General features: G+C 60.1%; 105 protein-coding genes and 1 pseudogene (1 of these 106 running past the window's edge). 57 read left to right on the top strand and 49 right to left on the bottom strand.

Annotation, left to right across the window (positions count from 1 at the left end; translation table 11 throughout):
- Both CQ041_RS06080 and CQ041_RS06075 read left to right on the top strand, forming a co-directional pair.
- A protein-coding gene (locus CQ041_RS06080) for a carboxymuconolactone decarboxylase family protein (protein ID WP_105521571.1) crosses the window boundary here: on the top strand, positions 1-543 show its 3' portion. Its footprint begins 231 nt before the window's first position; the window shows 543 of its 774 coding nt (coding positions 232-774); its start codon lies off the left edge, out of view; it ends in the stop codon at positions 541-543.
- 146 nt (positions 544-689) lie between these two features.
- The gene (locus tag CQ041_RS06075; RefSeq protein WP_105521570.1) at positions 690-1,682 is read left to right on the top strand and encodes an aldo/keto reductase; all 993 of its coding nucleotides are present in this window, start codon (positions 690-692) and stop codon (positions 1,680-1,682) included.
- Between the two features lie 73 nt (positions 1,683-1,755).
- Here the strand turns inward: CQ041_RS06075 and CQ041_RS06070 are convergent, their stop codons facing one another.
- The 5 genes from CQ041_RS06070 to CQ041_RS06050 form a co-directional block, all read right to left on the bottom strand.
- The gene (locus CQ041_RS06070) at positions 1,756-3,966 is read right to left on the bottom strand and encodes a xanthine dehydrogenase family protein molybdopterin-binding subunit (protein WP_105521569.1); all 2,211 of its coding nucleotides are present in this window, start codon (positions 3,964-3,966) and stop codon (positions 1,756-1,758) included.
- A gap of 12 nt (positions 3,967-3,978) precedes the next feature.
- Entirely contained in the window at positions 3,979-4,962 is a 984-nt protein-coding gene (locus tag CQ041_RS06065; protein WP_105521568.1) for a xanthine dehydrogenase family protein subunit M, read from the bottom strand.
- Positions 4,962-5,624 (bottom strand): (2Fe-2S)-binding protein, encoded by a 663-nt coding sequence (locus CQ041_RS06060; protein ID WP_163001915.1) that lies wholly within the window; start codon positions 5,622-5,624, stop codon positions 4,962-4,964. Before CQ041_RS06060 ends, CQ041_RS06065 begins: the two co-directional genes overlap by 1 nt.
- 69 nt (positions 5,625-5,693) lie before the next feature.
- A complete protein-coding gene (locus tag CQ041_RS06055) occupies positions 5,694-6,857 on the bottom strand; it encodes an efflux RND transporter periplasmic adaptor subunit (protein WP_105521566.1) in 1,164 nt (387 codons plus the stop codon).
- Position 6,858: 1 nt separating this feature from the next.
- Positions 6,859-10,038: an efflux RND transporter permease subunit gene (locus tag CQ041_RS06050; protein WP_256586755.1), complete on the bottom strand. Its 3,180-nt coding sequence runs from the start codon at positions 10,036-10,038 to the stop codon at positions 6,859-6,861.
- 255 nt (positions 10,039-10,293) lie between these two features.
- Here CQ041_RS06050 and CQ041_RS26130 point away from each other — a divergent pair, with 255 nt between their 5' ends.
- Both CQ041_RS26130 and CQ041_RS06045 read left to right on the top strand, forming a co-directional pair.
- Entirely contained in the window at positions 10,294-10,512 is a 219-nt protein-coding gene (locus tag CQ041_RS26130; RefSeq protein ID WP_146116045.1) for a hypothetical protein, read from the top strand.
- 63 nt (positions 10,513-10,575) lie between these two features.
- Positions 10,576-12,519, top strand: a complete 1,944-nt coding sequence (locus tag CQ041_RS06045) for a sigma-54-dependent Fis family transcriptional regulator (RefSeq protein WP_105521565.1) — start codon at positions 10,576-10,578, stop codon at positions 12,517-12,519.
- A 66-nt stretch (positions 12,520-12,585) separates the two neighbouring features.
- Here CQ041_RS06045 and aldA read toward each other — a convergent pair whose 3' ends face one another.
- Together aldA and CQ041_RS06035 are read right to left on the bottom strand one after the other, a co-directional pair.
- Positions 12,586-14,022 carry an aldehyde dehydrogenase gene (gene aldA, locus CQ041_RS06040; protein ID WP_105521564.1) on the bottom strand — a complete coding sequence of 479 codons (1,437 nt, stop codon included), beginning with the start codon at positions 14,020-14,022 and terminating at the stop codon, positions 12,586-12,588.
- 66 nt (positions 14,023-14,088) lie between these two features.
- Positions 14,089-16,245: a PQQ-dependent dehydrogenase, methanol/ethanol family gene (locus CQ041_RS06035; protein ID WP_105521563.1), complete on the bottom strand. Its 2,157-nt coding sequence runs from the start codon at positions 16,243-16,245 to the stop codon at positions 14,089-14,091.
- Between the two features lie 337 nt (positions 16,246-16,582).
- Here CQ041_RS06035 and CQ041_RS06030 point away from each other — a divergent pair, with 337 nt between their 5' ends.
- The 3 genes from CQ041_RS06030 (at position 16,583) to CQ041_RS06020 (ending at position 20,103) form a co-directional block, all read left to right on the top strand.
- The gene (locus CQ041_RS06030) at positions 16,583-17,452 is read left to right on the top strand and encodes an oxaloacetate decarboxylase (protein ID WP_105521562.1); all 870 of its coding nucleotides are present in this window, start codon (positions 16,583-16,585) and stop codon (positions 17,450-17,452) included.
- 127 nt (positions 17,453-17,579) lie between these two features.
- Positions 17,580-17,960, top strand: a complete 381-nt coding sequence (locus CQ041_RS06025; RefSeq protein ID WP_105521561.1) for a RidA family protein — start codon at positions 17,580-17,582, stop codon at positions 17,958-17,960.
- Between the two features lie 163 nt (positions 17,961-18,123).
- On the top strand, positions 18,124-20,103 hold the full coding sequence (locus tag CQ041_RS06020) for a U32 family peptidase (RefSeq protein WP_105521560.1): 1,980 nt from the start codon (positions 18,124-18,126) through the stop codon (positions 20,101-20,103).
- Here the strand turns inward: CQ041_RS06020 and CQ041_RS06015 are convergent.
- On the bottom strand, positions 20,081-20,983 hold the full coding sequence (locus CQ041_RS06015) for a DMT family transporter (protein WP_105521559.1): 903 nt from the start codon (positions 20,981-20,983) through the stop codon (positions 20,081-20,083). The two genes, CQ041_RS06020 and CQ041_RS06015, sit on opposite strands and share 23 nt — an antisense overlap.
- 108 nt (positions 20,984-21,091) lie before the next feature.
- On the opposite strand from CQ041_RS06015, the gene CQ041_RS06010 reads away from it, so the two are divergent.
- Positions 21,092-21,535: an Lrp/AsnC family transcriptional regulator gene (locus CQ041_RS06010; RefSeq protein WP_105521558.1), complete on the top strand. Its 444-nt coding sequence runs from the start codon at positions 21,092-21,094 to the stop codon at positions 21,533-21,535.
- 63 nt (positions 21,536-21,598) lie between these two features.
- Positions 21,599-22,951 carry a sodium:proton antiporter gene (locus CQ041_RS06005; protein ID WP_105521557.1) on the top strand — a complete coding sequence of 451 codons (1,353 nt, stop codon included), beginning with the start codon at positions 21,599-21,601 and terminating at the stop codon, positions 22,949-22,951.
- On the opposite strand, the gene CQ041_RS26510 is transcribed toward CQ041_RS06005, so the two are convergent.
- The 3 genes from CQ041_RS26510 to CQ041_RS05995 form a co-directional block, all read right to left on the bottom strand.
- Positions 22,942-23,076, bottom strand: coding sequence for a hypothetical protein (locus CQ041_RS26510; RefSeq protein WP_256586744.1), 135 nt, complete (start codon positions 23,074-23,076; stop codon positions 22,942-22,944). The genes CQ041_RS06005 and CQ041_RS26510 overlap by 10 nt on opposite strands.
- An 11-nt stretch (positions 23,077-23,087) precedes the next feature.
- Entirely contained in the window at positions 23,088-23,300 is a 213-nt protein-coding gene (locus tag CQ041_RS06000; protein WP_105521556.1) for a hypothetical protein, read from the bottom strand.
- A gap of 82 nt (positions 23,301-23,382) precedes the next feature.
- Positions 23,383-23,928 carry a hypothetical protein gene (locus CQ041_RS05995; protein ID WP_105521555.1) on the bottom strand — a complete coding sequence of 182 codons (546 nt, stop codon included), beginning with the start codon at positions 23,926-23,928 and terminating at the stop codon, positions 23,383-23,385.
- 407 nt (positions 23,929-24,335) lie between these two features.
- Between CQ041_RS05995 and CQ041_RS05990 the strand changes: the two genes are divergently transcribed.
- Complete coding sequence (locus tag CQ041_RS05990) at positions 24,336-25,745, top strand: circularly permuted type 2 ATP-grasp protein (protein WP_105521554.1); 1,410 nt, start codon at positions 24,336-24,338, stop codon at positions 25,743-25,745.
- Between the two features lie 2 nt (positions 25,746-25,747).
- Positions 25,748-26,698, top strand: a complete 951-nt coding sequence (locus CQ041_RS05985; protein ID WP_105521553.1) for an alpha-E domain-containing protein — start codon at positions 25,748-25,750, stop codon at positions 26,696-26,698.
- 264 nt (positions 26,699-26,962) lie between these two features.
- On the opposite strand, the gene CQ041_RS05980 is transcribed toward CQ041_RS05985, so the two are convergent.
- The 3 genes from CQ041_RS05980 to CQ041_RS05970 all read right to left on the bottom strand — a co-directional run bounded on the left by CQ041_RS05980 (position 26,963) and on the right by CQ041_RS05970 (position 31,873).
- On the bottom strand, positions 26,963-27,892 hold the full coding sequence (locus CQ041_RS05980; protein ID WP_105521863.1) for an alpha/beta fold hydrolase: 930 nt from the start codon (positions 27,890-27,892) through the stop codon (positions 26,963-26,965).
- A gap of 79 nt (positions 27,893-27,971) precedes the next feature.
- Positions 27,972-30,227: an ATP-dependent DNA helicase gene (locus tag CQ041_RS05975; RefSeq protein ID WP_105521552.1), complete on the bottom strand. Its 2,256-nt coding sequence runs from the start codon at positions 30,225-30,227 to the stop codon at positions 27,972-27,974.
- Positions 30,224-31,873: a VRR-NUC domain-containing protein gene (locus CQ041_RS05970; protein WP_105521551.1), complete on the bottom strand. Its 1,650-nt coding sequence runs from the start codon at positions 31,871-31,873 to the stop codon at positions 30,224-30,226. The genes CQ041_RS05975 and CQ041_RS05970 overlap by 4 nt, the downstream gene beginning before the upstream one ends.
- A gap of 187 nt (positions 31,874-32,060) precedes the next feature.
- On the opposite strand from CQ041_RS05970, the gene CQ041_RS05965 reads away from it, so the two are divergent.
- A complete protein-coding gene (locus tag CQ041_RS05965; protein WP_105521550.1) occupies positions 32,061-32,285 on the top strand; it encodes a YgdI/YgdR family lipoprotein in 225 nt (74 codons plus the stop codon).
- 27 nt (positions 32,286-32,312) lie between these two features.
- On the opposite strand, the gene CQ041_RS05960 is transcribed toward CQ041_RS05965, so the two are convergent.
- Both CQ041_RS05960 and CQ041_RS05955 read right to left on the bottom strand, forming a co-directional pair.
- Positions 32,313-33,410: a P1 family peptidase gene (locus CQ041_RS05960; RefSeq protein ID WP_105521549.1), complete on the bottom strand. Its 1,098-nt coding sequence runs from the start codon at positions 33,408-33,410 to the stop codon at positions 32,313-32,315.
- Between the two features lie 9 nt (positions 33,411-33,419).
- Positions 33,420-34,784 carry an APC family permease gene (locus tag CQ041_RS05955; protein ID WP_105521548.1) on the bottom strand — a complete coding sequence of 455 codons (1,365 nt, stop codon included), beginning with the start codon at positions 34,782-34,784 and terminating at the stop codon, positions 33,420-33,422.
- 199 nt (positions 34,785-34,983) lie between these two features.
- Between CQ041_RS05955 and CQ041_RS05950 the strand changes: the two genes are divergently transcribed.
- Complete coding sequence (locus tag CQ041_RS05950) at positions 34,984-35,769, top strand: LuxR C-terminal-related transcriptional regulator (protein ID WP_105521547.1); 786 nt, start codon at positions 34,984-34,986, stop codon at positions 35,767-35,769.
- Between the two features lie 207 nt (positions 35,770-35,976).
- Here the strand turns inward: CQ041_RS05950 and CQ041_RS05945 are convergent, their stop codons facing one another.
- The 4 genes from CQ041_RS05945 to CQ041_RS05930 are packed head-to-tail and all read right to left on the bottom strand — an operon-like array spanning position 35,977 to position 39,750.
- Positions 35,977-37,056, bottom strand: a complete 1,080-nt coding sequence (locus CQ041_RS05945; protein ID WP_105521546.1) for a polyamine ABC transporter substrate-binding protein — start codon at positions 37,054-37,056, stop codon at positions 35,977-35,979.
- 60 nt (positions 37,057-37,116) lie between these two features.
- Positions 37,117-37,458, bottom strand: coding sequence for a cupin domain-containing protein (locus CQ041_RS05940; RefSeq protein ID WP_105521545.1), 342 nt, complete (start codon positions 37,456-37,458; stop codon positions 37,117-37,119).
- Between the two features lie 26 nt (positions 37,459-37,484).
- A complete protein-coding gene (locus CQ041_RS05935) occupies positions 37,485-38,891 on the bottom strand; it encodes an FAD-binding oxidoreductase (protein ID WP_105521544.1) in 1,407 nt (468 codons plus the stop codon).
- A gap of 49 nt (positions 38,892-38,940) precedes the next feature.
- Positions 38,941-39,750: an AraC family transcriptional regulator gene (locus CQ041_RS05930; RefSeq protein ID WP_105521543.1), complete on the bottom strand. Its 810-nt coding sequence runs from the start codon at positions 39,748-39,750 to the stop codon at positions 38,941-38,943.
- A 256-nt stretch (positions 39,751-40,006) separates the two neighbouring features.
- On the opposite strand from CQ041_RS05930, the gene CQ041_RS05925 reads away from it, so the two are divergent.
- Positions 40,007-40,279 (top strand): DUF1652 domain-containing protein, encoded by a 273-nt coding sequence (locus CQ041_RS05925; RefSeq protein WP_105521542.1) that lies wholly within the window; start codon positions 40,007-40,009, stop codon positions 40,277-40,279.
- A 32-nt stretch (positions 40,280-40,311) separates the two neighbouring features.
- Here the strand turns inward: CQ041_RS05925 and CQ041_RS05920 are convergent, their stop codons facing one another.
- Complete coding sequence (locus tag CQ041_RS05920; protein ID WP_105521862.1) at positions 40,312-42,708, bottom strand: UvrD-helicase domain-containing protein; 2,397 nt, start codon at positions 42,706-42,708, stop codon at positions 40,312-40,314.
- Between the two features lie 271 nt (positions 42,709-42,979).
- Here CQ041_RS05920 and CQ041_RS05915 point away from each other — a divergent pair, with 271 nt between their 5' ends.
- On the top strand, positions 42,980-43,675 hold the full coding sequence (locus tag CQ041_RS05915; RefSeq protein ID WP_105521541.1) for a pirin family protein: 696 nt from the start codon (positions 42,980-42,982) through the stop codon (positions 43,673-43,675).
- Positions 43,676-43,730: 55 nt separating this feature from the next.
- Here the strand turns inward: CQ041_RS05915 and pgm are convergent, their stop codons facing one another.
- The 4 genes from pgm to CQ041_RS05895 form a co-directional block, all read right to left on the bottom strand.
- Positions 43,731-45,374 carry a phosphoglucomutase (alpha-D-glucose-1,6-bisphosphate-dependent) gene (gene pgm, locus CQ041_RS05910; RefSeq protein ID WP_105521540.1) on the bottom strand — a complete coding sequence of 548 codons (1,644 nt, stop codon included), beginning with the start codon at positions 45,372-45,374 and terminating at the stop codon, positions 43,731-43,733.
- A 110-nt stretch (positions 45,375-45,484) separates the two neighbouring features.
- Entirely contained in the window at positions 45,485-46,891 is a 1,407-nt protein-coding gene (locus tag CQ041_RS05905) for a PLP-dependent aminotransferase family protein (RefSeq protein ID WP_105521539.1), read from the bottom strand.
- Positions 46,888-48,312, bottom strand: a complete 1,425-nt coding sequence (locus CQ041_RS05900; protein ID WP_105521538.1) for a hypothetical protein — start codon at positions 48,310-48,312, stop codon at positions 46,888-46,890. Before CQ041_RS05900 ends, CQ041_RS05905 begins: the two co-directional genes overlap by 4 nt.
- Before the next feature lie 696 nt (positions 48,313-49,008).
- Positions 49,009-50,031 carry a zinc-dependent alcohol dehydrogenase family protein gene (locus CQ041_RS05895; RefSeq protein ID WP_105521537.1) on the bottom strand — a complete coding sequence of 341 codons (1,023 nt, stop codon included), beginning with the start codon at positions 50,029-50,031 and terminating at the stop codon, positions 49,009-49,011.
- Between the two features lie 268 nt (positions 50,032-50,299).
- Here CQ041_RS05895 and CQ041_RS05890 point away from each other — a divergent pair, with 268 nt between their 5' ends.
- A complete protein-coding gene (locus CQ041_RS05890) occupies positions 50,300-51,214 on the top strand; it encodes a LysR family transcriptional regulator (protein ID WP_105521536.1) in 915 nt (304 codons plus the stop codon).
- A gap of 6 nt (positions 51,215-51,220) precedes the next feature.
- Here CQ041_RS05890 and CQ041_RS05885 read toward each other — a convergent pair whose 3' ends face one another.
- The 3 genes from CQ041_RS05885 to CQ041_RS05875 are packed head-to-tail and all read right to left on the bottom strand — an operon-like array spanning position 51,221 to position 54,767.
- A complete protein-coding gene (locus CQ041_RS05885; RefSeq protein WP_105521535.1) occupies positions 51,221-52,459 on the bottom strand; it encodes an MFS transporter in 1,239 nt (412 codons plus the stop codon).
- Positions 52,460-52,500: 41 nt separating this feature from the next.
- On the bottom strand, positions 52,501-53,604 hold the full coding sequence (locus tag CQ041_RS05880) for a sugar phosphate isomerase/epimerase (RefSeq protein ID WP_105521534.1): 1,104 nt from the start codon (positions 53,602-53,604) through the stop codon (positions 52,501-52,503).
- Complete coding sequence (locus CQ041_RS05875; protein WP_105521533.1) at positions 53,601-54,767, bottom strand: Gfo/Idh/MocA family protein; 1,167 nt, start codon at positions 54,765-54,767, stop codon at positions 53,601-53,603. Before CQ041_RS05875 ends, CQ041_RS05880 begins: the two co-directional genes overlap by 4 nt.
- Positions 54,768-54,952: 185 nt before the next feature.
- On the opposite strand from CQ041_RS05875, the gene CQ041_RS05870 reads away from it, so the two are divergent.
- Positions 54,953-55,966, top strand: coding sequence for a LacI family DNA-binding transcriptional regulator (locus CQ041_RS05870; RefSeq protein ID WP_105521532.1), 1,014 nt, complete (start codon positions 54,953-54,955; stop codon positions 55,964-55,966).
- A gap of 8 nt (positions 55,967-55,974) precedes the next feature.
- On the opposite strand, the gene CQ041_RS05865 is transcribed toward CQ041_RS05870, so the two are convergent.
- The gene (locus tag CQ041_RS05865) at positions 55,975-56,577 is read right to left on the bottom strand and encodes a hypothetical protein (protein ID WP_105521531.1); all 603 of its coding nucleotides are present in this window, start codon (positions 56,575-56,577) and stop codon (positions 55,975-55,977) included.
- Positions 56,578-56,976: 399 nt separating this feature from the next.
- On the opposite strand from CQ041_RS05865, the gene CQ041_RS05860 reads away from it, so the two are divergent.
- Positions 56,977-57,669, top strand: coding sequence for a 3-oxoacid CoA-transferase subunit A (locus tag CQ041_RS05860; protein ID WP_105521530.1), 693 nt, complete (start codon positions 56,977-56,979; stop codon positions 57,667-57,669).
- 10 nt (positions 57,670-57,679) lie between these two features.
- Positions 57,680-58,321, top strand: a complete 642-nt coding sequence (locus CQ041_RS05855) for a 3-oxoacid CoA-transferase subunit B (RefSeq protein WP_105521529.1) — start codon at positions 57,680-57,682, stop codon at positions 58,319-58,321.
- Here the strand turns inward: CQ041_RS05855 and CQ041_RS05850 are convergent.
- A complete protein-coding gene (locus CQ041_RS05850; RefSeq protein ID WP_105521528.1) occupies positions 58,313-59,194 on the bottom strand; it encodes a LysR family transcriptional regulator in 882 nt (293 codons plus the stop codon). The genes CQ041_RS05855 and CQ041_RS05850 overlap by 9 nt on opposite strands.
- Positions 59,195-59,327: 133 nt before the next feature.
- Here CQ041_RS05850 and CQ041_RS05845 point away from each other — a divergent pair, with 133 nt between their 5' ends.
- The 14 genes from CQ041_RS05845 (at position 59,328) to CQ041_RS05780 (ending at position 73,724) form a co-directional block, all read left to right on the top strand.
- Positions 59,328-60,443: a muconate cycloisomerase family protein gene (locus tag CQ041_RS05845; RefSeq protein ID WP_105521527.1), complete on the top strand. Its 1,116-nt coding sequence runs from the start codon at positions 59,328-59,330 to the stop codon at positions 60,441-60,443.
- A 30-nt stretch (positions 60,444-60,473) separates the two neighbouring features.
- Positions 60,474-60,764 carry a muconolactone Delta-isomerase gene (gene catC / locus CQ041_RS05840; RefSeq protein WP_105521526.1) on the top strand — a complete coding sequence of 97 codons (291 nt, stop codon included), beginning with the start codon at positions 60,474-60,476 and terminating at the stop codon, positions 60,762-60,764.
- 217 nt (positions 60,765-60,981) lie between these two features.
- Entirely contained in the window at positions 60,982-61,515 is a 534-nt protein-coding gene (locus tag CQ041_RS05835) for an RNA polymerase sigma factor (RefSeq protein WP_105521525.1), read from the top strand.
- Positions 61,499-62,467 (top strand): FecR family protein, encoded by a 969-nt coding sequence (locus CQ041_RS05830; protein ID WP_105521524.1) that lies wholly within the window; start codon positions 61,499-61,501, stop codon positions 62,465-62,467. The genes CQ041_RS05835 and CQ041_RS05830 overlap by 17 nt, the downstream gene beginning before the upstream one ends.
- Before the next feature lie 104 nt (positions 62,468-62,571).
- Positions 62,572-64,932, top strand: a complete 2,361-nt coding sequence (locus CQ041_RS05825) for a TonB-dependent siderophore receptor (protein ID WP_105521523.1) — start codon at positions 62,572-62,574, stop codon at positions 64,930-64,932.
- Positions 64,929-65,987, top strand: coding sequence for an iron ABC transporter permease (locus tag CQ041_RS05820; protein ID WP_240995186.1), 1,059 nt, complete (start codon positions 64,929-64,931; stop codon positions 65,985-65,987). Before CQ041_RS05825 ends, CQ041_RS05820 begins: the two co-directional genes overlap by 4 nt.
- A complete protein-coding gene (locus CQ041_RS05815) occupies positions 65,984-66,763 on the top strand; it encodes an ABC transporter ATP-binding protein (protein WP_105521521.1) in 780 nt (259 codons plus the stop codon). Before CQ041_RS05820 ends, CQ041_RS05815 begins: the two co-directional genes overlap by 4 nt.
- Positions 66,757-67,896: an ABC transporter substrate-binding protein gene (locus tag CQ041_RS05810; RefSeq protein ID WP_105521520.1), complete on the top strand. Its 1,140-nt coding sequence runs from the start codon at positions 66,757-66,759 to the stop codon at positions 67,894-67,896. The genes CQ041_RS05815 and CQ041_RS05810 overlap by 7 nt, the downstream gene beginning before the upstream one ends.
- 10 nt (positions 67,897-67,906) lie before the next feature.
- Entirely contained in the window at positions 67,907-68,296 is a 390-nt protein-coding gene (locus CQ041_RS05805) for a YkvA family protein (protein ID WP_105521519.1), read from the top strand.
- Between the two features lie 66 nt (positions 68,297-68,362).
- Entirely contained in the window at positions 68,363-68,521 is a 159-nt protein-coding gene (locus CQ041_RS26290; protein ID WP_156088627.1) for a hypothetical protein, read from the top strand.
- 132 nt (positions 68,522-68,653) lie between these two features.
- On the top strand, positions 68,654-69,334 hold the full coding sequence (locus CQ041_RS05795; protein WP_177429356.1) for a hypothetical protein: 681 nt from the start codon (positions 68,654-68,656) through the stop codon (positions 69,332-69,334).
- A 162-nt stretch (positions 69,335-69,496) separates the two neighbouring features.
- Entirely contained in the window at positions 69,497-71,005 is a 1,509-nt protein-coding gene (locus CQ041_RS05790; protein WP_105521517.1) for an efflux transporter outer membrane subunit, read from the top strand.
- A complete protein-coding gene (locus CQ041_RS05785) occupies positions 71,002-72,192 on the top strand; it encodes an efflux RND transporter periplasmic adaptor subunit (protein WP_105521516.1) in 1,191 nt (396 codons plus the stop codon). Before CQ041_RS05790 ends, CQ041_RS05785 begins: the two co-directional genes overlap by 4 nt.
- 11 nt (positions 72,193-72,203) lie before the next feature.
- Positions 72,204-73,724 carry an MFS transporter gene (locus CQ041_RS05780; protein WP_105521515.1) on the top strand — a complete coding sequence of 507 codons (1,521 nt, stop codon included), beginning with the start codon at positions 72,204-72,206 and terminating at the stop codon, positions 73,722-73,724.
- Between the two features lie 194 nt (positions 73,725-73,918).
- On the opposite strand, the gene CQ041_RS05775 is transcribed toward CQ041_RS05780, so the two are convergent.
- Positions 73,919-74,353, bottom strand: coding sequence for a MarR family winged helix-turn-helix transcriptional regulator (locus tag CQ041_RS05775; protein ID WP_105521514.1), 435 nt, complete (start codon positions 74,351-74,353; stop codon positions 73,919-73,921).
- A 321-nt stretch (positions 74,354-74,674) separates the two neighbouring features.
- Here CQ041_RS05775 and CQ041_RS05770 point away from each other — a divergent pair, with 321 nt between their 5' ends.
- Positions 74,675-75,589, top strand: a complete 915-nt coding sequence (locus CQ041_RS05770; RefSeq protein WP_105521513.1) for a LysR substrate-binding domain-containing protein — start codon at positions 74,675-74,677, stop codon at positions 75,587-75,589.
- Positions 75,590-75,632: 43 nt separating this feature from the next.
- Here the strand turns inward: CQ041_RS05770 and CQ041_RS05765 are convergent, their stop codons facing one another.
- The 6 genes from CQ041_RS05765 to salA all read right to left on the bottom strand — a co-directional run bounded on the left by CQ041_RS05765 (position 75,633) and on the right by salA (position 82,323).
- Positions 75,633-76,187: a cytochrome b gene (locus CQ041_RS05765; protein ID WP_105521512.1), complete on the bottom strand. Its 555-nt coding sequence runs from the start codon at positions 76,185-76,187 to the stop codon at positions 75,633-75,635.
- Positions 76,188-76,318: 131 nt separating this feature from the next.
- Positions 76,319-77,242 (bottom strand): transporter, encoded by a 924-nt coding sequence (locus tag CQ041_RS05760; RefSeq protein WP_105521511.1) that lies wholly within the window; start codon positions 77,240-77,242, stop codon positions 76,319-76,321.
- Positions 77,243-77,363: 121 nt separating this feature from the next.
- Positions 77,364-78,815, bottom strand: coding sequence for an aldehyde dehydrogenase (locus tag CQ041_RS05755; RefSeq protein ID WP_105521510.1), 1,452 nt, complete (start codon positions 78,813-78,815; stop codon positions 77,364-77,366).
- 29 nt (positions 78,816-78,844) lie between these two features.
- Positions 78,845-79,993 carry an NAD(P)-dependent alcohol dehydrogenase gene (locus CQ041_RS05750; protein ID WP_105521509.1) on the bottom strand — a complete coding sequence of 383 codons (1,149 nt, stop codon included), beginning with the start codon at positions 79,991-79,993 and terminating at the stop codon, positions 78,845-78,847.
- A 41-nt stretch (positions 79,994-80,034) separates the two neighbouring features.
- Entirely contained in the window at positions 80,035-80,973 is a 939-nt protein-coding gene (gene catA / locus CQ041_RS05745) for a catechol 1,2-dioxygenase (RefSeq protein ID WP_105521508.1), read from the bottom strand.
- 66 nt (positions 80,974-81,039) lie between these two features.
- Positions 81,040-82,323 (bottom strand): salicylate 1-monooxygenase, encoded by a 1,284-nt coding sequence (gene salA, locus CQ041_RS05740; protein ID WP_105521507.1) that lies wholly within the window; start codon positions 82,321-82,323, stop codon positions 81,040-81,042.
- Between the two features lie 143 nt (positions 82,324-82,466).
- Between salA and CQ041_RS05735 the strand changes: the two genes are divergently transcribed.
- Positions 82,467-83,366, top strand: coding sequence for a LysR family transcriptional regulator (locus CQ041_RS05735; RefSeq protein WP_105521506.1), 900 nt, complete (start codon positions 82,467-82,469; stop codon positions 83,364-83,366).
- Positions 83,367-83,381: 15 nt separating this feature from the next.
- On the opposite strand, the gene CQ041_RS05730 is transcribed toward CQ041_RS05735, so the two are convergent.
- Positions 83,382-84,284 (bottom strand): LysR family transcriptional regulator, encoded by a 903-nt coding sequence (locus tag CQ041_RS05730; protein ID WP_105521505.1) that lies wholly within the window; start codon positions 84,282-84,284, stop codon positions 83,382-83,384.
- 148 nt (positions 84,285-84,432) lie between these two features.
- On the opposite strand from CQ041_RS05730, the gene CQ041_RS05725 reads away from it, so the two are divergent.
- The 5 genes from CQ041_RS05725 to CQ041_RS26720 all read left to right on the top strand — a co-directional run bounded on the left by CQ041_RS05725 (position 84,433) and on the right by CQ041_RS26720 (position 87,198).
- On the top strand, positions 84,433-84,630 hold the full coding sequence (locus tag CQ041_RS05725) for a 4-oxalocrotonate tautomerase family protein (protein WP_003445639.1): 198 nt from the start codon (positions 84,433-84,435) through the stop codon (positions 84,628-84,630).
- Between the two features lie 86 nt (positions 84,631-84,716).
- Complete coding sequence (locus CQ041_RS05720; RefSeq protein WP_105521504.1) at positions 84,717-85,070, top strand: putative quinol monooxygenase; 354 nt, start codon at positions 84,717-84,719, stop codon at positions 85,068-85,070.
- 70 nt (positions 85,071-85,140) lie between these two features.
- The gene (locus tag CQ041_RS05715) at positions 85,141-85,755 is read left to right on the top strand and encodes a nitroreductase family protein (RefSeq protein WP_105521503.1); all 615 of its coding nucleotides are present in this window, start codon (positions 85,141-85,143) and stop codon (positions 85,753-85,755) included.
- Positions 85,756-85,855: 100 nt separating this feature from the next.
- Complete coding sequence (locus CQ041_RS26725; protein WP_308701282.1) at positions 85,856-86,671, top strand: MFS transporter; 816 nt, start codon at positions 85,856-85,858, stop codon at positions 86,669-86,671.
- A gap of 14 nt (positions 86,672-86,685) precedes the next feature.
- Positions 86,686-87,198: an MFS transporter gene (locus CQ041_RS26720; RefSeq protein WP_308701281.1), complete on the top strand. Its 513-nt coding sequence runs from the start codon at positions 86,686-86,688 to the stop codon at positions 87,196-87,198.
- Between the two features lie 7 nt (positions 87,199-87,205).
- On the opposite strand, the gene CQ041_RS05705 is transcribed toward CQ041_RS26720, so the two are convergent.
- Both CQ041_RS05705 and CQ041_RS05700 read right to left on the bottom strand, forming a co-directional pair.
- Positions 87,206-88,000, bottom strand: a complete 795-nt coding sequence (locus tag CQ041_RS05705; RefSeq protein WP_105521502.1) for an SDR family NAD(P)-dependent oxidoreductase — start codon at positions 87,998-88,000, stop codon at positions 87,206-87,208.
- Positions 88,001-88,138: 138 nt separating this feature from the next.
- Positions 88,139-89,047, bottom strand: coding sequence for a LysR family transcriptional regulator (locus CQ041_RS05700; RefSeq protein WP_105521501.1), 909 nt, complete (start codon positions 89,045-89,047; stop codon positions 88,139-88,141).
- Positions 89,048-89,153: 106 nt separating this feature from the next.
- On the opposite strand from CQ041_RS05700, the gene CQ041_RS05695 reads away from it, so the two are divergent.
- Positions 89,154-90,107, top strand: a complete 954-nt coding sequence (locus CQ041_RS05695) for an alpha/beta fold hydrolase (protein ID WP_105521500.1) — start codon at positions 89,154-89,156, stop codon at positions 90,105-90,107.
- 19 nt (positions 90,108-90,126) lie between these two features.
- Here CQ041_RS05695 and CQ041_RS05690 read toward each other — a convergent pair whose 3' ends face one another.
- A complete protein-coding gene (locus tag CQ041_RS05690) occupies positions 90,127-91,026 on the bottom strand; it encodes a LysR family transcriptional regulator (protein ID WP_105521499.1) in 900 nt (299 codons plus the stop codon).
- A gap of 109 nt (positions 91,027-91,135) precedes the next feature.
- On the opposite strand from CQ041_RS05690, the gene CQ041_RS05685 reads away from it, so the two are divergent.
- From CQ041_RS05685 to CQ041_RS05670, 4 genes are read left to right on the top strand one after another with little or no spacing between them, the layout of a single operon-like run.
- A complete protein-coding gene (locus CQ041_RS05685; RefSeq protein ID WP_060765967.1) occupies positions 91,136-91,765 on the top strand; it encodes an NADPH-dependent F420 reductase in 630 nt (209 codons plus the stop codon).
- A gap of 20 nt (positions 91,766-91,785) precedes the next feature.
- Positions 91,786-92,628 (top strand): class III extradiol ring-cleavage dioxygenase, encoded by an 843-nt coding sequence (locus tag CQ041_RS05680; RefSeq protein WP_105521498.1) that lies wholly within the window; start codon positions 91,786-91,788, stop codon positions 92,626-92,628.
- Positions 92,621-93,292, top strand: a complete 672-nt coding sequence (locus CQ041_RS05675) for an alpha/beta hydrolase (RefSeq protein WP_060765969.1) — start codon at positions 92,621-92,623, stop codon at positions 93,290-93,292. The genes CQ041_RS05680 and CQ041_RS05675 overlap by 8 nt, the downstream gene beginning before the upstream one ends.
- Before the next feature lie 17 nt (positions 93,293-93,309).
- On the top strand, positions 93,310-93,711 hold the full coding sequence (locus tag CQ041_RS05670; protein ID WP_060765970.1) for a DoxX family protein: 402 nt from the start codon (positions 93,310-93,312) through the stop codon (positions 93,709-93,711).
- Between the two features lie 76 nt (positions 93,712-93,787).
- Here CQ041_RS05670 and CQ041_RS05665 read toward each other — a convergent pair whose 3' ends face one another.
- Entirely contained in the window at positions 93,788-94,669 is an 882-nt protein-coding gene (locus CQ041_RS05665) for a LysR family transcriptional regulator (RefSeq protein ID WP_105521497.1), read from the bottom strand.
- 158 nt (positions 94,670-94,827) lie between these two features.
- Here CQ041_RS05665 and CQ041_RS05660 point away from each other — a divergent pair, with 158 nt between their 5' ends.
- The 11 genes from CQ041_RS05660 (at position 94,828) to fghA (ending at position 105,160) form a co-directional block, all read left to right on the top strand.
- Positions 94,828-95,844, top strand: coding sequence for an LLM class oxidoreductase (locus CQ041_RS05660; RefSeq protein WP_105521496.1), 1,017 nt, complete (start codon positions 94,828-94,830; stop codon positions 95,842-95,844).
- Positions 95,841-96,641 (top strand): TIM barrel protein, encoded by an 801-nt coding sequence (locus CQ041_RS05655; protein WP_105521495.1) that lies wholly within the window; start codon positions 95,841-95,843, stop codon positions 96,639-96,641. Before CQ041_RS05660 ends, CQ041_RS05655 begins: the two co-directional genes overlap by 4 nt.
- 15 nt (positions 96,642-96,656) lie before the next feature.
- Positions 96,657-97,463, top strand: coding sequence for a sugar phosphate isomerase/epimerase (locus CQ041_RS05650; RefSeq protein ID WP_105521494.1), 807 nt, complete (start codon positions 96,657-96,659; stop codon positions 97,461-97,463).
- Between the two features lie 35 nt (positions 97,464-97,498).
- Positions 97,499-98,482 carry an LLM class flavin-dependent oxidoreductase gene (locus tag CQ041_RS05645; RefSeq protein WP_105521493.1) on the top strand — a complete coding sequence of 328 codons (984 nt, stop codon included), beginning with the start codon at positions 97,499-97,501 and terminating at the stop codon, positions 98,480-98,482.
- A 26-nt stretch (positions 98,483-98,508) separates the two neighbouring features.
- Positions 98,509-98,853: a helix-turn-helix transcriptional regulator gene (locus CQ041_RS05640; protein WP_105521492.1), complete on the top strand. Its 345-nt coding sequence runs from the start codon at positions 98,509-98,511 to the stop codon at positions 98,851-98,853.
- Between the two features lie 800 nt (positions 98,854-99,653).
- Positions 99,654-99,929, top strand: coding sequence for a formaldehyde-responsive transcriptional repressor FrmR (gene frmR / locus CQ041_RS05635; protein WP_105521491.1), 276 nt, complete (start codon positions 99,654-99,656; stop codon positions 99,927-99,929).
- Between the two features lie 69 nt (positions 99,930-99,998).
- Positions 99,999-101,108, top strand: a complete 1,110-nt coding sequence (locus tag CQ041_RS05630) for an S-(hydroxymethyl)glutathione dehydrogenase/class III alcohol dehydrogenase (RefSeq protein WP_105521490.1) — start codon at positions 99,999-100,001, stop codon at positions 101,106-101,108.
- 68 nt (positions 101,109-101,176) lie between these two features.
- Positions 101,177-101,746: an S-(hydroxymethyl)glutathione synthase gene (gene gfa / locus CQ041_RS05625; protein ID WP_105521489.1), complete on the top strand. Its 570-nt coding sequence runs from the start codon at positions 101,177-101,179 to the stop codon at positions 101,744-101,746.
- Between the two features lie 149 nt (positions 101,747-101,895).
- Positions 101,896-103,179 (top strand): NAD(P)/FAD-dependent oxidoreductase, encoded by a 1,284-nt coding sequence (locus CQ041_RS05620; RefSeq protein ID WP_105521861.1) that lies wholly within the window; start codon positions 101,896-101,898, stop codon positions 103,177-103,179.
- Positions 103,180-103,518: 339 nt separating this feature from the next.
- On the top strand, positions 103,519-104,238 hold the full coding sequence (locus CQ041_RS05615) for a metal ABC transporter permease (RefSeq protein ID WP_105521488.1): 720 nt from the start codon (positions 103,519-103,521) through the stop codon (positions 104,236-104,238).
- 79 nt (positions 104,239-104,317) lie between these two features.
- Positions 104,318-105,160 carry an S-formylglutathione hydrolase gene (fghA, locus tag CQ041_RS05610; RefSeq protein WP_105521487.1) on the top strand — a complete coding sequence of 281 codons (843 nt, stop codon included), beginning with the start codon at positions 104,318-104,320 and terminating at the stop codon, positions 105,158-105,160.
- A 313-nt stretch (positions 105,161-105,473) separates the two neighbouring features.
- On the opposite strand, the gene CQ041_RS05605 is transcribed toward fghA, so the two are convergent.
- From CQ041_RS05605 to CQ041_RS05580, 6 genes are all read right to left on the bottom strand, one after another.
- Positions 105,474-106,598, bottom strand: a complete 1,125-nt coding sequence (locus CQ041_RS05605; RefSeq protein ID WP_105521486.1) for a glycerol dehydrogenase — start codon at positions 106,596-106,598, stop codon at positions 105,474-105,476.
- A 74-nt stretch (positions 106,599-106,672) separates the two neighbouring features.
- A complete protein-coding gene (locus CQ041_RS05600; protein WP_105521485.1) occupies positions 106,673-107,455 on the bottom strand; it encodes a (S)-acetoin forming diacetyl reductase in 783 nt (260 codons plus the stop codon).
- Positions 107,456-107,514: 59 nt separating this feature from the next.
- Complete coding sequence (locus CQ041_RS05595; RefSeq protein ID WP_105521484.1) at positions 107,515-108,846, bottom strand: carbohydrate porin; 1,332 nt, start codon at positions 108,844-108,846, stop codon at positions 107,515-107,517.
- A gap of 113 nt (positions 108,847-108,959) precedes the next feature.
- Positions 108,960-110,408 (bottom strand): NADP-dependent succinate-semialdehyde dehydrogenase, encoded by a 1,449-nt coding sequence (gene gabD / locus CQ041_RS05590; RefSeq protein WP_105521483.1) that lies wholly within the window; start codon positions 110,406-110,408, stop codon positions 108,960-108,962.
- Complete coding sequence (locus CQ041_RS05585; RefSeq protein ID WP_105521482.1) at positions 110,405-112,084, bottom strand: NAD(P)/FAD-dependent oxidoreductase; 1,680 nt, start codon at positions 112,082-112,084, stop codon at positions 110,405-110,407. Before CQ041_RS05585 ends, gabD begins: the two co-directional genes overlap by 4 nt.
- A gap of 125 nt (positions 112,085-112,209) precedes the next feature.
- The gene (locus CQ041_RS05580) at positions 112,210-113,010 is read right to left on the bottom strand and encodes an SDR family NAD(P)-dependent oxidoreductase (protein WP_105521481.1); all 801 of its coding nucleotides are present in this window, start codon (positions 113,008-113,010) and stop codon (positions 112,210-112,212) included.
- Between the two features lie 314 nt (positions 113,011-113,324).
- Between CQ041_RS05580 and CQ041_RS05575 the strand changes: the two genes are divergently transcribed.
- Complete coding sequence (locus tag CQ041_RS05575; protein WP_105521480.1) at positions 113,325-115,193, top strand: sigma-54-dependent Fis family transcriptional regulator; 1,869 nt, start codon at positions 113,325-113,327, stop codon at positions 115,191-115,193.
- A gap of 42 nt (positions 115,194-115,235) precedes the next feature.
- Here the strand turns inward: CQ041_RS05575 and CQ041_RS05570 are convergent.
- Positions 115,236-115,343 (bottom strand): annotated as a pseudogene (locus tag CQ041_RS05570) (electron transfer flavoprotein subunit alpha/FixB family protein); the annotation flags it as partial.

Raw genomic sequence — 115,343 nt, 5'->3', positions numbered from 1 at the left:
CAGATCCCGCAACTCACCGGGCACATCAAACTGGGGCTGGACAATGGCCTCAAGCCGAGTGAAATCAGCGCACTGATTACCCATTTGGCATTCTACTCAGGGTGGCCAAACGCGATGTCTGCGGCGGGCGTTGCCAAGCAGGTCTTCAACGAGCGCCATATTCCTGCCGAGCAGATTTCTCCGCCTTCTGGCGCGCCCCTGACACTTGACCCAGAGCGTGAAGCGAAGCGCCGCGCCGCCGTCGATGACGGGGTGGGAGGGGTAGCACCGGAGCTGGCCCGCTACACCAACGACGTGTTGTTCGGCGACCTGTGGCGACAAAGCAATCTCAGCGCCCGCGACCGCAGCCTGGTCACCGTTGCCGCACTGATTGCCCAGGGCCAGGCGGCGCAGCTCCCGTTCCACCTCAACCGGGCCATGGACAACGGCCTGAGCCAGGCCCAGGCCGCCGAAGCGGTGACGCATCTCGCGTTTTACGTTGGCTGGCCGAAGGCGATGTCGGCCGTGCCGGTGCTCAAGGAGGTCTTCGCGGCGCGCCCGTGAGAGGGACCCTCGCTGCGCCGTCGCCCGGCATTATTGAATAGGTCTCATAGCCCCGTCCCGAATTACCCGGGTAGTGCGCGTCGTGATGACTGGATAAATTGCTGCTTATCCGGTTACGACCGCTTCCACTCGATTCGAGGGTCAACATGAAGGCAAGAACGCTAGGCGACGAACTGACGGTTTCCGCCCTGGGACTGGGCTGCATGGGCATGAGCTCAGCCTACGGCCCGGCTGCAGACGCCGATGAGATGGTCAAGCTGATACGCACGGCGCATGACCAGGGCGTTACGTTGTTTGATACGGCTGAGGCCTATGGCCCCTTCGTCAATGAAACGCTGCTGGGCGACGCGTTGGCACCGATCAGGGACAAGGTGGTCATCGCGACCAAGTTCGGCTTTGACATCGACCTGGAAACCGGCGAGCGACGTGGCGGTACCAACAGCCGTCCCGAGCATATCAAGGCGGTCGTGGACGCGTCCCTGAAACGGTTGCGCACCGAGCGCATCGATCTTCTGTATCAGCACCGGGTTGATCCTGACGTCCCGATTGAAGACGTCGCCGGCGCGGTCCAGCAACTGATTGCGCAAGGTAAAGTCGCACACTTCGGGCTTTCGGAAGCAGGCGTCCACACCATTCGACGCGCCCACGCCGTGCAAAAAGTCACTGCGGTGCAAAGCGAGTACTCCTTGTTCTGGCGTGAGCCGGAGCGCGAGCTCTTGCCAGTGCTGGAGGAGCTGACTATTGGCTTCATGCCGTTCAGCCCACTGGGCGCAGGGTTTCTGACGGGCAAGATCGACGAGAACACGCGCTTCGATCCATCGGATTTTCGCAACACCGTGCCCCGCTTCACGCCCGAAGCGCGCAGGGCGAATGCTGCTTTGGTCACCGCCATCAAGCGTATAGCCGCTCGCAAGGGCGCAACGCCGGCACAGATTGCGCTCGCTTGGTTGCTCGCCCAAAAGCCCTGGATTGTGCCGATCCCGGGCACTACCAAACAGCATCGGCTTGAAGAAAACCTGGGCGCCATCGAACTTGAACTGACGCCAGGCGATCTGGTTGAAATTGATGCTGAGGTGTCGACACTCGAGGTTCACGGTGATCGACTGCCCGCCTCGGCGATGAAAATGGTCGGGCATTGAGACGCCCTTGAAGCAATCTCCCCAGAGGGCAGCCGTCGGATGCCCTCCTGCACCGCGCGACGCTGATCGATCATTAACTGTCCATCAGCTTTTCCTTGGTAATCGGCAAGCTGCGAATGCGTTTTCCCGTAGCGTGGTAAACGGCATTGGCGACAGCGGCCGCCAGGCCCGTGACGCCGATTTCGCCGATCCCGCGCGCACCGAACTCACTGAGGTTGTAATCCGGGTAATCGAGCAAGGTCACGTCGATATCAGGTAAATCGCCATGAACCGGCACCACGTATTCGGCGTAGTTGTTGTTCACCGGCAGGCCCGTGCGCTGATCGTTTTCCGATGCTTCGAACAGCGCCATGCCGAGGCCCATAATAATTGCTCCCTCCACCTGGTTTCGCGCGGCGAGCGGGTTGACCACTTTGCCTACGTCGATGGCACTGACCACCCGAGCCACACGCAGGCGCGAGATGCCAGGGTCCCAGCGCACCTCGACAAAGTGCGCACCAAAGGAACGATAGGAAAAGTCACCGCCCTTGGCTCCGCTCTGGAAGTTGCCCTCCGCGCGCGCGATGCGTTGGTGGCGCAGGACCTCGGCGAAACTCGCGCGTCGATCGCCATTGACAAGTTGGCCAGCTTCGACAGACAGGCTTTCCAGGGGAGTGCCTGAAAACAGTCCCGCGCTCATCACCGCGTATTCACGCAACTTGGTCAGCGCGGCGCGCGTGGCGCCCGCGATAGCCGGCAAGATGCTCGCGGTGGCCCAGGAACCACCGGCCAACGCGCCCGGCGGGAACGTGGAACTGCCCAGCTCCACCTCGATCCGATCGAATGGCAGGCCCGTCAGTTGAGCGATGGTCTGCGCGACGACGGTATAGGTGCCAGTGCCGATGTCCTGCTGGCCGCATTGAGCAAGCACGCTGCCGTCCGAGCGAATAATCACGCGGGCGTCGGTGGGTACCTGATAGGCCTCCCAATTGCAGGCACCCATGCCATAGCCGATCACTTCATCACCGTCACGCATTGCCCCAACCGCCGCATTGCGTGTGTGCCAGCCAAACCGTTCGGCCGCGGTATCGATCGCCTCCGGCAAATGATTGCTCGACCATGCCAGGTTGAGGCTTTCGTCGCGGGTCGCCAGGTTCAGTTTGCGAAACGCCAGCGGGTCAATGCCCCGCAGCAGCGCCAGCTCGTCGATGGCCGACTCCAACGCAAACAGGCCGGGCGCAGCGCCAGGTGCCCGCATTGAGGTCGGCGTGCCGCGATTGAGCGGACTGTTCTTGTGATCGACCAGCACGTTCGCACAGGAATAAAGACTGCGCGTGACGCCGCCGCATGCCTCGGTATAGGCATCGGTGGTCGAGGTGCTGTTGAACGACTCGTGGCGAATCGACACCAGCTTGCCGTCCCCGTCCGTAGCCAGGCGGATGCGTTGCAAGGTTTCCGGGCGATGCCCTGTCGCGGTAAACATCTGCGCCCTGGGCAGCATCAGTTGTACCGGACGGTTCACCACCTTCGCGGCGGCGCAGGCGGCTATCGAGTGCGGCCATGGCCACAGTTTGCTGCCAAACCCTGAACCAATGAACGGCGCATGCACTTCGACGCGATCGGGTGGCAGATCGAAGACATTGGCCAACACATTGCGGTGATTCACCACCCCCTGCGTACCTTCATACACATACAGCTTCGCGTCGCGCCAATACGCGGTCGTCGCATGCATCTCCATCGGGCTGTGGGTTTCGACCGGCGTGGTGTAGGTCTGGTCGAGCCGGGTGACAGCCGCTTGCCAGCCTGCCTCCGGGTCGCCTCGGCTGTGCCCTCGCCCGCCATCGCGCGCGCCCTTTTGCTTGAGTGCGTCCTTGAGGTTGGTAATGGCCGGGCTTTCGGCATACTCGACCTTGACCTGAAACGCCGCCGCACGGGCCTGCTCGAAGGTGTCAGCGATCACCAGGGCCACGAACTGCCCGGGATAGGCCACCTTGTCATCCTCGAACGGCAGCCGGCGCTCGTCGACCTTGGCGGCGCTTAGGATGTCCTTGAAGGTCATGGCCACATCCGGTGTACGGTGCAACCGGGGAAAGTTGCCATGGTGCAGCACGGCAACCACGCCAGGCATTGCGCGGGCCCATGTGTCGTCAATGGCGACCACCCGGCCATTGGCGATCGTGCTGTAGACGCCATAGGCATAAGCCAAATCTGGCAAAGGATGGTCAGCGGCATACCGTGCTGCGCCCGTGACCTTCAGGCGACCGTCGATACGTTTGTGCGGGGTGCCGATTATCGGTTGGCTCATCAGAATGCACTCCTATGCTGTCAGGTCGCGAAGGTTGCGCGTCACGACCTGTTGGCCGAGGGGGATCTTGAAACCATTGTGCTCATAGGCGCGAGCGCCCTGCAGGGCGCGCTCGCCCGCCTGGGTAAACACGGCGATATCGGCTTTCTGCCCAGCCAATGCGCGCTCGGCTTCCAGCGCACGCCATGGCTTGGTGCCGACGCCTCCGAGGGCAATCCGCGCCTCGGTGATGCGCTGGCCATCCATCACCACGATCACCGCACTCGATGCCAAGGCGAATTGATAAGAGTCGCGGTCGCGCAATTTCAGGTAGGCCGAGCGGCTGTTCGCCAACGGTGCATCCAGGGTCACATGGGTGATCAACTCATGAGGCTGCAGCGCATGCTCCAACCAAGGCGTCTGCCCCGGCAACAGGTGGAAATCGCCGAAGGGAATCTCACGCACCCCGTTCGGGCCTTGAACCGTCACCTGCGCGCCAATCGCAGCCATTGCCACGCACATGTCGGACGGGTGCGTCGCGATGCAATGCGCGCTGGTGCCCAGCACGGCATGCACGCTGCGGTTGTGGCCGCCGATGGCTGCGCAACCGGAGCCCGGCTGGCGCTTGTTGCAGGGCGACACACCGTCGCGGAAATAATTGCAGCGCACGCGTTGCATCACGTTGCCTGCGGTGGTGGCCTTGTTGCGCAACTGCGTGGAGGCCCCCGCCAGAATGGCCTGGGACAGCACGGCGTAGCGCTCGCGGATCAGCGCATGACTGGCCAGCGCGGTGTTGCTGACCAGCGCGCCGATGCGCACACGCCCATCGGCGAGCGGCTCGATGTGCTTGAGCGCAAGGCGATTGATATCCACCAGACGGTCGGGCTGCATGACGTCCAGCTTCACCAGGTCGAGCAGCGTGGTCCCCCCCGCCAGGTAAAACGGCTGGCCAGGCGCGGCATGGCTGCTCACCGCCTGGGCCGCAGATTCAGCGCGGGCATAATCGAACGTACGCATCAGGCCGCTCCTCGCATTTTTCCACGTGCCGACTGAATCGCCGAAAGGATGTTCTTGTAGGCACCGCAGCGGCAGATATTGCCGCTCATGGCCTCTTTCACGCTGGCATCGTCAGTGCCGATGTTCGGGTCATTGAGCAGTGCCACCGCGCTCATGATCTGCCCCGACGTGCAGTAGCCGCATTGGTAGGCGTCGTGATCCCAGAAAGCTTCCTGCACCGGGTGCAGATCGTCGCCTTGAGACAAGCCTTCGATGGTCGTGATGTGGTCGCCATCGTGTTGCAGGGCAATTGACAGGCAACTGTTGATTGCCACCCCGTTGACCAACAAGGTGCACGCCCCGCACTGGCCGTGGTCGCAGCCTTTCTTGGTGCCGGTCAGCTGCAGCCGGTCACGCAGCACATCCAGCAATATTGCATTGGCCGGGACATTGAGTTTATGCAGTTGCCCATTCACGGTGAGCTGTATCCGTTGCTCACCCGCCTGGGGCGCGCCTGCGTCATCGACCACCATGGGCGCCAGTTGGGCAGCCACGACGCTGTCAGGGATCCAGGTCGACACCGTGGCGGCGGCGATGCCGGATACGCCAAACTTGAGAAAGTTGCGGCGTGAAGGTGTGACGCCCGACGCCTCCGCATCCGGCGCGCTTTCGGGGGTATTCAAGTCTTTGATTTCTGTCATCAGGTTTCACCTTTGAACGGGCTCAGCAATGCATCGAAAATAGCCAAAGGGTCACTCTAAAGCCGTGATCCCAGCCTGCATGATTCGTACCTTGTCACCTGAACTTAGCCCGTCGGGTGGGTTGGCAATGACCTGGTCGGTCTGCTGGACCCCATCCGCGAACTCAAGGTAGGTGCCGTAGTCACGGGTCACCGTCACCGGCTTCAGCTGCACGGTGCCGGTGTCATCGACCGTCGCGATCTGCACGCCGGCCTTGCCGACGATCAGCGCGCTGGGAGGGAGACTGAGCGCAGTGGGCGCAGGCGTACCTTCAAACAGCACAGAGGCGAACGATCCCGGCAGCAAGTCGCCACGCTGGTTTTCCACGCTCAGTTGAACGCGCATGGCGCCGGTGTCCATATCGACGGCCTGGGCCAGGGATTGCACTGTGGCCTCGAATGCCTGTCCCGGGCGTTCCGGCACGCTGAGCGTGGCCCGGGTACCGACTTTTATCCACGCCAGTTGACGCTGCGGGACGCTGACATACACGCGCAGCCGGCTCACATCGGAGACCACGAACAATTCGCTGCCAGCGGTCATCCCGACATTGATCAATGCGCCGACATCGGTGTTACGTGCGGTCACTACCCCGTCAAACGGCGCGACAATCCGGGTATAGCCCTGCAACGCCTGCAACCGATCGACGTTGGCTTGCGCTTCGTTGACCTGGGATCGCCTGGTGGCGAGGTCGCCACGGCGCTCCTCGACCTCCTGAAGGGAGACCGCTTCGCTCTCTCGCAGTTGCTCCCAGCGTTTGGCGGTGGTGCCGGCAAGGGACATTTCGCTGCGGGCAGTCGCCAACGCTGCGCGCGCCTGGCGCAACTGCTGGTCCAGGTCAGGGGCATCGATTTGCGCCAACCGCTCGCCGGCTTTGACCCGTGCCCCGATGTCCCGGCCCCAATGCTTCAAGTAGCCGCTGACCCGCGCATACAGCGGGGCACGTGACCAGGCTTCGATACGCCCTGGCAGTTGCAGGGAGGCCGGCGTGACCAGCCGGGGAACGACGAGTGCAACCGTGGCGATCCGTTTGCGCTCTGCCATCTGCTCCAACTGACCCGCTTGCGAATGGCGGCTTGCCCAGCCAGCGATGAGGATGACACCGGCCGTCGCCATTGCTCCAACGATCAACACAAGGCGACCAGACGGGCTGCGATCAGCGTGGGGTTTCACAGGCATCTCAGATTGCTCCAGGGACTAAGTGCGGCTTGGGTTCAGTACGGAAATCGTTGCGGTGCGCCACGCTGAAAAGCACCGGGACAAACAACAGGGTCGCGACGGTCGCAAACAACAGGCCGCCGATCACGGCGCGCCCCAATGGGGCGTTCTGCTCACCGCCCTCCCCCAGCCCCAGTGCCATGGGCAGCATGCCGAGGATCATTGCCAGCGCCGTCATCAATACCGGGCGCAGTCGAGCGATACCGGCTTCCAGCGCTGCAGCTGTCGCATCAGCCAGCACGTGCAGGCGCTCGCGGGCAAAACTGATGACCAGCACACTGTTGGCCGTGGCCACCCCCATGCACATGATCGCCCCGGTCAACGCAGGCACCGACAGCGTGGTACCGGTGGCGAAGAGCATCCAGACGATTCCGGCAAGCGCGGCGGACAAGCCAGAGACGATGACCGCCGGATCCACCCAAGATTGAAAATTGACCACGATCAACAAGTAGATGAGCACGACGGCCCCCAGCAAGCCGTACAACAGACCGGAGAACGCCCGTTCCATGGTCTGCACCTGGCCCATCAGGTTGACCGTGCTGCCGCGCGGCACTTCGTCGGCCATCTGCGCGATGATCTGCCGGAGGTCCTTGGCCACAGCACCGAGGTCTCGGTCTTGGGTGGCCGCATGGATCTGCACCATGGGCTGAACGTTGTACTGGCTGACCATGCCGCTGCCGGTTGTGCGCTTGAAATCCGCGACCGCGCCGAGGGTGGTGACGGTCGCGGCGCTGCCGTTACCCACCGGCAGGTTCGCCAGGGCCGCCAACGAATCCAGCTTTGGCTGGGGCGTCTGCAAGACGATGGGGTAGCTCACGCCATTGGCGGGGTTGAGCCAGTAGGTTGGTGCGACCTGGCTGCTGCCGGCCAGGTTGACCACCAGGCTGTTGGTGACATCGCGTGTGGTCAAGCCCAGCAATTGAGCCTGGGTACGATCCAGGTCGACGTTGAACACCGGCGCCTTGTTCGATTGCAGGATGCGCGCATCGGCCAGGCCCGGCACCGTCCGGATTCGCTTGAGCAGTTGCTGCGCGTAGGCAAAGTTCGCGTCGACATTGTTGCCCCTGACCTGGATGTCGATGGGTGCCGGGGCACCAAAGTTGAGGATCTGGCTGACAATGTCCGCCGGAGGAAACGAAAACGTGCTGTCAGGGAACCGTTCAGGCAAGACTTCACGGAGCTTTTTCACATAGCCAGCGGTCGGCTGGTGGCCTGAGCGCAACGCAATCTGGAAATCGCCGTCCTGGGAGCCCATGACCCCCGTATTGTTGTAGGTCAGGTTGATGTTGCTCGGTGGCAGGCCAATGTTGTCGACCAAGGTGGTGATTTCCTCAGCCGGGATGATGCTGCGTATCGCCTCTTCTATCTGCGCAAACCGTGAGGCCGTCTCCTCCACGCGAGTGCCCACCGGTACGCGCACATGCATCAGGACCTGACCGGAATCCACCGTCGGGAAAAAGTTGCTGCCAATGAAGGGCACCAGCCCAAACGAGAGTGTCACCACCGCCATGAAGCCCAGCAGGAATGCTTTGCGGCGGCGCAGCGCACCCTCGAGCACAGACTGATAGCGCTGGCGCAGCCGGTCAAAACCGCGTTCGAACCCGCGCTGAAAGCGTACCAGCGGATTGCGCGAAGCCGGTTGGCGTTCAGGATGTGCCCGATGCGGCTTCAGCAGGTACTTGGCCATGGTCGGCACCAACGTCCTGGACAGGATGAAGGAGCAGATCATGCCGAAGATCACGGCTTCCGCCATCGGGACGAACAGATACCGCGAAACCCCTTCGAGAAAGAACATCGGAACAAACGCGATACAGATGCACAACAGCGACACGAAAGCCGGCGTGACGATCTGGCGTGCGCCGTCCAGAATGGCCGTCTCGACGTCCTTGCCCTGCTCCAGGTGCCAGTTGACGTTCTCGATCGTCACCGTGGCGTCGTCCACCAGGATCCCGATGGCCAGCGCCAACCCTCCCAGCGTCATCAGGTTGAGGGTTTCACCCAGGGCCGCCAGGATGATCAGCGAACCCAGGATCGCCAGGGGAATTGACACGGCAATGATCACCGTCGAGCGCCAACTGCCGAGGAACAGCAGGATCATCACGCTGGTCAGCGCCGCGGCAATGGCCCCTTCCAGCACCACGCCCTTGATGGCGGCACGCACGAACAATGACTGATCGTTGATCGGTTGCACGACCAGTGCGTCCGGCCAGCCTGGCTTGAGCGCTGCGATCTGTGCCCGGATGCCATCGACAATGGCCAGCGTCGATGCCGAGCCATTCTTGAGCACCGACATCAACACTGACCGGCTACCGTCGACATGCACGATGTTGGTCTGCGGGGCATTGCCGTCATGCACATCGGCGACGTCGCGCAGATAGATCGTGCTGCCGTTCACCACTTTGACCGGCAGCAATCCCAACTCATCGATCGCCGACGGCGCACCGTTGAGCTGCAGGGTGTACTCCAGCTCGCCGATCTTTTGGCTGCCTATCGGCACCAGAATATTGTGGGCTGCCAACGCAGCCGACACGTCCTGCGCCGAAAGCCCTCGGGCCTGCAGCGCAGCAGGGTTCACGTCAATCTGAACCTGGCGTTGTTTGCCACCGTAAGGCAACGGCATCACGACGCCCGGCACCGTAATCAGGGGCGTCCGAACGGTATTCATGCCCAGGTCGAACAACTGCTGCTCCGACAGCCCTTCTCCCGAAAGTGCCAACTGCAGGATCGGCACCGTCGCCGCGTTGTAGTTGAGGATCACCGGTGGCTGGATACCGGCTGGCATCTGCCGCAGTGCAACCTGCGATGCCGCGGTGATCTGCGCGTTGGCTACGGCAATGTCGACGCCCGGCTGGAAGAAAATCTTCACGACGCCGACGCCAGGGTAGGTATTGGATTCTATGTGTTCGATGTCGTTGACTGACGCTGTCAGCAACCGCTGAAAAACGGTTGAGATGCGCCCCGCCATCTGGTCGGGTGGCAACCCGGTGTACTGCCATGCCACGGCAATCACCGGTATCCGTATCTCCGGAAAAATGTCGGTGGGCGTGCGCATGGCAGTCAAGGGGCCGACGATCAAAACCAGTAAGGCCATCACTACAAATGTAAGGGGGCGGCGCAAGGCCACCATCACGGTACGTATCAGCACTGATGACTCCGATAACACATCGACGACAAGTGAATTCAGTTCAGAGATCGAAGGCTGTGCGGTTGACGCTATCGTCTTGCGCGACAGCGGGCTGGGGAATGAAGCGCAAGAAATTCAGGTGGCCCCCACTTCGACCAAACCTGTGAGCAGCTGCAGCATGGGGTCGCTCTCAAGTTGGCTCAGCGCGAATCTAGCGGTGACCCGACAAGGCGACTACCTCGCTCAGTCGATATACCCATGTGAGCGCGGCTCATGAATGAACCCGGCGCCGCGTATCTGTTGAGTTTGGCAATGTCGCCACGCTGTCGCAGATACAATTTGAAATCATTGACCGCCCCTTACACTGAGTCGGCTTTCACCACGCTGACCGGATCGCTGGAGGCCGAGAACCTGGCCCAGATAGGCGCCATTGAACCAAAGCAGTATGAAATATCCCGCAACACCGTTTATGGTGGTCATGTCATACGCTAAACCCGACAACAAAAAATCACCGTGAAACCCGTCGACGGGCTTCAAAGGTGGTGGGAGCTTTCCATGACTCAGCACATCGCGCAGACCAGCGCCGGCGAACTTGCCGCGTTCGTCAACGATCACTTCTCCGCTCGCGGCATTCGGCCTGATGGTGTGATCGCGCAATCCTGGTACCGCAGCGTGGTCGAGCATCGCCTCGACCCCGGCGCGGTCAGTCGCCAGAACGTGCTCTGCGCCGAAGACATTCGTCGCCATCAGCAGCAACACCAGCAATACCTCGCGATTGCCAGCCAGGGTCTCAACGGTTTGGCCCGGCGGGTGGTGCCGGCCGGTTTTGCCGTGCTGCTCAGCGATGAGCACGGCGTGACCCTCGACGCCCGGCTGCCCAGCCAGGACCAGGCCTACACGCGCTCCGGCCTGGTGGTGGGCGCGCGCTGGGACGAATCCATCGTGGGCACCAACGGCATCGGCACCACCCTCGCCGCCGCGCAACCCTTGATCATTCATCGCGCGGAACACTTCCTGGCGGCCAATGCGGGCCTGAGTTGTTCGGTGGCGCCGATATTCGACGCCCAGGGCCTGCTGCGCGGGTGCCTGAACGCCACGTGCCTGAATAGCGATGGCCCACGGGAAAGTCAGTACCTGACGTTGCAACTGGTGATCATGTACGCGCGCCTGATCGAAAATGCGCACTTTCGCCAGATGTACCGTGACCGCCTGACACTCTCCCTCAAACCCATCGATGAGATCGCCGACCTGGCCAACGAGCAATTGCTGGCCCTGGACGAAAGCGGAAGGGTCATCGGTGCCAATCGGGCGGCGTTTGTGGCCGCAGATGAAGCACGCGTACCGGCCCTGCTGGGGACGCCGATTGGCAAGCTGCTGCCGGCCAGCGTGGATGAACTGCTGCAATTCACCCATGGCGGCGCCCGCGGCGTGCGTTTGCGTGCCTTGCAGGGTGACGCGTTGTTGGACGTGGGCCTGCGTATTCCGTCCACCCAGCATCGCACTCCGGCAGTTACCGCTCCCCTGCGACCCGCCCACCCGGACCTGCAGCAACTGGCCGGCGGCGATCCGCCGTTGCAGCGCAGTGTCGAGCGCGTGCGCAAAATCATTGATAAAGGCATCTCGATCCTGATTACCGGTGAAACCGGCACCGGCAAGGAAGCCTTCGCCCGTGCGATCCATCAGGCCAGTAGCCTGCAACGTGGCCCGTTCGTGGCGCTCAATTGCGCTGCGATTCCGGAAGCGCTGATTGAAAGTGAGTTGTTCGGCTACCGCGCCGGCAGCTTCACCGGTGCGAGCAAGAAGGGCATGAAAGGCAAGCTGGAACAGGCCAACGGCGGCACTCTGTTCCTCGACGAAATCGGCGACATGCCCGCCCACCTGCAAACGCGCTTGCTGCGCGTACTGGCCGAGCGCGAAATTTCCCCCCTGGGCGCCGAAGCGCCTGTGCCGCTCAACGTACAAGTGATCTCCGCCACTCACCAGGACCTGCAGGCCATGATCCGTGAGAAGCACTTTCGCGAGGATTTGTACTACCGACTGGCGGGTATGAACCTGGCCCTGCCCGCCTTGCGCCACCGCGAGGACCGCAGCCTGCTGCTCGACAGGTTGCTTGCCGCCCAACCTGGCGCCGACGGCGTACAACTGACGCCTGAGGCCCGCGATTGCCTGCTGGGTTATGAATGGCCGGGGAATATTCGCCAACTGCTCAACAGCCTGCGCTATGCCGTGGCCCTGGCTGATCACGGCAGCCTCGACCGGGACTGCCTGCCCGCGGAGGTGTTGGTGCGTGCGCCCTCCGCCTGGCTGGCGGCTACACCCGCACCAGCCGGCAACCTGGCCGATCAACTGGGCGACGACGAATCACGCCATCTGCAGGCCACCTTGCGCCAGCATCGCTGGAACATCAGTGGCGCCGCTGCGGAGTTGGGGATCTCGCGCTCCACGTTGTACCGCAAGATGAAAAAGCATGGGGTCATCGCGCCGAACGATCAGTCTTGATAAATGGCGAGGGCGCACGCGCCCTCGCCACCGGTTTTGCTACTTCTCCGGCTCGTCTGGAAAGGATCAGATCTGGATATACACCACATGGGTATGGGTGTACTCGTACAGCCCGTGCTTGCCATCTGCCCCGCCAATACCCGACTTGCGGGTGCCCGCGTGGAAGCCTTGCATGGCCTCGAAGTTTTCGCGGTTGATGTAGGTTTCGCCGAAATCCAGGCGGTTGCTGGCCTGCATCGCCGCGCTCAGGCTGCGGGTGTACAGCGATGAGGTGAGCCCGTATTCACTGGCGTTGGCCAGGGCAATGGCTTCGTCCAGGTCGTCGACAATCTGGATCGGCAGCACCGGCCCGAAAATCTCCTCGCGCATGATCTCCATGTCGCTGCCACAGCCGGCCAGCACCGTCGGTTGGTAGTGGAAGCCCTGCCCCTTGTCAGCCACCGCACCGCCCGTGATCACCTGGGCACCCTGCCCCGTCGCGGTCTTGACCATGCGGGCGACCTTGTCCAGCGCGGCCTGGTTGATCAACGGCCCCATGTCCAGGTCCTGTTCGGCCAGAGGGTCGCCGTAGCGGGTTGCTGCCATCGACGCGGCAATCTGTTCGATAAACGAATCGGCGACCTTGCGCTGCACGTAGACACGCTCGGCGCAGTTGCAGACCTGGCCAGTGTTGATGATGCGCGACACAGTGATGGCCTTGGCCGCCAATTCGAGGTCGGCATCCGCCAGTACTATCGCCGGGGCCTTGCCGCCGAGTTCCAGGTTGAGCTTGGTAATGTTAGGCGCTGCCGCAGCCATGATCCGTGAGCCGGTGCCGACGCTGCCGGTGAAGCTGATCAGGTCGATGCCGGCGTGGCTGGTCAAGCTGTGGCCGACCGTCGCGCCCGTACCGCTGACCACGTTGAACACCCCTGCTGGCAGGTCGGTTTCGGCCACCAGCCGTGCAAATTCAAAACAGTTGATCGGGGTTTCTTCGCTGGGCTTGATCACGATGGTATTACCGGTGATCAGCGCCGGTGCCATCTTGCGGGCGATCAGGAAGAACGGGAAATTCCACGGCAATACGCCGGCGACCACGCCCAAGGGCTTGCGCAACAGGAAGATGCTCTCGCCCACCCGGTCACTGGTCAGCACTTCGCCTTCCAGGCGCCGCGCCCACTCGGCCATGTAGTCGAGGTAGTCGGCGGTAAAGTTCACTTCCACCCGGGCCAGCCCAAGCACCTTGCCTTGCTCGGCGGTGATGATGTGCGCCAGGCGCTCGGCGTTGTCGCGCACCTTGGTGGCGATCGCACGCAAGTAGCCGGCACGTTCGATGGCCGGGCGTGCGGCCCAGGGTTTCTGCGCCTGGCGGGCGGCAGCGATGGCCGCCTCGACCTGGTCGTGGCTGGCCTGCGGCACCCGCCCCAACAGTGTGGCATTGGCCGGGTTGTGGACGTCGATGTGCTGGTCGCTGGGCACGAAGGCGTTGGCGATGAAATTCTGGTAGTCGTTCAATTCAGGCATTGGAGTGCTCTCGCGGACAAAGTCAAAACACGCGCGCCCGCCCCACGGCCGGCGCGCACGGGGCCGTTACTGGGCGCTGAAGGTTTTCCAGACACCGCCTTCTTTTTTCAGGTCATGGCTGCGCTTGATCAGGTACTGATGGATCTGGTCCACCTGTTCAGGGGTAAAGGCGTCGGCAAACGACGGCATGCCATCCGGTACGCGACCGCCAAACAGAATGCCGAGGAACATCTGGTGTTTTTCCTGGGTCAGCTTGCGCAGGTCCGGCAGCACGCCGCCGCTGACGGCATGGATGCCGTGGCACTGCGAGCAATAACCGTCATAGAGCTTGGCGCCGGCCTCGATCGACGCGGTGTCGGTGCTCAACGCCGGTGGTTCAGGGGTGTTGGCAGGCGGCGCGGGCTCACGCAGTTTCGCCGTGCCACCGAGCTTGTAGGTCAGCACCTGGGAGAACGGCTGCACGCCGGCCCGCAGCGACAAGGCCCCGGCGAAGGTGGAAAACGCGCCGCCCCAACCGGCCATGAACGTGACGTATTGCTCACCGTCCACGCTGTAGGTGATCGGCGCCGCCATCACGCCGCTGGCGGCCGGTTGTTCCCAGAGTTTCTTGCCGGTGTCAGCCGCGTAGGCGATCACCCGCCCGTCGGCGCTGCCCTCGAACACCAGGTTGCCGGCGGTGCTCAGCGTGCCGCCGTTGAAGATGGTCACATACGGCACTTCCCAGGCGGCTTTCTGCTTGACCGGGTCCCAGGCGATCAGCTTGCCCGACCAGCCCTTGGCCATTTCCAGCAGGCCCTCGGCGTTCTCGGGCATCATCCCGGTGCGCAGGCCCAACTGGTACATGCTCTTGAACGGGTTGCGCTTGGGGGCTTCCGGGATGTGTTCGTAGTAGGCGGACATGATGTGCGCCGGGATATACACCAAGCCAGTTGTGGGGTTGTAGGACATCGGCTGCCAGTCGTGGGCGCCCCAGAAAGCCGGCGTGACCAGCTTGCGCTTGCCGTCTTTCCAATAGGCGGCGTTTTCCTCGTCGAGAATCGGCCGGCCGGTTTTCATGTCCATGCCCTTGGTCCAGCTCTGCGGCACGATGCCCTTGGCGGAGAGCAACTCGCCGGTGGCACGGTCGATCACATAAAAGAAGCCGTTCTTGGGCGCCTGCATCAGCACCTTGCGTTGCTGGCCGTCAATCGGCAGCTCGGCGAGGATCATGTGCTGGGTAGCGGTGTAGTCCCAGGCGTCGCCCGGTGTGGTCTGGTAGTGCCAGGCGTACTCGCCTGTGTCGGCGTTGACCGCGACGATCGAAGACAGGAAAAGGTTGTCACCCTTGGCCTGGCTGCGCCATTTCGGGTCCCACATCGACCCGTTGCCGACGCCGATGTACAAGAGGTTCAGCTCCGGATCGTAGGCAAACGAGTCCCACGCGGTGCCGCCGCCGCCCTGTTCGACGAAGGCGTCGCCGTGCCAGGTCTTGGCGGCAATCTCCATGGCCTTGTCTTCCGGCGGCAGCTTGGGATCGCCGGGCACCGTGTAGAAGCGCCACGCCTGCTTGCCGGATTCTGCGTCGTAGGCGGTGACGTAGCCACGCACGCCAAACTCGGCGCCACCGTTGCCGATCACCACCTTGCCGTTGACCACGCGAGGTGCGCCGGTGATGGTGTAGCTGCGCTTGTGGTCGGCCCGGGTGTCCACCGACCAGGCCCGTTGGCCGGTCTTGGCGTCAATGGCTTCCAGGCGACCGTCGAGCACGCCGACATACACCTTGCCCTTCCACACCGCCACGCCCCGGTTCACCGCGTCACAACAGGCTTCGCCCGCGCGGTTGCGGTCGGACTTGGGGTCATATTTCCACAGCAGCTTGCCGTCTCGCGCATCCAGGGCATACACCACGGAAAATGGCCCGGTGGTGTACATCACGCCATCCACCACGATAGGCGTGGCTTCCACACCGCGATCCAGGTCGAGCTTGTAGCTCCACGCCAGGCCCAACTGGCCGACGTTCTGCGCGTTGATGTCATTGAGCGGGCTGTAGCGCTGTTCATCGTAGGTACGCCCGGTGCTCATCCAGTTACCGGGCTCCTTGTCGGCAGCGATGATGCGCTGGCCGTCGACGTTGGCCGGCATGTCCTGCGCCCAGGCCGGTGCGGTACTGAGGTGGATGGCCAGTGCAACAAACAGGGCGTTGAGCGGCATCTTGCGAATGGTGGCGAGGCTGGTCTGCGGCATGGAGAACTCCTGATTCTTATTAGTAGCGAAGCATTCGCGCTGCGCAACAGGAGCTCAGCAACCCCCATGCCATGTCGCCGACTGGCCTGAAAGTGCCTGTTTACAGGGGTTTGGGTTGTGGCGCAGGATTGTCGCGGGTGCGACAGTTGTCGCATGTGCTGCGACAACTGCGTCATCGCTGCGACACAGGACCGGTCACCCTTGGGTTATGTGCATAACGCATGGCCCATGCCCAAGCGACATAATTGCTTAGGCTGCTGCGTGGTAATCTCCTACGACTACGACTAAATGAATCGGCTTGATCGTGTCTCGACGATGGCCAACACCAGGAAAGATCATGCCGAAAAAGTCTCACACAGCCCTGCGCCGCAATTTCCGTGAACTGCTTGCAACGCCCACCTGCGTTGAAACCGCTTCTGTCTTTGACCCGATGTCTGCACGTATCGCCGCCGACCTGGGTTTTGAGGTTGGCATCCTGGGGGGCTCCGTGGCCTCGCTTCAGGTCTTGGCAGCACCTGATTTTGCATTGATCACGCTGAGTGAGTTCGTTGAACAGGCCACCCGCATCGGCCGCGTCGCCCAACTGCCGTTTATCGCGGACGCCGACCACGGCTACGGCAACGCCCTCAACGTCATGCGCACCGTCGAAGAACTCGAGCGCGCCGGCGTGGCCGCGTTGACCATCGAAGACACCCTGCTGCCCGCGCAATTCGGGCGCAAATCCACCGACCTGATCTCCATCGACGAAGGCATCGGCAAGGTCCGCGCCGCGCTGGAAGCGCGTGTGGATCCGGAACTGTCGATCATCGCGCGCACCAACGCCGGAGTTCTACCGACCGAAGCGGTGATCGAACGCACCCTGGCTTACCAGAAAGCCGGTGCCGACGGGATCTGCATGGTGGGCGTGAGTGATTTCGAGCACCTGGAGAAGATCGCGGAACACCTCACGGTCCCGCTGATGCTGGTGACCTACGGCAACCCCAAACTCAACGACCCGCAGCGCCTGGCCAGCCTTGGCGTTCGGGTAGTGGTGGCTGGCCACGGTGCCTACTTTGCGGCGATCAAAGCCACGTATGACAGCCTGCGCGCCCAGCGCCAGTTGACCCACAGCACGGATAACCTGAGTGCCACCGAGTTGACGCACACCTACACACTGCCGGAAAGCTATGTGGCGTGGGCTGAAGAGTTCATGGATGTGAAAGAGTAGTCGCACCCTCGGCAACGCGATCCACCGCACCATCGGCGGTGGCAACCAGGCTGCTGGCCCGGTTTGCCCCAGCCGCGCTTTTCGAGGACCATGGGCGCCTTCTGTTTACCGTCAACAAGAGGCGCCCATGGCCAATCAAGACCTGTCCTACACCCCCGACCCGGACGCAGACTCCATTTCCTCCGATGTCGTCGGCTTCAACGGCATCCTGGTCTCCACCCAGATCCCCACCCGTGCCGACGGCAGCCTGGAGCTGGGCGATATCACTGCGCAAAGCGAATGCACGCTGCAGGCGCTGAAAGTGGCCCTGGAAAAGGCTGGCAGCGGCATGGACCGGGTGATGCACCTGACGATCTACCTGACCGACATGGCCGACCGTGCGGCATTCAACGAAGTCTACAAGCGCTACTTTGCCAAGCCGTGGCCTGTACGGGCGGCGGTTGGCGTCGCGGCGTTGGCGGTTGACGGCATGCGCGTGGAAGTGACCGCAATGGCCGCAAAAGCCTGAGCCGAATCAAGCACAACACCCATGTGGGAAGGGGCTTGCCCCCGATGACGGTAGGCCAGCCAGCAGATGAGTGGCCTGACACACCGCAATCGGGGGCAAGCCCCCTCCCACATTTACAGCTACAATGCCCGCCTCAACCGTGACAAGCCTGACTAAAAAAACTATGTCCTTGCCCAAGCACCACCTGGAATTGCTCAGCCCTGCCCGCGATGTGGCCATCGCGCGCGAGGCCATCTTGCATGGCGCCGACGCCATCTACATTGGCGGCCCAAGCTTTGGTGCCCGCCACAACGCCTGTAACGACGTGAGCGATATCGCGTCCCTGGTCGAATTCGCCCGCCGTTATCACGCGCGCGTGTTCACCACCATCAACACCATCTTGCATGACAACGAGCTCGAACCTGCGCGCAAGCTGATCCATCAGCTCTACGATGCCGGCGTCGATGCGTTGATCGTGCAAGACCTGGGCGTGATGGAGCTGGATATCCCGCCGATCGAGCTGCACGCCAGTACCCAGACCGACATCCGCACCCTGGGCCGCGCCAAGTTTCTCGACCAGGCCGGCTTCTCCCAGCTGGTACTGGCCCGCGAGCTGAACCTGCAAGAGATCCGCGCCATCGCCGACGAGACCGATGCCGCCATCGAGTTCTTCATCCACGGCGCCCTGTGCGTGGCGTTCTCCGGGCAGTGCAACATCTCCCACGCGCAGAACGGCCGCAGCGCCAACCGTGGCGACTGCTCCCAGGCCTGCCGCCTGCCGTACACCTTGAAAGATGACCAGGGCCGCGTCGTGGCCTTCGAAAAGCACCTGTTGTCGATGAAAGACAACAACCAGAGCGCCAACATTCGCGCGCTGGTCGAGGCCGGCGTGCGTTCGTTCAAGATCGAAGGTCGCTACAAGGACATGGGCTATGTGAAGAACATCACCGCCTACTACCGCCAGCGCCTCGATGAAGTGCTTGAAGACCGCCCGGACCTGGCCCGTGCCTCCAGCGGGCGTACCGCGCACTTCTTCCTGCCGGACCCGGAAAAAACCTTCCACCGTGGCAGCACCGACTATTTCGTGACCGACCGCAAGGTCGACATCGGCGCCTTCGACACCCCGACCTTCACCGGCCTGCCGGTCGGCGTGGTAGAGAAAGCCGGCAAGCGTGACTTGCAGGTGGTCACCCATGAGCCACTGTCCAATGGCGACGGCCTCAATGTGCTGGTCAAGCGCGAAGTGGTGGGTTTCCGTGCCAACATCGCCGAGCCTAAGGGCGAATTCGAAGAAGACGGCCAGAAGCGCTACCGCTACCGCGTCGAGCCGAACGAAATGCCCGCCGGCCTGCACCAGTTGCGCCCGAACCACCCGCTGAACCGCAACCTGGACCATAACTGGCAACAGGCGCTGCTCAAGACGTCGTCCGAACGTCGAATCGGCCTGACCTGGGCCGCGCGTCTGCGCGAAGCGCAGCTTGAAGTCACGGCGACCAGCGAAGAAGGCATCAGCGCCAGTGTCACCCTGCCCGGCCCATTTGGCGTGGCCAACAAACCGGAACAGGCGCTGGACACCCTGCGCGACCTGCTCGGCCAACTGGGTACCACCGAATACCACGCCACCGACATCCAGCTGGATGCACCGCAGGCGTTCTTCATCCCCAACTCGCAGCTCAAGGCCTTGCGCCGCGAAGTGATCGAGGCGCTGACCGCCGCCCGTGTGGCTGCGCACCCGCGCGGTGGCCGCAAAGCCGAAAGCACCCCGCCGCCGGTGTACCCGGAGGCCCACCTGTCGTTCCTGGCCAACGTCTACAACCAGAAGGCCCGCGACTTCTACCACCGTCACGGCGTCAAGCTGATCGACGCGGCCTTTGAAGCCCATGAAGAAACCGGCGAAGTGCCGGTGATGATCACCAAGCACTGCCTGCGTTTCTCGTTCAACCTGTGCCCGAAACAGGCCAAGGGTGTGACGGGGGTGAAGACCAAGGTGGCGCCGATGCAATTGATCCATGGCGATGAAGTGCTGACGCTGAAGTTCGACTGCAAGCCGTGCGAGATGCACGTGGTGGGCAAGATCAAGGGGCATATCCTTGGCTTGCCGCAACCAGGCAGCGCGGTAGAGCATTTCAACCCGGAAAACATCATCTTTCAGGGCACGCACTGACCCTCCGGGAGCGGGGCCACCACCAGCCCCGCTGCAACCCCGCAGCCGCCAGCAGAATCGCTGCCACCCCCAGCCATTGCAGCGCGCCCAACCGATGCCCGAAGGCGATCCAATCGACGAAGATCGCCGCAATCGGATAGATGAACGACAGGGCGCCGGTCAAGGCCGTCGGCAGTTTCTGGATCGCACCGTAGAGCAGCACGTACATCACGCCGGTATGCACCACGCCGAGTGTGGCCAGTGCCGCCCAGGCATTCGGGGCGACCGGCAGGGTGTTCCAGGGCACCAGCGGCGCCAGCAGCAGCGCACCGGTCGTAACCTGGATCAGCGCCAGCAGGTGCGGCGGTATACCCTTCAAGCGCTTGATGATCAATGCCGCTACCGCATAGAGAAATGCCGCGCCCAGTGCCAAAACGACCCCCATCAGGTATTCGCCACCGCCCTGACGCGCGCCGTGAGCCGTGACGATTGCCAACATGCCGACAAAGGCCAGACTCAGCCAGGCAAGTTTCTGCACGGTGATCTTTTCGCCCAGGAACACCGCTGCCAGCATCACCAGCATGAACGGCTGCACGTTGTACACCGCTGTGCTGATGGCGATGGACGCCCGTGAGTAGGACTCGAACAGCAATAGCCAATTGCCGACAATCGCCAGGCCACTGAGCATTGCCAGGCCCAATGCCTGCCAACTGAGCAGATCGCGCCGCAGGTAGCCCAACCCCGCGCACACCAGCAGCAGCGTCAGCCCGCCGATGACGCAGCGCCAGAACACCACTTCGATCACCGACACACCCGACACCAGCACAAACCAGCCGATAGTGCCCGAAATCAGCATGGCGGCGACCATTTCCCACGACCCGCGACGAATGGAAGTGTCCATGTATAGGCTCCTCAAGTGAGGCTCAAGTATGGCAATCTGCGCTGCAACCGCTCCAGTGAGTAACTAAGGCGAAATGCCCCGTTGACCTTTTCTTATTAGGCAGACTTCATGATCGACACTATCGACCAGCAACTGATCGTCGCTTTGATGGATGACTCGCGCTTGTCACTCAAGGCACTGGCGGGCATCACCGGGCTGTCGTCACCCAGCGTCAGCGAACGGTTGCGGCGCCTGGAGGAGCGCGGCGTGCTCACCCACTACACGGTCACCATCGACCCCAAACACTTCGGCTACCTGCTGCAAGCCATCGTGCGTATCCGCCCCCTGCCCGGCAAGTTGCACGAAGTCGAGCGGCAGATCCAGGCGATCCCCGAGTTCACCGAGTGCGACAAGGTTACCGGCGAAGACTGCTTTATCGCGCGCCTGCATGTGCGCACCATGGATCACTTGGACAGCCTGCTCGACCGCCTGAATGCCTACGCCGAAACCAACACGGCCATCGTCAAGAAAACCCCGGTGAAACGGCGGCTGCCACCGTTGGCGGGCGAATGATATTGAACCAGCTTCCTGAGGCCACTCTCCAACGTGGATCTACCACGGCCCAGGACTGGTTCGATGACCTTTATTCTATGGATGGCCGTACTGGGCGCCGTATTGCTCACCCTCGCCCTCACCTCCTCCTATCTACGCTGGATGCCGGTCACGACGTCCGCCGTGTGCCTGTTACTGGGTGTGGCCATCGGGCCGTTGGGCGTGGACCTGCTGCACCTGGACATCAAGGGCTCGGCGCGCTGGATGGAGCACCTCACTGAAGTCGCTGTACTGTTTTCACTGTTCGTCAGCGGCCTGAAACTGCGCCTGCCCCTCAGGCACCGCATGTGGCGCATCGCCTATGGCATGGCGGGGCCAGTGATGTTGCTGACCATCCTGGGGATCTGCCTGGCGTTGCACTACCTGTTCGCGCTGTCATGGGGGGTGTCGTTGATGGTCGGGGCGATCCTGGCGCCTACCGACCCCGTGCTGGCGGGGCTGGTTCAGGTCAACGATGCGCAGGACTATGACGCCTTGCGCTTCGGCTTGTCCGGCGAGGCGGGAATGAATGACGGCACCGCATTCCCCTTCGTGATCTTCGCCCTGCTGTTCATGCAGCACGGCGGATTCGACGGTGATTGGTTCAACGGCTGGGTCCTGAAGAACCTTCTCTGGGCGGTGCCTGCAGGACTGCTGATCGGTTACTGGATGGGCCGCGGCATCGGGCGCCTGACGTTATGGCTGCGCATCACCCACAGCGACAGCACACTGTCCCCGAATGACTACCTGACATTGGCCCTGATCGCCCTGGCTTACGTGGTGGCCGAGGCGATGGGCGGCTACGGGTTTCTCTCGGTCTTCGCGGCAGGATTGGGTCTGCGCCAGGCCGAGTTCAGGTCCACCGGCAATTCCCGGACGCCGTCCGAACACCTGGCGCTACCGGTAGTGGGTCACCTGGAAGTGGAGCCGGATCGAGCGTTGAAAGGCGACGTCAGTGAGCTTCAAGACACGCAGATCGCCGCCGGCGTGATGATGGGCGACATGCTGTCGTTTGGCAGCCTGGTGGAACGCTCGATGGAGGTTTTCCTGGTGACGGTGCTCGGTGTGGTGCTCGCCAGCCATTGGGATTGGCGTGCATTGCCGATTGCCGCACTGCTGTTTTGCGTAATCCGGCCAGTCAGCGTGCTGGCGATGCCTTGGGGGCAATTGCTCACGGGCCGTCAACGCGGGCTGGTGGGTTGGTTTGGCATTCGGGGGATTGGCAGCATCTACTACCTGTTCTACGCGCTGAACCACGGGCTCATCGGCACCAGCAGTGCGGTAGCCGTGAACCTCACCTTATCGGTGATCGCCTTGAGCATCGTCGTTCATGGGTTGAGCACCCAACCAATGCTGGCCTGGTATGAACGACGAGCCAAAGCGGACGATCAGTCCTGATTCTCGCTGTTGCCCACATCCGCTGCTTCGTCCAGATCATTGAGCGGCACTTCTGCGTCATCCATCAAGGAGCCCGGGTCTTCGTTGCCTGGGTCGTTGAGTTCGTCGTCCAGTTCTTTAGACATGCTGGTCTCCTCTAGCCGCCTTGGGTATCGATGTCGGCATCGGTTTCAGGCTTGACTTCCGGCTCGGGCTTGAAGTCCGGGCTGTAGTCGTTGTCCTTGGCATCCGGGTCGCTGGCGGGCGTCGGGTCCTTGGGCGCGTCGGCCGCGGTACCCGGTGCCGGTTCGCCGCCGTCGATGGCCGGGTCGTTGCGGCCGTCAACTTGAGGGTCGTGATCATTGCTCATGGGTCACCTCTTTGCAGGGTCTGAATTTTTACCTGCGTAAAGCTAAGGCGCCGGCCAAACCAATGAAGTTCCATTCAGTTGTTCAGCCTCCGGGATTATCCACCTGGATGTAGAACGCATAGGCCGCCAGCAGGACCCAGAACACCATGAAAATCCACGGGGTACGCACCGAAAACAGCAGCGACTTGCGATAGCCCTTGTGGGAAGACTCGCGTTCGGAAAACAGCGGCGACTCATCGTAGGCCAGGCCCATCACCGGCTCACTGTGCAGCAGGTGGCTCTGCTTGAAGTGCCAGTGATCGATGATGTCATACGCCGCCCGTATCCCCGGCCACGCGTTGAGGGAGCTGAGAATGCCCAACAGCGCGAGAAACAATGGGATCACCAGGGTGAACAGCTTGCCCCATTCAGGATTGAGGTTGCCCATGCCGGACACGAAGGCGATGACCAGAAAGGATTGCGCCGTCAGGTAGGCGTCCGTGCGGTTGGCGAGGATGGTGGTTTCGTACTGGATCTCGCGTCGGTAGAAATCCAGGCGATCCTTGGGTGACCCGAAGATCTTGGCGTTGTGCTCGCTGTGATCGGTCAACGTCGCTTCAGGATTCAAGGGGGAGATGATTCTGGGCACGGGCGTGCTCCACACAGGGTCAAGACTGGTTAGATGAACGGGGGGCCGATGAAGTTCAGTTCGCTCGCGCACCATTATGAGGCGCAGCGCGCACGTCACTGAAGCGCGGAACAGGTGCTTGGATGATTGAAAACAGGCGTATACAGGAACTTCCGTAGGGCAATAAGCACGCGGCTGACCCACATGACGCTCTGGAATGAACAAACCGGGCATTCCGGCACACGCATTGCTTTATCCCTTCACTACCGCCCGCACACAGGAGCATTCGTTACCCCCCGACCCAGAGCCGATCCCATAAGAAAACAAGGACCAGGCCCTATGGCACCCTGCGCCACGGGCTCATAAACATGCGTTTTTCAAAGCGGCAGTGCCACCCACGCTTCCCTCGGCACTGACAAGGTACTGGAATGGCTCGATCTTTCTTCGATGAAATGAATGACGCAAATGGCGTGTGCCGTGCGCACTATCAGGATTTTTCCCGCTGGCTGGCCAACACGCCACCCGAAGTGCTGGCCCAGCGTCGCCGCGAAGCCGACTTGCTCTTCCATCGCGCCGGCATCACCTTCACCCTGTACGGCGACGAGCAAGACACTGAACGCCTGATCCCCTTCGATATCATCCCCCGCAGCATCCCCGCCAGCGAGTGGAGCGTGATCGAACGCGGCTGCATCCAACGCGTTACGGCGCTGAACATGTTTCTCGCCGACATCTACCACGACCAACGCATCATCAAAGCCGGGATCATTCCGGCGGACCAGGTGCTGGGCAACGAGGGCTATCAGAAGGCAATGGTCGGCTTGGACCTGCACCGCGACATCTATTCCCACATCTCCGGTGTCGACCTGGTGCGCGACGGTGACGGCACCTACTACGTGCTGGAAGACAACCTGCGCACCCCCAGCGGCGTGAGCTACATGCTCGAAGACCGCAAGATGATGATGCGCCTGTTTCCCGAGGTGTTCGCCAAACAGCGGATCGCCCCGGTGGACCACTACCCCAACCTGCTGCTCAAGACCCTGAAAAGCGCCAGCCGCCTGGACAATCCCAACGTGGTGGTGCTGACCCCGGGCCGCTTCAACAGCGCGTTCTTCGAGCATGCGTTCCTGGCCCGGGAAATGGGCGTGGAACTGGTGGAAGGCGCCGACCTGTTCGTGCACGACCTCAAGGTGTTCATGCGTACCACCGACGGCCCCAAGGCCGTGGACGTGATCTACCGCCGCATCGACGACGCGTTCCTCGACCCCCAGGCGTTCAACCCCGAATCCATGCTCGGCGTACCGGGGCTGGTCGCGGCGTATTGCGCGGGCAACGTAGTGCTGGCCAACGCGATCGGCACCGGCGTGGCCGATGACAAGTCGATTTACCCTTATGTGCCGGAAATGATCCGCTTCTACCTCGATGAAGAACCGGTGCTGCAAAACGTGCCGACGTTCCAGTGCCGCAAGCCTGACGAACTGTCCCATGTGCTGGCCCACCTGCCAGACCTGGTGGTCAAGGAAACCCAGGGCTCTGGCGGCTACGGCATGCTGGTCGGGCCGGCGTCCACCGCTGCCGAAATCGAGGATTTTCGCCAGCGCATCAAGGCGCGGCCCCACGCATACATCGCCCAACCCACCCTGAGCCTGTCCACCTGCCCCACCTTTGTCGAAAACGGCATCGCGCCCCGGCATATCGACCTGCGGCCCTTTGTGCTGTCCGGCAAGGAAACCCGCCTGGTACCCGGTGGCCTGACACGCGTGGCGTTGCGTGAAGGTTCACTGATCGTCAACTCGTCGCAGGGCGGCGGAACCAAGGACACCTGGGTGGTGGAGGACTGAGCATGTTGAGTAGAACCGCCGCAGATCTGTATTGGATGTCCCGTTACCTGGAGCGCGCCGAGAACCTGGCGCGCATGCTCGAGGTGAGTTATTCGCTGTCGCTGATGCCCCAGGCCGGGCGCAGCGACGGGCTGGACGAACTGGCGATGTCGTTGCTCAGCAGCGGCACCCTGGACAGCTACCTGGAACGGCACTCGCAACTGGACGCCGAACGCATGCTGCACTTCTTCGCCCTTGACGAAGAAAACCCCGCCAGCATCTATAACTGCCTGCGTGCCGCGCGAGGCAATGCCCATGCGGTGCGCGGCCGCATCACCGCCGACATGTGGGAAAACCTCAACGCCACCTGGCTGGAAATGCGCAGCATCGCCGCCGGAGGACTGGCGCGGCACGGCATCAGCCACTTTTGTGACTGGGTCAAGCAGCGCTCACACCTGTTTCGTGGGGCGACATCCGGGACCATCATGCGCAATGACGCCTATCGGTTCATTCGCCTGGGCACCTTTGTCGAGCGCGCGGACAACACCTTGCGCCTGCTGGATGCGCGCTACGAGATGTTCGGCGAGGAATCGGAAGAGGTCAGCGACCTGTCGGCACGTGGCTATTACCAGTGGAGCGCCCTGTTGCGCGCGTTGTCGTCGTTCGAGGCCTACACCGAGCTGTACCCGAATGCGCTGAATGCACGCTCGGTGTCAGAGCTGTTGCTGTTGCGCAGCGACGTCCCGCGCTCGCTGCACGCCTGTATCGAGGAATTGAGCCATATCCTCGCGGACCTGCCCGGCAGCTATGGGCGAACGGCTCAGCGCCTCGCGGCAGAGTTCGAGGCGCGGCTGCGCTACACCGGCATCGACGAAATCCTCGAAGCCGGCCTGCACAGCCGCCTGACCGAGTTCATCGACACCGTGCGCGAACTGGCGCGGGCCATCCACAGCTCGTACCTCGAAGTGGTTTGAGCCACACAGGGGGATAAGTCTGTATCGATGTACTGACGGACACGCCGCTATCGGGGGCAAGCCCCCTCCCACATTGGACCGCGCCAACCCGAATCCAGATGACACTGCCCGGTAAACCTGTGGGAGGGGGCTTGCCCCCTCCCACATTGGACCGCGCCAACCCGATCCAGATGACACTGCCCGGTAAACCTGTGGGAGGGGGCTTGCCCCCGATGGCGGTGGGTCAGTCAATGAGGTACTGACCGCTGCCCACCGATGGGGTCTTCAATGTGACAGGAACGCGAGGATCAGGCGGTTGACCTGCCGGGACTGTTCGTTCTGGATCCAGTGGCCGCAGTTGGCCAGCACCTGCTGTTCAAGATTCGGCACCGTCTCGGGCATGCGCTTGAGGGTATGGGCTTCGAAGACACCGACCGGGTCGCGGTCGCCAATCAGGAACAGCGTGGGTTGCAGCACCTGTCGGCCACTGAGGCATTCGGTGCTGTGCCAGTTGCGCTCAAAATTGCGATACCAGTTCAATGCACCGCGAAAACCGTGTTCCGCAAAGCTTTGCACGTAAACGTCGAGGTCCTTGCGTGTGCACCACGCCGGCAAGGCGTCGGGTTCTGCAACACCCTCGAGCAACCGTGCAGTGGCCGGTTTCGTCTGCAGGAACACATCCTGCGCCTGCATGAAAAACCGCAGCGTGCGCTCGATATCCGCATCCAATTCCTGCTCAGCCACACCGGGCGCCTGGAAGTAGAGGATGTAGTTGAAACGCTCGGCGTACAGCTCGCGCAGGATCTCGATCACCGGCCGACGGGCGCGCCCGGCAAACGGTACCGACATCGTGATCAAACGGCGGACGCGTTCGGGTTCAAGCAACGCCAGGTGCCAGGCCACCACGGCGCCCCAGTCATGGCCGACCATCACCACCTGCGTATGACCAAAATAGTCCATGGCCTGCTGGATATCGCCGCACAGCGTGAGTAGATCGTAGTCGCTGATCTCAGCCGGTGAACTCGACGCGCCATATCCGCGCATCTCCGGCGCGAATACCCGATAGCCTGCTGCCACCAGCGCAGGAATCTGCTCGCGCCAGGAGTGCCAGCATTCAGGGAAGCCGTGCAACAACCAGATCGGCTCGCCCTGCTCGGGGCCTTCGATGTGTACGCACAATTCAATACCGTTGACCGGGATAATCTGCTGGCTCATGGCATGGCCTTGTTCAAGGTTTTGCGCAGCCTGCAACAAGGCCCGCGCTGGCGCCAGCATCATTGATGGCGGGAATAACTCAATCCACCACCCACCAACGCGGCAACAGCTGACGCACCCGCGCCTCACCGAAGCGGTCATCGATCAGCATCACCACGCCCCGGTCCTGTTGGCTGCGGATCACCCGCCCCGCCGCCTGCACGACTTTCTGGATACCGGGGTAGAGATAGGTGTAGTCATGACCGGCGCCGAAAAGCGTGCCCATGCGCACTTTCATCTGTTCGTTGACCGGGTTCAGTTGCGGCAAACCGAGCGTGGCGATAAACGCGCCGATCAAGCGCGCGCCCGGTAAGTCGATGCCCTCGCCGAACGCGCCGCCCAGCACGGCAAAGCCGATGCCCTGGCTGTGCTCGGTGAATTGGTCGAGAAAGCCCTGGCGTTCGGCCTCGGCCATCCCGCGCGACTGCTGCCAGCGCGGGATCTGCGGATGCCGCTCGGCGAGCAACTGCGCCACCTGCTGCTGGTAGTCAAAACTGGAGAAAAACGCCAGGTAGTTGCCCGGTTGCCGGGCGAACTGCCCGGCGATCAACGCAACGATGGGTTCCAGCGACGCCTGGCGGTGCACGAAGCGGGTGGAGATTTCGTCGACGATGCGCACCTGCAGTTGCTCGGCCTTGAACGGCGACTCCACATCGATCCACGCAGTATCGGCGGGCAGCCCGAGCAAATCGGCGTAGTAATGACGCGGGCTCAAGGTGGCGGAAAACAGCACGCTGCTGCGCGCAGCGGTCAACCGGGGGCGCAGGAACTCGGCGGGCACCACGTTGCGCAGGCACAGGGTGGAACTGCTGCGCTTGCCACTGAGCTGGCGCTTGCTGATATCAAAGATGAACTGCTCATTGAACAACTCGGCCACCTTGGCGAACTGCAGCACCTCGAAGTAGAAGGCTTGCAGGTCGCCGCTCAGGGATTCCGGATGCTCATTGAAGTACTCGCCCATGGCGCTGACGCACAGACTCAATGCGTTCAGAAGTTTTTCCGGGCGGGCGGCATAGGCCTGGTACAGCGCGACCTGGTCCTTGTGCAGGGCATTCCATTCTCGGTTCAGACGCTGCAAGGATTTCTTCAGCGGTTCGGGTGCCGTGTCACGCAAGGTCTTGAGGCTGTATTGGTCGAGGCTGGCGCTGTACATGGCGCGGCCGCGCTCCACCAGGTTGTGGGCTTCGTCCACCAGCACAGCGGCGCGCCACTGGTTGAGCTGGGCCAGGCCGAACAGCATGGCGCCAAAGTCGAAATAATAATTGTAATCGGCGACCACCAGGTCGGCCCAGCGCGCCATCTCCTGGCTGAGGTAATACGGGCAGACATCGTGGGCCAGGGCCACCTCCCGCAGGTTGCGCTGGTCGAGCATCTGCACGGTGGAGGCAGCGATACGCGCGGCGGGCAGACGGTCATAAAAGCCCTTGGCCAGCGGGCACGATTCACCGTGGCAGGCCTTGTCCAGGTGCTCGCAGGCTTTGTCCCGTGCCACCAGCTCCAACACGCGCAACGGCAAGTCGGGGCTGTGGGCATGCAGCACCTGGGCCGCATCGAGGGCGAGCTTGCGCCCCGGCGTCTTGGCCGTGAGAAAAAACACCTTGTCCAACTGCTGAGGCGCCAGCGCCTTGAGCAGTGGAAAAAGGGTGCCGATGGTCTTGCCGATGCCCGTAGGCGCCTGGGCCATCAGGCAGCGGCCGGTGCTGACCGCCTTGTAGACCGTTTCCGCCAACGCCCGCTGACCGGTGCGGAAACCGGCATGGGGGAACGCCAGGGTGTGCGCCGCCGTGTTGCGGGCCTGGCGGTGTTGCATCTCCTGCCGGGCCCAGTCCAGAAACAACGCGCATTGCTGGTTGAAGAACGCTTCCAGCACGTGCGCCTGGAAGCGTTGATTCAACAGGGTCTCCCCCTCGCCGACGATATCGAAATACACCAACGCCAGGTCGATCTCACCCAGCCCAAGCTTTTGGCACATCAGCCAGCCGTAGACCTTGACCTGGGCCCAGTGCAATTGCCGGTGGTTGGCCGGCTGGGCGTCGAGGTCGCCACGGTAGGTTTTGACCTCTTCCAGGCGATTGGCATCCGGATCGTAGCCGTCCGCCCTGCCCCGCACCTTGAGTTGCTGGTACTCGCCTTCCAGCGCCACTTCGTTCTGGTAATGCTGGTTGCGCCGCGAGGCCACGGTACGATGACCGACGATGCCCTCCTGCGCACTGGGTGACGGCGTAAAGCGCAAGTCCAGGTCGCCGACCTTTGCCGTGAACTCACACAGCGCCCGCACGGCCACGCTGTAGCTCAAGCCGACTGCTCCGCCCAGCGCACGTAGCAGACGGTGACCGGCATCTGGTATTCGCCGCAGAACTCCAGCCAGCGCAGTTGGTTGTCCTGAAGACGGTCGCCGGGGCCCTTCACTTCGATCATGCGGTAGGACTTTTGCGCCGGCCAGAACTGGATCAGGTCCGGCATGCCAGTGCGGTTGGCACGGATATCCGTCAGCAGCCGTTCAAACCAGTAGCGCAGATGCTCGGCGGGCAGGCATTCCAGGGCTTGCTCCAGCAAGTCTTCACCGAGCAGGTTCCAGAACACGAACGGCGACTGAATGCCCCACTTGTCGACATAACGCTGGCGGATGGTGGTTTTGTAGCGCTCATCCTGCAGTTGCGCAAAACACGCGGCAAACAGCGGTGCGCGCCGCTGATGGAAGTCTTCACTGTGCAGGTCCGCCGGCCCGCGCTGAAACGGGTGGAAGAACGACCCCGGCAGCGGCGCGAAGATCACGTCCCAGCACAGCAGGCCGAACAACGAGTTGATCAGGCCGTTTTCCACGTAGTGCACCGGCCCATCCGGCTCGCTGAGATGGGCCTGCACGCAATACTCCACCGACATCAGCGGTTCCGGCACCGCGAGGGCCAGGTCCAGGCGCGTGACCGCACGCGGCTTGGCCTTGGGCAACGCCGGCTCGCCCAGTTTGCGCCGCAATCGGGGCACTACACGCAGCAGGTGCTGTTGCTCGGCGGCGCTTTCGGGTTGCTGCTGCGCCGTACTGGCCAAGGCCATCGCCTGGGCGTAATCCTCCTGGCGCTCCAGCACCCGGATCAACCGCGCGCGAGCGCCCGGATAGGCGCAATCGCGATAAATCCGTGCCGCCAACCCCAGCTCGGCACTGCGCTCGCAGTACTGGCCGATCTGGAACGACAGCTTGGCGCGGCGTTTTTCCAGCCACGGGTTATCGGTCTGCAGGCTGGCGACCTGCGCCAACACCGCTTCCAGCGGCTCTCCCGCTTCAAATCCTTGCTGGCACTGGTGCAGGAACAGGAATCCATGCACGTCATCGCGGCTGCGCAACCCCCGGGATTCCGCGCAGAACTCGACTTTTTCGTAGGTGTAGATACCCAGGTCGGCCAACACGAACTCGGACCAGTCCTGGTGCAGGTTGCCGAAAAACAGCAGGCGCAGGCGGTCGCACAGTTCCATCACGGTGAGGCTGTAAAGGCGGTCGGCCAGTTCAGGGCACCACTGGGCGAAGCTGCGGCTGTCGCTGAACTGCCCTGTCAGCCCTTCGAGCCAGTCTGCCTTCTTGCCCTTGGGCTGATCGATCCAGGGTTTGAACGCCGTGAGGACCTCGCCTTTCTGCAGCAGGTGGAACAGTTCACCAAAAGCCAGCAGGGCTTGGTCATCGACCCAGCCCTGCTCGAGCAGGGGCGTGGCGGCGGCGTGGGGGCAGCCGATCTCCAGGTAGTTGAGCTTGCCCGCACGAAAATGCATGCCTTTGCGCATCACCATGCGCACCAGCAGTGCTTGGGAGGCTTCGGGCAACCTGTCGAATTGCTGAATGAAATGCGCTTCGTCAGGGGCCAGCAGATCGGCATAGCGCTGCCCCAGCCAGAGCAGGACCTGGCGGAAGTTATGCAGGTAATAGAGCGGGTCGTCGAGGGGATTGGCCATGGCGCGCATTGTTCAAATACTGGTTATGCATACAGAGTGCCGTCGCTCATGGCTTGTTGCAATCAGTAATAGATAAATGGCATCCGCAACTTTTTGCATAAAAGTGATCAGATGGGGGAGTCGATGACGTAAAATTTGCTACCCGCGGCCCATGGCGTGGGACTTTTCAAGGTTAAAGGTAAGGGTTATGAACATGAAGAATTTGGGGCTGCCGCTGGTTGCACTCACGTTCCTGGCATTGGCCGGTTGCGCAACGCAAACCGTGGTCACGCTGCAAAACGGTACACAGTATTTGACCAAGGATTCCCCCAAGACCCAGACCGCCGATGGCTTCTACGAATTCACCGATATCGCCGGCAAACGCGTGCGCGTCAAGGCTGACGACGTAGCCACCGTGCGCAAGGAAGATTGATCCGCCAGGCGCTGGCCGGACCGGCGCCTATCCGGCCCAGCCGGTCCTGGCCAACGCGCCCAGCAAGACGTCACCCTTCAAGCCAGGCACGAGCAGGCCATCATCCGTGGTCATGTCCTCACCCGCCAGGATGGCATTGATGATCGCCTCCTCCACCGCCTCCGCCGCCGCACAGAACAGTGGCGAGATGTGGTCGTTGTTGACCATGTCCAACTGGCTGCTCAACGGCAGGTCCTTGCGCGCGTAGTCGGCAGGCGGCAGATCGCGGTTGCCGGTGGCGAACGCCAGGAACAGATCTCCGCTTGAGTCCTCAGTCCCGCCACCGGTACGCGCGATGCCGATGGACGCCCGTTGCGCCAGGCGCTGGCACTGGTGCGGCAACAACGGCGCGTCTGTGGCCAGGATCACCACGATCGAACCCATGCCCGGCGTCCCGCGCTCGGCGAACGGCGACGGGATGTCCAGCAACTGACGGCCCACCGGATAACCATCCACCCGCAGCTCCTGCCGCTTGCCATGGTTGGCCTGCACCAGTACGCCCACCGTCCAGCCGCCCTGCTCCGCCGGTAAGCGCCGCGACGCGCTGCCAATGCCGCCTTTGAATTCGTGACAGATCATGCCGGTGCCACCGCCTACCGAGCCCTCCTGCACGGGCCCGCCTTCGGCCCGGTCGATGGCGTCGCGCACCTGTTCGGGCCCGACATGCTGGCCCCAGATGTCATTGAGCAAACCATCATACGTCTCCATCACCACCGGCATGCACCAGTACACGGCGGGGTCTTGCAGGCGCTCGCGCTCCAGGGCAATCAACGTGTCGCGCACGATCCCGATGCTGTGGGTGTTGGTGATGGCCAGCGGTGTGGTCAACAGACCGGCTTCGCTGATCCATTCAAGGCCGGTCGCATCGCCATTGCCGTTGAGCACGTGGTACCCGGCAAAGCAGGGTTGCTGGCGGGCCTCACCGGCCCTGGGCTGGATCACGGTGACGCCGGTGCGCACCTGTTTGCCGTCGATACGGGTCTTGAGGGTGCTGTGACCCACCCGTACGCCAGGCACGTCGGTGATTGCGTTCAGTTCGCCAGGCGTACCGAGCCCCAAGGTGATACCGATGTGACGTGCGCGCATAACCACTCCTTACAATTTCTGAAAGACCGGACTCGACCGGCCGCTGATGCAATACAGAATCACCGACAATGCCAGCAAGCCGATGATGATCATGATGTCCCGCACCGACGCGGCCACGACCAGGGTGACCAGCAGATACCCCGCCCCCAGCACCGCCAGCACTGCTGGCAACGGCCACAACGGCATGCGATAGGGATGGGCGCGGTCATGCAGCAGCACGCGGCTCATCAGCGCGCTCAGCGCCACGGCCAGGTACACCAGCATGATCAGCAGCACGCTGAACGAGGTGAGGTCCGCCAGGTTGGAGCTGAAACTCAGCAGCGCCGAGGGAATCGCCAGGAACAGCGTGGCCAGCCACGGCGAATCCCAGCGCGGGTGGATACGGGTAAACAGCTTGTTGATGGTCGGCGTCCACAGGGCATCGCGGCCGCTGCTGAAGACCACGCGGCCGATCTGGATCACGATGGCGACGATGGCATTGAACACCGAGAGGAAGATCCCCGCGCTGACCAGCCGTGACAGGGTTTCATTGCCGTGGCTGCTCAGCAGATAGCCGATGGGGTCGGGGCTGCTGATCATTGCGCTGAGCGAAGGTGCACCGATCAACAGCGCGGTGATGGGCACCAGTTCGATCACCACCACCAGCCCCAGAGACCACAGCACCGCCTTGTGCACGCCTTTGCCGCCGCACTTCATGTCTTCGGCCAGCAATACGGCGGGGCCGTAGCCGTTGTAGGAAAACAACCCGATGCCCACCGCACCGATCACCAGTGCCCAGGGCGCCAGGTGCAGCATGCCGTTCTCGACGATCTGCGGTTGGAACAGCACGCTCACCGGTTGCACCGGGTTGCCAAAGCCGATGGCCACAATCACCAACAGTGCAGCGACCTCCAGCAGCAGGCAAGTGCCCGTGATCCAGGCATTGAGCTTGATATTGAGGATGCCCAGGGCGTAACTGCACACCACGATCACCAGGGCGACGGTCTGTGAATCGAATGCCGTGCCCAGCGCGTTGTTCAAATAGGTCGCGGCGCCCGTGGCCAGTACCGGCGGGATAAACAGCAACATCACCAGCACCGTCAGGAACGTGGCATACCCCGCCATGCCGCCAAACACGCGCTTGGCGTACACATATTCGCCGCCCGCGCTGTTGTGGGCGCGGCCCAGTTCGGCGTAGCAAAACGCGAACATCAGCGCAAGCAGGCCGGCCATCACGAATGCCAGGAACACGCCGCTCCCGGCTTGCTGGATGGCGAATGGCGCGATGACAAATACGGAACTGGCCGGCGTCACGGCGGAGACGGTGATGGCGACTACATCGAACACGCTCAACGTGGGTTTCAGCACGCCGTCGGGCGTGGGGGAAGTGCTCATATCGTTATCCTCTGTCGTTGTTCTTGGTTGAGGCAGAAACGAAAGGTCTGAACATCGTGGGGTATGTTTCCCACTCAATGATGCAGAAGATAAACAGGGCGTTCATGTCGGCCAATTCCCCTATTGGCGTACTCCCCTTGACGACACCCTGTAAAAGCCGAACCCTTGGCCGATCTTTTGAGCGGCGGGAGCCTGTGATATGAGCCTGTTCCGAGAAGTCGGCATGCACGCTGGCCTGGGCCGCACCCTCGCGCAGATCGGCACCGAGCGTTTCTGGAAACAGCTGGTGTTGTTGCTGCACCAGTGCCTGCCGTTCGATAACGCCCTGGCGATTTTCTACCCGGTCGACGGCGCTCCTCAGGCGCTGGAAGAGTACGACGCCCTGCCCAACGGCAAGCCGGCGTCGATGCTGGCCTATCTCAATGGCTTGTACTTGCTCGACCCGTTCTTCCAGGCATGCCGCGAAGGCTATGCCAGTGGCGCCTATCGCCTGGAGGAAGTGGCGCCTGACCACTTTCGCCAGAGCGAGTATTTCCTCAGTTATTTCCACGACAACGTGCTGGAGGATGAGGTGCAGTTCATCCTGCAACTGCCGGGCACAGGCACACTGTCCCTGTCGCTGGGCAGGCAGCGCCGCTTCAGTGATGAAGAGACTGGGCTGATGACCACGCTGGCCGCCTGGGTGCTGCCGTTGATGCAGCAACACTGGCAGCAAAGCACTGAGCGCGCGCCGGCGATGGACAGCCAGATACGGGATGCGTTGAGCCAATTTGGCTGTGGCGTGTTGTCTGAGCGGGAATTGGAGGTGGCGCGCCTGGTGCTGCGCGGGTTTTCGTCCAAAGCCATGGCTGAGCGGCTGAACATCTCGCCGGATACGGTCAAGGTGCATCGCCGGCATTTGTACGCGAAGCTGGATATCTCGTCACAGCCGGAGCTGTTTTCATTGTTTATCCAGTCGTTGGGGCATGACCTGGAAAACCCGTAGCCACAGTAAAAAGTGTAGGCGTGGGCTTGCCCGCGAAGGCGGCATGTCAGTCATTCATGTATCGACTGGCCCACCGCAATCGCAGGCAAGCCAGCTACCACATTGGATCTGTGCCCGGCCCGGAAATAAGCCCACCGCCAGCTCCCTGTGGAAGCGGGCTTGCTTCCACACTTTTCTGCGTTCACACACGGCGGACTCTCGCCGTGGTTAGCGACCTGTACGAATGGTGTTCCAGATGCGCGTGCGGATCCGGTCGATTTTCAGCGGCATCGCTTCCAAGGCGAACAGTTTGCCCATCATGTCTTCGCTCGGGTAGATCTTGGTGTCGGCCTTGATCTTCGGGTCCACCAGGCTGTCGGCGGCGCTGTTGCCGTTGGCGTAGTGCACCGAGTTGGTGATGTCGGCCATCACCTGGGGCTCCAACAGGTAATTCATGAAGGCATAGCCGGCCTTTTCATTCGGTGCGTCGGCGGGCATGGCCACCATGTCGAACCAGATTGCCGCACCCTCCTTGGGAATCTGATAACCGATCTTCACGCCGTTCCTGGCTTCCTGGGCGCGGCTTTCTGCCTGCAGCACGTCACCGGAGAAACCCACGGCCACGCAGATATCGCCATTGGCCAGGTCACCGGTGTATTTGGAGGAATGGAAGTACGCCACATAGGGCCGCACTTTCAACAACAACGCCTCGGCTTTCTTGTAGTCCTCGGGGTTCTGGCTGTGGGGCGGCAAGCCCAGGTAGTTCAGGGCGATGGGCAGCAATTCCGGGCCGTTATCCAGGATCGCCACGCCACATTTGCTGAGCTTCTCCATGTACTCGGGCTTGAAAATCAGGTCCCAGGAGTCCACGGGCGCGTTGTCCCCCAGCACCGCCTTGACCTTGTCGATGTTGTAGCCAATCCCGGTGCTGCCCCACAGGTACGGGAAACCGTGGGCGTTGCCGGGATCGTTGTTCTCCAAAGCCTTGAGCAGCACCGGGTTGAGGTTTTTCCAGTTGGGTAACTGGCGCTTGTCGAGTTTCTTCAACGCCCCGCCCTGGATCTGCCGCGCCATGAAGTGGTTGGAAGGAAACACCACGTCATAGCCGGAGTTGCCGGTCATCAACTTGCCATCAAGGGTTTCATTGCTGTCGTACACGTCGTAGCTGAAACCGATGCCGGTCTGCTTCTGGAAGTTCTTGGTGGTGTCCGGCGCAATGTAGCTGGACCAGTTGTAGATCTTCACCGTCTCGGCGGCCTGGCTGACAGAGGCCACCAACATCAAGGGCAACAGGGCAATGGCTTTCATGGTTCGATTTCCTGGCGGTTTTAGGGCTGTTTTTATGGCAGGCGATCAAGGATCAAAGCGTTACAGGATCAATACGTAGGTCTTGCGCACGGTCTCCTGGATATCCCAGATACCCGTGCTGTCTTGCGGCAACATCAGTGCATCGCCGGCTTCTATGTGCAGGGTTTCGCCATTGTCCGGGGTGAAGGTGCAGCGGCCCCGGATAAAGTGGCAGAACTCCTGGGATTTGATCTGGCGCCGCCAGCGGCCCGGGGTGCATTCCCAGATGCCGGTTTCGACGCCATCGGTGCGTTCCACGCTCAAGGTCGAGGCCACCGCAATCGGTTCACCCAACGGCGCCGCGACCGGTGAGGCATCGGGCAGAGGGGTGTTCAGCGTGTCTTTGAATTGAGTGATGCTCATGGGCTCTCCCGTCTGAATGAAATGACTCACTGCATGAAACCTTCCATGAACTGCGCCACGCCGGTCGCCCATTTGCGGCGCCAGGGCGCGCTATTGGGGCTGGCCAACACCTGGTCTTCATGGACAAAACTGCGAATGATCGCGTTGTAGCCCAGCCAGCGGCAGGGCTCGGGCTCCCAGGCCTTGAGTGCCTCGAGGCCGCGCTCGCGCAGCACCCAGGGCTGGCGGGTCAGTGGCGTGTCGTGGCCGAGGATCAGGTCGGCCAAGGTCCTGCCGCCCAGGTTGGACGCACCGACGCCCTCCCCGCCGTAGCCGCCGGACAGCGCGATACCTGTGGTGCGGTCGCAGAGCATGTGTGGGCGAAACTGGCGCGACATGCCAAGGTTGCCGCCCCAGGAATGGGTAATGCGTGCGTTCTTCAGCTGCGGGAACAGCTCGGTGAACAGGTAGCGACGCAGTTCCACTTCACTGTCCGTCAAATCGAAGTCGTGCCGCAGCTTGCCGGCAAACTGATAGCCGCCGCGCGCGCCGAACACCAGGCGGTTGTCGGCTGTGCGCTGACCGTAAGTGACCTGGCGGCTGCTCTCGCCGAACGCCTGGCCATCGCTCAAGCCGATCTCCTCCCAAGTGCTCGCGGGCAACGGTTCTGTGGCCACGATCAGGCTTTGCACCGGTAGTTGGTAGCGTCCCAACCGCGGCAGCGTATTGGCATAGCCCTCCACCGCCGGCACCACCCAGGCAGCCCGTACGCTGGCCTTGGCGGTACGCAGGCTGCCGGACTGCCAGTCAGTCACCGGGCTGTTTTCATAGATCTTCACCCCCATGCGCTCGACGGCTCGCGCCAGTCCCCGGACCAGCTTGGCGGGGTTGATCGTCGCGACGTGCGGCGCGTAGATACCGCCATAGGGTTTGGCGATGCGCACCTGCTCCGCCAGCTGCTGCGGCGTGAGCCAGCGGTAGTCAGCGTCGGTGAGGCCCTGGCTGTGGAGTTTGCCCAAGTAACGCCGCAGGCTGTCTTCCTGCTCTGGGTAGCGGGCGGCGCAGTACAGGGCGCCGCCTTTGCGGTAATCGCAGTCGATGCCTTCACGCGCCAGCACCCGGGCCACCTCGTCGGGGATAGCGTGCAACAGGTCGAACGAAGCGCGCCGTTGTTCAGGGTCAAGATTGGCCAGCAGTCGATCTTCGCCCAGCAAATTCCCCATCAACCAGCCGCCATTGCGGCCCGATGCACCGAAGCCGGCGGTTTGCGCCTCGAAAATCGCGATATTCAGTTCCGGGGCCTGCCGTTTCAGGTAATAGGCGGTCCACAACCCGGTGTAACCGGCGCCGATAATGGCGACGTTGACGTCCAGATCGTGCTCCAGGGACGGCCGCGCCACCAGCGGATCGTCCAACTGGTCCATCCACAAGCTGATGTTGCGCCATGCTGGCATGCCCGGTTCCCCTACCTCGTTTCGATAGGGTCGATCCTAGAGCGCAGGGTCATTGAATGTCTTGCGCGCGTGCACGCAGGGAAATTTGTTTGGCATAAGCCTTGGGCGACTGGCCGGTGTGCTGGCGGAAAGCGCTGTAGAACGCCGACAGCGAGTTGAAGCCAGCGGCGAAGGCCAGGTCATCGACCTTGATCGGCGGCACGGCCTTGTCCAGCGCCGCCAGCAAATGCTGGAGCCGGGCCTGGTTGACATAGCGATAGAAGCTTTGCCCGAGTACCTGGTTGAGCAGGTAGGAAATCTGATTGCGGCTGTAGCCACACTCTTTGGACACCCGTTGCAGGTCCAGCGCCGGGTCCAGATAGGGTTGCTTGCGCTCGAAATACTGCTGCAGGTCGTTGGCCATATGCCCCAGCTGCTGGGGCGACAGGCCCAGGCGACTGACCGTGGGGCGCAGGGCCTGCGCCGGCTGCTCATGCACCAGGGAGGCGTATTCGTTGACGCGCCAGATCAAACCGTCACGCACCGTGATGGCCTCGCTGGTCCGAAACGACACCAGGCCGTGGCCGCCTCGCAAGGTGATGCGGTACTGGATAAAGGCGGTGTTGCCATCCGCGCGAATGCGGTCGGTGTGTTCAATGGCCTCGTCGGCTTCGCGGGGCATGCTGGCCTTAAGGTACTCACGCAACTCGGCGAAACCGATGACACGGTTCTGGAAAAAATCGTGGTACTGGATAGCCGGATGGTAGAAGGACATCACCCCTTCCAGGTCACGGCGACGCCAGCACAGGCTATGGCGCAGCACCAGTTCGCCCGTGGCTTGGGTGTACTGGCTATCGTCTTCTGGGGCGCGCTCAGGCATGAAGGTCTCTGCGGCAAGGAAATCCCTGAGATTGCCGAATTTTCCCAGCCCCGACAATGGCCAGGCCTGACTTCTGACTAGCGGCACATTGCCACTTTTCCACGCAGGATATGACCTGCGTCAACGTTATGGAAAACAACTGCCGAACGGAGCCTGGAAAGTCACATGGCAGTCGCGAACGGATGCTACTTTTAAGTTCTTCGATGCCATGACCAGTGAAGGTCTTGGCCCTGCCGCGAGCTAAAGGAAGCGCTCAATGAACAAGGTGGGCAACATGAATAAAGTGACATTCCCCAACGCGTGCCAACTGATGCGCTGGCATTTCCATCCGATCGGCTTCGAGGGCAGCATGGATGCGCCCGGCAGCATGGTTGTCCGCCTGTTCGACCGTGCCAGCGGCGAGACCCTGATCGCGATCGCCGGCATTCCCTGCTCGACCGTGATGAACGCGGCGGATGTGGAGCGCATCATCGAAGCCGTGGAGGATGAACTGGAGTCGTTCGTGCCGCCGGTGTCACTGCGGGCCTAACCTCAGCGTCCACACATCGATCCGGTGCGGCTTCAGCCGCGCTGATCGTCGAAGAAGGCTTTCTTGCCATCCACCCGCTCCGAAGCCCGGGGCACATTGGCTGCCGGACCTTCGGGCTTTTCCACATGCCAGTAGCAATGGCTGACGGCGCGGGTAATGCCGACATAGGCCAATCGCAGCACCTCATCCTTCTGCGCGTTGTCGTAAGGCTCGCGGTCACCCTCTTTTCCCAGGCCCGCCATGCGGTAAACCTGGTTCTTGTAGGGTGAACGGGTGACATGCTGACAATCCCCCAGCAAGAACACCGCATCTGCCTGCAAGCCCTTGGCGCTGTGATACGTCAACTGCTTGAGCCTGCGGGACTGCGGCGGCAAGCTAGAATCAACATTAACAACAGACTGAATATGCTCTTTAATCAATAGCTTATCGCTACTTTTTCGATAAAGCATCAACACCGATTCGCCTCGATTGTAATGTTCCTGCAGTTGCTGCCCCAGCGCGGCATCGTCGCGCACCGATACGGTGACCGGCACCAATGCCTTGGGCGCACCACTGGCCTTGGCCTTCTTGCCAGGGATCGCCGGGGCGGCGCGCACGATGTGTTCAGCGGCATCGATGATGTGCTGGTGACTGCGGTAATTCTCACTGAGCATCACGCGTGTGGTGGCCGGTGATGGGAACTCCTTGTTGAAGTCCATGAAGTATTTGGGCGAACTGCCCCGCCAGCCATAGATTGACTGCCAGTCATCCCCCACGCAGAGCAGCGAAGAGTGCTGCGCACCGCGCCCCACATGCAGGGCTGGCCCACGGCTGCGGATCTCCCGCAGGCTGGCGCGGAGCCACGAGACAATCTGCGGCGAAACGTCCTGGAACTCGTCGATCATCAGATGGGACAGCGGGCGCAACAGCGGATCGCTGAGGAGCTTGAGGTTTTCCGGGGTGTTTTCGCCAAACAGCGAGAACATGCGGTTATACGTCATGATCGGCGGCGATTGATCGAGCAGGTGGTCTTCCAGGCCCTTCCAGAAGATGCTCAGGGCCTCGAAGAAGAACCGGTCGGGGTCGTCCTTGGCGAAGGTCATCTGGCTCACGGCCGTAGGAACGTCCAGCCCAAGGTTCTCGATAAACCCGGCCGCCATCACAAAGCTATCGAGTAAGGGCGCCGAAGCGAGCTCACCTTTGACCTTGTAATCGAAGCCTGGGCCAGCGGTGGCCTCGCCGGCCAAACTGCTGAGAAGACGCTTTGAAGATTCGTAACTATCCATCCAAATCAATGGCTTACGACAGAAAGCTTGAAACAGCGTGCGCTTTACTGCCCACTCTGCACGCACCGAAAGCTTGGCGTTGGGTCGGCTGAGCTGGGCATTTTCCCGGGAGTCGAAACCCAGCACCACCCAGGCATCCAGCGCCGGTATATAGCCGTGGCAATGGAATTGAGCACCATTGATCTCGACTGCCTGGCGATTGGGCTCGATGCCTTTGATGGGCCAGGCGCCTGCGCGAAACCACAGGTCTTCGATCACATCACACAGCGCTTCATCACGCTTGGCGGCCAGTTCGGTCACCGCCACGCGTTTCTGCACGTCAGGGTGGTCACGCTCCAACTCCTTGAGCTGCAAGCCGTGCCGCGCCAGCGGTGCGATCAGCTCGCGAAAGCGCGGGTGCTGCTTGTACAAGTGGTGATAACAGGCATTCATCTGCTGGCGCTGCGCGTCATTGATGCGCAGGTCGAATGGGTTGCTGTCGGCGTCGTCGAAGCCCGCGCTCAGGTTCTCGAACGCTTGCAGGCGTTCAAAACCCGGCAAGCTGCGCACCATTGGCAGAATGCGCGAGTGGAAGGTGCGCACCACCGCCTGGGCCTCCTTGATTCCAAGGGGTTGTCCCCACACACCGAGAATTTCCATCAGCTTGTTGATGAAGTCTTTACGCGACTCCCGGGTGAAGGTCACCACGGTCATGGAGCTGAGTTCAAAGCCCAGGTAATGGGTCAGCAGCAGGATGCGCAACACCAGCGACGTGGACTTCCCCGCACCCGCGCCGGCGATCACCGAGGTAGAAGGCGTGTCACTGAAGATCATTTTCCACTGAGCCGCACTGGGCTGGGCGTGAGCGGGCAGCAACCGCGCCACGTCAGCCTTCATACGTTTTTTCAAGTCGGCCGTCAGGGGCAAGCGCCAATCGTCGAACAGATCATCATCGACTCCCGGGGCACGGTGCTCATCCGGGCGAAAGTCGCGGATCAACAGGACTTGCCGGCCTTCCTCGATGCCATCGGCCTTGCCTTCACGATAACCGTACTCAACCCCCGCCTCGTGCCCACTGCGAAACCCGTCGGCCTGCCCGTGCAACCAGGAAAACCGGTGCTGGGCGCGCAATCGGGTGAGGCCATGGCCAAACAGGCGCGCGGCAAGACGCTTGAGCAGCGGCATTTCGGCCAATGGACGCAGTTCGGGAGGCAAATCGGACGGTTGATGCGGCACGCGGACTCCTGCGCTGAGCTTGACGGTTACAGGGGCACCATGGTCGCCGGAATCGCTGCGCAGTTCCAGCCAATTGCTTTGCTGTCATGCAGTTAGGCGATGAAGTGAAAGTCAAAACGTCAGCAATCAATCGATACGCTCGATAGGAATCAGGCATTTTTTACGCTTTTTATCGATCATGAGGTGCTGGATCATAGGCGCCATCTACAGGAGAACGACCATGTTAGAACTTCGACCTTTCAAATCTCTGGGCGGCGCCAACCATGGTTGGCTTGACGCTCATCACCACTTCTCGTTTGCCGAATACCACGATCCCAAGCGCATGCATTGGGGCAACCTGCGGGTGTGGAACGACGACATTATCGCGCCCGGCACCGGCTTCCCACAGCATGCGCACCGCGACATGGAAATCATCACTTATGTGCGTGAAGGCGCCATCAGCCATGCCGACAACCTCGGCAACAAAGGCCGCACCGAGGCTGGCGATGTGCAAGTAATGAGCGCGGGTACCGGGATCGCCCACAGCGAATACAACCTGGAAGAGACCGCGAGCAAGATTTTCCAGATATGGATTATCCCGAATGAAAGCGGCCTGCCGCCGTCATGGGGCGCCAAACCATTCCCGAAAGACGGTCGCGAAGGTTTCGTGACCCTGGCCAGCGGCAAGGCGGGTGACAGTGAAAGCCTGCGTATACGTGCGGATGCACGCCTGGTGGCGGCGAACCTGAAAGCGGGGGAAAGTGCCGAATACCGCCTGGACAGCGGCCGACGCGCCTACCTGGTGCCGGCAACCGGTGTGATTGAAGTCAATGGCTTGCACGCGCAAGCTCGAGACGGTGTAGCGATTGAAGAGGAATCGGTGTTGCGGGTGACCGCCATCGAGGACAGCGAAATCGTGCTCGTCGATCTGGCTTGAGACCGTCTCAATGCGGGAGGGACTTGCCCCCTCCCGCATTTTGATGCGTGCAGTGTTATTGGGAAATGGCGCCGTCTACCAGCACCTGCGCCTCTTCTACCAGCCGCTTGAGGTGATCTTCACCGATAAAGCTCTCGGCATAGATCTTGTAGATATCCTCGGTACCCGAAGGCCGTGCGGCGAACCAGCCGTTTTCGGTCATCACCTTCAAGCCGCCAATGGCCTGGTTGTTGCCCGGTGCATGGCTGAGGATCTGCTGGATCGTCTCACCGGCCAATTCGGTAGAGGTCACCTGCTCCGGCGACAGTTTGCCCAACAGGGCCTTTTGCGCCGGGGTGGCCTTGGCGTCGACACGAATCGCGAACGGCTCGCCCAAGGCGTCGGTGAGGCCACGGTAGATCTGGCTAGGGTCCTGGCCTTTGCGCGAGGTCATTTCCGCTGCCAGCAAGGCCGGAATCAAGCCGTCCTTGTCGGTGCTCCACACGCTGCCGTCCTTGCGCAGGAACGAGGCGCCGGCGCTTTCTTCACCGCCAAAACCCAACGAACCTTCGAACAAGCCGTCGGCAAACCACTTGAAGCCCACCGGCACTTCGTACAGGCGACGGCCAATACGTGCGGCCACGCGGTCGATCAAGCCACTGCTGACCACGGTCTTGCCCACCGCGGCGTCGGCGCGCCAGTCAGGACGGTTCTGGAACAGGTAGTCGATGGACACTGCCAGGTAGTTGTTGGGTGCCAACAGGCCACCGGACGGGGTCACGATGCCGTGGCGGTCGTGGTCCGGGTCGCAGGCGAACGCCACGTCGAAGCGTTCCTTGAGGCCGATCAGGCCTTGCATGGCGTAGCTGGACGAAGGGTCCATGCGAATCTGCCCGTCCCAGTCGACGCTCATGAAGCGGAACGTCGAATCGACTTCGGTGTTCACCACGTCCAGGTTCAGACGGTAATGCTCGGCAATCGCCGACCAATAGCGCACCCCTGCTCCGCCCAGTGGATCCACCCCCAAGCGCAGGTCGGCGCTGCGGATGGCGTCCATGTCGATCACGTTGACCAGGTCGGCCACGTAGCTGTTGAGGTAATCATGGCGATGGGTGGTGTCAGCCTTGAGTGCCTGCGCGTGGGTGATGCGCTTCACGCCCGCCAACCGGTTGGCCAGCAGCTCGTTGGCCTTGGCTTCGATCCACTTGGTCACGTGGGTATCGGCCGGGCCGCCATTGGGCGGGTTGTACTTGTAGCCACCGCTTTGCGGCGGATTATGGGACGGCGTGATGACAATGCCGTCCGCCAAACCGCTGGTGCGGCCACGGTTGTAACAGATGATGGCGTGGGAAATCGCCGGCGTCGGCGTGTATTCATCGCCCTCGGCGAGCATTACGTGCACACCATTGGCCGCCAGCACTTCCAGGGCGCTGGCCCCGGCAGGCGTGGACAATGCGTGGGTGTCCAGGCCGACGAAAAATGGGCCGTTGATACCCTGGGCTTCGCGATACAGGCAGATGGCCTGGCTGATGGCGAGCACATGCCATTCGTTGAAGCTCAGCTCGAACGAGCTGCCACGGTGGCCGGACGTACCAAAGGCGACACGCTGGGTGGAGATCGATGCATCAGGCTGGCCCGTGTAGTAGGCCGTGACCAGTCGCGGGATATCCACCAGCAACTGGGCTGGCGCCGGCTTGCCCGCAAAAGGACTGATTGTCATGCAAAAACCTCAGAGAGAAGTGATTCGGAAAAAAGCGGCAGTTTACTGAGAGTTGGACTGCTTCGCGACGGTATAGATCCTACAGCAGCAAGAGAAGTTTCATACATGACTCAGGCGGTTTGTGCCTGCCGCAGGGCGTCGCTAAGGGCTGTCAGGGCAAGGTCAAGGCTCGGTTGGCCATGAAAGGTATGGCTCAGGCGAAAATACTGATGATGAAGGCCGCAGACACTGAACAGCTCCCCAGGCGCCACCACCACCTGCTGCGCAAGCAACCGCTGGAACACTTCGCGCATATCCACGGCATGGGTGGAAGCCAGCCAGAACGTCGCGCCCGCCGCCGGCATGCGAAAACTCACCTGAGCCCCCAGATGCTGCTCCAGGCGCACACTCATTTCCAGGGCTTGCTCCTGCAGCAGCTGGCGCAGGGTGCTCAAATGCTGATCGATACGGCCGCTTTGAAACAGCCGTGCGATCGCCCGCTGACGAATCGATGAAAGCCGGAAGGAACGCAGCAGGAATTGGCGCTGCAACTCACTGCCCATGTCGCGGGACAGAAGGTAGCCGTAGGGCGCCTCCGAACCGAGGATTTTCTCGAATGAGGAAAACACGATCAGCCGCTCCGGGTTGACCAGCTCGCGCAGTGAGGCTTGAGGCCATTTAAAGCTCAGGTCGCCAAAGGTGTCGTTTTCCAACAGCCAGCAGCCGTACTCATCCAGCAGTTGCGCCAGTTCTCCACGGTCCTGCGTCGACATCGCCATGCCGGCCGGCAGGCTTACCGACGACGACAGCAGCACCAGATGTACCGGTTCGTCGCGCAGCAATTGCCGGAGCCTGGCGAGGTCCAGCCTGCCTTGTGGCGTCCAGCACAGCTCGATGATGTGCACGCCGGCATCCTGCAGCAGGCGCAAAATCAGCCAGTCACACGGCGATTCCACAACCACCGTGGTGCCGCGCAGGCCCAGAACGTCAATCAGGATATCCAGCACGCCGCGCAAATCGGCACCGATGTAGACATCGTCGGCATGCCAGCAGCGCGTGGGCGATGTGGTGTAGCGGGCCGCCAACGCCGCACGCAGTTCCCACACACCGCAGGCCTGGGACCAGGGCTGCAAATGGCGCGGATATTGGCGTACCAGTTCCCGCTCCAGGCGTAGCAAGGTGCCATCCAGCGAGGCCAGCAATGCCGGCTCGTCGCCGCTGAGCACCGCCATGCCGGGTCGGCGGGCGGCGGCATAGAGTCGGTCGAGCAAATCACCGCCCGCCCCGACCTGGCCGCCCGCGACCAGGGGCCAGGCGTAATACCCGGACTTGGCCACTGAATACACCCGCCCTTCCTTCTCCAGTAATGAATAGGCGTACTGGATCGTCGAGATCGAGACGCTCAGCCGCCCCGCCAATTGCCGAAGGGACGGCAGCTTGACGCGCACCCCTGGGCTGGACTCGTTGATCAGGCTGATCACATACCGGTAAACCGCCTGGTACGCGAAATCCGCCTGGCGTTCGCCACGCAGTGTCATTGCCCGGACAGTTGAACGGACTGCACCGGGCTGCGCGCCGGCGCCGATGCGCGGTGCAGCGGGCCGCCGCGCACAACGTGTGGCCGCTTGCGGTACAGGTGCTCAAGCAAGGGCAGCGGCAAGCCACTGGTGTCGGTGATCCACTGCTGCAACATCTCGGAACTCGACTTGCCCTGCAGCACTTTGTGCAGCTCCGGCAGCGCCACCAGCATGCCCGGGTGGCATTGGCGCAAGTAGCCTTCCAGGCGTTCCCCATGGTGGATGAACGGGGAGAACAGCAGGCAGATCAACTGGGTTTCGTCCAGGCCGAAGAACGCCTGGGCATGCGTCGTCGACAGCATTCGCCCCTCCCGCGTGGCGGCCTGGGCCAGTAATGCTTCGGGCATTTGCTGACGGATCATGTAATGGGCGGCCTGCTCGAAAAAGCGCTCTACCCCGTCTCCATAGTCCAGTTCCCGCAGGCATTGGGCCTGTAGACCGCGCAAGTGAGCCATCAGCAATGGATTGGCGTAGGTCGGCTGGCTCAAATGAAAGCCCAACGGGTCGGGCGCGTAGGCCATGAAGTCATTGAGCAAAGGGGCGCCGGCCGGCACGGTATCGTTCAGCAGATCGGCTACGTTGATATACGCCAGATAACGATGACTGGAACGGCTTGGGCTGGCATTGGCGACATAGTGTTCGCCGAACATATCCTGGTAATACCCCGTGCTCATATCATCCATGCGCGCAAACAACGCAGTCAGCGACATCGGCCAACCCCTGGCCACCGGAATGCCCGCGCCCACGGCGGCCTTTTTCAGCCAGGCCAGCAACTGGGTTTGCTTGCGCGGGGCGTCGCCACTGACCAGGGCATGCACCCCGCCGTTCCAGGTGACGGCACGCTGGTAGAAGTCGCCGAGGGCCAGGTAGGTCTCGTTGCAGAACGTGGCGCGGATGTCTCCGGACGTCAGGTGCCCCACCATCAGCATGGTGCGCTGGCTGACGTCCCGACCGGCCGCGGAAGCCGGGCGCTGATGGTTGAATGGCAATACTTCATGGTTTTCCACCATCAACAACTCCACGCGTGGGTCATCATGGAGGAACAACCGGTTATAACCGCGATTGAGGGTATCCAGGGTGCCCTGGGTCATGCCCGTGTGGCGCAAGGTCGCGACCCGCAATTGAAAGGTGCGCGGGGTACGGCCGGCGATGGTCAACTGGGCGGCCCTCAGCAGAGCCAGGGTGTAGCTGCTGACCTCACCACCGCCGTGGGCGATCAAGACCTTGTAATCGCCGACCTGCTCCATGCCTCCTGCCGCCACGACAATGCGCTGGATCAGCAACTGGAGTGACGTTCGTTCGGCCCGCGTAAAGTGCCCAATCAAGCGTTGCAGAACTTGCTGGTAAACATAATTCATAGCCTGTTCGTGAATAGCGCTCATCGTTCTACTACCTGCGTTGAGATATCAGTTTCAAGCAACTACCAGCGGCAGTTACTCGACCTATAAACCTGTGTAGGAAAGTCGCGCTTCGTATGATGTACCGGTGAATAAACACTAGCACCTCGCAACATAAAGACGCCGGCAACGTGGGGTGTTGGCTAAATCGCCATCATTCGGCGAGACCCAGTATTTACGAGCCTTTCCGACATGCTCAGGACGATTCCTACAAGGCCCTACACATCTTTTTTAAACTAATTAAAGAAGCGTCCGACAACTACAAATCAGCCAACTTTCCCATTTGTTGAATGTGAACTTGCGTTGATATGCCTGTCGTCCCTGGGGCGTCACGGGGTGCGCAGCAGGCGTTCGATTGACGACCGAACGCAGCGTCATTGATTCAATCATTGCTCAGTCCTTGAGATGAAGTGAGGAGCAATTATCAGCGCTGCAATATTGATTAACAGATACAGAACCTGGCTAAAAACCAGTCCAGATGAAAGTCATGACATTCACCGATGGCGCAAAAACAACAACGCCGCGCTGGAATTCAGGGCGGCGTCAGGCAGAAAGGCATGATTCAGGGGAAGAAACGCCAGGCAGGCGTTCCAAGAGAGGGGCACACAGAGTCCTGTCAAATGGCGCATTTGTCCCATGCGCCCAAGGCTGGAAACTCTCGCTTGAGAATATTCCTACGTGCTAAACAGCTTCGACCTGCAACGCAACGCGCTCACGGCACGGGCATTCATCCATGTAGCGATGCGCTTCTACAAATTGATTGAACGCAAACACCGTGGTTTTCAGCGGCAACAACACACGATCGGCGGTCAGTTGGTTGATGTCACGCAAGGCACGCTGCAGGGCGACCTGGTCCTGGGTGATGCCCAATTCCGGTTTGCCGGTGAAATTGCCGATGCAGTGCACAAAGAACTGGATGTTCTTCTGGAACGCGGCACAGGCCGGAAATGGCGTCTGGTTGCCACCCTGCAAGCCGTAGAGCACCAGGCTGCCACGCGGCGCCAGCACATCGCCGAGCAACGACATCTGCGGGCCGCCCAAGCCATCGAATACCACGTCAACGCCACGGTTGTCGGTGAACTTGTTGACCTGCATGAGCAGGTCCTGCTCTTCGGTGACGATGACCTTTTCCGCGCCGAGGGACAGCAGGTATTCACGTTCCGCGCTGTCCTTGGTCGCGGCAATCACCCGCACCCCCAAGGCCTTGCCCAATTGCACGAACGAAGGGCCCGCGCAGTGGCTGGCATCGGTCACCAGGGCGAATTGCCCGGGCTTCACGCGTGCCAGGTCCACATAAGCGAAGTAGGCGATCAGCAACGGCGTGTAATGCACGCTGGCTTCGATGGGGCTCAGTACGTCCGGGTAGCGGACCAGCGCCGAACGGGGCAGGACGATCTGTTCGCCATACACCGGGTAATCGTTGGGGCTCTCGGCCGGGAAACTGGCGACCTTGTCGCCGACCGCCAAGTCATCCACGCCTTCGCCGAGGGCGACGACCACACCGGCCATTTCATGGCCCAGGCCGGACGGCAGACGTGCATGGGAGGACGCCAGGTTCTGGCGCCACAGAATGTCATACCAGCTGATGCCGATCGCTTCGACACGCACCTGCACTTCGCCCGGTGCGGGCAACGCGGCTGCATGCTCTTCGCACTTGAGCACCTCGGCCGGACCAAACTTGTGAAAACGAATCGTGCGGGACATCGCAAACCTCGTCAAAGTAACCTCTAATGCCATGAACTCTATCTGGGCTTTCCGGGTAAGGCCACCGGTCACCATTAATAGTCACCATGCTTGCCATTGATTCCGCATCTGAGGAATAGACCTCAAGTATTGTGGGAAAACTCAATTAGCCGGTGCAGAGTACCAGTCTTTCCCCGTAAGATTCATGCCGGTCACGTTTCTTAATGGAATCCTGGGGGTTCCCTTGTGACTGCTCTCGTCAAGTTTGCTGACTCTTCCAGGACACAAGATGAACCGTAATGACCTGCGTCGTGTCGACCTTAACCTCTTGATCGTATTCGAAACCTTGATGCACGAGCGCAGCGTGACCCGCGCGGCCGAGAAGCTGTTCCTCGGTCAGCCGGCCATCAGCGCTGCACTGTCGCGCCTGCGCGGCCTGTTCGACGATCCGCTGTTCGTGCGCACCGGCCGGAGCATGGAGCCGTCCGCTCGTGCGATCGAGATCTTCGCCCTGCTCTCCCCGGCCCTGGATTCGATTTCCACCGCCGTCAGCCGCGCCGCCGAGTTCGACCCGGCCACCAGCACGGCGGTGTTTCGCATCGGCCTGTCCGACGACGTCGAATTCGCCCTGCTGCCCCAACTGCTCAAGCGCCTGCGCGCCGAGGCCCCCGGCATCGTGCTGGTGGTACGCCGCGTCAACTACATCCTGATGCCGGGCCTGCTGGCCTCTGGCGAAATCTCCATCGGCGTCAGCTACACCGCCGACTTGCCGGCCAACGCCAAGCGCAAGGTCCTGCGCCGCAGCCTGCCGAAACTGCTACGCGCCGACAGCGTCCCCGGCTCACTGAGCCTGGACGACTTCTGCGCCCGCCCCCACGCCTTGGTGTCATTCGCCGGTGACTTGAGCGGTTTCATCGATGAAGAACTGGAAAAACTCGACCGCAAGCGCCACGTGGTACTGGCCGTGCCCCAGTTCAACGGCCTGGGCACTCTGCTCGCCGGCACCGACATCCTCGCCACCGTACCGGACTACGCTGCCGAGGCACTGACTTCGGCGGGCGGGCTGCGCGCAGAGGACCCGCCGTTGCCAGTGCGCAGTTTCGAACTGCACATGGCGTGGCGCGGGTCTCAAGACAATGATCCTGGGGAGCGGTGGTTGCGGTCGCGGATTCAGATGTTTTTTGGCGACCCTGACAGCCTTTAGCCGTCGTCAGGCAGCCTCGGCAGGCGTCACCCCAGACCGCCGCGCATCGCGAAAGGCAAACATGAACACCAGCACGACGCCCAGGGAAAAGAACGCCGGGAATAACCAGATGCTCTGCCACTGGTGTCCCGCCGGGGTGGCGTAGTAGTCGGAGACATGGCCCGCGACCCAGAAGCCGATCAGCATGCCAACCCCGTAGGTGGCCAGGGTAATCAAGCCCTGGGCTGAGCTTCTGAAGCGCTCGGGGGTTTTTGCATCGGTGTAGATCTGCCCGGACACAAAGAAAAAGTCGTAGCAGATGCCGTGCAGGGCGATACCGGTGAACAGCATGAAGGCCAGGTCGGCATTGTTACCGTAGGCAAACAGCACGTAGCGCAACGCCCATGCCAGCATGCCCATGAGTAAGGCAATCTTGATCCCGAAGCGGTGAATGAACAGCGGCAGCAGGAGCATGAACAGGACTTCGGAGACCTGCCCGATGGCCATCTTCGCCGTGGGATTGGTCATGCCGATGTCGGCAAGAAATGGATTGGCATTCTGGTAATAGAACGCCAGCGGGATGCAGATCAGGATCGAGGCAATGAAAAACACTAGGTAACTGCGGTCTTTCAACAGGCCCAAGGCGTCCAGGCCGAGGAGCTGTTTGACACCGGTTCGCGTGGTGTCGGCCTTCAGCGGAGCGGTATCGGGCAGTGTAAAGCTGTAGATGCCCAGCACCAAGGATGCCAGCGCCGCCATCAGGAAGGTGTTGCGCAGGCCACCGGAAGCAATCGCGGCTTTCGAGTCCCAGGCGAACACGAAACTGATCACCACGCCCGCGACAATCCAGCCCACGGTGCCCCATACACGAATGCGCGAAAACTCCAGCGCCGGGTCGCGCATCTGCCGGAAGGCAACGGAGTTCACCAATGCCAGGGTCGGCATGTAGATCATCATGTAGGCCAGCACGTAGGGATAGAACGCGGCAAAATCCGGCGCCCGGTAGAGTTGATACAGCAACACCGCTCCCACCAAATGCAGCATCGCCAGAATGCGTTCGGCATTGAAGAAACGGTCAGCGATCAGGCCGATCACGAACGGCGCAATGATCGCGCCCCAGGACTGGGTCGAGAACGCCATGCCAATCTGGCTGCCGCTGGCACCCAACTGGCTGGACAGGAAGGTGCCCAGGGTGACGAACCAGCCACCCCAGATAAAGAACTGCAGGAACATCATGGCGCTCAGGCGCGCGGTCATCCAGGTCATAACAGTCACCGTCTTATTGTTATTGAAAAAACTGGTGAAACTCAGGCCTCAGGCAAGCCTAACAAGCGCCTGTTGGAAGCCGCATCGCTGGCCACGCTGACGAAATCGTCAAAGGCTTTTTCGCTTCGAATGATCATGTGATCGCGGATGAACCCCGCGCCTTCGGCAGCGCCTTGGGCGGAGTCTTTCAGGCAACACTCCCACTCCAGCACGGCCCAACCGTTGAAACCGTACTGAGTCAGCTTGCTGAAGATCGACTTGAAGTCGATCTGCCCGTCACCCAGCGAACGGAAGCGTCCTGGGCGCTCCACCCAGCCCTGGTAACCGCCATAGACGCCGGAGCGCGCATCGGGACGGAACTCCGCATCCTTGACGTGGAACATGCGGATTCGGGAGTGATAGCGGTCGATAAAGCCCAGGTAGTCCATCTGCTGAAGCAACAGGTGGCTGGGGTCGTAGAGGATCGCGGCGCGGGGATGGTGATTGACGGCTTCAAGGAAACGCTCGAACGAGGCGCCGTCGTGCAGGTCTTCACCGGGGTGAATTTCGTAGCACAGGTCGACACCGGCTTCATCGAAGCAGTCGAGGATCGGCAGCCAGCGCTTGGCCAGTTCGGCAAAACCCTGCTCCACCAACCCAGCAGGGCGCTGCGGCCACGGGTACATATAAGGCCAGAGCAAGGCCCCGGAAAAGGTCGCGTGGGCTGTCAGGCCCAGACGCTGGCTGGCCCGCGCCGCCAGCTTCAATTGCTCGATCGCCCACTCGGTGCGCGCCTGGGGCTGGCCACGCAAATGAGCCGGGGCGAAGTCATCGAACAGGGCATCGAACGCCGGGTGCACGGCCACCAACTGGCCTTGCAGGTGGGTGGACAGCTCGCTGATTTCAACACCGGCGCTGGCGCACACGGCGTTCAATTCATCGCAGTAACGCTGGCTGGCGGCAGCACGCTCCAAATCTATATAGCGCGTGCCCAGCGTCGGCAGTTGAATCGCGCTGTAGCCCTGGGATGCAGCCCACTGGGCAATCGCGGCCAGCGAGTCAAAAGGCGCTTCATCGCTGATGAACTGCGCCAGAAAAATCCCGGGGCCGCGCAGGCCTTGAGGGGCCTTGGCGTTCGGGGTCACGGCAGGCGGTTGCGGTTTCATGCGTGGCACTCCAGAGGGGTCCATTTGACGTCGCTGCTGTGGCTGGCTAGGGCCGCTTCGATAAACGCCATGCCGCGCAGGCCGACGTCGATCCCTGGCACGCCAGGCGCGGCATTGTCGACGCCGCCGGTGCGAATGGCGGTGGCAAAATCGCCGTACAGATTGGCCATGGCTTCCAGGTAGCCTTCGGGATGACCGGCGGGCAAGCGCATGCGCCGGGTCGCGGCCTCGCACAACCACGGCTGCCCGGTGCCGGAGCGCAAGACGCGCATCGGCTGGTCGAGCGAACGATGAATCAGGCTGGCCGGTTGTTCCTGGCGCCATTCAAGGCCGCCCTTGTCACCGTAGACACGAATACTCAGGGAGTTCTCTTCACCCGCGCAGACCTGGCTGGCGATCAGCACGCCGCTGGCACCCTGGGCCATCTTCAACAGCATGGCGCAATCGTCGTCCAACTGACGCCCCTCGACGTGCACGCCCAAGCTGGCACACAGGTGGGTGACGGTTTGATCGGCCACAAACTCCGCGAGGGAAAAGGCATGGGTGCCGATGTCGGCGATGCAGCCGCCCACCCCGGACAACGCCGGCTGCCCGCGCCACTCGGCCTGCTTGTTGCCCTGCCCGGCCATATCCTGGCTGAGCCAGCCCTGGGGATATTCCACCAGCACCTTGCGCACGTGGCCGATCACGCCGTCGCGCACCATCTGCCGCGCTTGCCAGACCATCGGATAACCGAGGTAGGTATGCGCCAGGCCATACAGCCCGGCGCTGCTGTCCAATCGGGTTTTCAGGCCCTGTAGTTCGGCGAGGCTCAATGCTGCAGGCTTCTCGCTGAACACGTGAAAGCCCGCGGCCAATGCCTCGGCGGCCACCGGCGCATGAAGATGATTCGGCGTTACGATCACCAGCAGTTCCATGCGCTGGTCAGCGGGCAGCGCGCGCTCGGCTTCAAGCATCGATTGCCAGGTGCTGTAACAGCGCGATGGCGCCAAACCCAAGCGCTTGGCAGTACGCTCGTTGTTCTTGGCGTCGCGACTGAACGCACCACACACCAGCTCAAAGCGCCCATCCAGCCCGGCGGCCTGGTGATGGGCCTGGGCGATAAACGACCCCTCCCCTCCACCGACAAAACCCATTCTTATTTTGGGTATCACTGTGTTCATCGCTGACCTTCTCTGTGCGGCTCGGTTGAAAGCGGTTTACAGCAAAATGTAACCGGTTACATTTTAGCTGGAATTTATGCGCTGCAGCGTGACCTGTCAAATCGATAATCGAGGGTCGCGAGGATTCAAGCGCGAGCAGACCTGCTGTAAGCTCGCCGGACGTACCGTTCAAGCATGAGGTGATTTTGTCCAATATTCGTGAAGTCGCCCGGCTCGCCGGCGTTTCGGTGGCGACCGTATCGCGCACCCTGGCATCACCGGAACGGGTGCGTGAGGCCACGCGTGACAAGGTCAACGCGGCCGTCGAACAGGCGGGTTATCGCCCCAACCTGATGGCGGTCCAGTTTCGCTCCCGGCGCACCGGCAACCTGGTCATCCTCGTCCCGAAGATTGCCAACACGTTTTTCGCGCGCGTGATCAGTGGCGCACAACAGGCCGCCCAGGCCGCGGGTTATCGACTGCTGCTCTGTGATACCCAGGGCCGCGAAGCCATCGAGCGCGAGTTTGCCGGGCTGGTTGACGCCCATCAGGCCGATGGCGTGATTCAGTTGCGCGCCTACGACCCTTTCCCGGCCGACCGCGCAGACACCCCGCCGATGATCAACGCCTGCGAAGTGATCAAGGACGGGCGCCATCCCACCATCAGCCTCGACAACCAGGCAGCCGCCAAAGCCATGACCGAACACCTGATCGGTCTCGGGCATCGTCGGATTGGCTTGATCAAGGGCCCTCAAAGCAGCCCCCTGACCCAGGAGCGAGTGGCGGGCTACCAGGCGGCATTGGCTCAGGCGCGCATCACCAGCGATCCGGCGATTATCTGCCACGGCGACTTCAGTTTGCGCGCCGGTTATGACGGCGCGGCTACCCTGCTGGCGCTACCCGATCGCCCGACTGCGCTGTTTTGCGAAAACGACGAGATGGCCATCGGCGCGCTCAAGCGCATCAAGGACGCTGGCTTGCGCGTGCCGGAAGACATCTCTCTGGTGGGATTCGATGATATTCCGCTGGCGCACTACTGTGATCCGCCGCTGACCACCATTGCCCAGCCCGCCGAAGGCTTCGGGCGCATGGCCGTGGAGATGCTGATCAACTTGATCGAGAAAAAACCCAATCTCCAGCAGCACGTGACCCTGCCTTTTGAACTGACCCTGCGTAAAAGCGCTGCTGCGGCGTCAGTGATACCTCCCCTGAGGGAATGAGCGCAGGGCTATATCAGCTTTTTCATGAACGCCCGAGTCGTTGCATCCAGTCCCGAGCCTTCACCAAATGCAGCGTTGACTCCATCATTTGCCCTCAGCAGCATTTCACACTGCATACCTATGGCCGTCGCCAGATGCTGATACTCGCGCTGCTCCGCCCCGTACTTATCCTTGTCGGTCTGCAAGCGTTGAGAGGCTGGGCCCTTCAGCGTTGGGTCAGTCTCCAGGGCCAGCGCGCGTTCATCTTCCAGCAGTCGCCGCTGAGTCAAGCCGACCCGCAGATTTGACATACGAAAGCGCGTATAGGTGCGTATGACGCTGATGGCGCGAGCGTTGAACGCGATGGCCGCGTCTCTTTTGGTCTCGGCGCCCGCCCAATCGGCAGACTGCATCTGCAGCAGATCCGCCGCCAGTTCCTGTTCGGCCTGCTCACCGCGCGCCAAGTAGCTGGACAGGTCCAGGCCTGGCTGCTCTTCAAACGCAAGCAGGTGCCTGGACACCAGTGACGCTGCTTTCGCCACGTCATCCCGATGACGCTCGACGCTCCATCCATAACCAGCCACTCCGACTCCAAGAATGGCCAGCCAAAGCACAACGACGATTTTTCTCATGGGTCCCTCCAAGACATCCTGAAAGGCTATCACGGCAAGTACCAGGAGAAGAGATCTTGGTCAACGGCATCACCCGGTCGGCTCTGGGGCGTGACACCTGTTGGTCACCGCCAACCACGACTAAACAGACCGATTCGGGTTTCACATCAGCCCAGGCGGATTACTGGATAAGGGTGGCCGACAAGTTCGTGATGACCCAATCAGCCGCTACACCGTTCAGCCCTTTGCGAAAAGCCTGCCCAAGCGTTCGTTAATCGCACCACATCGTTCGCTGGGCAGCCCGCTTCGACAGAACATTTGGCACTCTGTACGTCACCGCTGATCAACACTGAACGAGCAGCAGTTCCAGACTCGCCCTCAGTCTGATTGCCTCAATTCGTCTGCACACAGGAGCACGCCTTGATCAATAAAACGTTCGAATCCATCGCCGCGGCATTGGACGGCATCGCCGACGGGGCGGTCATCATGGTCGGAGGCTTTGGTACCGCCGGAATGCCCTCGGAGCTGGTCGATGGCGTAATCGCATCGGGCGCCCGTGATCTCACGATCATCAGCAATAATGCCGGCAACGGCGAGATCGGGTTGGCCGCACTGCTCAAGGCCGGTCGCGTGGCCAAGGTGATTTGCTCGTTTCCACGGCAGTCGGATTCGTATGTATTTGATGAGCTTTTCCGGGCGGGCAAAGTGCAACTGGAGGTGGTGCCTCAAGGCAATCTGGCCGAACGCATCCGCGCCGCGGGTTCCGGTATCGGCGCATTCTATTCACCGACCGGCTACGGCACGTTGTTGGCCGAAGGCAAGGAAACCCGGCTGATCGAAGGGCGCAACTATGTGCTGGAAATGCCGCTGCACGCCGACATTGCATTGATCAAGGCAGAAAAAGGTGATCGCTGGGGCAACCTCACCTACCGCAAGGCCGCACGCAACTTTGGACCGATTATGGCCATGGCCGCGACTACGGCAATTGCTCAGGTCAATCGCATCGTTGAGCTGGGCGAACTGGATCCGGAACACATCATCACTCCCGGCATCTTCGTCCAGCGTGTAGTAGCGATCCCAACCGTCCCTTCCCTGCTTGCCAACGCCAGCTGAGGCAAATCCCATGTCCGTTATGAAAAAACTATCGCGCAACGAAATGGCTCAGCGCGTCGCACAGGATATTCGTGAAGGTGCTTACGTGAACCTGGGCATTGGCGTACCGACGTTGGTAGCCAATTATCTGGGTGATAAGGAAGTGTTCCTGCACAGCGAAAATGGCGTGCTGGGCATGGGACCGAGCCCGGCGCCTGGGGAAGAAGATGATGACTTGATCAATGCGGGCAAGCAGCACGTGACGCTGCTCAGCGGCGGCGCATATTTTCACCATGCCGATTCGTTCTCGATGATGCGCGGCGGGCACATCGATATCGCCGTGCTGGGAGCATTCCAGGTTTCTGTCGAGGGTGACCTGGCCAACTGGCACACTGGCGCCGAAGGCTCGATTCCCGCCGTGGGCGGCGCGATGGACTTGGCCACCGGTGCTCGCCAGGTGTTCGTGATGATGGACCACCTGACCAAGACCGGTGAAAGCAAACTGGTGCCCAAGTGCACTTACCCGTTGACGGGCATTGCCTGCGTGAGCCGGATCTATACCGACCTGGCGATTCTGGATGTCACTGCGCAGGGGCTCCGTGTGCGTGAAATCCTTGCAGACATCAGTTTCCAGGCTCTGCAAGACCTCAGTGGCGTGCCGCTTTTACAATGATTCCCCGTTCAACTGCGCGATCCACGTCAGGCACTGACGCAACAGTGCCGACTCATCTCCAGTCCGGTAGCTGACCACAATTGGCGAGGTCGCGGCGGGGTCCAGCAGGGGCGCATAGCCGATGTCATCGCGGTGCAACCGCTGGACTGAGGCCGGCACCAGCGTAATGCCAATACCTGCCGCCACCAGGCCGATCGCGGTCTGCAATTCGTTGGTCATTTGCGCCACCGAGATTTTCAGGTGGTTGCGCGCGAACAGCTGGATGACGTGATCGGCATAGCTCGGCCGAACATTGCCGGGGTACAGCACGAAAGCCTCTTGCGCCAGTTGCTCCAAGCTGACAGCAGTACCCAGCAAGGGGTGCCCCGCTGGCAACACCGCCACCAACGGGTCGAGACAAATGACTTTTTGAATGACCGCCGTATCGTCCACATGGATACGCCCGAAGCCAATGTCGATGCGCCCGCTTTTGAGCGCTTCAACCTGCTGCAGGGTGACCATTTCCGTCAAGCCCAGCTCGATACCTCCGTCGCTGCGCAAGCGGCGAATCAGCTCTGGCAAGGCGCCATACAACGTCGACGGTGCGAAACCGATCCCCAGCCAGCGTCGCTGGCCCGCGTCAATGCGCCTGGTGTCGTCACAGACACGCGTCAACTGCTCCAATAACTGTTCGGTCTGCTCATAGAAAAATCGCCCGGCGTCTGTCAGCCGCAGCGGTCGGCTGCGCTCCAGCAATGCCACACCAAGCTCTTCTTCAAGCTGTTGAACCTGGCGGCTCAACGGCGGCTGTGCCAAATGCAGTTGTTCGGCGGCGCGAGTGAAATTAAGGGTTTGTGCGACGACGCGGAAATAGCGTAAGTGACGTAATTCCACGATACCTCCAAGGTATTAAACCAGACTCTTTCAATATTGGACCCCTGTCAGCCCGCAATGCAATCTTTGGTGCGTTCCAATAAAAACCCAGGGGATATGGACATGCGCCATAACGCCCGATCAGGACCCGTCAATGATCACTATCACCCGTCTCGAAACGTTCATCGTCGATCTACCGACTATCCGCCCGCACAAGCTGGCCATGCACACCATGCAAAACCAGACATTGGTGATCCTGCGCCTGCACTGTAGCGACGGCATCGAAGGCATCGGGGAAGCCACAACCATTGGCGGCCTGTCCTACGGTAATGAAAGCCCGGAAAGCATCAAGACCAACATCGACAGCTACTTCGCACCGCTGTTGATCGGCCAGGATGCCAGTAACCTGAATGCTGCTATGTTGCGTGTAGAGAAGGTCGTACGCGGTAACACCTTCGCCAAATCGGCGCTGGAAACCGCGTTGCTTGATGCTTTGGGTAAACGCCTGGGCCTGCCCGTCGCCGAGTTGCTTGGCGGGCGCGTGAGGGATGGCCTGGAAGTGGCCTGGACACTGGCCAGCGGCAATACGGAAAAAGATATCGAAGAAGCCGAGCGCATGCTCGACATCCGTCGGCACCGCATTTTCAAACTCAAAATCGGCGCAGGCGAACCCGCCAAGGACATCGCCCATGTGGCGGCAATCAAGCGTGCGCTCGGCGATCGCGCCAGCGTGCGTGTTGACCTTAACCAGGCATGGAGCGAAGCCGTAGCCATCCGCGGATGCCAGATGCTGGGCGATGCCGGTGTCGATCTGATCGAACAACCCATCCCCCGCCAAGACCGCGAAGCCCAGGCCCGTGTCAGCGCCCGTAGCCCGGTGCCGATCATGGCCGACGAAGCCATCGAAAGTGTCGAAGACAGCTTTGCCCTGGCACGTGCAGGGGCTGCGCCCGTGTTTGCACTCAAGATCGCCAAGAACGGCGGGCCGCGTGCCGTTCTGCGCACCGCTGCCATCGCCGAAGCGGCCGGCATTGCGCTGTACGGCGGCACGATGCTCGAAGGCGGCGTGGGAACCTTGGCCTCAGCCCACGCCTTTGCCACTCTGGGCAAAATCGAATGGCACACGGAGCTGTTCGGCCCGTTGCTGCTGACCCATGACGTGCTCACCGAGCCGCTGGTGTATCGGGATTTCCAACTGATGATTCCGACCGCACCCGGCCTGGGTGTGTCACTGGATGAGGCGGCCCTGAAGCGTTTCGCCCGCGCCTGATTTGATACTCAACTCTAAAGGAATCACACGATGCTGTTTCACGTGCGCATGACCGTCAAACTCCCACACGATATGCCGCCGGACCGCGCTGCGCGTCTCAAAGCCGACGAGAAGGAATTGGCGCAACGCCTGCAACGCGAAGGCACATGGCGCCACTTGTGGCGCGTCGCCGGGCTGTATGCCAACGTCAGCGTCTTCGATGTGCCGGATACCCAAACCCTGCACGACACCCTGATGCAATTACCGCTGTATCCCTATATGGAAATCGAAGTGACAGCCATGTGCCGCCACCCTTCGTCGGTGCATGACGACGACCGTTAAACCGATACGCGTTGCAGTAATACGTCGCATGCGCACGTCAAGTCGACGCGCAGCGAGACCGAGACTTGGACGGTTCACATAGCGTGAGGCGCCAAGTTTCGATCGCACATACCGGTGCCTTTACGAGGCAAGCCCTCCACCGTATTGATAATCCTTATCGACAAGCTCTAGACTGCACGCCCTGCCAGGACGCTTCACACTATTCGAGTCATCACCCATGTCCGATTCATCCGCGCACCTGCACATGTTCCTGTCCGTTCGCCGGGAATTGGTGGGTTATGCAGCGAAAATCACCGGGGATCGGATTCAGGCCGAGGACATCGTCCAGGAAGCCTGGATTCGTTTCAGCCCGGCGAAGGCTGCTACGCGTGCTGATGTTGAGCAGCCCGTGGCCTACCTCTATCGGATCGTGCGTAACCTGGCCCTGGACCTCAAGCGTTCGCGCAGTCGTGAGGATGATCACACTGCCTCCCCGCCCCTTTGGTTGTTGCCGACTACGGCCAATGATCCAGCCGAAATCTGTCAGCACAGCATGACATTGGAGCGCCTGTCTGACGCGCTGCATGCGCTGCCCGAGAACAGCCGAAAGGCGTTGGAATTACACCGATTTGGCGGTTTCACGCTGGCTGAGATCGCCGGTCAGTTGGGCGTGTCCCTGACCACCGCACACCGTCTGTTGCGCGAGGCCCTGCTGGCGCTGGCCCGCGTGGTGGACGACCAGGAAGGAGGGAAGGATGCGCACCGTGGATAAGCCTCAAGACCCGCTGGAGCAGGCGGCCGACTGGCAGATTCGCCTGCAGGAAGAACCCGACGCGCGCGCAGACTTCGAACAGTGGCTGATGGAAAGCGACGCACATCGCGCCGCTTGGCGAAAAATGGAAACCCTTTGGAGCGCGCTCGGCGAGTTACCGGCTAAGCCTGAAGCCGCCTATTCGCGCAGCGTGGTGCTCAAGCCGTCCCGTCCCCCGCAACTGACTACTCGCTCACGCCGACGCTGGCTTGCGCTGGCAACTGCAGCGGGCGTGGCGGCCATCGCTGCAATAATGGCGCCTCAGGCCACGATGGCACTACGCGCCGACTATCAAACGGGGGTCGCGCAGATACGCACCGTGCACCTGGCCGATGGCTCGACGGTGGTACTCAGCCCGCAGAGCGCGTTGAAGGTGCTCGATGCCGATGGGCGTCAGGTCGAGTTGCTCAAGGGCCAGGCCTACTTTCACGTAGCGCGAGACCCCCAGCACCCTTTCATCGCCCACGCGGGGCAATTGTCGGTGAGGGTGCTGGGCACTGCGTTCGACCTGGATCTGCATCAGGATGCGGCCGAGGTCGCGCTCGAACACGGACAGGTCCAGGCAGAAAATGCCCAGCCGCCCCTCAGCGAACGCCTGATGCCGGGGCAACGCCTGAAATTCAGCTGGCCGTCGGGCAAAGTCGAACGCTCAAGCCTCGAACCGACACAGGTAGCGGCATGGCGCACCGGCTCGCTGTTCATTGAAAACCAAAGCGTGGCCGATATCGTCGATCAACTTCAGCGCTATACCTCTGGGTGGATCGTCATAACCGATCCATCCTTGAAGACTCGTCGCATCACCGGCGTCTACGACCTGAACAACCCGCCCCGCGCGTTGAAAGCCCTGGCGCAATCGCTCGGCGTCAACAGCCGGCAAATGACCCCGTGGGTGCACACGTTGGGGAATTTCTGATTTTTTTTCATTAATCGTGGAAAAAATCCAGGAGCACTACGTCTTTCATGGTCGGTTTGAGAATTTTTCTCAAATGTAATTCAGACGTATGAAGGATCGTATCCATGTCGCGTTACCCTGCTCTCCCGTCCCTGGCACTGCTGTGCATGCTCCCCATGAGCGGCTGGGCAGCGGACGCAACGCAAGATGTGCGCACCGAGCACTACGCCATTGTCGCGCAACCATTAGCCTCGGCCCTGGCGCAGTTCGCCCAGCAGAACAATCTGCAATTGAGCTTCGACGCCGCACTTGCTCAAGGCAAAATGGCGCCTGCGGTGAGCGGCGAGTTAAGTCAACAACAGGCGCTGTTGCAGTTGCTGAGCCAGTCTGGACTGGGATGGACGCTGACCGACGAACGCACCCTGCTGCTGTTCCCACAGCCGGATAGCGGCGCACTGAATCTTGCGCCATCCACCATTACCGCCGACGCTTTTGTAGAACGCGCGGACGGACCGGTCCAAGGCTACCGCGCCACTCGTAGCGCCACAGGCACCAAGACCGACACGGCACTGCGTGACATCCCGCAGTCGATTCAGGTGGTATCGCGTCAGGTGCTTGAGGATCAACAGGTCAACAACCTGGGGGATGCGCTGACCAATGTCAGCAGCGTGCAGCGCGGCAATACCCACGGTGGTTCCTCTGAAAGCTTCGTGATCCGGGGTTTCAAAGCCACGACCTACGCCGTCGATGGGATGTTGATCAACCCGCTGGTTTCGCGCCCCGAAGCCTTGCGAGATCTGGCCAACGTCGAGCGCGTCGAAGTGCTCAAGGGGCCTGCGTCGGTGCTGTACGGCCGTGGCAACCCTGGCGGCTTGATCAACCTGGTCACGCGACAGCCAAGCTTCACCCCTGAAGCCCAGGTCAAGGCGCAAGCCGGGTCTTTCGATTTCTACCGCCTGGAGGCCAACGTCAGCGGACCGCTAGATGAAGCCAAAACGCTCGCTGGGCGCATGACCGTGGCCACACAGACCGACCGTGGCTTTCGCGACACCTTCCGCGACAGTAAGCGCACCTACGTCGCGCCCACGCTGCGCTGGGAACCCAGTGACTCGACACGGGTGGACGCCGGCGCCGAGTACATCGACCAGACCAGCCCCTTCGACCGCGGACTGATCCCGCTGAACGGCAAGATCAACATGAGTGCCGACCGTTACCTGCACGAACCCTGGTCACGGGACAAGGCTGAAAAGTTCTCGGTCTGGTACCGCGCCGAGCACGACGTCAACGATTGGTTAACATTGCGCCAGATGACCCGCTGGGACCAGTCACACAAGGACCGCTACGTGGTCGACCTGCGCACCCTCCGCGCCGACGGCCGTACATTGGAGCGCCGCGCCACAGATGGCGATGAGCGGGTCCAGACGCTGGACATGCAATATGAAGCCATCGCACGTTTCGCCACCGGCGGGCTCAAACACACGGCACTGGCTGGTTTCGAATACATCGACGGTAAGCGCAACGTCAGCAGCGATCGTGCATCGCTGACGTCCATCGATATTTTCAAGCCCGTCTACGGTGCGCTGCCGGGCCCATTCACCTTCAATGAAGAAACCGACTACAAGGTCGAGTCGTACAGTGTGTACCTGCAAGACCAGATAGACCTGAACGAACAATGGAAGTTGATCGTCGGCGCCCGATACGACGACACCCGCCAGCGCAATAGCACCACCAACGCCGCTTACAAGGTCACCAAGACCAATATCGACCCGTCCAAAATCTCGCCACGCCTGGGTTTGGTGTATCAGCCCACTGACTGGCTCGCGCTATACGCCAGCTACAGCACGTCGTTCACACCGCAGAGCAATATCCAGCGCAACGGCAGCGTGTTGGACCCCGAAGAAGGCAAGCAATACGAGATGGGGGCCAAAATCGATGTCATTCCGGATCGTCTCAGCGCTACCGTCTCGGTGTTCGAAATCACCCGTGAGAACGTCGCCGCCCCCGATCCGTCCGACGACAACTACTCGCTGCAGACCGGCGAACAGAGAGTCCGCGGCATTGAACTCGACGTCACTGGCACGCCGCTTGAAGGCTGGGAGATCACCGGAAACGTCAGCGCGCTCAACGCCAAGGTGACCAAGGACACCCGCATTGATGTGGGTAATCGCCTGGATGGCGTACCGATTCTAAGCGGCTCGATCTGGTCCTCTTATCAGTTGCAGGAAGGCCCCTTACGCGGCCTGGGCTTCGGCGCCGGGGTGATTGCCGTCGGCGAGCGTCAGGGCGATATCAATAACAGTTATGACGTTGGCGGTTATGCACGTGTCGACGCCAGCGTGTTCTACGACATCAACGAAAACGTGCGGGTCTCGCTCAACGGCCGCAACCTCACTGACCGCAAATACATTGAAACCGTGGCCGGCACCGATGGTAACTACGCCGGTGCGCCCGCATCGGCAATCGCGGCGGTGAGCGTGAAATTTTGAAACTCTCGGAACCGACGATAACGGCGCATTCCCTGGCTGCGGCCTACCGCAAGACCTTGCACAAACGTTTGTGGATTTGCGGTGCACTCGCCCTGGCCCTGCTGTTTTGCCTGATCACTGACATCACCTTGGGCAGCACGCGATTCGCCGCCGGGGACGTGCTGTTGGCGATCTTCAACCCGACCCAGGTCAATGTCGACACCCAGGTGATCGTGCGCGAGCTGCGCTTGCCGTTTGCCCTGATGGCAGTGCTGGTGGGCGCAGCACTGTCGCTGGCCGGGGCCGAAATGCAGACGATCCTCAACAACCCCTTGGCCAGCCCGTTCACGCTGGGCGTGTCGTCGGCAGCTTCACTGGGCGCAGCGCTGGCCATTGTGCTGGACCTGGGCGTACCCGGTGTGCCGTCGAGCTGGTTGATCACCGCCAACGCGTTTGTCTTCGCCTTCGCCTCGGTGCTGCTATTGCAGGCGGTGGCAAGCATGACTGGGGGGGTGCAGTCGCTGGTTCTGTTCGGTATCGCATTGGTGTTCAGTTTTAACGCGATGGTCGCACTGCTGCAGTATCTGGCGTCTGCTGATGCCCTTCAGCAACTGGTGTTCTGGAGCATGGGCAGCCTGAGCCGAGCCAGTTGGCCTGCGGTGCAGACCCTCGGGCTTGTAGTGTTGCTGGTCATTCCGTTCAGTATGCGCGCGGCATGGCAGATGACTACCCTGCGCCTGGGCGATGAGCGTGCCGAGACCCTGGGCATCAACGTGCCGCGCTTGCGCCTGGGTGCGCTGCTGCGTATCAGCCTGCTGGCGGCAACTGCCGTCGCGTTTGTCGGTACCATCGGTTTCATCGGCCTGGTCGGCCCGCACATAGCACGCCTGCTGATCGGGGAGGATCACCGCTTTTTCCTGCCTGCCAGTATTCTGACCGGCGCGCTGATCATGTCGCTCTCGGCCATCGTCAGCAAACAGCTGATACCCGGTGTAGTGTTGCCCATCGGTATTGTCACTGCCGTCGTCGGTGTGCCGCTGTTCATGACCCTGATACTCAAGCGAGGTCGCTCATGAGTGCATTACGGGTCAGCCAATTGAATGTAGGTTACAAGGGGCGTCAGGTGCTGCATTGCATCAACCTGCCCGACATCCAGCCCGGCCAGGTCGTCGCACTGGTGGGCCCCAATGGCGCAGGCAAATCGACGCTGCTGCGTGCGCTGGCCGGCTTACTGAAAGCCCGCGGAGAGGTACGCCTGGGGACCCTTGACCTGCTTAACTGTGATCGCCGTGAGCGTGCTGCAGTGTTGGGTTTCATGCCTCAGACCCTGCAGGAGGGTATCGAGTTGAGCGTGCTGGAAACGTTGCTGGGCGCTCTTCGCGGGGCGGATACCCCTGGGCTGCGCGGCGATAGCCAGGCCCTGCAAGCACAGGCGTTTGCGGTGCTCGAACAATTGGGCATTTTGCCCATGGCGCTCAAGTCGCTGGACAGTCTGTCGGGCGGACAGAAACAGATGGTCAGCCTCGCCCAAGCGGTGATCCGCGAACCGAGTCTGTTGCTGCTGGACGAGCCTACCAGCGCATTGGACCTGCGTTATCAGAACGATGTGATGGCGACCGTTCGCCAGATGGCCGATCAGGGACGAATCGTCGTCGTGGTGCTGCACGACCTCGGCCTCGCAGCCCGCTGGGCTGACTGCATCATGGTCTTGCAACAAGGTCGGCTGCATACAGCGGGCACGCCCGAGCAGACCTTGACCCCCGCCATGCTGGAGCAGGTCTATGGGGTGCAGGCGCGTGTCGAGCATTGCAGCCAGGGCCGCGTGCAGATTCATGTGGACGCATCATGTTGATGCGCCCTGTGTTGATGTTGCTGTGGCTGTTAAGCGCCGGGGCTCAGGCCGCCGACTATCCGCGCGTGGTCATCGATCTGGCCGGGCGCAGCGTTACCCTGCCACACGCGCCACAACGCATCGTGCTGCAGGACAGCAATGACGTGCTTGCGCTCGCACTGCTTGAGCGCGAAAACCCGCTCAGGCACCTGGTCGCGTGGGACAACAACCTGGCCAGCTCCGACCCAGGCCTATGGAACGTTATTCAGCAACGCTGGCCCGAGGCACGCAACGTGCAAACACTGGCCTTCCCGCAAAGCGGACAACTTGATATTGAAAGCCTGCTACGCACGCACCCGGACTTGATCATCGCTCGCCTGAGCGCTCGTTCAGCCATCGAAAACACGGTACTGGAAAGCGTGTTACAACGCTTGGGCATCGCGCTGATCTACGTGGATAGCGAACTTGACCCATTAGTGAACGTACCCCGCAGCATCGAACTTCTAGGCCGTGTTCTGGGGCGCGAAAAGCAAGCGCAAGCGTATCTGGACTACTACCGGCGCCAGCTTTCCAGCCTGCAACAGCACATCAACGGTCTCGAGCCCCCCAGAGTGTTCGTTGAAGCCCGAGCTGGGCAAGCGGGCGGCGGTGGTTGTTGCCATACTCAGGGGCACAGCGGCTGGGGCTTGTTGAGCGAGCACCTTGGCGCAATCAACCTGGGGTCGCATTACATGCGAAGCGAATCAGGCGATGTCGCGCTGGAAACCCTGATTCTGAGCAAACCCGATGTGTACCTGATGACCGGTACCCAACGCATGCGCAACGGCGTCGGTGCAATTCCATTCGGCTACGCAGCGGATAACGCGAAAATCCGTGCTGAGATGGAGCGACTGATGTCGCGCCCTGGATTCAACGCCACCGCACAGTCCCCCGGTCAGTGTGTACAAGGACTCAGCCATCAGTTTTACAACAGCGTGTTCAACGTCGTAGGCGCGCAGTGGCTGGCAAAAATATACTGGCCTGACGCCTTTGCCGGCTTAGACCCGGACGCCGAGTACCGCCGCTTGATCCAAAACTTCACCACCCTCCCCGATCTGCCTTTTATTTTTCATGAGCAGGTCTGTTTTGAAGAGCTCGATACCAAAGCCGGATGACGCACTCCCAATGATTACAGCTGCTGTGCGGCGTCTCAAATCCTGGGCCAAGACGCTCAAGACGAAACTCATTCTACTCTGGCTGTGTTGCCGTCAGCTCGACATGCCGTTGAGTGCCAAAGCCGTAGCATTGACGACCGTGGTTTACGCCCTGAGCCCCATCGACCTCATACCGGATTTCATTCCGGTGCTGGGGTTACTGGACGACGTGATTCTGCTACCCCTGGGTATCGCCCTTGCATTGCGGATGATTCCAGTGCAACTGCTGCAACGCTGTCACTTGCTGGCGCTGGCTAAAGCCGGACAGCGTATCTCTCTGAAAGGGACCTGGTTGATGACTGGCGGGATCTTGATCGTCTGGCTGATAGCGATAGCTTTCGCCTTAAGCGCCTTTGGGTAGAGACGCAGCTTGAATTTTACGTGCATGCATGATCGTGGTTGCTGGGTTCCGGCACAGCAGCAGCCCTTGATAAAACGCTCTCAGCAGATGGCGTGGAACCAGGCCCAGGGCATCGTCCTCATCGATTTCGCGCTGTCCGAAGACGACCTGGCTATCATTTCTCGCCTGGCCACGCCTGCCGGACGGTTGGACAACCAGGATCCGGCAGTGTACGAGGAGCTCTGACCCTCCCCGCACTGGACCCAACCTGACTATCACTCTTATCAATTAAACTTATCTCGGCAAATCATTAGGATAGCGCCGGCAATTAGCGTTTCATGTCACAACTTTTTGTTGCATGACCCGCTGGAGCTGCACGTGTCGCCATTTTTTTCTCGCCTCAAAACACCCCTTTGTTTTTTCGCCCTCAAACTGCTGTTGATCGGCTTCACCTTGTGGATGATCTGGTTGGATATCGCGGTATTTCAAACGCAGATCCTGGAGATCTCCTTCACCGAAGTGTCCCAGGAACTGCTGCTGTTTGCCTGCGCCCTGCTGTTTTGGTGTGCCCCCGATAAAAATGGACGCGGCTTCAACTACCTGGCCGCCGGTTTTTTCGGCTGCTTGCTCATGCGTGAACTTGATGGCCTGTTCGACCCGATCAGCCACAGTGCGTGGTGTGCGCCCTTCCTGGTGATCGCCGCTAGCGCCCTGTTCAATGGCTTTCGCAAGCCCAATCGAGCACAGACATTGGTCCAGCTTGAGGCATTTTTTTCCTCGCCGATCTTCGCCACGATGTCCACCGGTTTTGCCATCCTGCTGTTTTCCCGAGTGTTCGGCATGGGCAGCCTGTGGCACCTGGTGCTCGGCGAGGGTTACGAACGGCTGGCGAAGACCACGGTAGAAGAAGGTGTCGAACTGCTGGCCTACAGCATGTGGTTTGCCGCGAGTATCGAGTATTTCTTGCGCGCTAGAAGCGCAATGCAACTTAGCCAAAGCGCTCCCGTTCCCGCTGCCTTCGCTTCAGGCCAGATATCGCCCGTGCGCCGCGCCGCCTGACGAAAAACACCCAGCGTTGCTATCGGCGCCGGTGAAATGATCGACGGGCCAGCGCTCGACTCGGCCGTGTCCTTGCTAACCGGTGTGTCTTACGACAGTGCCGGTTTTATGGGTGACACCACGGCGATTCCCATATGGGTTACACACCAGAGAACAGCGTTGATGAACATTCGAAAACACCCGACGTCGGTGGCCGCTCATGCCAGGCGTGCATCCGTCCTTCAGGTATCAGCGCTCGTGCTGTCGATCTTGCTGGCCGGTTGTTCCTACCGTGATTTGAAGCCCCAGTCGCAGTTGCAGGCTGCTGGCGATGCCGAAGAAACCCTTGCCCAAAGTGGTATCACCCTTTCGCCCGCCGCTTGGCCGACGGAAAGCTGGTGGACCAGCTTCAACGACAAGCAACTCGACAGTTTGGTGAATGAGGCCCTCGCCCAAAGCCCGACATTGCGCTCGGCGGCCGCCCGCGTGCGCCAGGCGGGCGCACTGGAGGCCATCGAAGGCGCTTCGCTGCTCCCGCGAGTGGACGGCTCGGCGAGCACCACTCGAGAACGATTCAGCGCCAACGGCACCACGCCGGCACCGGTGAAAGGCACTTGGCAGAATGTTGATCAGGCAACGCTCAACGTGGGTTATGAGCTGGATTTCTGGGGCAAGAACCGCGCAGCCGTCGAAGCCGCTGTAGGGCGCCGCCATGCCGTTGAGGTGGACAGCCGAGGGGCTGCGCTGATGCTGTCGGCGTCGATCGTACAAACCTACATCGCCTTGCAGGACACCTACGAGCAGTTGGACGTCGCGCAAGCGTTACTCGACCAGCAAGTGCATATTGAAAAACTGACGCAACAACGTTTCAGCGCCGAACTGGGCACCCAGATCGATATCAAGCAATCACAAGCGTCGCTGCCAGCGAGCCGCGCCAACATCGCCGCGCTCAAAGAGATGATTGAGCTCAACCAAAACAAGCTCGCCTCATTGCTGGGCCAAGGCCCCGACCGTGGCCGTACCATCGCCCGCCCTCACCTGCGGGCCAGCGACAGCGTAGTTCTACCAAGCAATATACCCGCCGAACTGGTGGGCCATCGTCCGGACGTGGTCGCTCAACGCTGGCGCGTCGAAGCGTCGGGGCATGAGATTGAGGTGGCCAAGGCGCGCTTCTATCCAAATGTAAACCTGACGGCGTTTGTCGGCTTGCAAAGCCTGGCGTTCGATACGTTCAACGATCACAGCAGCCGAATCCTCGGTTTTTCGCCAGCGATCAGCCTGCCGATCTTTGAAGGCGGCCGTTTGCGCGGCAACCTGGATGCACAAGACGCCGCCTACGACCTCGCGGTGGAAAACTACAACCAGACCGTCGTCGATGCGCTGCGCGATATCGCCGATCAACTGGCCTCCTTGCGCTGGCTGAAGGAGCGCATGGCTCAGCAGCAGGAAGCTGTGGACACCGCACAGGCCGCCTCCGACCTGGTCAATTTGCGCTACGGCGCGGGGCTGGCCACTTACTTGCAAGTGCTGTCCACGCAAAACGCGACGCTCGTCCAGAAACGCCAGCTGGTCACCTTGCAATCACGCGCCCTGTCGCTGCAAGCCAACTTAAGCCGAGCGCTTGGGGGCGGTTACCGCCCTGAGTTCTCCGCGAATGCGCCCACCCTTCCTAGTGTAGTTGATCAATCATGAGCACCCCAACGCCCACCTCTGTCGATACCGCCCAAACCAAACCGTCCTACCGCGCGCAGTGGCTGCTGATCGTGGGTATCGCACTGCTCCTGCTGGCATTGGGCGGCTGGTATCTCTTTGGGCTGGGCAGTGAGGCCACCGACGATGCCTACGTCGATGGCAACATTGTTCAGGTCACGTCCCAGGTCAGCGGCACCGTCACGGTGATCAGTGGTGACAACACCGACCATATCGACGCGCATGCGCCATTGGTAACGCTAAACCCTGTAGATGCCGAGATCCAGTATCAGCGCGCCCAGTCCAACCTGGCCCGAGCCGTACGTCAGGCGCGCACCCAGTATTACCAGGTACAGCAGCTGCAAGCGGAAGTCAGCCAGCGCCAGAATGACGTGCGCAAGGCCCAGGACGATGTGCGCCGACGCAGCCAACTGGCCGCCAGCGGTGCGGTGTCCCGCGAAGAAATCAGCCACGCCGAGGAAGTCCTCAAAAACGCCGTGGCCGGCCTTGATGGCAGCCGACATGCCTTGGCAGTGCGCCTGGCCATGGTCGATAACACCACGCTGCGCACCCATCCCGATGTATTGGTGGCGGCCGCCAACTTGCGCGATGCCTATATTGCCCTGCACCGCACGCAGATCTACTCGCCCGTCAGCGGCTTGATCACCAAGCGCAATGTGCAAGTGGGTCAGCGCATCAATCCCGGGGTGGCGCTCATGTCCGTGGTGCCCATTGACCAGGTGTGGGTGAATGCCAATTTCAAGGAATCACAAATCGAGGATCTGCGCATTGGCCAACCCGCCGTGCTGCGCGCCGATGCATACGGGCGCAAAGTGGTTTTCCACGGCACCATCGTGGGGCTGGATGCGGGGACCGGCAGTGCGTTTTCGTTGATGCCTGCGCAAAACGCCACGGGCAACTGGATCAAAGTCACCCAGCGCGTGCCCGTGCGTATTGCGTTGAAACCAGACGAGATTGCCGTCAACCCGCTGCGACTGGGCCTGTCCATGCGCGTGTCGGTTGACACCACTGATACCAGTGGCCAGGTCCTCAACAACAAATCACCGTTGCAACCTGCCTACAGCACCAACGTGTTTGAAAACGAGCTCAAGGACGCCAATGACGTGGTGGAACGCGTGATCAGTGCGAACGACGACCGTGGGCAAATTGCTCAGCGTTTGAAGCCTTGACGGGGACCTTCATGTACCGGAAAAACGCTGCGCTTCTGATTACTGTCGGTCTGCTGTGTGCACTTGAGTATCTGCAAGCCGGCATGATCGCCTTCGCCTCCGCCCCGATTCGCGGCGAGATCGACGCAAGCCCAGAAGAGTTCACCTTGGTGGCAGCGCTCTATGCGTGTATTGCGGTGGTGGTCATTTCCAAGCAGAGCTGGTTGGTTGAGCGACTTGGCTGGCGCAACTTCATGCTGGGCTCCATCAGTGTTTACGTGTCGGGTGCGCTGGTGTGTGGGGTCAGCGGTAGCTTGACCACCTTTACCGTCGGGCGCGTGATCATGGCGCTAGGCGGTGCATCCTTCATGACCTCAGCGCGCCTGATGGTCAATTTGCTGCCTGCGGGACCCGGCCGCTTTGTGGGTATCAAGGTGTTTGCCACGGGGCTTGCCTGTGGCACGGCGGCGGCGCCGTTTCTGTCCTCACTGGTCGTGGTTGAAGACACTTGGCACGCCATCTTCTGGCTGCTGATCGCCGGGGCGACGGCAGCGGGCGTGCTGTGCACCCGGTTCTTGCCCACTGCACCGATTCACCAGGACGAGCGCTCTCCATCCAGTCCGGGCAATATTTTGCTCTTGGCTGTCAGTACCTTTTTCCTGCTGTATGTGCTGCAGCGTTCGTACTACGACTTCTACAACGAGTCGATCATCCTGGTGGCGTTCGCGTTACTGGCCGCACTCGGCGTGTATATTTTCTTCCACGCCGAGCACGCTAAAGACGCGCCGTTCCTCAAGGTGAAAGACTTGATGAAGTCGCGCTACATCCTTGGCGTTGGCCTGTTCTGCTTTACCTATATCGTGCTGGGCAGCAACAACTACATCTTGCCGTTTTTCCTGCAGACTGGCCTTGGCTATTCATGGGATACCATCGGCACGTTCCAGGCATTTGGTCTTGGCGGCGCGTTGATCACCTGGTTTGCGATGGCGCTGATCATCCCCAAATACCCGGCACCCAAAAAGTTCTTTGTAGTTGGCTTCGCCGCCCTGATCATCTTTGGCCTGCTGTTGGCGTCACTGACCCTCGACGCCAATATGTGGACCAATATCCTGCCCGCGCTGGTGCTCAACGGCTGCTTTGTGATGCTGGTACTCGCCACCGCAGCCATGCAGACGTTTCGCGATGTCACCCATCACGACACCTTGTTCGCCCATGCCTACCAGATCAAAAGCATGCTCGGGCAGATCGCCATGGCTATCGGCACCACGGTCGCAACCTTGTTCCTGCAATGGCGTACAACGCTGCAATACAACAACCTCAACGGGCACTTCAAGGCGGGCGATGCGTTGTACCAGGAAGCCACCCAGCACTTGGCACAGGCACTCACGCCTGCAGTAGGAACCGGCCCAGCCAATCAGATTTCATTTGCAACGCTTGCTCAAAGCCTACATCAGCAGGCAACGCTGGTAGCCAGCATGGAATATTTTTGGGCGGTCATTGGGGTTGCCTGCCTTGCACTGGTGGTTTCCGTGATGCAGAAAACCTTCAAGTGAAGCCTCGTGGGGGATGAGTTAACCGGGCAGTCACAATTTGCATCGCAGTTAGGGCCGGTAGAACGGTTGGGGATCAGTACAGGTGATGCTCTTCCAATGGGTGGCCCGTCAGAAAGCGAACCATTCAGCAAATTTTCGATGTCCACTAAAACCGGGAGCACCCTGACGATAAGCGCGATGCCAAAAGAGTGAATTCACAGGAATTCACTTTCAGAGCCCGGCGCGTAGAGGTGAATCGCCCGGTTGAGCCATCTCACATCATCACCCGCCGCCGTTTGAAGCGCAGCCGCCCAAGCAACCGATACCGCCTGGGCGGCGCTGTGGTAAATAGCCTCCCCTGCTGGCAAAAGCTTGAGCGTAATGAACCTGCGGTCATCGCTCTCACGTACCCTGACAATCAGCCCCAGCCTTTCAAGCTTATCCATGATGGGGGTCACGGCTGCTGGCGTAAGGTTGATCGCACGACTGCATTGCGCAGGCGAGCAGGCTCGACCGGATACGAGAGCTTCCAATAAACGAAACTGCCCTACACTCAAATCGAACCCTTCAAGTCCCTCTTGCGTGCACCGCTGCAATAAGCCGTAGGCATCGCTGATAAGGTGATTGATTTTAAAATACGAAACGTTCATCAATGCCTCTGTGCCTACGGTTATTTGAGTTCTTGGCGCCTGGATTAGGCGTGCCGGGAAGCTCTCACGTCGCCCATGCCTGCCAACAAACGGCGACGCAGTATTGGCAGTCACGGCCGAGATACCTAATTGTGAATGTCGATAACGGCCATCTAAGTTAAAAATCTCCTCACCCTGTTTTCACGGTGTTTGCCACTGCGCTGTACGTAATGGGGATGCGCGTCATCGAAGATCGCTGGACTGCATGCGGCCAGCGTCCATAGACTGGCTACCAGGCTTTTCTCCAGGAAGGCACGATGACGAAAGAAGGACGCGTTAGCGATGAATCGAAATGAACTGCGCAAGGCCGATATCAATTTGATGGTGGTGTTTGAAACCCTCATGCTCGAGCGGAACGTGACGCGGGCGGCCGAAAAGCTGTTTCTCGGGCAGCCCACCATCAGCTCCGCATTGAATCGCCTGCGCGCACTGTTCAATGATCCGTTATTCATCCGCGTCGGCCACCGTATGGAGCCCACCGCACGCGCCAATGAAATTATCGTTCATCTTTCGCCAGCCCTTGACGCCATGTCGACCGCGCTGAGCCTGACCCGGGACTTCGACCCCGCCAGCAGCGCGATGACGTTCCGTATCGGACTCTCCGATGACGTCGAGTACGGCCTGTTACCCGGCTTTCTAGCGGCACTGCGTGTGGAAGCGCCCAACGTGGTAATCGTCATCAAGCAGGCCAACTACTGGAATATTTCCGAACTGCTGATAGCCGGTGACATAACCGTCGGCGTCTGCCTGACAAAAGAGTTGCCAGCCAACGCCAAGCGAAAACTGTTGCGGACCATGAAGCCCATGGTGGTGCGAGCGGACGCGCCAGGCACAGCGCTGACGCTGGAGGAGTACTGCGCTCGTCCGCACGTTGTGGTGTCGCACGTAGCCAATATCTCCAGCTTTGCCGATGAGTGGCTCGCAGCAGTGGGCCAAAAACGCCGTGCGGTGCTTTCCGTCCCCCAGTACACCACGCTGCCGGCGATCATGGCCGGCACCGACCTGCTGTGTAACCTACCCGATTATTTGAGCGGGGCGCTGAGCCAGTCAGGGCTGCTCCACGGAGAGCCCCTGCCCTTCATTACACCCGAACTGGAACTGGATATGGTCTGGCTGAGCGTGATGGACACCGACCCCGCCGAGCGATGGCTACGCAAGAAGCTGGAGCAGTACATGAGTGACAGGAGCAGCGACTGATACTTGGCGCCGCTATATTTTTTCGCCCTCTATCGCTGGCGATTTAACGCTTCGATGCGGGCAGCATGCCCTTGAGGATCTCGTCTTTGTCGACAAAGTGGTGCTTGAGCGCTATCAGCACATGCCCGCCAACCAGCGCTGCGCAGAACCAGGCAGTCCATGTGTGGATCAGCTTGGCCAAGTCATAGAGGTCAGGATTGGGCGCGACTAATGGCGGCAACACAAACAGACCAGCAACCAGAATGGCCTTGTCCGCCACCGAACTCCAATACCAGCCAGACACCGGCAGCGCCATCAAAGCCACCGCATACAAAAGCACATGCCCCAGCACCGCCCCGCGCTGCATCAGCGGGCTCATGCTGGCAGGCAATGCGGGTGGGCGTTTGATCAAGCGCCAGAACACCCGCAGCACAATCAGAAAGAGCAAGGTGCTGGCCACCGCCTTGTGTAGAAATGTCAGCTCGTGGTGAGGGTTGAGCTCCTCACGCCAATGGCTGGCGAGAATACCCACACACCAACTGCCGAGCCAAATCAAGGCCATTCCCCAGTGCAGCCACTTGGCAGTGCCGGTATAGCCCTCGGTTTTTGATACCGTCATCGTTTCATCCCTACTCTCTAAATGCCTGATGCAATCCACGCAGTACGCGCGCGATGCGATCCTATAGAGCTTTTCAGCAGGGATAAACGCCGACAAAATCGCCGCTGCGTAGAAAAAATCTCTACTTATCGCTAAAGAGGAATGGTCAGCTTGACCCAGTACGCCTCCCCTTCCGGACGGTTGCGTACCTCGCTTTCCTTTTGCCATTTGGCGGTCACAAACCAGCCGGAACTGCTCGCGTACTTGATTGACGGGCCAATGGCAAACGCGCGCCCGCGATTGTCCTCAATGCGTGCGCCGTCCTGGTGGTCGTCGGTGGTCTGTCGATACATGTAGCCCCCAACGCCCACGACCCAGCCATTACCCAAGCCCCAACCCAGCGCGTAGTCAGCGTGCAGTTCCTGCCCAGAGCGATAGTCGGTGGCGCGGTTGCGCAGATTGAAGTCATACATCACTTTGATGTCGGCATTCACCCCCGCAGGATCAACGTACGAGAATGCGGCGATTGGCTCGAACGCCCAGTAATTGCGGCCAATATTCGCCAGATCCCCGCGGTCATAACGGCCGGTCGGCGCGAAGATATCCAGCGCGTAGATCGCATGGAATTTATCACTGTAGTGATAACCGAGCGCGGGGCCAAAGATGATATCGCCCATGCCTGTTTTCTTCTGGTGCTGGCCATTCACGTCCACGCGCAGGTCGACCAGGGGGACGTTGAGGTGGAATGCCAGGTCGCCGTCGAGGACCTTTTGCTCAGTCACCCAGATCAACCGCAGAGCAATCACATCGGCGCTCAGATGAAAATCATCCACCGCCGACTTGCCCCGGTTGTCCAGAAGCCGATCGGCGCGATAACGCTCTGCAAACACCTGCGTGTAGAACCCCGGAGGCGGCATGGCCCCGGTCATGTAGTTTTCGGCACCCATGGGGTAGGACGAACCACCCCCCTCAGTAGCCTGGGCGGCAGGCAGACAAAATGCCAGCGCGCAGCCCGCCGTCAATGCAGGCATTTTGGACAGGACAGTGACAGCGGCAACGGTTTTTTTATTATTCATTGTGGCAACCATAGGTGCGTTGAGAATTCGCAGGCAGCACCGGGCGCGACACCCGGAGTGCCGTGTTCTGTTCAGGCGTAGTAAGCGCCGGCTCCGTGGAGCCGGCCTGTAAGCGTTGTCGTTAGAACGGATAAGGCTGGTCGGAAGGCTCGACCGTGACCCACTTCACTTCGGTGAATTCCTCAATGACTGCGCTACCGTCAAAACGGCCATAGCCACTGTTCTTCATGCCACCGTAAGGAGCCTGGGGTTCGTTTTGGACGGTCGCGCCGTTAATGTGCACGCAACCGGCATCCAGGCGGCTGGCCAGGTCGAGGGCGAGGCTGACGTTACGGCTGAAAATCGCCGAAGACAGGCCAAATGCCGTGTCATTGGCGACTTCCAGTGCCTGCTCGGCACCTTTCACACGCACCACCGTGGTCACGGGGCCGAAGGTTTCCTCATCGTAGATTTCCATGGCCGACGTCACGCGATCGACCAAGGTCGGCGCCATCTGCGCCTGCTCCGCCAGCCCACCGGCCACAATCTCGGCGCCTTTGCCAATGGCATCATCGAGCATCTGATTAATGCGTTGAACCGAACCGTGGGCGATCATCGGGCCTACCACACTGGCAGGATTGGTCACGGGACTGCCCTGCTCCAAACCACGAATGCGTTCTGCGAACTTGGCGACGAAGGTGTCGGCAACCGCTTCATCGACCACAAACCGCTCGGTCGACATGCAAATTTGCCCTTGGTACAGGAAAGCCCCGAATACGGCAGCATTAACCGCACCGTCCAGGTCAGCATCCTCCAGCACAATAAACGGCGCCTTGCCGCCCAACTCCAGCAAGCAACGCTTGAGATGTTTGGCGCAAGTCTGGGCGATCATTCGGCCCACATTGGTCGAGCCGGTGAAATTCACTCGACGGACTGTGTCGTGGGCAATCAAGACTTCGGTGACGGCACCGGCATCTTCAGGGGCCGAGATGATGAAGTTCACCACACCCGGCGGGAAACCTGCGTCATAGAAGGCCTGGGCTAGCAGTTCATGGGTACGCGGGCTGTTCTCCGAACCTTTGAAGATCACGGTATTGCCGCAGGCCAAGGGATACGCAATGGAGCGCGTACCCAGGATCACCGGACCGTTCCATGGCGCGATGCTCAACACCGTACCGGCGGGCTGACGCAAGGTCATGGATAAAGCACCCGGCTTGTCGGTCGCCAGTGTTTCTCCCTTGATTTGCGTGGTCAACGCCGCGGCTTCGCGCAACAAATTGGCTGACGCGCCCACGTTAAACTGTGACCATAAACGCGACGCACCGATTTCTTCGGCCATCACGGTGCAAAACAGCTCCTTCTTGCCTTCTAGCGCATCAGCGGCGGCCAGCAGCAGCCGGCGCCGCTCGGTTGGGCCGACCTTCGACCACGTCTTGAACGCTTGCTGCGAAGAGGCCGCAACGTTGCGCGCGTCGTCCACACTGCAGGCGGCACCCGTGGTAACGACCTTGCCGCTGATCGGGTCGATACGCTGATAGGTCTTACCGTTTGAAGCCGATTGCGCGACGTTGTCGATTACGAGTTGAACAGTCATCAAGAGGTCCTTTGAGTGAGCCTGAGAAATCACGCCTGATCGCCCGCGACCGGCATGCGCAGAATCGGTTTGATGGTGATGCCGCTTTCGCTGTCCGCCATGGCTTCGTTGACTTGGTCAAAGGTGTAAAACCGGCACAGTTTGTCGAACGGGAAGCGGCCTTGCAGGTGCAGGTCGACCAACGTGGGAATAAACGCGTTGGCAACCACGTCGCCCTGGACAATGCCCATGATTCGCTTGCCGGGGATCATCACATCATTGATGTTGAACGCCACTTCCGTGCCCATTTTCGTCGCCCCGACGATTCCACAGGTGCCCAGGGTTGTGAGCGCGTCGATGGCCTGGCGCAGCACTTCTGCACGACCGGAGCATTCAAGGCTGTAGTTCACGCCGCCGCCGGTGATTTCACGAATGCGTTGCACCGGGTCCTCTTCACGGCTGTTGATCACGTGAGTCGCCCCCACTTCAAGCGCAAGGCTCAAGCGGCTGGGGGTTACATCGACGGCAATAATCGTCGTAGCACCTGCCACTTTGGCCGCCATCACCGCCGCCAGGCCTACGGCGCCGGCGCCAAATGCCGCAAAGCTGGCGCCTGCCTCGACTTGCAGGGCCTTGAGCACCGACCCCGCCCCCGTCTGAATGCCGCACCCCAGTGGCCCCAGCAATTCCAACGGCGCCTTTTTCGACACTTTCACCACGCTACGCTCACTGGCGATCACATAGGTCGAGAACGAAGACTGGCCAAAGAAGTGGTCATGGATGGGCGCCGCGTTGTCGCAGCTGCAGGTCGAGGTACTGCCATCCAGCCGCCCGCCGCCGAAGTTCAGCGGGTGCATATGGGAGCAATGCGCGGGGTGCCCGGTTTCACAAGGCAGGCACAAACCACATGACATGTAGGTCATGACCACGTGATCACCGGGGGCGATGGTGGTCACCGCAGCCCCTACCGACTCCACAATTCCCGAACCTTCATGGCCCAGCACGATTGGCAACGGCGTCGGAAACAGCTGGTCACGCACGACCATATCAGTGTGGCAAACACCGGTCGCGACAATACGCACGCGCACTTCATCAGCGCGCGGGACGCCCAGTTCTGCACGTTCAAGCTGGAGTTTGCTCCCGGCCTCACGCAATACGGCAACTTTGATTTCAATGGGTGCAAGGGTGCTTTGGGACATCTACTTATCCTCTTTAATCGTTCAGGTTTGACTGTGTCGACCTACGCGGTTTGCAGTGCACGCGGGCGATTGCTGCGCTGTTGCGCTTCCAGGCTGGTTGCCGGGCGCAACTGAAAATCGAAAGTCATGTGTGCATAACGCCCTGGCACATCATGGGCAGCGGACAGCGCCTGGTCGTCGATGAACTGCACTTCGCCGATCAACCCATCACGGGTGGCATAGGCAAAGTCGTCCCAAAGGTACTTGTCGTTGGACAGGTTGATTTGGGTAGTGAGGTGCTCATAACCGGGGGCCGACAGGAAGAAATGGATATGCGCAGGGCGCTGGCCATGGCGTCCCAGGTGATTGAGGCATTCCTGGGTCGGGCCTTGAGGGTTGCAGCCGTAGCCCGAAGGCACGATGCTCCGGACACGGTAGCGCCCGTCAGCATCGGTCACGATGCGCCGGCGCAAGTTGTATTCGGATTGGCTTTTATCGAAGTGCGAGTAGTTGCCTTTGCTGTCCGCTTGCCACAAATCGACAAGGGCCCCCGCGATAGGTTGGCCTTGCAGATCCAGGATTTGTCCTTCAACGAAAAACGGGGTGGCGATACCGTCTTCCGCGCCATCGTCCATCCGCGCAAAACCTTCGCGCAGCGGTGCGCCCGCTACATAGAGGGGCCCTTCAATCGTGCGCGGCGTGCCTCCGGTGCGACCGGCCTCGGCTTGCTTGGCATCGTTAAGCAGGTCGAGGAAATGCTCGACGCCCAAGCCTGCCGCCAGCAGCCCCGCCTCGTTGCTCTTGCCGAGTCGGTTGATGTATTCGACTGCGGCCCAGAACTCATCATCGGTGATCTCCAGCTCTTCAATGAGCCTGGCGGTCTCTTGCAGAATACGCAGCACGATGCGCTTGTTGCGCGGGTTGCCAGCGGCGTTTTTCAATCCGGCTGCATCGCGGAAAAATTCAAGCATATCGGGGGTCTTTGAAATACTGACGGTCATGGTCGTTTCACCTTTTTTATTGTGGGTCTAGCGCGCCAGTCACTGAGTGCTGGTGCCGTATGCACTTCAAACAGCCTCGGCCCACCCGAGCCGAGTACGGGCCTGTGCCAGGTCCGATTGCATATCGTGGTTCCACAGCCAATCGAAACGACTGGCCAACGTGGTCGACAACAGAGACTCCTGGCCTTCAACATGCGGGGCTCGGAATTCGTAGAGTTCGCCCGCTTCCCAAGACGTGCGTTGCACCCGGCACGCGCGCGGCCGGCGGATCTCGTCATACACCTGCAAAACCTTTTGGGCGTTGCTCTCAAGGACTCGCGGGTCGCCCAACAGGCGCGCAAGTAACCAAGCATCTTCAAGCCCTTGGCCGGCGCCTGCGCCTTGATGCGGCAACATGGCGTGGGCGGCGTCACCGATCAGGCCGACACGGCCATGGGTGTAGCCTGCAAGCTCATCCAGTTCATGCAGCGCCCACAGCGTTGGCGCAGGGATGCATTCGAGCAGTACCCGTACAGCATCGCCCCAGTGCGCGAACGCCTTCAGCATCTGTGCCTGAGTGGTGCTCTTGACCCAAGGCGTGTCTTGCGGCCACACCGGGTTGGGCTTGGAGCGATCGGAGACGAAAGCCACCACATTGATCAACCGACCTTGCTTGACCGGGAACGTGAGGATGTGGGCGTCGAGCCCCAAGTACATTTGCGGGACATTGATCAGGTGCTCATCGACGCCAGCCGCGCGATAGGCCTGGCGCAGTTGCTCGCTATCAATCATGCCGCGGTAAGCGCAGGTACCGCTGAACCGAGGTGCGACAAGAGGCAGGCCCAGGCCCTGGAGCACATAGTCGCGCAGGGATGATTTGATACCGTCGGCAGCGATCAACAGGTCACATTCGTAGTCAGTGCCGTCGGTGAATTGAACGCTGACCCTATCGCCTGCCTCACGCACGCTGACGGCGCGCTTATCGAAGCGGGCAATGCCGTCCGGAAGTTGCTGGGCCAATGCATCGAGGAAATCGGCGCGGTGCACGGAGGACTGGCCCACGCCATCAGCGATGCTGGCACCCAGGTAACCGGCATCCACGCCGCGGCGCCATTCAAACCAAATGTCTTGCCAGGGTTGTGGGGTGCGGTCAGCAATACGCTCGTAGGGCGTGCCGATTCCCAGGCCTTCAATAGCGCGCACGGCATTTGCGCCGAACGAAACACCAGCACCCACTTCACCGAAGGCAGGTGCGGCTTCAAATAACGTCACGTCCAGGTGCGGATGACGGCAGAGATCAAGTGCCAAGGCCACGCCAGCGATACCGCCGCCGACGATGCCCACTTGCAAGACAGAATGAGGGCTAGTCATGGGAGAACCTTATGTTTGTTTTTGGAATAGCCCGATCATGACTATTCACAAACCATTGATAAATGCCCTGCCCTCCATACAAACTATCACCAGCGTGAATATAAAAATGACCTCACCCGCACCTGTGTCCGAGAGAAACCACGATGAATCTGCGCGAGCTGGACCTGAATCTTTTGGTGATCTTCAACCAATTGCTGGTAGACCGAAGTGTTTCTGTGTCGGCTGAAAGCCTTGGCCTGACTCAGCCGGCCGTCAGCAATGCGTTGAAGCGTCTGCGCACCACGTTCAACGATGAGCTGTTCGTGCGAACCCCAAACGGGATGCAGCCAACCCCATTCGCAGTGCAACTGGCAGAGCCGGTATCCCAAGCGATCGGCCTGTTGCACGGTGCGATAAACCGCCACGACGAATTCGATCCGGCGACCAGCCGAAAACGCTTTGTGGTTGCGATGACCGACATCGGGGAGATTTATTTCGTGCCGCGCCTGATCGACGCGCTGCTCAAACTGGCCCCAGGCATTTCGGTGAGTACGCTTCGAAGCAATGCCCAGCTATATGAAAGCCTGGCCAGTGGCGAGGTGGATCTGGCCGTGGGGCTGCTGCCAGACCTGCAAGCGGGCTTTTACCAGCGGCGTTTGTTCCACCATCGCTATGTGTGCCTGTGCAGAAAAGACCACCCTTTGACCCAACAGCCCATGACCCGTGAGCGTTTCTGTGAGTTTGGGCACGTCAGGATCGTTGCGGCCAGCACCGGCCATGGCGAAATCGACACGCATATGCAGCGTGCGGGTCTGCAACGTGAGATTCGCTTGGAAGTGCCGCACTTTGTAGCGGTCGGGCATATCCTGCAAAACACCGACTTGATTGCGACCGTTCCCGAGCGGTTCGCCAACAGCTGCGCGCAGCCGTTCGGGCTTACCAGCCTGCCGGTCCCGTTGCCCTTGCCCGAGATTGCCATCAACTTGTTCTGGCACGGCAAATACAACCGGGACCCTACCAATAAATGGTTCCGACAACTGATGTTCGACCTGTTCAGCGATTAACGGCGCGTGCAGCCTTTACTGCCAATGCGCGCACAACTTGACCAACTCGTCGACCACATACCGAACCTTGGGGCGAAGGTGCGACACTTTGGGCCACACCGCATGCACATCCACCGCTTCAGGCTCATAGGCTTGCAGCACCTCGACCAGCCTGCCCGCCGCGATATCATCCTGGAACAGGCTACGCGGCATTTGGCACAGGCCGGCACCGGCCACGGCGGCCAGAATCATGGCTTCGCCATCGCCAATCTGATGGGTTGAAGGGGGCGCGTAACGCACGGTTTTACCCGCTTGCATCACTCGCCATGAAAGCGGCTGGCCGCGCCGATGGCCGACGATGCAGCGATGCTGGGTCAGCTCTTCCAGGGTTTGCGGGGTTCCGAAGCGCGCAAGGTAGCCAGGTGACGCACAGACCGCCCAGCGTTGACGGGTCAATCGCCGTGCTACCAGGCCGCTGGTGTCCTGCAACTCGCCGAAGCGCACCAACAAATCGATACCCTCTTCAAAAGGGTCCACCAAGTGATCGGAAAACGTCAGGCTCAATTGAAGCGCCGGGTATTTGTTGGCGATCTCAAACAACAGTGGCGCGACGACCCGACGTCCGAACGCCACCGGAATATCCACCCGCAAGCGGCCCGAGGGTTCACCGCCACCGGGGCCCAGCCCGCTTTCAGCGGTACCAATCTCCTCCAGCGCCGTAGAGCAGGCTGCGAAGTAGGCCTCGCCATCGGCGGTAAGGGAAATCCTGCGGGTGGTGCGATGGAACAACTGCGTGCCCAGCCGTTCTTCCAAGCGCGCGATGGCCTTGCCCACGGCAGATTTGGACAACCCCAAACGCTCGGCTGCCTGGGTAAAGCTCGAGGAGCGCGCCGCCACGACGAAGGTGATCACGCCCTGGAAGGAGTCGATAGGAACCATGCTACACCTGTCATTGTAGAGTTTTGATCTACCCAGATTATAGTTGCAGGCCGTTTATCGCCACTTCATTCAACAGTACGATGGATTCCAGTCAGACAACGGTGCACTTCGCGCACCTCCCAGATCAATGTCCTAGAAGGAATACATCATGCCCGTCGTACGTGTGAGCTGGTTCGAAGGTAAAGAACACGCGCAGAAAGCTGCTGTTGCAGCTGATATCACCGAAAGCATCGTTAAACACACCGGTACCGATGCCAATTACATCTACGTGATTTTCGAAGACGTCGCCGCATCGGATTGGGCCGGCGCCGGCAAGCTATTCGGGGAAGCCCCCGAAAAGTCCTGACGCCCCTGACCTGCACCGCATGCACCGGCTGATCCAGCGATGCTGCCGTGCAGGTATTTGTCGTAAACCTGCCGGAGACCACCCCCATGCATCCCCATATTTCCTGCCTGTTCTCCCTTGCGGTCAAACCCGCAGAGTTCGCTGAATTCAAGGAACTGATCGCCACCATCGTTGCCGCCACCCGCGCCGAGCCTGGCACATTGGTGTACGAATACAGTGTCAATGAAGACAACAGCACCGTGCACATCCTCGAGCGTTATAACGTGGATGCCGTGGTCAGCCATGTCGACACCACATTCGCGCCGTTCGGCCACCGTTTCCTGGAGCTGTGCACCATCACCAGCCTCGTGGTCTACGGCACACCCGACGCCGAAATCCGCAAGCGCCTGGACCCGTTCGGCGCCGTTTACATGACCCCATTCGACGGTTTCAGCCGCTGAGTTGAAACAAGGCGCAGGCTCAAGAGTGACAACTGTGTCCTGCGCAAACCTATCCCGCACAGAGACCATCATGTCCGCTATCGCAGAAGTTATTAAGTCCCGCATCTCCGCCAACAGCTACGACACTGAACGTTCGTTGACGGACGCCCAGGTCGCCGAACTGGTCAACCTGGCCACCCACGCGCCCTCCGCCTTTAACCTGCAAAACTGGAAGTTTTTGGCCGTGCGCAGCACCGAAGCCAAAGCGCGTCTACTGCCATTGGCTTTCGGCCAGCAAAAGGTCATGGATGCCGCCGTGACCTTTATTGTCTGCGGGACCCTGAACCCGCATGTGACCCTGCCGGCAGCCTTGAAGCCAACCCTGGACGCCGGAATCATTGACCAGGCGATCTACGACATGTGGGTAGGTGCGGCGCAAGGCATGTATCAGGAAAACGCTCAATTGCAGCGCGACGAAGCCATTCGCTCTGGCTCACTCGCGGCGATGACCCTGATGTTAGCCGCCAAGGGCCAAGGCCTGGTTTCGACGCCCATGATCGGTTTTGATCAGGCCGCAGTGGCCAAGGAGTTTGGTCTCTCCGATGAAGAAGTACCGGTGATGTTGATCACCGTTGGCTACCCGGGCGCAGCCAACTGGCCACAAAAGCCGCGTAAAGCCGTGAACGACGTATTGCAATTCGTTTAAGCCTCTGCCGCTGTGCATGCCTGGTTCACGCCAGGCATGCACGCACATGGGTCGATCGACTCACAACCACGACTGCCACAGGCTGTGAACCACGAATGCCATGACTCAATCACCTGCTTCATTACGCGCCATTTTAATCGCTGCCTGCCTGGGCTTTCTCGTCGTGCAACTCGATGTCAGCGTTGTCAACGTCGGGCTGGGGGCGCTTAAAGCCGCCTTCAACGCAGACCTTACAGGCTTGCAGTGGGTCATCAACAGTTACGCCTTGCCCTTCTCTGCCTTGCTGATTCTGGGCGGCGCATGGGGTGACAAGTGGGGTGCAAAAACCGTCTTCGCGGCGGGTTTTGCGATTTTTACCCTCGCCTCCATCGGCTGCGGCTTAGCCAGCAGCATGAAACTCCTGATCTCGATGCGAGTGATCCAAGGCATGGGCGCCGCGCTGCTCATACCCACTTCATTGACGCTGATCCGCGTGTCATTTCAAGACCCGGACCGACGCCGCTCCGCTGTCGCGCTCTGGGGAGCCTGCGGCGGAATTGCGCTGGCTGCCGGGCCGGTAATCGGCGGCCTGATGATCGAGTACTTCGGTTGGCGCAGTGTGTTTCTGCTGAATATCCCAATCGGCCTGCTGGCGATCACGCTTATCCTGCGATACGCACCCACGTCCCCACGGGTGGATAAGCACATCGACATTCCGGGCCAAATCAGCATTGCCTTATGCCTTGCATCCTTGACCTATGGCTTGACCGAGTCGAGCGCACAAGGCTGGAGCCTGCAGACATTGACGGCCATGAGCGTCGCGCTGGCCTGTGCGGTAGCGTTCGTTGTGATCGAACGTCGCGTCCAACACCCCATGCTTCCGGCACGCCTTGCCAGCAACAAGGTGCTGGGGAGCATGGCGCTGCGATCAATCTGACGTTTTACGGCGCAGTGTTCGTCTTCAGCATCTACTTTCAAACCTTCCTGCATTACGACGCGTTCAAAACCGGGGTGTCGTTCATCCCCTTGACGGCGGTGCTGACCCTTTCAACCCTGCTCTCCTCTCGCTTCGCCAAACGCTTTGGCGCCACGCGCATCATCACCACGGGTTTTAGCGTGCAGATCGTCGGGTTCCTGGTGCTGTCGCAAATCACGGCGCAAGCCTCACCTTGGCTGCTCAACGGCGCACTGATGCTGGTGGGTATTGGTAGCGCAATGTCGGTGCCGTCCATTACCAATGCGATGCTGTCATCCGTGACGCAGCACGATGCGGGGATTGCTTCGGGGTTGATGGCTTCGGCCAGACAACTGGGCGGCGTGTTAGGCGTTGCCGTCTCGGGAATACTGATTGCGCATGATGATGCAGCGTCGTTCTCGCAAGGGATGGCGAACGCAATGCTGTTGTCTGCGTTCGCCTTGCTGGTCTGTATAGGGGTCAACCTGTACGTGTCCCGACAGCCGTGAAGGCCGGTTAGACGATATCGTCTACCACACCACCGTCGACTCTCAACGAAGCGCCGGTGGTGGCCGATGCCTGCGTAGAACAGACATAGACAATCATGTTAGCCACTTCCTCAACGCTGGCAGCGCGTTGGATGATCGAGCTTGGGCGATGCGCCATGACAAATTCGGCAACCACCGCTTCCAGGGATTTGCCGGTGCGTTCGACTTCACCTTTCATCATGTCCGCGACGCCGTCCGACAGCGTAGGGCCTGGCAGCACGCTATTGACGGTCACACCACTGCCCGCAACACGTTTCGCCAAACCACGGGCGAGTGCCAATTGGGCCGTCTTGGAGACGCCATAGTGAATCATGTCCGCAGGAATGTTGCGTGCCGACTCGGACGCAACGAACACCACCCGTCCCCACCCGCGATCAACCATGGCAGGCAGCAGCGCACGGCTCAAGCGAACGCCTGACATCACGTTGGTATTCCAGTAGTCGTCCCACACGTCATCGCCGGCTTCGAAGAAATCCAGCGGCTCGTAAATACCGGCGTTGTTTACCAAAATGTCGATATCACTGATACCGGCCAACAAGGTTGCCACTCCTGGCGCGGTGCTTAGGTCTGCCGCCACACCACTGATACTGGCCCCCGGCACTTCTGCCAGCAGGCGGGCAACCGCTGCATTCACTGAGCCTTCACTGCGACCATTGACGACGACGGCGGCGCCTGCCTCGGCAAGCCCCTTGGCCACCGCAAAACCGATGCCGCCAGTCGAAGCGGTAACCAGCGCGCGTTTCGTCTTCAGTTGGATATTCATCATTTCTCCATCAAGAATGTACGGGCCTTATGCCCGCCATCAGTTCCTACCGTTATGTAGAAAACAAAGCGGCCACTGTATGGCTTAGCCGCTCCTGGATAAATGTCAATTCCGGTTGGTGATCTACAACAGCCTGTTTCAAAAGGACTCAGGTTCTACGGCGTCAGCTCCGAAGTTCTGCATGGCGAAGTCAAGGAAACTGCGGAGCTTGGGGGTGAGCTGGCGGTCGGGGGCATACAGCACGTGCAAAGGGCGACTGGGTGGCGGGTAATCCGGCAGTAACGTGACGAGCGCCCCAGCAAGCAGCGACTTTCGCACCAGTTCCACTGGCTGGAGCAGTATCCCCAGCCCCGCCAGGGCGGCGCACAGCAGCGGTTCGCCGTGATCGGCCATGAACCGGCTGCCGACGGGAACAACGACGGTTCCTTCAGGCCCATTGAACGTCCAATGCGTGCGCAACTCAGTGTGGGAAAACCCCAGGCACTCATGATTCTGCAGGTCCCAAGGCGTCTCTATCGGGGTCTTGCCTTCAAGGTAAGAAGGCGCGGCGCACAACACTAGCCTGTAAGGTGCCAGTGCCTTGGCAACCAAGCCACTGTCGGCCAACACCCCGACTCTGAACACCACATCAAAGCCCTCATCGATCAGATCCACGGCACTATTGGCCAGGCTCAGTTCTACGCTCACCTGAGGATTGGCCTCCATATAGGCCGGCAGGCAGGGCGAAAGGGACTGCATACCAAAACTGACGGGCGCGTTGATGCGCAGTCGTCCGCTTGGCGCAGCCTGGGTATGCGCTGCGAGGTTTTCGGCGGTTTCAACTTCGGCCAGGATGAATTTGCAACGCTCGTAAAACTCGCGGCCAAAGTCGGTGAGGCTTTGCCTGCGCGTAGTACGGTTGAGCAAGCGCACACCGAGGTGCTGCTCAAGATGATGTACATGTTTGCCAATCAGTTGCGCCGACATCTGCAACGCATCACCCGCCGCACTGAATGACCCCATTTCAACGGCTTTGACAAATGCCGCCATACTGCTCAGACGATCCATTACCAATAATCCGTTTCGAATGTTCCGGCATTTTGGGTATTTATCCTCGAACTGTCCAAGCCCTATCGTCGCTCGACCGTCATTTGAATCGACACAGGATTGGACCGTGAAGTACCCCCTGATCAAGCAATCACTCCCCGCCCTGCTCGGCGAAGACTTTTACTTTCCCAACGAAATCATTGGCCAGGCCTTCCGCGCCTCGGACTTTCCCGAGCTTAAAGTCAGCAGCTTCAGCACCAGTGACCGCGTCAATCTGGCGTATTGGGAAGCAGGTGAAGGGCAACCGTTGATTTTCATCCCGGGTTGGTCGGCCAACGGTGCGATGTATTTTCACCTCATGCATATCCTCAGCAAGCACTATCACGTCTATGTGCTGGATGTGCGCAACCAGGGCTTTTCCGAAAAAACCGCGTCGGGCAACCGTATTTCCCGCTATGCCATGGATGTCAAAGAGTTTGCCGAGCACCTGGGTGTGCCTGAAGCGCACTATTGCGGTTGGTCGATGGGGGCGTCGGTGATGTGGGCGTACATCGACTTGTTCGGAACCCAAGGTATTCGCACCCTGAGCATTATCGACCAGGCACCTTCAGTCTACTGTCACGCCGATTGGACAGAACAGCAGCGACTGGACGCTGGGGCTTTCACCACCTCACCGGAGCGCATGATCGACGCCTACGTGAACATGACACCGACCAACCAGTTGATTTCACGAACTCGCGTGCTAGAGCGCGCAATGGCACTCGACTCAGCATATTTTCACAATGCAATCAGCCTGGTCCAGGCGGCCATAAACGACGACATGGCGTTCACCGGACTGGTGCTTTTCGATCATGTCACCAACGATTGGCGAGACGTCATCCAAACGAAGATCGACGTGCCCACCGCGATATTCACCGGGGAATACAGTGACTGGCTGGACAGTCAGAGGTGGATGAGCTCAGTGATCCGCGATTCGGTACTGCATGTGTACGACAAGGCCGAACAGGGCGACCACTTTCTGGCGTTCAAGAATCCACAAAAGTTTGCCGCCGACCTGCACAGCTTCTTGCAGCAGTCCTGATACGCGTCAATTTAACCCTCTAGCGCTCCCACTCGGGATCGGCGAACCGTTCAGCCAGAAAGCTGATCAGCGCCCGCACCTTGCTCGCCAGGTGCTTGCGCGTGGGATAAACCACGTAAATGCCTAACTCGATGGAGCGGTATTCAGGCAGGATTTCCACCAAGGCTCCGCTGCGTAAATCCTCACCGACCATAAAGCTTGGCTGCAAGGCAATCCCACCACCCGCAAGGGCGATACTGCGGCACGTATCGCCATTGTTGCAGCGCACGCTCGACCGGGTGCGCACGCTGACGCGACCATCGGGCCCGTCGAATTGCCATTCATTACCCGTCGCAAAGTTGGTATAGGCGATGACGCCGTGTTCAGCCAGGTCCGCCAGTGTACGCAGCGGGGGATGGCTCGCCAGGTAATCGGGCGACGCACACAGGCACATACGCGTGCCAGCCAGCCGCCGCCCAACCAGCGATGAATTCTCCATGCGCGCAATGCGTATCGCAGCGTCGAAGCCCTCATCCACCAGGTCGACCAAACGGTCATTCAAACTGATATCCAACTCAACGTTCGGGTGCGCACTCATGAACGCCCCCCACAGCGGCGCAAGGTGCAAAACGCCGAAACTGACCGGCGCATTCACCCGCAACACACCGCTGGGTTCCGGCGCTGCAGACGATACAGCCTCCTCTGCCTGATCCATCAGGGCCAGCACCTCCCGTGCCTGATGGTAGAACTGCCTACCCTCCTCCGTCAGCGAGAGCTTGCGCGTGGTGCGATGCAGCAGCCGCGCCCCCAGGCGTTCCTCAAGGGCACTCACATAACGCGAGATGGCCGCCTTGGACATTTCCAGGGTGTCGGCCGCGCCTACGAAAGTACCTTTGTCGACCACGGTGCAGAACACCTGCATCTCCAACGCTCTGTCCATCACTGTCTCACTTAGTGGAACTATCAATCACATTTGGCCTTATTTATCTCAAAATCTCAATCTATAAACTGAGCCCATCGAAACACACACCAACGCTTAAGAGGTCGATATGAAAATTACAGTAGTGGGTACCGGCAACATGGGTTCAGCGTTCGCCAAGCAACTGTCTGGCGCCGGTCACGTGGTCCGTATTACGGGGCGTGACATCCAGAAAGCAGAAGCGCTGGCAGCCCAGTTCGAACAGGTCACTGCCTTTACCGCCGAGCAGGCGCTGGGCGACAGTGATGTGGTGGTGCTTGCCACGGCCTACGCAGACGCCGTCGCGGCGCTGCAGAGCCTGGGCGATCTGAGCGGCAAGGTCATCATCGATATCACCAACCCGCTCAGCGCCGATTACATGTCGCTGACCATCGGCCACGTCACCAGCGCCAGCGAAGAAATCGCCAAGGCAGTGCCACAGGCCCAGGTCGTCAAAGCCTTCAACACCTTATTTGCTCAGGTGCTGGGCGATGGGCCGACGTTCGCCAATGACCAGCGTGGCAGCGTATTCGTGGCCAGTGACAGTGAACGCGCCAAGCAGACGGCCATAGCCCTGGCTCGCAGCCTGGGTTGGAACACCGTCGACACCGGCGCACTGATCAACGCTCGCTACCTGGAGCCGTTGGCAGGCCTGAACATCTACCTCGGCTATGGCGCCGGCCTGGGCACGTCCATCGCCCCGGTATGGCTTAGCAAGTAACCTCAACGGAGCATTTCACCATGAACACCCCTTTCCCCCTGCTGTTTGTGTCTCATGGTGCTCCAATGTTCGCCATCGAACCTGGCCTGGCGGGTCCCCGCCTGGCTCAGGTCGGTCGCGAGCTGCCGCGACCTGACGCCATCGTCGTCCTCTCTCCGCATTGGATGACGCGCGGCGAAGTCCTTGTCACGGCGAGCACCGCGCCTGCGACCATCCATGATTTTGGAGGGTTTCCCGACGCACTGTATCAACTGCGCTACCCCGCACCGGGCGCTCCCGTCCTGGCTGGGCATATCGTAGACCTGTTGCAGGCTGCCGGCTGGCAGTCGCGACTGGACGCTCAACGCGGCCTGGACCATGGCGCCTGGGTGCCGCTGCTGTACCTGGCACCGGAGGCGGATATCCCGGTGGTGCAGGTCTCCATGCCGGCCAGCCTTGACACTCATCAGGCCTGGAAGCTGGGCGACGCGCTTAAGCCACTGCGGGATATGAATGTGCTGATCGTCGCGTCAGGCAGCCTGACCCACAACTTGTACGAGTTCCGCGGCGCCACCCGCGAGAGTGCTGCCTACGTCGATGCGTTCGCCGCGTGGACCGCCCAAACCCTGCAGGACGGGAACACCGGACAATTGCTGGACTTCAAGCAGTACGCGCCGTCGGCGGAGCGGGCTCACCCCACCGATGAACACTTTCTGCCCTTGCTGATCGCCCTCGGTGCAGCCGGGGAAGGCTACGAGACACAGGTATTGGAGGGCGGCGTGACCTACGGCGTGCTGGCCATGGACAGCTACTTGTTCTCCTCGGCCCCGTCCACTGGCTACGAACCTACTCAACTGACTCAAGGCACTATTGACCATGCGTGACACTACATTTTCCGACGCAGCCCGCGAACCACAGACGGGTCTGTTTTTCCGCAAAGGCTGCAGCACCTTCACCCCGAAAGGCCGCTTGATTCTGCTGCACGGTGTGGGTTCGAACGAAGGCAATCTTGCTGCCTTGGCCGAATCACTGCCTGAAGAGCTGGAAGTCATTTTGGTTCGCGCCCCCTTGCAGGTCGGCCCGCAAGGCTTTGCCTGGTACCAGGTGAACTTCACCAGCAATGGTCCGTCGTTCAACCAGGAACAGGCGGAAGCCAGCCGCCTGCTGTTGCAGCGGTTTATCGAAGCGCTACCTGCCTTGCCGACGGTCATCGCAGGCTTCAGCCAGGGCGGCATCATGAGTGCGAGCCTGGGCGTCACCGAGCCGGAACTGGTGGCGGGCTTTGCGATATTGAGCGGCCGCATGCTGCGCGAAATTGCCCCCCGGATCGCCTCAGCCGAACGCCTCAAGTCGGTCACGGCGTTCATCGCCCACGGCCACCAGGACGCTGTCCTGCCGATTGACTGGGCGAGCGAGGCAGATGCCTGGCTGGATCGCATCGGCGTCAAACACGAAACCCATTTCTACAACATGGCCCACGAGATTATCGGTGAAGAACTGGCCGATTTCTCTCAATGGCTAAGCCACACGCTGTCCCTTGCCAACTAAATAAAAGGAGCTACACCATGATTGACTCTCGCACTGCACCCTACGCTGCATTCGTGATGCGCCTGGCCCTCGGCATCATGTTCATCGCCCACGGTTTGACCAAAGTGCTGGTGTTCACGCCAGCCGGCACCGCAGGCTTTTTCGAGTCCATCGGTTTTCCAGGCTTCCTGGCTTATCCGGTCATGGCATTCGAAGTGATCGGCGGCCTGATGCTGGTATTGGGCGTGTATGCACGCTGGGTAGCGGCACTGGCAGTGGTCCAGCTGTTTGTCGCGGCAACCGTGCACTTCGGTAACGGCTGGAGCTTCACCAACGCCAATGGCGGCTGGGAATATCCAATCTACTTGAGTGTGACTGCACTGGTCGTTGCATTGCTGGGTGAAGGCGCTTTTGCGGCCAAGCCATCCAACAATGCGTGATTGAGCCTTACGCAACCGCTGCCGGCGCCCTGGTCAACCAGTGCGTCGGCAGTTGCGTTTGGCGCGCTGCAGCGGTTCACGTCAGGCGTGAGGCCATGAAACTGACAAACGCCTTGATCTTGGGCAGCGGCTGTCGGCTCGACGGCCACAAGATGCTGAACGTGCGGTGATCGCTGATGTACCGGTCCAATACAGGCACCAAACGCCCTGCCGCGATGGCATCCTCGATAAAAAAGTCGGGCAGGCAGGCGATGCCCTGCCCCGCTTCAGCCATTGCCAGCAAGGCTTCAATCGCGTTCGACGTTGCCGATTGGCCCAGCTCCAGCGCGTCTTGCCCTTTCTTCGTCACCAATGGCCAAGGATCAAGCTTTCCGCTGGTGGGATAGCGGTATCGCAGGCAAGCATGGTTCGAAAGGTCTGTCGGCCGCGCAGGGACACCTCGACGCGCAAGGTAGTCTGGCGATGCCACCAAGCGGTGGCTGTAGCCGTTGAGCTTACGCATCATCAGCCGCGAGTCATCGACTTCGCCGATGCGCATCACGGCATCGAAGCCTTCCTCAATCACATTCACCAGGCGATCACTGAACTCCAGTTCCAATTCCACCTCTGGATACGCCTGCTGAAACGCAATCAAATGAGGCATCAACCGCATGCCCAGTTGTGGCAAGCCGAGGCGCAATTTGCCTTGAGGGTTGCCGGCCGCTTGAGTCAGCTCGCGCTTGGCGACTTCATATTCCGCAAAAATCCGCTGACAACGCTCCAGGAAAAGGCTGCCTTCCGCCGTCAAGGTAATCGCGCGGGTAGAGCGATGAAACAGCCGCACGCCCAACTCTTCCTCCAGCCGCGCCACCGCCTTTCCAACAGCCGAGGAAGATACCCCGGTTCTGCGCCCGGCCTCAGTGAAACTGCGGGTATGTGCCGCCTGAACAAATGCGCTGAGCGCGCCGAAATGATCCATGAACAGCCTCAGTTATTTGAGCGTTATTTTCACAAATGATCGGAATTTAATCCTGTTTTTCTTTCCAATCATAGCGCCTATAGTCCCCTCCATCGTGACTTTATGGCGCGCATCTCGCCTTCAATGTCACCGCCATCCGCTACTACGAGCGTACCCCGATGACCTCTCAACCTTGCGCACGCGTAATCGCTCCGGAGCTACAGCAGCACCCGGGCTATGCCCGCGTATTCAAACAAGGGCATTTGACCTTCGGTTTTATTGCCCCACTGGAAAGCTACCCGAACAGCCCGGGCCCTACCCTGCAAGATCACGCGCAGATGGCTCAACGTGTGGACGAAGCTGGCTTCTCCGCAATCTGGCTGCGCGATGTACCGTTCTATGACCCTAACTTCGGGGATGTCGGCCAGATCCTCGATCCATTGGTCTATGCCGGCTACCTGGCGGCCGTGACCAAGCATATTGCGATTGGCACGGCGGGTATCGTCCTGCCGTTGCGCGATCCACTGATTGTCGCCAAGCAGGCTGCCAGCGTGGACCAATTGCTGGGCGGGCGATTCATCCTGGGGCTGGCCACCGGCGACCGGCCGATCGAATACCCGGCGTTCGGCCTGGATTTTGATAACCGCGCCGAACGCTTTCGCGACGCGCTGGATATCATTCGCGCGACCACGCAAAGCCATTGGGCCAGACATACATCGCGTTTCTATGGCCAGTTGAACGGTGAAATTGACCTGGTGCCAAAACCTGTCGGGACGCGCTTGCCCACCCTTATCGTCGGCCACGCCGGCCAAACGCAGGAATGGATCGGCGAACACAGTGACGGGCTTCTCTCCTACACCTCCAACCCTGCGCTGATTCCCCAGGTGATCGAACGCTGGCGTGCCGTCTGTGGCAACGATGTGCACAAACCCTACGGCTACGGCACGTTGTTTGACCTGGATCGCGATCCGAACCATCCCGTGCAGGCCGGCCGGGTACTGCGCGCCGGGCGTAATGCACTCATCGAGCACTGGAAACGCCAACAGGATCAGGGGGTGGGTCACGTTGCCCTGCACTTCAAGCCGCAACGCCGCCCTGCCGCTGAAGTTATCGATGAGATGGCTGAATACCTGCTGCCGCACTTTCCCAGCATCACCCTCCCTGTCGTCTCTCAACCTATGCAGGCTGCCCCATGAATCGCGCCCTTCACCACATGGACTTCATCTTCCAGACCGCCATGGGCACCTACCCCTTGGCGACACAGTGCGAAATGCTCGCCGAACATGGCTATCAAGGCTTGACGATGTCGGCGTGGAGCCAAGACCTGAAGTCGATTCCTCAGGTCAAACCCACCTGGGGCCTGGACGTGGGCGCGGTCTACTTGATCTACCGCAAAGGCCTCGAAGCGTTCGTGACCCAGGTATTCGAGAGTCTTGAAGGTTGCACCACGATTGAGCTGGCGCTGCATTCAGGTGATGAAGTCACCAATTTTGACCGCCGCATGCTTGAGCGCCTATTGCCTATCTGTGAGCGCAGAGGCCTGCACATCAATCTTTATCCGCACGCGCGCTATGGCCTGCAAACCACCACCGAAGCCATCGCACTGTGCCGGGAGTTCAACCACCCCCGGCTGAATATCGTGTTCAACGGTTATCACTGGTACGCCACTGAAGAAGGCAAGTTGGAAGAACGCCTTGATGCACTGTGGCCCTGGCTCCAGCACGTAAACATTGCCGGCACACGTCGCTCTCCATTGGGTTGGGGCGGCCTGGCGACCATCGAACCGCTGGATGAAGGCGAGATGGATAACTTCGTTCTACTCGGCGCCCTTGAACGCCGAGGTTTTACCGGTCGTGTCGGCGTACTGGGATGGCAAAGCATGGGTGGCGACGTTTACGGCAACCTGCTCCGTTCAGCCACGGCCTTTCGCTCCATGGAGCAACGCCTGGCCGCTCACCCTGAATGGGCCCTATTGACTGAAATGCCGCGCTAGGCAGGGAGACAGACCGTGGCCCATCGCGTCCATGCACTCGATTCATTTTTTTACTCTTCAATGGGTGTCTACGCCTTTCAGTCGCAGTGCGAAATGCTCGCCGAACTGGGTTTTGACGGCATCACGGTGTCAGCCTGGGGCGGCACGCCGCTGACCGACCTGCGCCTGCTGCCGCGCGTTCGCGAACAGCATGGTCTGCGGGTCGAAGGCCTGTATTTGGTGCTGCACGAAGGGCGCAATGATCACCTCATAAGGCGAATCATCGAAAGCGTCGAAGGCGTGGAACTCCTCGAACTGGCAGTCCAAACCTCGGTCAACGGAAGTGCGGCCATCATGCGGTTCATCGAGTCGGTGCTGCCCATCGCAGCGCGTCGCGGCTTGAGAATTGCGCTGTATCCCCATCTTCACCACGTCACCCAGACCACGGCTGAGGTGGTGCAGATCTGCGAATACTTCGCTCACCCGCACCTGGGCGCATCCTTCAACGGCTATCACTGGTACGCCAGTCAGGAGGGTGAACTTCAGCAACGCCTTGAAGCCATGCAACCCTGGTTGATGCAAGTCGTGCTCTCAGGCAGCACGCTCAGCGAACTGGGCTGGGGCGGTGTGGCCACGATGGAACCGGTAGATCGTGGAGAGTTAGACAACTTCGCCGTGGTCGCAGCACTGAACAGTGTCGGCTACACCGGCAGCATTGGCGTGCTCGGCTGGGACTACGGCGGGGATATTTATCTGAAGCTGCAACGCTGTCTGACAACCCTGCGCGATATTGATCGTCGCCTGGAACGTCATCCGCACGGGCCTGACTTTACATCGCTGTAACGCCCTCTCCACCTGATATGAAAAAGGAGCCTGCAATGACAGCCCTCTCTGTGCTTGACCTAATGATGATTGGCGACGGTAAAACCTTTACGGACACACTGAATGACGCGGTCGCTTTGGCGCGGCATGTGGAAGCCCACGGTTACAAACGTTATTGGGTCGCCGAGCATCATGACCTGCCGGGCATCGCTTCCTCGGCAACCACGTTGCTCGTCCAGCATCTGGCAGCGGCCACCCAGACACTGCGCGTGGGCTCCGGCGGCATCATGCTGCCCAACCACTCGCCCTTGATGGTGGCCGAGCAGTTCGGCACATTGGCCACCTTGTTCCCTGGCCGTATCGACCTGGGTATCGGTCGAGCACCAGGTTCAGCGGGGGCGGCCATTCGAGCCTTGCGCGGTGACGCTTCAGAGCGTGATTTCACGCAGGATATTCACGATGTGCAGGATTACCTGGCGGACAACGGGCATCAGCCGGTGCGGGCGATTCCCGGCCCCCACGACGTGCCAATCTGGCTCCTGGGTTCAAGCATGAACAGCGCGGACCTTGCCGCCAAGCTCGGGCTGCCCTATGCCTTCGCCTCACACTTCGCACCGCGCTTTCTGATGGATGCGATTACGCACTACCGTACGTCGTTTCGCCCATCGGCGGCGCTCAAACAGCCCTATGTGATCGCAGGCGTCAATGCCTTTGCCGCCCCGTCACGGGCCGAAGCCGATTACATCGCCAGCTCTCACCGGCAGTGGGTGTGCAACCTTTACGCCGGCAAAGCAGGCCCGCTACCGCGTCCCTCGGAGGGTTTTATGGACAGCCTTACCAACATTGATCGGCACACCCTCAACCAGGCAATGCTGTGCACGACGACAGGTGACCAGGACGACGTCGGCAGTTGGCTACGCCAGTTCATCGCAACGACCCAAGCGGATGAAGTGATCATTGATGCACGCATCTATGACGCCAAGGCGCGTTGCCGATCCTATCAACTGATTGCCGAATCCCTGGCCGACATGCTGGGCTGATCCAACTGGCAGCAATGGGACAGTCCATGTGTAAGCAACAGCAGAAACGCCCCCGGCTTCACGTCGATGCCGCCGTGCGCGCGATTGCCCATCCGCTGCGGCGGGAAATCCTGAAGTGGCTAAAGGCGCCGCCGTTGTATTTCCCCTTGCAGGAGTCGGGCGTTGAACGCGGAATCAGTGTTGGCGAGATCACTCAGCGCTGCGGCCTGTCCCAATCGACCGTGTCCCAACATTTGGCAGTGCTCAAACAGGCTGGCTTGGTTGTTGCTGGCCGAACGGGACCCTTTCACTTTTATCGGCGCAACGAAGCAGCAATCGAAGCGTTGACGAAATCGCTACGTGATCAACTTGCGCATCAGCCTGCTTCCTAGCCATTGCCACCTGTGCCTTGCGAGCATTAGAAACATATTGCGATCAGTCCCCAAACAAAATGGCCATGTTTCTCTGCGAGACGAGGAAATATACTCCCCTCCAGTATATAAGAGCACTTCCCCACAGTACCTTGGTGCACTGACCACCACGCCTATAATGGAGCCGTTCAATGCCCCATTTATCCGCGAAAAAAACGTGTATCCCCGACACCTGAGCATGGTTACGCCGGATCAGAGGTCACGCTGCTATGTTTAAGGCGTTATCTCATTTCAAGATATTTCATATGGCGTTAGTTAGCTCCTGTCTCAGATTTCTCTCAAATTGCATTTACCGCTCATAGTCGATTGGCATTACTGGGCTCGAACCTTTTTTTGATTGTTGGCTATATCGAATACTCGAGCCTATATGCAGGCAATTAGAAACAGAATGACCCGAGTCCTCAAACGAAACGCTCATTGTTCGAATTGGAAGTGCTACTTAAGCTCTTCCCCGTGAATTGGATGCATTGCAGCAGCTTAACGCTGCTCAAACCCACATTCCGAAAGCTTTTAATCGCCGGACAGGTTCGGCGTCTTCGTTTTGAAACACTGATGTTCCTCGCGTCGTTCAACGCTTGCGGCCGCTGTCGGCGCCATTGAGGGGAGGTGAGATTTTGGGAGGGAAAGCTATCAGCAACCGCTTTACCAAGAAAAATATACTCCCCACCAGTATTTTCGTATACTCCCCACCAGTACCATGCGTATCACCTACCAACATCACTGGTAGACTCCGAATTACAACTATTTGGGGGAGTACTGCAATGCCACACAGCCCTGTGGAGAAAAAACGTGTACTGGCGAGAATTCGCCGTGTCAGAGGACAGCTGGACGCACTGGAAATGGCGCTCGAAAAGGGCGCCGAATGTGGCCCGGTATTGCAGCAAATTGCTGCGATGCGTGGCGCAGTAAATGGCCTTATGGCTGGGGTGCTGGAGAGCCACCTGAGAGAAGAATTCACAGGTTTGGTAGAAACAACTGAGGCTCAGCAGTCGTCGATAGATGAAGTGATTTCTCTGGTGCGTACATACCTGAAATAACACTTTTTCTCCACGGCGAAGCGATCATAGCCCCAGCTCAAATGAAACAATCCAATGGAGGCAAGTCATATGAAATCTCGTGCAGCAGTTGCATTCGAAGCGGGTAAACCGCTTCAGATCGTGGAGATAGACGTCGCACCGCCTCGTGCGGGCGAAGTCCTGATCAAAATCACCGACACCGGTGTATGCCATACCGATGCTTTTACCCTGTCGGGTGATGACCCAGAAGGCCTGTTCCCGGTAGTGCTCGGCCACGAAGGTGCAGGTATCGTCGTAGAGGTCGGCGAAGGCGTCACCAGCCTCAAGCCAGGCGATCATGTCATTCCGCTCTACACCGCTGAATGTGGCGAGTGCCTATTCTGCAAGTCTGGTAAAACCAACCTGTGTACCGCCGTGCGCGCTACTCAAGGTAAAGGCGTCATGCCAGACGGTACCTCCCGTTTCTCTTACAACGGACAGCCGCTGTATCACTACATGGGTTGCTCGACGTTTAGTGAATACACTGTGGTCGCCGAAGTTTCGGTCGCCAAGATCCACCCGGACGCGAATCCTGAGCATGTTTGTCTGCTCGGTTGTGGCGTGACCACTGGCATTGGCGCTGTCCACAACACTGCTAAAGTCCAGCCTGGCGACACTGTCGCCGTATTCGGTCTGGGTGGCATCGGCCTGGCAGCAATTCAGGGTGCACGCCAAGCCAAGGCCGGGCGCATCATTGCTATCGACACCAACCCTGCCAAATTCGAATTGGCCCGTTCGTTTGGTGCAACAGACTGTGTGAACCCGAAAGACCATGAGCAGCCAATCCAGCAAGTAATCATCGAGATGACCGGCTGGGGCGTCGATCACTCCTTCGAGTGCATTGGTAACGTTCATGTGATGCGCGCAGCACTCGAGTGCGCTCACCGCGGTTGGGGCCAGTCAATTGTCATCGGCGTTGCCGGTGCTGGTCAGGAGATATCAACCCGACCCTTCCAACTGGTTACAGGTCGCACTTGGAAAGGTTCGGCATTCGGCGGCGTAAAAGGTCGCAGCCAACTCCCGAAGATGGTCGAAGACTCGATGAAAGGCGAAATTGAACTCGCCCCATTCGTGACTCACACCATGCCATTGGAGCGTATTAACGAAGCCTTCGAACTGATGCATGAAGGCAAGTCGATTCGCACTGTCATCAAATACTGACAGGTTGTCCGGGGCGCAAGCCCCGGGGAGCTTTTGGTAATTCCCGCTAGCAACTTTGGAGATACAAAGTGAGCAATGTAAAACTGCACCCTTCGTTAGATAACGGTATCAAACCAGCAGCCGCTGACTTCGCTGGCGGTACTCTGCAGTGCCTGTGCGCGACCGACAAGGTTGAAGTCAAAATCGAAGCTCAGACCTTGCACAACCACGCTTGCGGTTGCAGCAAATGCTGGAAGCCTGCAGGCGCGAAATTCGCCGTCATTGCTGTAGTTCCGCGAGACAAAGTCAGTGTGACTGCCAACGCAGCCAAACTGGCGATCATCGATGAAAGCGCCACCATTCAGCGTCATGCCTGCAACGACTGCGGCGCGCACCTGTACGGTCGTATTGAAAACACTGGCCACGCGTTCCACGGCTTGGACTTTGTGCACACCGAACTGTCGCCGCAAACCGGTTGGGCAGCCCCTGGCTTCGCGGCATTCGTCTCTTCGGTCATCGAAACGGGCACCCCGCCAGCCGAGATGGACGGTATTCGTAGTCGCTTCAATGAGATCGGCCTACCTACGTATGACTGCCTGTCTCCAGCACTGATGGACGCGCTGGCTACTCACGTCGCAAAGCAGAACGGCGTGCTCTAAGCATCCCCCTATACCGGTAACTACGTTTTAACGGCAACACCCTCGAAAACACCCAGTGTTATCGAGCGTACCTGCTCGCCCTCCAAATGACTGGCGAGTGGGTACCCCCTTTTTTTTTCACGCTATTAAATTTTTATTTGGGTACTGAAATGAAACACAGAGTCGTAATTGTCGGCGGTGGGGCTGGGGGGCTTGAACTGGCGACCAAGTTAGGTAAGCGTTTTGCCCGTTCGGAACAAGCGAGTATCACTCTGGTCGACGCCAACCTCACCCATATCTGGAAACCGCTGCTGCATGAAGTGGCGGCGGGCTCGCTAAGCGCCGCGACAGAAGAGCTCAATTATCACGCCCAAGCCAAGTGGAATCATTTCACCTTTGTACTAGGCCGAATGGATGGACTCAACAGGGCCAAGAAATCTATCATTCTTCAAGCTGTGACCGACCACGAGGGCATAGAGCTGCTGCCTGCGCGCACGCTCAACTACGACACCTTGATGATTGCTGTAGGTAGTACCTCCAATGATTTTGGAATTGAGGGCGCTCGCGAGCACACTGTGTTCTTGGATACCCGAAAGCAGGCAGACCTTTTTCATCACAAGCTGCTAAGCGCATACCTGCGCAGCAGTGCACATCCTGATCAGACCAACACCGTTTCCGTAGCAATTGTGGGTGCAGGCGCCACCGGCGTAGAGCTTGCTGCTGAGTTGCGACATGCTGCTCAGGAGCTGTCCAGCTACGGCATGGGGCACATCGCCCCTGAAAACCTGAAGATTACCCTTATCGAGGCTGGCCCACGAATTCTGCCGGCCTTGCCTGAACGAATCAGCACCCCGGTGCTGCAAACGCTTAAAAAGCTGGGGATCGATGTGATGGTCGATTCAGCAGTGTCCAGCATTGATGAGGCCGGGCTGACAACCCGTGATGGACTGCGTATAGAGTCGGCGCTCAAGGTGTGGGCCGCAGGTATCAGAGCCCCCCTGTTTCTCAAGGATCTCGCTGGCCTGGAGACCAACAACATCAATCAACTGGTGGTGGGGGCTTCGCTGCAGACCACTCGTGATGAGTCTATTTTTGCCTTTGGCGACTGCGCGGCTTGCTTCGATACCAACACTGGCAGGAACGTTCCGCCCAGGGCCCAAGCCGCTCACCAACAGGCCTCGATGTTGGTGGATTCAATCGCCGCCATCATCAAAGGCAAATCATTGCCGTTATACAAATACAAAGACTACGGCTCCCTTGTCTCCCTATCGAAGTTTTCGGCAGTAGGCAACTTGATGGGCGGCATGAAGCTTGAAGGTCATTTGGCGCGATATTTCTATATGTCGCTGTATCAGATGCATCAGGTTGCGCTTTACGGCGTGGTGAGAACGACGCTCTCAATCATCGGTAGTTTTCTTGGCAACCGAATCAAACCCGCGCTCAAGCTTCACTGACATTCTAGTCACGACCCCATCATCCATCATGCTGGATCTGTGGTCGCGCAGTCAGATGAGAAAATTGGAGACACCTACATTGAAGAATCTTCTTTTTTAATAGCGCTGGTGTCGTTCGCCCCCTGGCACAGGCAGGCAGCCCTGTCTCGATCATCGCCGCAGAGAATTTTTATGGCGACATAGCCAAGCAGACACAGTCATCACTCGCTGAGCGGATGCTTTCAGTCGCTAATCAGTCCAACGTTCCGACCGTCGCTGTAACCGAAATGCAGCCAACCGCAGTGACCTACCAAGTCTGGATATCGGGTGCACTGGACTCGCTTGAGGAGGCATTGGGAAATGAGCAACGCTGATGCTGCAACGTTCGAAGGTGTGACGCTTGAACTGGGTAGTCATCGAGTGCTGAACAATGTGAGTCTTTCGGTCCCTGCCGGTGAGTTCGTGGGGATTTTAGGCCCTAACGGCGCTGGCAAGACGACGCTGATGCGGTCGATCCTGGGCCTGACTCCTACGTCTCATGGCTCCATCTTTGTGCTAGGGCGTCCCGCGTCGCGGGGCAATATCAAGGTCGGCTACATGCCACAACTCAGAGGTACGTCGACAATCGTCGCCATTCTGGCGGGTTCCGTAGGTTATTTCCTCGTGCTTCGCGGCCAGACCTTCCCTGGACACGCGCTAGCACACGTTGGATTTACCGAGGCAACCGGGGCCGTTTTGATCGGCGCGCCCCCCTTGGCCGGCCTTGTGGTGATGAGTGTCACTGCAGGAGCAGCAATGGGTGCCATGGGTGAGAAATTGGCCCAACGCGACATTGCAATCGGCGTGGTACTTTCATTGACGCTCGGGATCGGATTGTTGTTCCTTCACTTTCTGACCACCTCGGCAACGCAAGCTACGGCTCTGCTATGCGGCAACGTTCTCGCGGTAAGCGTCAGCACGATCCAGATTCTGTTAGCACTCGCCGCAATAAGCCTCGCCGTGCTGGGAGTGATTGCCTGTATCCCACGCACGTCACCTCGGCGCTCAATTAGCGAAAGGTTTTCGTCACAGGAGGCCTAAGGAGTTTTCAATACCGCACCAGCGGCTTTCGCTTTGCCACAACGCCCACAGATCACTCACCCTGTAACCGGAGTCAACAATGAGCATTGAAATCATTTCCTCCCAGAAAAGCTTCGGCGGCTGGCACAAACGTTATAAGCATCGATCCGAAGTGCTTGACTGCGACATGGTATTTGCAGTGTATCTTCCGCCTCAGGCAGAGCGGGCCGGCAAGCTGCCAGTGTTGTACTGGCTGAGCGGCTTGACCTGCACCGATGAGAATTTCATGCAAAAAGCGGGTGCTCAGCGCATTGCCGCCGAACTGGGGATTATCATCGTGGCCCCGGATACAAGTCCCCGCGGTCCGCAGGTCGCTGCTGACCCCGACGGCGCCTGGGACTTTGGTCTGGGTGCGGGGTTCTACATCAATGCCACTGAGAACCCTTATGCTCAGAATTACCAGATGTACGACTACGTCGTAAGCGAATTGCCAGCATTGGTGGAAACACACTTTCCGGCCAGTGACGCACGCAGTATCAGCGGACACTCCATGGGTGGGCACGGGGCCTTGGTATGCGCCCTGCGCAACCCGGGCCGTTATCGATCGGTATCAGCGTTTTCACCCATTTCAAATCCGATGAAATGCCCATGGGGAGAAAAGGCGTTCTCTCGTTACCTTGGCAATGACCGCAGCAAGTGGCGTGAATGGGACGCCTCTGTTCTGATCGAAACAGCCAGCGAAAAGCTGCCACTGTTGATCGACCAAGGCGAGAGTGATGACTTCCTTGAGAACCAACTCATGCCAGGAACATTAACGCGCGCCGCCGATAAAGCTGGGCACACTATTACTCTGCGCTTGCAGCCAGGCTACGATCACAGCTACTACTTCATCGCCAGCTTCATTGAGGACCATCTGCGCCATCACGCCCAAGCTCTAAAGTGATCACCCGCCTACAGTCAATGGCTAGATGGTTTTGGTCGGACAGCATAGACGTCCTGCCCACAGCAATTCTGTAAGGGCCCATAGGGCCCTTTTTAATTGCTTCGAATGTCGCAGCCACGCCCATTGTCAGGTCAGTTCAGCTGGGACAAGGGCAACCAAAGTCGCCAAGCTCAAAGGCATCGCGCAGACTCACTGATACGGGTCACCGTCTGTTCTGCACAAAAAAAGGCGCCGCCAATCGAGTTGAACGATTGACGGCGCAAAACCGTTTTTAGCGTTGTAGACGCCTCAAAACGGGTACCCAATCCAGTGGCTAGTGCACAGCCTTTTGTCGCTTGAACCCATGCAGCAATGCGTCAGCCGCCACGATCGCGTCATACACCAGGTCCGGCGTCACCGTGAAAGGCATGTTGTGCATAGTGTCGTTTTCATCGCAGGCCACCTCGGCAACTTTTCTCCATTCCGCTTCTTTGAAGTATTTGAGCCCCAAATCTTCGAGCGTCAGAGGCAAACCGACGGCCATGGCAATGTCCACCACCTCCTCAATCTCTGCCATTGGCGCGGCTTCCATCACGAGCTGCGTGAACAGGCCAAACACGACCTTTTCTCCGTGTTGTGCACCGTGCAGGTCATGCACATTAGTCATGCCGTTATGGATCGCATGCGCAGCGGCGCACCCACCGGACTCCGCCCCGACCGCCGACATGTAGATGGTGGCCTCAATCGTATTCTCCAGGGCAGCCGTGATGGCGTTGTTCTGCACCGCGAATGCCGCTTGGGCCGAATATTTTTTGATGGTCTCGTAACACGTTTGCGCAATCGCGAACCCGATCAATGTGGGTTTGAGCATCTTGCCGTCATTGCCCAGGATCAGATTGTCGCGCTGCGCGGCAAAGCACGCTCGCGCCTCGAAATACGTGGCCAGACCGTCACCCACACCCGCAGCAAAAAACCGCGGGGGCTGTTCGGCCAGAATGCGTGTGTCTGCTAATACAACGTCCGGGGTTTTGGATAAGAACAAATAGCGATTAAACGTATCGTCGTCGTTGTAAATCACCGAAATCGCCGTACAAGGTGCGTCGGTAGAGGCAAGCGTCGGCAGGATGAGTACGGGTTTTTCGAGGAAGTGTGCAGCCGCCTTAGCGGTATCCAGGGTTTTCCCGCCCCCTATCCCCACGACATAATCGGCGCCGCGTGCCGCCTCCACGTGCCGGTTGATTTCACTGTCGGAACATTGCCCACCAAACACGGCCAACTCCGCGCGTTGTTCGTTCTTGAACCCCGGCATCGCCTTCTCATGCACACGGCCGACGATAAATTGATCGCAGATCAAATAGGCATTCGCCCCGAAGGCTTTGCCATGCAGTGCTAAATCCACCAGCGCATCGGCCTGGACCAGAAATTTGGCCGGCGATGCAATGCCTTTGGTAATTGTCATCTCATTCCCTCACGTCGCCTGCGCAAAACGCTCAACGTATGCACGCTTGAGCGTTCCCCAGCGCTGATGACAAATCAGTTAAATACCATTCCGCCATCAATGATCACGGCCTGGCCGGTCATGTAGTTGGAATCAGGGCCGGACAAGAACGAAACACAGGCCGCCACATCTTCGGGCTGGGAAAGTCGCTTGAGGGTGATGTGTTGGGCAAACTGTTCCATTCCCCATTCAATGCTTTGATTGGCGTTGTCGGCCACATCCTGGGCGACCTTGCGCATCATGGGGGTGTTCACGATGCCAGGGCAGTAGGCGTTAACCGTGATCCCCAAGTGCGCCAATTCCCGGGCCGCCGTCTGGGTGATGCCACGCACGGCAAACTTGGTCCCGCCGTACACCGCCAGGTCTGGGTTGCCGATATGACCTGCCTGCGAAGAAGCACTGATGATTTTGCCGCCGTGACCTAACGCCTTGAACGCCTTTACTGCTGCCTGTATGCCCCAGAGCACACCGCCCACGTTGATGTCGAACGTGCGGCGATAGATCTCTGGCGTAATCGACTCGATGGGCGCAATGGGCGCAATCCCTGCGTTATTGATGACCACATGCAGGTCACCCAGGCCATCCACCGCCGCCTGCACGGCCTTGAAAACATCCTCGCGGTCGGATACATCGACCTTTATCGCCAAGGCTTTACCGCCGGTTCTGCGGATGTTTTCAGCGACCTCACAGGCTGTTTCAAGGTTCATATCGGCACAGGCTACGGCGAAACCATCGGCCGCCAAACGCAAGGCAATGGCCTCTCCGATCCCTTGACCGGCACCGGTTACAAAAGCAACTTTTCCCAAAGACTTAGTCATGCGGGTGTTCCTTCTTATTCGTGATGGGGGTTACAGACTGCTCACATAGATGCCCAGGCTCAGAAGCTTGCCTGCAGCTTCACACCGGCGACCCAGGCATTGTCCACCTCGTAGACACCCCCTGGATTGCGCACGTACTGCACATTCGGGCGCACGGTGAGCCAATCGGTCACGTGTACGCCGTAATTGAGTTCGATGTTGTATTCGCTGTGCTGCACGGGCACGTACTGCGGGTCGTCGTAGTCACTGATGCCCGTACTTTCATTGATCAAACGCTGGCGCTTGGTGACGTCGTCATTGACCTTGAGGCGTGCGATGCCCACGCCGAGGTCATCTTGGGGCCGCGCATCAAACGGGCCTTTGTAGACCGCGCCGATATTCTGGAAGCTTTCGATACCACTGGTGGCTTTGTCGTGCACGGTCAGGCTGGCAAATACGCTCAGACCACGCGAAGCATCGCCGTTATGGGTTGTAAGCTGCTGTTGGCCAATGACCCATGCGCCGTGTTTGCTGCTGCGTGACTTTGGCGCCTGGCCGGTCAACACCTGCGGGTTACCGTTGACGTCGTCGTACAGGTCGTTGGCGCTGGCACTGCTGTGGTAGTAACCCAACCGGTATTCACCGGGTAAGGCATCTTTACCGACAATGGGCTTCCAGATGACCTCTACCGGCACCAACGCGCCTTGGGTGCCACTGCCGCTAAGTTTGAAACCGTTGCCTGTCTCCAAGTACGACGGATTTTGCTCATACGCCCCCACTTGCACCGCCCAGTGATCATTGAGGTTATAGCGCACACGCCCACCCCACTGACTCACTGGCCCGCTGTACCAGATATCCCCAGCGACGTTGCCGATGGGGGCACTGCAAAACGACAGGCTCTGAAAGTCGCAGGGGAAACTGGCGAAATCCTCATTGACGCCCACGCGGCCGAACTTGAGATCCAGGGCGCTATTGAAAAACTTCTGGCGATACCACATCTGGGTCAGGCGCCAAGTCTGCCCCCTGCCCCACACCTCCTGCACCGAACTGAGCTGTGGCGCACGCGGATCGGAAACGCGCTCGTTGGAGAGGTTGTTGCCGTTGCGTTCAGTTACCAGCAGTTGGAACTCTGCCTCATTCCAGCCGAGCAACTTTTGCAGATCCAGGTGCGTGCCCAGTGCCCATTGCGCGGTATATCGCGCCGTGCGGTCATGGTTATAGCCTCCGTGGACATTGGTGGCGGCTTCGCCGACGTAACCGACGATTACATCAACGCCCTGCTCCAGTAGCTCACTGCGTACCCCTCCCCAATCTCCGGTTCCCCATTTCGAAGAAGCGTCCTCGGCTGAGGCAGGCACGGCGATGCATGACAGGAGCCCGAGCCCCAGCGGCAATTTCCAAGCGATGTTCATGTCGATTTATCCTATTGTTTTTATGTTTTACGACACAGCGTTGACCGGACCGCAGGGCAACGCCCTGGCGGTCACTCAAAAAAGCAATCAGTTGAAAAATGGGTCGCTACAGATCAAATGCCGGCCAGGCACAGGTATTTGATCTCCAGGTAATCCTCCAGCCCGTATTTGGAGCCCTCCCGGCCAACACCCGATGCCTTGACCCCACCAAACGGCGCGGCCTCAGAACTGATAATCCCGGTGTTGACCCCGACGATGCCGTACTCCAGCGCCTCGCCCAGACGAAACACCCGGCTCAGGTTCGCGGTGTAGAAATAAGCCGCCAGGCCGAACTCGGTGTCGTTGGCCTTAGCGATGACCTCGGCGTCATCGAAGAAGCGAAAGACCGGTGCAAGCGGGCCGAAGGTTTCCTCTTTGGCGACGCGTGCGCTGTCCGGCACATCCACCAGGATGGTGGGTTCGAAGAAATTGGCGCCCTGGGTATGTGCCCCACCGCCCTGGACGACCTTGGCGCCTTTGGCCAACGCATCCTCGATATGCTCACGCACCTTGGCGACAGCTTTCCCATCAATCAGCGGCCCAAGGGTGACGCCCTTGGTAAAACCATCGCCAATCTTCAGCGCGCCGACCGCTGAGGTCAGTTTGTCGACGAAGGCGTCATACACCTTGTCGTGCACATACAGGCGATTGGCGCAGACGCAGGTCTGCCCTGCATTGCGAAACTTCGATGCGAGTGCGCCTTCTACGGCAGCGTCCAGGTCAGCATCGTCGAACACGATAAAGGGCGCGTTGCCGCCCAGTTCCAGAGAGACTTTTTTGATGTCGTGAGCGCACTTTTCCATGATCTGGCGGCCGATCTCAGTAGACCCCGTGAAGGAAATCTTGCGCACGACCGGGTTGCTGGTCAGCTCCTCGGCAATCTCTGCAGCGGCGCCGGTGACCACCGACAGCACGCCCTTGGGAATGCCTGCCTGTTCGGCGAGGTACACCAGCGCCAATGCCGAGAACGGCGTCTGGGAGGCAGGTTTGATCACCATTGTGCAGCCAGCGGCCAGCGCTGGCCCGGCTTTACGGGTGATCATTGCGCTGGGGAAATTCCACGGCGTAATGGCGGCGCATACACCTACGGGCTGCTTGATGACCAGCAAGCGTTTGTCCGTTGCGCCCGGAATAATATCGCCGTAGACCCGCTTTCCCTCCTCCGCATACCACTCGATATAGGAGGCGGCGAAGACGATTTCACCCAGCGCCTCAGGAAGCGGCTTGCCCTGCTCCAGCGTCATGATGTGCGCCAGGTCATGCTGGTTTTCAATGATCAAGTCGTACCAGCGGCGCAACGCATTTGCGCGCGCCTTGGCCGAAAGCTCACGCCAGGCCGGCAACGCGTGCTCAGCCGCTTCGATGGCACGGCGTGTCTCAGCCTTGCCCATGCGCGGCACCTGGCCGATGGTGGCGCCCGTCGACGGGTTGCTCACTGTGATTGTGGCTTCAGTGTCTGCAGCCAGCCATTCACCGTTGATAAAGGCTTGATGACGCATGAGTTCGGGGTTGTTCAAGCTCATTGCAGGTTCTCCGTTACGCGGCGCTTGGGTGCGCCTTCGACACTGACGGCTTTGAACTTGAAGCCCCGGTAGTCATCATTCTTGACCGCTGCCAACTGTTCGTTGAAGGCGCCCAAGCCCCCCATGTAGAAGTACACCTTGTTGCTTTTGCCGGGGATATTGGCGCCGAAGATCCACGAATCGGTCTTGGCGAACAGCGTTTGATCGGCAATGTCCTGGCAGGTCTTGCCCCATTCCTGCTCGCTTTGTGCAGAGGGTTCCACGCAGGCCAACTCGTTTTGCTCCATGAACCCAACCAGATCGCAGACCCATTCCACCTCGGTTTCAATCGTCGGCGGAAGGTTGGTGAACGGACCGTTTGGCCCCAGGATCATGAACATATTCGGGAATTTGGCGGTGGCCACCGACAAGTAGCTGGACGGGCCGTCCGCCCAGTGATCCTTCATCGAGACGTTATCGCGGCCGCGAATATCGATGCGCTTGTAGTTACCGTCCACGGCGTCAAAACCGGTAGCAAACACCAGCACATCCAGCTCGTGCTCGACCCCGTCCGCAGTACGAATGCCCTTGGCGGTAATCTCGTCGATCGGGTTGGCCTTGACGTCAACCAGCGACACATTGGGGCGATTGAACGTGGCGTAGTAACCGCTGTCGCACAGCGGGCGCTTGGCGTAGAGATCGCGGGGCATCAATTTGCGTGCTGTCTCCGGGTCCTCGACGATCTCGGCGATCTTCTCGCGAACGAAATTTTGCGCCTCGATATTGGCCTCTTCACTGGTGGCGATATCGTTGAAGGTCTGGAACATGTAGCGGAAGCCGCCGCCCCCATCCCAGGCGCGCTGGAAAATGGCTTTGCGTTCGGCAGCGTCCACACTCATGGTGGGAATATCGCTTTCCGGGAAGCCGAACGCCAGGCGCGAAGACCGCACCTCCTGCCAGATGGCGTCGTAATTGCGCTTGATGTCGTCGACGTAGTCGCGACTGACTGGGCCGTTGCCTACCGGCACGGTGTACTGCGCAGAGCGTTGGAACACGGTCAGGTGGCCGACGGTCGGCGCGATCGCGGTGATGACCTGGCAACCTGTCGACCCCGTACCGATCACGCCAACGCGCTTGCCTTCCAGCACAGCATCGGCCGGCCAGTTGGCAGTGTGGTACATGCTCCCTTTGAATTGATCGAGGCCTTTGATCTTGGGCACATTGGTTGCGGACAACAGGCCCAATGCCGTCACCAGGTATTTGGCGCTGTATTGATGACCGTCGTCGGCCGTGACCAACCAACGGCTGCTCTGCTCGTCGAACACCGCAGCGGTGATGCCTGTTTCCAGCTGGATATCGCGGCGCAGGTCGTGACGATCCACAGCGTGGTTCAAGTAGGACAGGATTTGCGGCTGGGTCAGGTAGCGTGTGGTGATGTCCCATTCCTGGCACAGCTCACGGTCCCAGGAGAAGCAATAGACGAACGATTCGCTGTCGGATAACGCGCCGGGGTAGCGGTTCCAGAACCAGGTACCGCCAATGCCACCGGCCTTGTCGAAGGCACGCACTTTCAAGCCCAATTCATCGCGCAATTTCTTGAGCATGTAAATGCCGCCAAAACCTGCGCCGATCACAATAGCGTCGTAGTTGATAACGTCGGTGCCAACGGAACGTTTGGCCAGAACTGTAGTTGTCATTATGTTCTCCTGTTTCGATCAATGCGCCTGCTGGCTTCACTCAGAAACAAAGCTGCAGGCAAGCCGTATCCGCTCCCCTGAATCAGGATCCAGGGGACATAAACTTGATTAGTGAACGGGGTCAGTTAGAGCGAGAAGCCGCCATCAACAGCGATCGCCTGCCCGGTAACGTGGGGCGCGCACGCCAGGTAGACGGCCAATTGGCCCATGTCTTCCACGGTTTGCGCTTCCCCTTGAGGCAGCAGGCTGGACTGGTGCCGCTCCCAGGATTGCACTTCGGTTTCGCCGGGTTGCGCCCAACGCGCGGAAAGCCCCTCATCACCGCGCCACATACCGGTGCCCACCACACCAGGGCAAAGGGCGTTAACCGTGATGCCTTCGCGGGCAACTTCCTTGGCAAAGGCGTTGGTAAAACCGATCACTGCGAATTTGGAGGCGCTGTAGTGAGAGAGGTCCGGAAAACCGACTTTGCCGGCAATCGAGGCCAAGTTGATGATGCGGCCGAAGTTATGCTCGCGCATCAGTTTGAGTTCGGCCTGGCAGCAGAGGAATACACCACGGGCGTTGATATTCATGATGCGGTCCCACTCGCTGACGGCCAGCTCATCGACCCGACCGAGGCTGACCACGCCCGCGTTGTTGACCGCCACATCCAGGCGGCCAAATTGCGCCCTGACCTGTTCGATCAAACTGGCGACACTCTCGGGTTTGCTGACATCAACCTGCAGGGCCACAGCCCGACGACCCAAAGCCTGGACCAAGGCGGCAGCCTCTTGTGCGATCCCCAGGTCGTAATCGGCCAGTACCAGGTCTGCGCCAGCCTGGGCCAGGCTCAGCGCAATGCCCTGGCCAATGCCACGACCAGCGCCTGTTACCAGGGCAACCTTGCCGTTCAGGGAGAAATTCACAGCATTGAATTCGCTCATGTACTGCCTCTGTCGTTATTGTTGTTGGGATGCGACCGTTCGACGCGGCCTGCTGAGACTGACAGAGCAAGTCGGATGCCAACACCTTGAAACTCCGCCATAACGCCCGGAATAGAGGGATCAACGTGTGATTGGACGCAGCCCCCTAGACCATCACCGCAAGACATAACCGCTCGTGTCTCCCGTGGGACGCTGCGACTATTGAGCGGTTATGTCTCACCGACACCGGCTGACGGATTCCGCTTGTAGGGATTGGCCAAGCCGCCTTTAATGGCCATCAACAGAAAAATAAGATCCAACCCTTCGGAGGTACCATGTCCTCTGGTTTTTCGAAGACTCATGTGGAACACGTGAGTCGTGTACTGCGCACTGCCCAGAATGCCCCGACGCTGCCGGTGCCCAACGCCATCCTCGATTCCTGGCGTCGCTCGGTCCAGCATTACAAGCTCGACCCTGGATCCCTGCAGGGGCCCAGGGTGCTTGAGGCTCACCAGATCAACGAGCACCGCCAGCGAGTGGACGATTTCCTGCATTTGGCCGGTGATGAAATGTCGCGACTGCACGGTCGCGTTCGCGACGCCGATTACTGTGTGATGCTCACCGATACGCTGGGATGTACCGTCGACTACAGGATCGACTCGGCCCTGCGCGGCGAGTACCGACGCTCCGGCATGGACGTCGGCACCTGCTGGTCGGAGAAAGAAGAAGGCACGACAGCCGTCAGCGCGGTGCTGATCGACAAGCTGCCGGTCACCGTGCACAAGCTCGATCACTTCCGTGCGGCGTTCATTGGCAATACCTGCTCTGCGGCGCCGATATTTTCACCCAGCGGCGAGATTCTTGCGGTATTGGACGTTTCTTCAGTGCGTGCTCCCGATGACAGGCGCAGCCAGCATTTGATTCGTCAGATGGTCATTCAAAGCGCTACCGAACTCGAAAATGCGTACTTCATGTACAGCACCCAAGATCTATGGGTATTACGGGCACACCCCCTGCCAGGCTACGTCGACAGTCAACCGCAATGCCTGTTCGCCTGGGACCGGGATGGCCGCATTGAAGCTCTCAACCCCGCAGCACGGCGACTGCTGTTGCAGCGTTGTGGCCGAATTCCCGCGCATATTGACGAAGCCTTCGCCTCAGCAAAGCTTCCCGCCGCCGGCGACGACAACATCCACTTTTTGCCGTCGATGGGGTTGCACGTGCGCCTCAAGGCGCCCCGCCGCCCCACCAGCGCCCCACTGGCCAGCAGTCCGGCCTCAGCGCTGGACCCCAAGGTTGCGCAGGCGATGGAGCTGGCGGTACGCGTCAAGGATCGCGGTTTGCCTGTGCTGATCCATGGTGAGACCGGTGCGGGCAAAGAGTTTTTTGCCCTGCAACTGCATGCCGCGAGCAAACGTCGCGAAAAGCCCTTTGTCGCTGTGAATTGCGCGGCGATCCCCGAAAGCTTGATAGAGAGTGAATTGTTCGGTTATGCCGCTGGCGCTTTTACCGGCGCGTCGACCAAAGGCATGCGCGGTCTGTTGCAGCAGGCCGACGGCGGCACGTTGTTTCTTGATGAAATCGGCGACATGCCCCTGGCCCTGCAAACCCGCCTGTTGCGCGTACTCAGCGAAGGCGAAGTGGCACCGTTGGGAGGTGCGCGCGCCCAGGCCATCGATATTCAGGTGATTTGTGCCAGCCACCGCGATATTGCCACGCTGGTTGAGGCCGGCAGCTTTCGTGAAGACCTGTTTTTCCGCCTGAGTGGCGCACGTTTCGATATTCCCCCGCTACGCGAACGCAAAGACAAATTGGCGTTGATCAACACACTGTTGGACGACGAGTGCGAGCGTTCGGGCGAGCGCTTAGAACTGAGCGAGTCTGCGCTGGAAATGCTGTTGAATTACAGCTGGCCCGGCAATATGCGACAACTGCACCACGCGCTGCGATACGCGTGTGCCGTGTGTAATAGCCCGGTGATCGGAGTAGATGATCTACCCGTGACACTCGGTGCGAGTGCGCCGGTGAAGGGCCAGGAGACTGTCAGTGGCAGCCCGGAACGCCAGACGCTGATCGACACGCTCGTGCGCAACCGCTGGAAACCCCTGCTGGCCGCACGGGAACTGGGGATTTCCCGTGCAACGCTGTACCGCAAAGTAAACCTGCATGGCATCACCATGCCCGGCAAGGGTTCGTACGACTGAACCTGCGGCAGACGAGCTCCGTGCTCGCCTGCCGGTGGGACCTTACACAGCCTGCTGCAATGCAGGCACGGCGTCGAACAAGTCCGCCACCAGGCCGTAATCGGCCACCTGGAAGATCGGTGCTTCTTCGTCCTTGTTGATCGCGACGAT

It is taken from the genome of Pseudomonas sp. MYb60 (assembly GCF_002979555.1).
Taxonomy (GTDB): domain Bacteria; phylum Pseudomonadota; class Gammaproteobacteria; order Pseudomonadales; family Pseudomonadaceae; genus Aquipseudomonas.
Note: the sequence above shows the minus strand (reverse complement) of the source record. Positions and strands in the feature narration are given on the sequence as shown.

Coding starts and splice junctions, on each gene's coding strand:
- CQ041_RS06075 (WP_105521570.1), top strand. CDS start 690: ATGAAGGCAAGAACGCTAGGCGACGAACTGACGGTTTCCGCCCTGGGA.
- CQ041_RS06070 (WP_105521569.1), bottom strand. CDS start 3,966: ATGAGCCAACCGATAATCGGCACCCCGCACAAACGTATCGACGGTCGC.
- CQ041_RS06065 (WP_105521568.1), bottom strand. CDS start 4,962: ATGCGTACGTTCGATTATGCCCGCGCTGAATCTGCGGCCCAGGCGGTG.
- CQ041_RS06055 (WP_105521566.1), bottom strand. CDS start 6,857: ATGCCTGTGAAACCCCACGCTGATCGCAGCCCGTCTGGTCGCCTTGTG.
- CQ041_RS26130 (WP_146116045.1), top strand. CDS start 10,294: ATGAATGAACCCGGCGCCGCGTATCTGTTGAGTTTGGCAATGTCGCCA.
- CQ041_RS06045 (WP_105521565.1), top strand. CDS start 10,576: ATGACTCAGCACATCGCGCAGACCAGCGCCGGCGAACTTGCCGCGTTC.
- aldA (WP_105521564.1), bottom strand. CDS start 14,022: ATGCCTGAATTGAACGACTACCAGAATTTCATCGCCAACGCCTTCGTG.
- CQ041_RS06035 (WP_105521563.1), bottom strand. CDS start 16,245: ATGCCGCAGACCAGCCTCGCCACCATTCGCAAGATGCCGCTCAACGCC.
- CQ041_RS06030 (WP_105521562.1), top strand. CDS start 16,583: ATGCCGAAAAAGTCTCACACAGCCCTGCGCCGCAATTTCCGTGAACTG.
- CQ041_RS06025 (WP_105521561.1), top strand. CDS start 17,580: ATGGCCAATCAAGACCTGTCCTACACCCCCGACCCGGACGCAGACTCC.
- CQ041_RS06020 (WP_105521560.1), top strand. CDS start 18,124: ATGTCCTTGCCCAAGCACCACCTGGAATTGCTCAGCCCTGCCCGCGAT.
- CQ041_RS06015 (WP_105521559.1), bottom strand. CDS start 20,983: ATGGACACTTCCATTCGTCGCGGGTCGTGGGAAATGGTCGCCGCCATG.
- CQ041_RS06010 (WP_105521558.1), top strand. CDS start 21,092: ATGATCGACACTATCGACCAGCAACTGATCGTCGCTTTGATGGATGAC.
- CQ041_RS06005 (WP_105521557.1), top strand. CDS start 21,599: ATGACCTTTATTCTATGGATGGCCGTACTGGGCGCCGTATTGCTCACC.
- CQ041_RS26510 (WP_256586744.1), bottom strand. CDS start 23,076: ATGTCTAAAGAACTGGACGACGAACTCAACGACCCAGGCAACGAAGAC.
- CQ041_RS06000 (WP_105521556.1), bottom strand. CDS start 23,300: ATGAGCAATGATCACGACCCTCAAGTTGACGGCCGCAACGACCCGGCC.
- CQ041_RS05990 (WP_105521554.1), top strand. CDS start 24,336: ATGGCTCGATCTTTCTTCGATGAAATGAATGACGCAAATGGCGTGTGC.
- CQ041_RS05985 (WP_105521553.1), top strand. CDS start 25,748: ATGTTGAGTAGAACCGCCGCAGATCTGTATTGGATGTCCCGTTACCTG.
- CQ041_RS05980 (WP_105521863.1), bottom strand. CDS start 27,892: ATGAGCCAGCAGATTATCCCGGTCAACGGTATTGAATTGTGCGTACAC.
- CQ041_RS05970 (WP_105521551.1), bottom strand. CDS start 31,873: ATGGCCAATCCCCTCGACGACCCGCTCTATTACCTGCATAACTTCCGC.
- CQ041_RS05965 (WP_105521550.1), top strand. CDS start 32,061: ATGAACATGAAGAATTTGGGGCTGCCGCTGGTTGCACTCACGTTCCTG.
- CQ041_RS05960 (WP_105521549.1), bottom strand. CDS start 33,410: ATGCGCGCACGTCACATCGGTATCACCTTGGGGCTCGGTACGCCTGGC.
- CQ041_RS05955 (WP_105521548.1), bottom strand. CDS start 34,784: ATGAGCACTTCCCCCACGCCCGACGGCGTGCTGAAACCCACGTTGAGC.
- CQ041_RS05950 (WP_105521547.1), top strand. CDS start 34,984: ATGAGCCTGTTCCGAGAAGTCGGCATGCACGCTGGCCTGGGCCGCACC.
- CQ041_RS05945 (WP_105521546.1), bottom strand. CDS start 37,056: ATGAAAGCCATTGCCCTGTTGCCCTTGATGTTGGTGGCCTCTGTCAGC.
- CQ041_RS05940 (WP_105521545.1), bottom strand. CDS start 37,458: ATGAGCATCACTCAATTCAAAGACACGCTGAACACCCCTCTGCCCGAT.
- CQ041_RS05935 (WP_105521544.1), bottom strand. CDS start 38,891: ATGCCAGCATGGCGCAACATCAGCTTGTGGATGGACCAGTTGGACGAT.
- CQ041_RS05930 (WP_105521543.1), bottom strand. CDS start 39,750: ATGCCTGAGCGCGCCCCAGAAGACGATAGCCAGTACACCCAAGCCACG.
- CQ041_RS05925 (WP_105521542.1), top strand. CDS start 40,007: ATGAACAAGGTGGGCAACATGAATAAAGTGACATTCCCCAACGCGTGC.
- CQ041_RS05920 (WP_105521862.1), bottom strand. CDS start 42,708: ATGCCGCTGCTCAAGCGTCTTGCCGCGCGCCTGTTTGGCCATGGCCTC.
- CQ041_RS05915 (WP_105521541.1), top strand. CDS start 42,980: ATGTTAGAACTTCGACCTTTCAAATCTCTGGGCGGCGCCAACCATGGT.
- pgm (WP_105521540.1), bottom strand. CDS start 45,374: ATGACAATCAGTCCTTTTGCGGGCAAGCCGGCGCCAGCCCAGTTGCTG.
- CQ041_RS05905 (WP_105521539.1), bottom strand. CDS start 46,891: ATGACACTGCGTGGCGAACGCCAGGCGGATTTCGCGTACCAGGCGGTT.
- CQ041_RS05900 (WP_105521538.1), bottom strand. CDS start 48,312: ATGAGCGCTATTCACGAACAGGCTATGAATTATGTTTACCAGCAAGTT.
- CQ041_RS05895 (WP_105521537.1), bottom strand. CDS start 50,031: ATGTCCCGCACGATTCGTTTTCACAAGTTTGGTCCGGCCGAGGTGCTC.
- CQ041_RS05890 (WP_105521536.1), top strand. CDS start 50,300: ATGAACCGTAATGACCTGCGTCGTGTCGACCTTAACCTCTTGATCGTA.
- CQ041_RS05885 (WP_105521535.1), bottom strand. CDS start 52,459: ATGACCTGGATGACCGCGCGCCTGAGCGCCATGATGTTCCTGCAGTTC.
- CQ041_RS05880 (WP_105521534.1), bottom strand. CDS start 53,604: ATGAAACCGCAACCGCCTGCCGTGACCCCGAACGCCAAGGCCCCTCAA.
- CQ041_RS05875 (WP_105521533.1), bottom strand. CDS start 54,767: ATGAACACAGTGATACCCAAAATAAGAATGGGTTTTGTCGGTGGAGGG.
- CQ041_RS05865 (WP_105521531.1), bottom strand. CDS start 56,577: ATGAGAAAAATCGTCGTTGTGCTTTGGCTGGCCATTCTTGGAGTCGGA.
- CQ041_RS05855 (WP_105521529.1), top strand. CDS start 57,680: ATGTCCGTTATGAAAAAACTATCGCGCAACGAAATGGCTCAGCGCGTC.
- CQ041_RS05845 (WP_105521527.1), top strand. CDS start 59,328: ATGATCACTATCACCCGTCTCGAAACGTTCATCGTCGATCTACCGACT.
- catC (WP_105521526.1), top strand. CDS start 60,474: ATGCTGTTTCACGTGCGCATGACCGTCAAACTCCCACACGATATGCCG.
- CQ041_RS05835 (WP_105521525.1), top strand. CDS start 60,982: ATGTCCGATTCATCCGCGCACCTGCACATGTTCCTGTCCGTTCGCCGG.
- CQ041_RS05830 (WP_105521524.1), top strand. CDS start 61,499: ATGCGCACCGTGGATAAGCCTCAAGACCCGCTGGAGCAGGCGGCCGAC.
- CQ041_RS05825 (WP_105521523.1), top strand. CDS start 62,572: ATGTCGCGTTACCCTGCTCTCCCGTCCCTGGCACTGCTGTGCATGCTC.
- CQ041_RS05815 (WP_105521521.1), top strand. CDS start 65,984: ATGAGTGCATTACGGGTCAGCCAATTGAATGTAGGTTACAAGGGGCGT.
- CQ041_RS05810 (WP_105521520.1), top strand. CDS start 66,757: ATGTTGATGCGCCCTGTGTTGATGTTGCTGTGGCTGTTAAGCGCCGGG.
- CQ041_RS05805 (WP_105521519.1), top strand. CDS start 67,907: ATGATTACAGCTGCTGTGCGGCGTCTCAAATCCTGGGCCAAGACGCTC.
- CQ041_RS05790 (WP_105521517.1), top strand. CDS start 69,497: ATGAACATTCGAAAACACCCGACGTCGGTGGCCGCTCATGCCAGGCGT.
- CQ041_RS05785 (WP_105521516.1), top strand. CDS start 71,002: ATGAGCACCCCAACGCCCACCTCTGTCGATACCGCCCAAACCAAACCG.
- CQ041_RS05780 (WP_105521515.1), top strand. CDS start 72,204: ATGTACCGGAAAAACGCTGCGCTTCTGATTACTGTCGGTCTGCTGTGT.
- CQ041_RS05775 (WP_105521514.1), bottom strand. CDS start 74,353: ATGAACGTTTCGTATTTTAAAATCAATCACCTTATCAGCGATGCCTAC.
- CQ041_RS05770 (WP_105521513.1), top strand. CDS start 74,675: ATGAATCGAAATGAACTGCGCAAGGCCGATATCAATTTGATGGTGGTG.
- CQ041_RS05765 (WP_105521512.1), bottom strand. CDS start 76,187: ATGACGGTATCAAAAACCGAGGGCTATACCGGCACTGCCAAGTGGCTG.
- CQ041_RS05760 (WP_105521511.1), bottom strand. CDS start 77,242: ATGAATAATAAAAAAACCGTTGCCGCTGTCACTGTCCTGTCCAAAATG.
- CQ041_RS05755 (WP_105521510.1), bottom strand. CDS start 78,815: ATGACTGTTCAACTCGTAATCGACAACGTCGCGCAATCGGCTTCAAAC.
- CQ041_RS05750 (WP_105521509.1), bottom strand. CDS start 79,993: ATGTCCCAAAGCACCCTTGCACCCATTGAAATCAAAGTTGCCGTATTG.
- catA (WP_105521508.1), bottom strand. CDS start 80,973: ATGACCGTCAGTATTTCAAAGACCCCCGATATGCTTGAATTTTTCCGC.
- salA (WP_105521507.1), bottom strand. CDS start 82,323: ATGACTAGCCCTCATTCTGTCTTGCAAGTGGGCATCGTCGGCGGCGGT.
- CQ041_RS05735 (WP_105521506.1), top strand. CDS start 82,467: ATGAATCTGCGCGAGCTGGACCTGAATCTTTTGGTGATCTTCAACCAA.
- CQ041_RS05730 (WP_105521505.1), bottom strand. CDS start 84,284: ATGGTTCCTATCGACTCCTTCCAGGGCGTGATCACCTTCGTCGTGGCG.
- CQ041_RS05725 (WP_003445639.1), top strand. CDS start 84,433: ATGCCCGTCGTACGTGTGAGCTGGTTCGAAGGTAAAGAACACGCGCAG.
- CQ041_RS05720 (WP_105521504.1), top strand. CDS start 84,717: ATGCATCCCCATATTTCCTGCCTGTTCTCCCTTGCGGTCAAACCCGCA.
- CQ041_RS05715 (WP_105521503.1), top strand. CDS start 85,141: ATGTCCGCTATCGCAGAAGTTATTAAGTCCCGCATCTCCGCCAACAGC.
- CQ041_RS26725 (WP_308701282.1), top strand. CDS start 85,856: ATGACTCAATCACCTGCTTCATTACGCGCCATTTTAATCGCTGCCTGC.
- CQ041_RS05705 (WP_105521502.1), bottom strand. CDS start 88,000: ATGAATATCCAACTGAAGACGAAACGCGCGCTGGTTACCGCTTCGACT.
- CQ041_RS05700 (WP_105521501.1), bottom strand. CDS start 89,047: ATGGATCGTCTGAGCAGTATGGCGGCATTTGTCAAAGCCGTTGAAATG.
- CQ041_RS05690 (WP_105521499.1), bottom strand. CDS start 91,026: ATGGACAGAGCGTTGGAGATGCAGGTGTTCTGCACCGTGGTCGACAAA.
- CQ041_RS05685 (WP_060765967.1), top strand. CDS start 91,136: ATGAAAATTACAGTAGTGGGTACCGGCAACATGGGTTCAGCGTTCGCC.
- CQ041_RS05680 (WP_105521498.1), top strand. CDS start 91,786: ATGAACACCCCTTTCCCCCTGCTGTTTGTGTCTCATGGTGCTCCAATG.
- CQ041_RS05675 (WP_060765969.1), top strand. CDS start 92,621: ATGCGTGACACTACATTTTCCGACGCAGCCCGCGAACCACAGACGGGT.
- CQ041_RS05670 (WP_060765970.1), top strand. CDS start 93,310: ATGATTGACTCTCGCACTGCACCCTACGCTGCATTCGTGATGCGCCTG.
- CQ041_RS05665 (WP_105521497.1), bottom strand. CDS start 94,669: ATGGATCATTTCGGCGCGCTCAGCGCATTTGTTCAGGCGGCACATACC.
- CQ041_RS05660 (WP_105521496.1), top strand. CDS start 94,828: ATGACCTCTCAACCTTGCGCACGCGTAATCGCTCCGGAGCTACAGCAG.
- CQ041_RS05655 (WP_105521495.1), top strand. CDS start 95,841: ATGAATCGCGCCCTTCACCACATGGACTTCATCTTCCAGACCGCCATG.
- CQ041_RS05645 (WP_105521493.1), top strand. CDS start 97,499: ATGACAGCCCTCTCTGTGCTTGACCTAATGATGATTGGCGACGGTAAA.
- CQ041_RS05640 (WP_105521492.1), top strand. CDS start 98,509: ATGTGTAAGCAACAGCAGAAACGCCCCCGGCTTCACGTCGATGCCGCC.
- frmR (WP_105521491.1), top strand. CDS start 99,654: ATGCCACACAGCCCTGTGGAGAAAAAACGTGTACTGGCGAGAATTCGC.
- CQ041_RS05630 (WP_105521490.1), top strand. CDS start 99,999: ATGAAATCTCGTGCAGCAGTTGCATTCGAAGCGGGTAAACCGCTTCAG.
- CQ041_RS05620 (WP_105521861.1), top strand. CDS start 101,896: ATGAAACACAGAGTCGTAATTGTCGGCGGTGGGGCTGGGGGGCTTGAA.
- CQ041_RS05615 (WP_105521488.1), top strand. CDS start 103,519: ATGAGCAACGCTGATGCTGCAACGTTCGAAGGTGTGACGCTTGAACTG.
- fghA (WP_105521487.1), top strand. CDS start 104,318: ATGAGCATTGAAATCATTTCCTCCCAGAAAAGCTTCGGCGGCTGGCAC.
- CQ041_RS05605 (WP_105521486.1), bottom strand. CDS start 106,598: ATGACAATTACCAAAGGCATTGCATCGCCGGCCAAATTTCTGGTCCAG.
- CQ041_RS05600 (WP_105521485.1), bottom strand. CDS start 107,455: ATGACTAAGTCTTTGGGAAAAGTTGCTTTTGTAACCGGTGCCGGTCAA.
- CQ041_RS05595 (WP_105521484.1), bottom strand. CDS start 108,846: ATGAACATCGCTTGGAAATTGCCGCTGGGGCTCGGGCTCCTGTCATGC.
- gabD (WP_105521483.1), bottom strand. CDS start 110,408: ATGAGCTTGAACAACCCCGAACTCATGCGTCATCAAGCCTTTATCAAC.
- CQ041_RS05585 (WP_105521482.1), bottom strand. CDS start 112,084: ATGACAACTACAGTTCTGGCCAAACGTTCCGTTGGCACCGACGTTATC.
- CQ041_RS05580 (WP_105521481.1), bottom strand. CDS start 113,010: ATGAGCGAATTCAATGCTGTGAATTTCTCCCTGAACGGCAAGGTTGCC.
- CQ041_RS05575 (WP_105521480.1), top strand. CDS start 113,325: ATGTCCTCTGGTTTTTCGAAGACTCATGTGGAACACGTGAGTCGTGTA.